The following is a 115,343-nucleotide window of genomic DNA, read 5'->3' as shown; positions in this document are numbered from 1 at the left end:
AGGCCAAGCCGGCAATGTGAAAGTAACCGGACTTTATTCACCGTCAGTGATTAGCAAATACTTGCGGGACGGTTCGGTGCAGGCGGCGACGTTATGGAGTCCCAAGAAGCTGGGTTATGTTACGGTAGCGCTAGCCAGTGGTTTGGCAAGCGGTATATATCCGACAGACGGTCAGGATGTTCCAGGTGTCGGTACTATACGGATGCTCGGCAATACGGTCATTATGGATGAGCCGATTGATTTTACCCGGGAGAATGTGAATCAATATGATTTTTAGTAGGATGAGGAAGTTTCGAGTTCGCGAGCTGAGATTAAGCTCCAAGCTGCTAATCACTTACTTGCTGCTGACAGTCGTACCTATTGCGCTGATTGGATTGTTTTCGTATTCGCATTATGCCAAGTCGGTCCAAGATCCGCTCGGTGAATATATGCCTAAGTTTTTGAATCAGGCGAACCATGATATCGAACAGCATATTCAGCAGCTCGGCGGGCTTTCGGAATGGATATCGGACTCCGAGCAAGCGCTTGCGATACTGAGGCGTGAGGATAAATCGGACAGGGCGCTGCTGGAAAGAGACACCGCCTATATGAATGATTATTTGAGCCAAACGTACGTGAACGGCAGCAATCCTGATGTGCTCGGCGTGTACGTGCTCTTGGGCGATCAGCTCTATTATAGCTCCAAATGGGTATTTCAAGAGCAGGATTGGAAATGGCAGCTTAGGCGCTATAGCGGATCTGAACCGACGCAGTGGCAGGGGCGGCTTATTCAGCAGGAGGAAGTGAAGCTTCACTTCGCCAATAAAATACCGTACGTCATGATTAAGAAGCAGCTCTTCGATACCGATAACCGCAAAATGTTAGGAAGCATGTTCATTGCCATCGACCTTTCGTTTATTGACCGCATCTTCCGCAACATCGAAAGCGATGAAGAAGGCGAAGGCAAGATGTGGCTGATGAACGAATCGGGATTGATCGTCTATCATACGAATCCAGCTATGATCGGAACGGTGGATACGAATAAGAAGTCCTATCCGCTGCTGAACGGAAGCTTCCGTACGAAAGGTCCGGACACTCCTTCATTGATTAGTCTCAATCAGTCCTCACGCGGGTTTATACTGGTACACAGTCTTCCGATAAAGAAGCTGACGAGCGAGGTGGACGCGATTCAGAAGTGGAACGGCGTACTCCTGCTCAGTATTTTCCTGCTTACGGCGGTCGTCTTCGTCTATTTCTCGTGGAAGTTCATCCAGCCGCTTAAACGGCTTAGCAGTATGATGAAGAACGTGGAGATGGGCAAGTTCCAGGTCAATTACGAATTGCAAAGCAGGGACGAGATCGGCACGCTCGCAACGAGCCTGAACTCGATGATCACGACGATCCGGGATTTGATTCAAAAAAACTACCAAATCGAAATTCGCCAAAAAGAAGCGGAATTGTACGCGCTGCAATCGCAGATCAATCCCCATTTTATGTACAATACGCTGGAGACGATCGGCATGGCCGTGGAAGAGGGCGAGACCGAAGCGGTTGTCGATATGGTTACGCTGCTTGGCCGCATGCTGCGCTTCTCCGTCAGCAACCTAAGCAGATCGGTCACGATCGCGGAAGAAGTGCAGCATGTGAGGGATTATTTGACGATTCAGAAGTTCCGCTTCGAGGATCGGCTGGCTTTCGAGATCGTCGAGCAGCGAGCAGGAGATTTGCAGAACCTGTATTCGCCCAAGTTCATCCTTCAGCCGGTTGTAGAGAATGCGATCAAGCACGGGCTGGAAAAGCGCAGAAAGCTCGAAATCCAAATTTCGATTGGACAGGAATTCGGCGCACAGTCGGGCAATGTGGAAATGGTATTCCGTATTCGAGACAATGGGCCGGGCATATCGGCAGAGCGCCTCATGGAGCTGGAGAAGCTGCTGAAGAACGAATCGTTCCAGCACAAGAGCTCGCAATTCGGCTTAAGCAATGTGAATGCGAGAATCAAGATGATGCATGGTTCGGAATACGGTCTGCAAATGCATAGTATAGAAGGGCTTGGAACAGAAATCATCATACGTATACCGATGAATACGCAGCCTTATGAGAACGATCAGAATGAGCTTCCGGGGTGAGGGTGAGAGGTGAACGATGAGAACGATCAGAACGTTAATTGTGGATGACGAGCCTCGCATTCGGAGGGGGATCGAGCGCCATGTCCAGTCTCTCGGGGAAGGCTGGGAGGTCGTAGCGACGGCGGGGGACGGCCGGGAGGCGCTGCAGCTTCTGCAGGAGCATGAGGGAGGGGTCGATCTGTTAATTACCGACGTGAAGATGCCGGAGATGGACGGCCTTACCTTAATCAAGGAAGCGAAGAAGCTGTACCCGATCTATCCTATCCTCATAAGCGGCTTTGACGACTTCATTTACTTGCAGACCGCCCTGCGGGAAGGGGCTCTCGACTATATATTGAAACCGCTCGACCGGGAGCAGTTCCGCCACCGGATGCTGGAGCTGCGCGACATTATTACACGGGATCGCTATCATGCCTTGACGAGAGGCGAGCTGGAGCGGGATACGGAGAAGCTGGCGAAGACACGTCAAATTCAGACCTTAAGCTATATTACGTCGGCGGATATTAACATGACGAATCTGGGCTGCTGGGTGGATGAGTTCCCGAGCGGTCAATATATTCTTCTGCTGGTCCGTCTGGACGCGCTGCCTGTCAAGACGAGAACATATACGTCCAGTGACTGGAAAGCGTACTTCTATGCGCTCGAAAATATTATTTCGGAGGTCGTTGAGACGGAGCTGGCTCATTCCGGTCGAACAGGATGGTGTTACTTCGGCGGGGAATCAGACTTTTGGGTGCTCGTTCAGGGTGAGCAGTCGGACGTTGCGATAGAGGCAACGGCCCGCCAATTGGCAGAGCAAATACGAGCCTCGATTCGAGCGTACACTCCCTTCACGGTATCGATCGCCTATGGTCAGACGATCGAGGAGCTATATCTTCTTCCGGAGGCTAAGCGTCAATCACTCGCGCGTATGAACTACCGTTATGTGTATGGCGGCAACCAAATCTTCCATTCGGCCGAACGGTCCGAGGAAGGCGATGCCGATCAGCATGGGAAGGAAGCGGCCATTCTCTCTCAGAAGCTCAAGCGGGCGGTTGATCAGGCTAACGAGGCTGATGCGTTGAAGGCTTGCAAGCAATTTTTTGAACAAGTAGAGATGATGGAGAGTCCTTCCCGTATCCAGGCGGCTGTGCTCCATGCGGTTATATTGATTCATTCGGCCCTGCTGGAGAATACGAGGGGCTTGCCCGATTCGTCAGCGATTATGGAAGAGATTCAGATGGTTAAGAGAGCAGCCAGCCTTCATGAGCTGAAATCTTGCACCTGGCATTTGGCCGAGTCGGTCATTCATGACATCATCAAGTCGCGACAGACAAGCAACGTCAAGGTGATCGATCAAGCTAAGCGTTGGATCACCGATCATGTTGCTGAGGATATCACGATAAAAAAAATCGCCGATCACGTCTATATGAATCCGACTTACTTCAGTGAATATTTCAAAATGCAGACCGGAGAGACGGTGCTCGATTTTCTCACGCGGCTTCGCATTGATCATGCGAAAGAGCTGCTGCGGGACACGCGGCTTAAGCTGCATGATATTAGCGGTAGAGTAGGCTATCAAGACGTGAAATATTTCAGCAAGCTGTTCAAGCAGAAGCTAGGGATGACGCCATCCCAATATAGAGAATCTACCAATATTGAACCGAAGGGAGCAGGCAAAGATGACGACGAGCAATAAATTCGCATGGACATGGAAGATCAAGGAGGAATGTCTGGAGGAATACGTGAGGATGCATCTGGACCCTTGGCCGGAAATCATGAGCGAGCATTCCCGGGCAGGCATACGCAATTATTCAATTTTCCAGAACGGCAATCAGTTTTTCTATTGCTTTGAATGCGACGATGTGGAAGAGGCGTTCCGGCTCATCGCGGAGAGCGAGGCATGCAATCGCTGGAATGCGATTACGTCGACGATGGTCGAGGGATCATTCGACTTCCATGAGGCAGAGCCGATCAAGCCGATGAGAGAAGTATTTTACTTRAATTAAACGTATGCCGCCAAAGGACGGCGACAGTTAACGAATTGAAAATAATATCCAACCAAGGAATGAGTTAGACCTGAGACTCTGTCACCCGTTCAAGCAAATGAAGCTTGCTGCGGATGCTCGGGTCTTTTTTTTCTACACTGGCACAATTAACAAACAAGCGTGATTTGATACCACTGAGCATTCAATTGTTGCAGCTTTCGATCCGCATCTACGGCAGTCTTCGCCATATCCTTCATGTAATGGCACTAGCAGAACAGATACGGCACATCAAGCAAGAGTGATTCGAAAGCATGCCGGATGGAAACCTGTCCGTCGCTTACAATCCGTCGCTTACAATACTTACGATGGGATCCCCCATTTCGATCATGGGATCGATCCGTGTACGAAGTTTGGCTGCTGCTGCTGCTCCTGCTAACGGACACCAGAGGCCCTTATAGGTTTGATTTGCGACTTTAACTGTATTTACGGACACATAAGACTCTAACAGGTGTGTTTGGCAGCGAAATCGCTTCGATTGGCGCAATTAGCGCCTGTCGTGTCCGTAACGATGCAGCAGCCACCGAATAAGGGTAATTAGAGTCCTTTGTGACCGTAAGCCATGCAAAAAAACGACGACTGACCCTTCCCTTCGTTAAAGGAGCTATCGTAGTTTTTTTTATACCGTTCAAACCTTTAAAGTTTAGGAGGAAGCACGTCTAGCTGCCTATCCTGACTGGGCTGTTTTAGAACCCGAATCCTCTCCCCCCAACCCGAGCATTGTCACCTTATGACCTTCCTTTGTTGCTGATAAGATGTAGCCATAAGGGCCGGAGTGCCAAGCGCAACGACAGACATAAGGGGGTAAGCCGGGGATGGCGAATACAGAATATGTACTTGAACTGAGTGGAATTACGAAAGTATTTCCTGGGGTTAAGGCGCTTAATGACGTTTATTTCAAGCTGAGACCGGGTGAAATTCACGCATTAATGGGGGAGAACGGAGCGGGCAAGTCAACGTTCATCAAAGTGATAACCGGCGTCTATTCGCCTGACGGCGGCGAGATGTACTTAGACGGTGAGAAGGTGGAGTTTCACCACCCGACGGATGCACAGAAACGGGGAATCGCAGCTATTTATCAGCATGTTACATGTTACCCTGATCTGAGCGTCACCGAAAATATATTTATGGGCCACGAGAGGGTACAGCGAGGAACGGGCCGTATTCTATGGAAGGAAATGCATAAGGAAGCGGGGCTGCTGCTTAAGGAGCTTGGCGCAGCCTTCAGTCCTAAGACGATGATGGGCGCGCTTAGCGTTGCGGAGCAGCAGATTGTCGAGATTGCGAAGGCGCTATCTGTGGATGCGAAGATTATTATAATGGACGAACCGACTGCGGCGTTGACCAAAAACGAGAGCGAAGAGCTATACCGGATAACGGAGCGTCTGCGGGATAAGGGCGCAGCCATTATTTTCATCTCGCATCGGTTCGAGGACTTGTATCGTCTTGCCAGCAAAGTGACGGTATTCCGGGATGCCAAATATATCGGCACATGGAATGTCGATGAAATTTCGAATCATGACTTAATTATCGCTATGGTAGGCAGAGAGATTTCGCAGCTGTTCCCGAAGAAGGAAGCCGTACTCGGCGAAGAGCTGCTGCGCGTGGAGGGTCTTGGGAGAACCGGCTATTACGCTGACGTATCCTTTGCGCTTCGCCGGGGAGAGATACTCGGCTTGACGGGGCTCGTCGGCGCAGGGAGAACGGAAGTATGCCAAGCTCTATTCGGGATCGAGAAGCATGACAAAGGCAGCATCCAGTACAAAGGAAAGCCGCTGCAGCTTCGAAATCCGCGCGAAGCCATGCGCCACGGCATCGGCTATTTGCCGGAGGATCGGCAAAAGCAAGGGCTCGTCCTGCAATGGGGGATCGGACGCAATGTATCGCTGCCGACGCTTGAGAAGTTCGCCGCTCAAGGTGCGATTAACTTCCGCAAGGAGCTGGAGTCGGCGAAGCGCTTGGCAGAGAAGGTGAACGTCAAGGCGAAGAGCGTGTTCGATCTGGTCAGCTCGCTATCGGGCGGCAATCAGCAGAAGGTCGTATTCGCCAAGTTATTGAATGCCGAACTGGACGTGCTCATCCTTGATGAACCGACCAAAGGGGTCGATGTAGGGGCGAAGTCGGCTATCTACGAAATGATCAGTGATCTCGCATGCTCGGGTTACGGGATCATTCTTGTATCATCCGAAATGCCGGAAATCATCGGCATGTGCGATCGGGTAGCAGTGATGCGAGAAGGACGCATTACAGCTATGCTTGACCGCGAGGGCTTGACGCAGGAAGCCATTCTGTCGGCCTCGATGGACGGAACAGCGGACGAGGAGGCGAGCGCATGAAACCAATAACACAACCTGCCGCTCCCATTGCTGGAACCCATCCTGAGAAAACATCTGTAAGCGCTATGATTGCGAAGTTCAGGGAGCTCGGTCTGCTCCTCTTCATTATTCTGATGTCGCTTGGCGTACAGCTTCGTAACCCAAGCTTCCTTACTTGGGAGAACATCAATGACATTGCAACGAATACGGCCATTCTCGCTATCCTGTCCGTAGGCATGATGCTCGTCATCATTACGCGCGGAATCGACCTTTCAATCGGCGCAACGCTTGCTTTATCGGGCATGGTTGCCGCGCTTACGGTTAAGCAAATGCCGGATATGCATCCAGCGCTCGTATTAGCAATCGGTATTGGAGTAGGGCTCTTATGCGGCATGGTGCTAGGTTTCCTAGTAGCGTGGGTTAATATCCTTCCGATTATCGCGACGCTCGGGATGATGAACGTATTCCGCGGTTTAACCTTCGAGACGAGCGGAGGCAAGTGGGTCAGTGCCCATCAAATGCCTGCCAGCTTTAAGGAGATCGCTACAGGAAGCTTGCTTGGCATCAATAACCTCATAGCCATCGCCATTGTCATCTATATCGCCGCTTACTATTTTGTAAGCTACACGCGGACGGGAAGAAGAATTTATGCGATCGGGAGCAACCCCGATTCGGCACTTATAAGCGGCATTCGCACGGGACGAATTCTGTGGCTAGTCTACACGGTCATGGGCGGGCTCTCCGGACTTGCCGGCGTTCTCTGGGTATCCAAGTTCGCTTCGGCGCAGGGCGATACGGCTTCGGGCTATGAGCTCAGCGTCATTGCTGCATGTGTCCTTGGCGGTGTCAGCATCGCTGGAGGCGTCGGCAAAATATCGGGCATTATCCTTGGATCGATATTGCTTGGCATTCTGAATAACGCGATGCCGATGATCAACATCTCTCCCTTCTGGCAAATGTTCATACAAGGGTCGATCATCCTGATCGCCGTATTGATCAACGCCATGGTAAAGCGCGGGCTTGACCGAAATAACCTGATGAGGAGGAAAATCTAGCGATGGAACCTCGAGTGATTGCCAGCAAAAAAGATTTTTCTCTGAAGGGGTTTTTCCTCCAATGGGAGTGGCTGCTTGTTCTGATCATAATAGCGGTGTTCATTATGAACATGAATCTATCGGAATATTTCCTGGACTATAACAATCTGCGCGACGCGACGATGGGTTTTCTTGATAAAGCGTTCATCGTGCTGCCGATGGTGTTCATTATTTTGATGGGAGATATCGATATTTCCGTCGGATCGATCGTGGCGTTGTCGTCGGTTATGATGGCCGATCTGTACAACCACGGCGTTCCGATGGAGCTGGCCGTACTGATTTGTCTCGCTGTCGGCGCGCTCTGCGGCTGGGTTAACGGCATGCTGATCGTCAGGTTCAAGGAGCTCTCTTCGGTTATTGTCACGCTCGCAACGATGATTATTTATCGCGGCATCGCCTATATTTTGCTCGAAGACCAGGCGTCGGGCAGCTTCCCGTCATGGTTCAAGTTTCTTGGCTGGGATTATATCGGCGGCATCCCGTTCATCCTTATTGCGTTCGCGGCAGCCGTTATTATATTCGCTTATTTGCTGCACAAGACAACGTTCGGCAGGAAAGTATACGCCATTGGCAACAATCCGACGGCCGCGCTGTATTCCGGCGTTCCCGTAGACCGAATCAAGGTTATCGTATTCACCTTGGCCGGACTAATGGCTGCTGTTACTGCCTTGTTCCTTACCTCACGCATGGGCAGTACTCGCCCCAATATTGCAACAGGCTATGAGCTTGAAGTGATTGCGATGGTTGTACTCGGAGGGATAAGCACGGCTGGAGGCAAAGGAAGGATGATCGGCGCGATACTTGCCGTGTTCCTGATCGGCTTCCTTCGCTACGGGCTCGGTCTTGTCAACGTATCGGCCCAGTCGCTTCTCATTATTTTAGGCTTATTGTTAATCGTCGCGGTTGCCATTCCGCAATTGAAGATGCGCGTCGGCGCAAGCCGCAAGACGACTTGATCCGCGATACGATTCGGCTATTGCAGTCGATTGTATATATAATAAGAGTAGAAAAAGGGAGGAAACAAATGTGAAAAAGGTATTATCCATCATCGTGGCTACCGTAATGTTAATGACTCTTATCGCAGCATGCAGCAACAACTCCGGGGAAGGCTCTTCGAATGGCGAGGGTGAAGGCGCAGGGGGCAAACAGAAATATGCCATCATATTCAAAAATACGGGCAACCCCTACGGCGAGAAGGAAATGGATGGCTACAAGAAAGCGATCGAAGAGCTTGGCTACGAAGCGATCTTGAAAGCGCCTGATCAGCCGACTGCCGAAGCGCAGATTACGATGATCGATGAGCTTATTTCGCAGAAGGTGAACTCCATTGCAATTGTCGGCAACGATCCCGATGCGCTTCAGCCCGCGCTGGAGAAAGCGATGAAAGCCGGCATTAAAGTGCTGTCGCTCGACTCCGCGGTTAATGCGAAGAGCCGTCTCGTCCATGTCAATCAAGCCGACCCGGAACGAATTGGCCGCACGCTCATTCAAGGCGTTGTAGAGATGATCGGCGGTTCAGGCGAAATCGCGATCTTGAGCGCAACATCGCAAGCAACGAACCAGAACACATGGATCGAATGGATGAAGAAGGAACTGGAGGATCCGAAGTACGCGGATGTTAAGCTTGTGAAGGTAGCTTACGGCGACGACCTGCGCGATAAGAGCGTATCCGAGACGGAAGCGCTGCTGAAATCGTACCCGAACCTGAAGGGCATTATTGCGCCGACGACGGTAGGTATCGCGGCAGCCGGCAAAGTGCTTACGGACAAAGGCTTGAAAGGCAAGGTGCAGCTGACGGGTCTTGGGCTGCCGAGCGAGATGGCGGAATACATTGAGACAGGCATCTGCCAATGGATGTACCTGTGGAATCCGATCGATGTAGGTTATTTGGCGGGCTATGCAGCAGACGGACTTGTTAATGGTAAAATTACCGGCAAAGTAGGAGAGAAAGTAAGCGCGGGTACACTTGGCGAGAAAGAGATCGTACAAGACGGCGACGGCACGCAAATTATGCTTGGCGATCCGTTCAAATTCGATGCAAGCAATATCGCGGAATGGAAAACCGTTTATTAATAGGAGTATCGAATTGAAACATTGAAACGATATACTTTCCTAAATTTCAAAGAACAGGCTGCAGAGGCAGCCTGTTTTTTTTCATGCTGGGATGTCTAAGATGCGTGTAATTGCATTTCGTCGAACTAATATAGTAAGTTTGCCGACAAGGTCGCATTTAGTTGCGTTTCGTCAAACTAATCAGCCTATTGTAACCAGGAAGCTAAAACCGCCTCATTAGTTTCCTGAAATCAAACTAAATGAGGTGATATATGCGAAAACGATGTATTAGTTGCTCAAAATGGAACTATCGAACGGTGTCCGACGTTGATGCCCGCTGGCGGGCTACAATCCCATGCAAATTCAGCAAATCAGCTTGCGAAAAAATGGTTTCCTCAGCGTACGTGATCTGCTATGATAGGATGGCAATAACTTATTAAATGCGTTTAATAAGTGTCGTGAAAGAAGGCGGTGATCCTTATGAACGAGTTGCTCGCGACTCCAGAAGAGACGAAAAAAACGATTTTGCGCGGAATACGCTCCACGTTGTTGGCGCTTGGGAGTGCCACGAAAGCAGAGCTGAGCGACAAGCTCGGATTAAGCTTTCCGACCATCAGCAAGTTTCTGACCCAGATGGAGCGGGACGGGGAGCTGCTGGCCGTCGGTCTTGACGATTCCAGCGGCGGGAGAAGAGCGCAGCGATATGCGTACAATCCGGAGCATATGCTTGGGCTGGCGATTTTTCTAGAGCGAACAGAGACGAACTACATGATCTTTAATTGTATAGGCGAAGTGAAGGAACAGGGGCAAACGTCGAGCTTCCTGCTTGATAATATCGAGAGTCTGACTCTCCGGATCGAAGAGATCGTGCGCAGCGAGCCGCGAATAAAGTCACTGTCCATCGGTGTGCCGGCTTCGGTTCGTAATGGTCGGCTTATTTACATTCCCGGCTATGCGCAGTTCCAAGATTTTGATCTGAAAAAGCATTTCGAGGATCGTTTATCCATTCCGGTCGTCGTAGAGAACGATATGAACGCGGCTGTGCTTGGTTACAACGACACTCGGGGAGTGAAGGATGATGGCTCCTCCTTGGTCTACTTGTACCTTGGCAACAACGGCCCGGGTGCCGGTATTATGATGAACGGCGTACTGGTGCGTGGCAGCTCCTATTTCTCAGGGGAAGTATCCTTTGTACCTCAGTATGATAAAAGCAACTTCCTGCAAGCTTTGGATAAGGGAAGCGGCTTGGAGACGGAAGAGGAGCGAGAAACAGCAAGAGTAGATGCGATTAGTCGGCTTGTTGCGGCGTTCTCGGCGATTCTTAACCCGCATGCGTTTATTTTCTGCGATGACGAAGTAAATGAAACGATGATTAGCCGCATTGCGGCAAGCAGCGCGTCATTTATACCGGCAGAGCATCTCCCTAAGCTTGCGGCAAGCGATTGGCGGCAAGATTATTTGTATGGCTTGCAGCACTTAGGACTTGATCTTATGATTTCGAGAACCAAAGGATAATAGACAACAGGAGAAGAGTGAACGATATGGCTACGTTTTTTCTAATGATTATTTATTTGGCTTTTATTAGTTTGGGCTTGCCCGACTCCCTTCTTGGGACGGCATGGCCGATAATGCAATCGGATTACGATGCGCCGTTGGAAACGGCCGGCGTCATATTCATGATCATCGCCGGAAGCACGATCGTGTCCAGCCTCATAAGCGGGAAGGTGCTCGCGCGATACGGGACGGGCAAAATTACGCTTGTCAGCTGCATCTTGACTGCCGGGGCCTTGTTTGGCTTTGCCCTTTCGCCGTCGCTCATCTGGCTTATTCTATGCGCGATTCCGCTTGGAATTGGCGGCGGCGCGGTCGATTCCGGACTTAATAATTACGTTGCCGCCCATTACAAGGCGCATCATATGAGCTGGCTGCACTGTTTCTGGGGAGTCGGAGCCACTCTGGGGCCGATGATTATGGCTCCGTTCATAACGGGACAAGAAGCTTGGCGACAAGGTTATATGACCGTTGCCGGCATTCAGTTCGGGCTCGTTATTGTATTATTCGTTACGCTTCCTCTATGGAAACGTGCGCCGCAAGGCGGCAGTGCCTCGTCGCAAGAGGCGTCCATTGGCGCAGCGGCGGAAACGGCGGAGGGCGAAATCGCTCTATCGCAGCCGAAGAAGCCTTTGCAGGTAAAGGGAGTCAAGCTGGCGCTTGCCACCTTCTTGTTCTACTGCGCGGTCGAGGCGACGATGGGACTGTGGGGAAGCAGTTTCCTCGTTAATGTGAAGGACATGACTGCTGCCGCAGCAGCGCAATGGGTTTCGTTGTTTTACGCGGGGATCACGATCGGCAGGTTCATAACGGGTTTCATTACGTTCAAGCTGACGAACCGCATGCTCATTCGGGTTGGGCAGATGATGACATTGGCCGGAGCCGTACTTATGATCCTTCCGCTGCCAACGAGCTTCGCGCTTGCCGGCTTTATGATTGTCGGCTTAGGTCTCGCGCCGATCTTTCCTTGTATGCTTCATGAGACGCCTGAACGCTTTGGTAAGAAGCATGCGGGGTCCATTATGGGGTTCCAAATGGCTTTCGCATACACGGGGAGCACGTTCATGCCGCCGCTGCTCGGCTTTATTGCCGCTTACGCGACGATCGGCATCTTTCCGTCCTATATCGTTATTTGCGCGTTGGCGATGCTGCTGTTCTCGGAAAGGTTGAATGGAATGATGAAGAAGCGGCAAGAACTGAAGCAAAGTCATCCGAATACGGTTGCATCTTAATCGATCGATTCGAAACAAATGTTATGGATCAATCGTCTTGAATGGAGGGGGTGGCGTTATGCTGAAATTCAGAACGATAAGTGTGGCTGTTATTCTAATCGCGGCTTTGGCTGTTGCCGGATGCTCATCGAACGACAACGAAACGAACATCGTACCAGTGGATGAGCCGAAGCAGGCGGAGGACAACCGGGCAATGGAAGGAAAAAGCGTTACAACAAGGGTCGTGGCAAGCGAGAAGGTGCTGCCTGAGGACTTTAATGAAGCTTCATTCAGAAGAGAAATCGCGCCTCATTACGAATATATGGCGACGAAATCAACAGATGAAACGCAATATGAGAAGGCGTGGAACTACTATAGGTTCGAAGAGAAGCAGCCTGAAGTGAACCATGAGCAAAACGATACCTACTTCATCGGCGTTCACGAATCGGGAACTTGCCCATACGAGACAGGTGAGGTTTCGCTTCGCGCAGACGGACAGGCGCTCGTTGTCATGCTCGTTGGAACAGGCAGCTATTGCACGGCCGATGCAAGGCCAAGGACGTTCGTAATCGAGCTTAATAAGGAGCAATCGAAGGCTATCAGAGAAGTCGTCATTATCGAGAGTGATACCGAGACGATCGTTCCGTTGTCTGACGTGCTATAGGTTCGAGATTTTCGGCTCCGCTAACATACGGTACTGCCCCGGCGTGATACCGATCTCCCGTTTGAACAAGCTGCAAAATTGCGCATCGGTAGAAAAGCCGCATTCCATCGCGATGATCGACACCTGAAGCGGGGAATGGTGCAGCAACGTCTTCGCACGCTCCAGCCTGCGAAGCAAAATATATTGAGTCGGCGAGACGCCAAGCTTCTCCTTGAAGAGATGGCGGAAGCGGTCATAGCTATAGCCGTATTGCGCGGCCAGCGATTGCAGATCGACCCTCTGCAGTGAATATTCATCCATGTACGCTTGCGCGTAACGGATAATATCTCCGCGATCATCCGTTTCCTCGGAAGGATGCGTGCGGAATAGCTCTATGAATAGCTCGGAAGCTATCGTATTTAACATCTGCTTATACATGCTTCTTTTGTTTTGAAGCTCAAAGTCGAGTTTATGCAGCAAGTGAAGGATGGGCCTCGAAGGCGCATCACGATATACTCCCTCGACAAGCGGCGGCGAATCGCTGCTAATGAGACCGGAGAACATCACATTCAGCTGCGACGTTGCCCGCTCCTCATGGACCGTGCAGGGAGCGATAATGGCGTAATCTCCGGAGGAGAAGCTATATTCCTCTTGGCCAATCCTCGTTGTTCCATGCCCGTTCACGTAATAAACAATTTCGTAACAGGGATGGTAATGCGGTCCGATAAACTCCTGCTTGGCCCGTATAGCCTGATAAAAAAAATCAAACGACACTGTCATAGATCGCTTCTCCTATCTCCGTACGAATTAGCCAATTCGTGATAGATCGTAACCTGTTAATACTACTGCCGTTGCCCAAATATTCGTAGAATGAGATCAGTATACCATAGCTGGATGAGATCGTTCATGATACGAATGGAGGTTGCAATGATGCAAAAAAAATTCCCTGACTTATCTACGGAGCAACGCGTGCGGAAGCTCGAATGGCCAAGCGGCAAGGTGAAAATGGTGCTCGACACCGACACGTTCAACGAAATCGACGACCAATTCGCGGTCATCTATTCCTTGCTGTCGCCTGAACGGATACAATTGCAAGCGCTTTATGCCGCTCCGTTCTATAATGACCTGTCCATGGGACCGAAGGACGGCATGGAGAAGAGCTATCACGAAATCATACGCATCTTGAATTTGATGGACCGTGAAGACGTGCMCGTCTACCGTGGCTCGGACAGCTATCTGCCTGAGGCGAATAAGCCCGTAATCAGCGATGCGGCGAATGATCTCGTCAGTCGTGCGATGGCTTGCGACCCGAGTGATCCGCTCTACGTCGTGGGTATCGGGGCAATATCGAATATCGCCAGCGCGATTTTGCTAGAGCCGTCCATCATCGAAAGAATCGTTGTCGTCTGGCTTGGCGGACACGCGCTGGAATGGCCGGATACGAGAGAGTTCAACCTGCAGCAGGACTTGCATGCCTCTAGAATCATATTCGATTGCGGCGTTCCGCTCGTTGTCATACCGTGCATGGGCGTTGCTTCCAACTTGCGGACGACGCTATCGGAGGTGCGGGATTATGTAAGACCGTCCGGTGCAGTCGGCGAATATCTCTACGAAACCTATCGCAATTGCAAGGAAGATCACTACGGCTACTCGAGGGTGATCTGGGATATTTCCGTCGTCGCTTGGCTTGTTCGACCCGAGTGGGTTCCATCGCACTTGATTCAGAGTCCTCGCATATCGGACGACTATCGCTGGAGTTTCGATTCGACAAGACATTTGATCCGTTACGTCTCCTATATCGATCGCGATGCCGTGTTCAGCGATTTGTTCAGGAAGCTGGAGCTGGCCAGCCGGAAATGAAGAGAAAGGGCGGTGCAGGTGCTTACCTGTACCGCCCTTATTCGATGGTCTATTATCGCTACGCACGAAACGGCTGCTTCTCGATTGCGGCCACCGTGGCATTAATACGGCGGATGAGCTCGGGATCGAATTTATGCTGACGCTCGTAAGTGAGAAGGCCGTTAACTTCCTGCTCGACATCATAAAGCTGCGTATAGCAAAAAGCGCAAATATAAGGGTTTTCCAACAGTGCCAGCGTCAAGCCTTCATAACGGCTAAGGAACTCCTCCTCCGAGCGCGGGCGGTTGCCATAACCCCAGCTCTTCTGATCGGTCTGACCCGGATTCCACCAAATGCCGCCGTATTCGCTAACGAAGTAAGGCTGACCTTCGTATTTCTGACGATCCGGGAAGGTGACATACCTGTCCCCGCCGCTCCGCATCGTTTCGTAATGCTTGGCAAATTCGACTGGATCCTGATCATAGTCATGAACGTCGAATATATCGGTAACGACATGGAAGTTGCCGCTTGTATCAATAACCGGACGAGTAGCATCAAGCGACTTCGTCACTTGATAAGTGATGCGAAGCACCTCGTCATTTTGGCGGGTTCCCTGCGGACCATCCCATGTTTCATTGAACGGGCACCAGCCCACGAGAGCAGGACTGTTATAGTCGCGTTTAACGATTTCAATCCACTCCGGCAAAAATTGCTGCAGCCCCCTTGCCGTCGAAATATCAAGTCCCCAATTCGCATGCTCGCCCCATACGATGTAGCCCAATTGGTCGGCCCAATACAAGAAGCGCGCTTCAAAAACTTTCTCGTGAAGGCGTGCGCCGTTAAAGCCCAGGCTCATGGACAATTCAATATCTCTCTTCAAATGTTCATCCGTAGGAGCGGTATAAATCCCTTCCGGGTAAAAGCCTTGGTCCAGCACCAAACGTTGGAATACGGGTTTACCGTTAATGAGGATCGCGTTATTGTCCCACTTCACGGAGCGCAGGCCGAAATAGCTTGTTACCGCATCGATTGTATTGCCGTTATGCTGGATGGACAAGGTGAGATCGTAAAGGTTCGGCGAACCGATAGCCCACAAATGGCTTTCCGACAGTTGTACCGTTAGGCGTCCTTGTTTGCCATTCACGACAGCAGACTGCCTGCCTACCGTTTGGCCGCCGAATTGCGCTTCCACAGCAAACGTGAGACCATCGGCTCCGAGGAATTCGCCTTCAACATGAAGCGCTTGATTGTCGGCGTCCGGAGTCAGCTTGAACGACTGAATGTACTGCTGGGGCACTGACTCCAGCCACACAGTCTGCCAAATCCCCGTTGTTCTCGTATAGTCGCATCCATGCGAATGATACATGCTCGATTGCTTGCCGCAGGGCTRAAGTCCGGACCGCACATCGTCCTCTGCGCATACGGTCAATACGTTGGTGCCGGCATGAAGCAGATGCGTGATCTCCAGCGAAAAGGAGGCGTAACCGCCGTGATGCGTACCGGCGGATTTGCCGTTCACCCAAACCTCGGTTTCGTAGTCGACCGCTCCAAAATGCAGCAGGATGCGGTTGCCCTCCCATTCAGTTGGAACTTGGATTGCCTTGCGATACCAGACTGCAGGCATGAAGTCTTTGTTCTCAATGCCCGACAGCTTGCTCTCCGGACAGAAAGGAACGATAATTTTGTCCTTTAACGCGGAAGCGTCGAACAAATTGCGATGTTTCCCGCTTTTGCCATGATCGATTTCAAATTCCCATTCGCCGTTCAAGTTCAGCCACTCGGAGCGGACCATCTGCGGTCGCGGATATTCGGGTCGGGGTATGGAATAATTGGTTGCTGACATCATAATCCTCCTTAAAATAAGTAGTTAATTTAAAAGTTAACATAAAACTGCATATTAAATGGTTTCCACTTAAAAAGAGTATAAATAAACGATTGTATAGCTGTCAATTAGCAAACTTCAAGTGAAATACGTTTATATGATTAACTTTAATGTTAATTTAAACGAATCCGACTGAACACGTGCCGATTCTGCAAAAGAGCAATCTTATATTAAACCTTATTTGAAGGATGATGTAAATCGGAAAATAGGTAGGTATTCCCTGTAAACCCTTGAATTACTTGAAATGGCTTCACCTCAAGGGCGGCATAGGAGTATTTCTCCATTTCCTGACGATTAACGGATATATCCGTTGCCCAATGGACTTTGTAAACCCTTTCTTCATGAATTAAGATGGAAAAAGTTTATAGATGTGAAGGGGAGGGATTCGAATTAGTCCGGTTAAGCGTTACTTGGTTTGGGCCAAACCGTATTGGGGGACGATCGGCTTTATCATTCTGCTCGGCATCATTCAGTTTATCGCGCCGCTCTCTGCTCCGATTTATACGCAAATTTTAATCGATGACGTGCTCGCCGGAGAAGGCGGGGTGGGGCTCTATTCAATTATTGGCATCATGCTCGCTATTTTGTTGATCGGCGTAATCGTCAATTTCGGCAGACATTACTACTCGGCCATTCTTGGCAATCGGATGATGAAGGATCTTCGGGATCAGCTCTACTATCATCTGCAAAAGATGCCTGTAAGCTTCTACGACCAACGTCAGGTAGGCGGCATCTCCTCCAGAGTCATTCATGATATCGGAGGCGCGCAAAACTTGATTGGCGGAGGTATTATCAACCTCGTGCTCGATTTGTTAATGGTCCTTTTTGCAGGATTTCTACTATTTCGAATGAATGCCTTCTTGGCTATATTGTCTCTTGCCATCTTGCCTTTCTACTATTTGTCCTTTACGAATATGAATGTTCATATCCGTCTGGCATGGCGTTCCGTCCATAGACAGATGGAGCGCATATCGGGAACGCTTGTCGAGCGGATGGCGGGCGTTCGAATCGTGCAGGCGTTCAACGGCGAGCGGCAGGAACRGGAGCGGTTCGGCAAGCAAGGGAAGCAGCACTACAAGCTTACGTTGTCGGCCCATTTTTTCTCCAATATATTAGGCAGACTTAGCGAGACCTTTGCCCATATCGGCGGCGTTATGATCTGGCTTGTCGGCGGAAGCCTGGTACTGGCCGGCAAAATGACGGCAGGCGAAATCATTGCTTTTCAAATGTTACTGGGCAATTTGTACGGTCCAATTCAACGCTTCGCGGACGTGAACGTAACGATTCAGAACTCGATTACGAATATCGAGCGAATCTTCGAGGTGCTGGACGAGAAGCCCGCAATCGTCGAGTCGGAGAAGGCGCTGCCGATGCCGACTTGTGAGGGGCATGTCGTGTTCATTAACGCTTCTTACAACTATATGACCCGAAACGTTACTTTCCAGCAGCCGGGAGGCGGAACGAACAATCCGGATTTGATTGAGCGGGAACATGCGCCGAAACGATTTTTTTGGAAACCTACGAACGTGAATCCGCTCCCGCCGCAAATTTCATATGAAGAAAGGCAGGGTATTAAAGAGATTACGTTCGAAGCGAAATCCGGCGAAGTGATTGCGCTTGTTGGACCGAGCGGAGCCGGCAAATCGACGTTGATTAATTTGATCCCTAGATTCTATGACGCAACCGAAGGCTCAGTCATTATCGACGGCAACGATGTGCGCGATTACAAGCTGGACGATCTTCGCCGGCATATCGCTTTAGTGCTGCAGGACAATATTTTATTTTCCGGATCGATTAGGGAAAATCTTGTTTACGGCAGGCCTGAAGCGACCGAGGAAGAAGTTATTGCAGCTGCGCTGGCAGCAAACGCCGATGCATTCATTCGAGAATTTCAAGATGGCTACGATACGGTCATTGGCGAGAGAGGCATGCGCCTGTCGGGAGGACAGAAGCAAAGGCTGGCGATTGCGAGAGCCATTCTGAAGGATCCGAAAATATTGATTTTGGACGAAGCGACCTCCGCACTCGATTCGGAATCGGAAGCCATGGTGACGGAAGCGCTTGAGCGTCTGATGGAAGGAAGAACGACGTTCATCATCGCCCATCGGCTAGCAACCGTCGTACGCGCCAACCAAATACTCGTCATCGATCATGGCGAGATTGTACAGCGAGGCAGTCATCGCGCGCTGCTTCGCGAAGGAGGGCTCTACCGTAAGCTTTACGAGCAGCAGCTAAAGGCGATGAAACCGGAAGAACTGACAGGTCTAGCTCAATAAACAAGATAGAAAGCCTGAAGGGGAAACAGACCTTCAGGCTTTTTTATTCATAGTCCCCATACACTATAGGGAATACGACAAGCGTACATTGGCATGGCCTTGATGTACCGAATGGGATGGACGGCGTGCCTTGCGTCGAGCCTTCACCCAAGATCGAGCCTGGCCATTATTTTGATTACACGTTTCAAATAACGAATCCGCCGGGCACGCATATGTATCACAGTCATTATGAAACGATTATTCAAGAGCTAACGGGGTTATGCGGCGCTTTTATTATCGAGGATCCGACTGAATACCGCTTTGGATGCGACTATTTAACGCTCATCCGATCCATCAATACAATCGCGGTAGCTAGCGGTACGACTTACGATATCGAATTTGCAGCCAATAATCCGGGTGTGTGGCCGTTACATTGCCATATGCCGCATCATACGTCGAATAATTTTACGAAGCAAACGGGCGGGATGTTCACAACGGTCAAATATGTCGGGGAAACGCCGAAGGGAAGCTAGCCGCACGAGCTTGAAATAGCAGCCTGCGCTGTGTCCGCGAGTGAAGGTGGGCGGCCCCTCGAGGCCATCCGATCTCGGCATCGACGGGGCTCTGCTCGCCGCTGGGTTGCGCGAAGCGCACCGCATGCGCCCCAACCGCTCAACAATGCTGGAGTTTTACAATGAATCAATTCTCTAATTGTCAACGCCGATTAATCGCCATGGCGAATCCTTGGCTGATCGCTGAAAGGTGAAGGAGTAGGCAGTGTTTCGCTCCGGCACGTTCTTCGTCACTATCGTAATCGGCAGCGTCACTTGGGCGGATAGGGCGGGTTGCTCGGACGAATCCGAATGAAGCCCGCCTCCTTCACTCTTCTTCCGAAGCGGTTCTTTGATTGACACGAGAGTCCCCATTAATTCGACCCATTTCGTCACTTCCTCTTCCGGCACTTCCTTGGCAAGCTGCCTCAACATATGCTCGTCTTGATGGTTCAATACGACAACGAATAACTTGGCAAGCGAAGCAGGGGGAGCGGCGTCGAACAAAGCTTGCAGCTCTCCTCCTGCCTTATGCACCATAAGCTGATGGGCCAAGTCCGGAAATTCTGACTTATGCGTGCTGCTGCCAAGAAAATGGATGCAGAAGTGGCCGGAGAAGCCGTTCTCCGGTATGCCGTCGCCGCCATGCGGCATGCCGTTCATGGATGCCGCAATCCAACCTTGCTCGGATTGGACGAGAACAGCCTTGCGCTTCCAGCTCCAGCTGCCGCCGTAAATTTGCTTCATCGTTGCCGTATCGGCTTTCGTTAGCGGCTGTACGTCGGCATGATCGCTGCCGGCTCGGCGTTGCACGCGGAATGATAAGCCCGATTCGAGATCGATCACGGCAAAGATACTTTTGTTAGGGAGTGTCTGCTTCACTGAATCCCAGGATGTCATACCGCCGTAATGGTGCTTGCGCAGACCTTCGGCAAGCCGCAGCAGCATGTCCGAACTATCGGATGGCAGAAGCAGCCTTGTGTGTGCATCCTCTCGCCACAGATTGCCTGTCTCCTCCAACCGGTAATGCACGGGATTACTTTCCTGCGATAGCTGCACTTTAACCTCGACATCAGGCACAAGTACGACTTTTTCCGCCGATTCGACCTTCGACTGCTTCAATGCCTTCGTGAACTCAGCGCTGGTTATATCGAGCGTGCTCTCCAAAGCAGCCTGCCGGCTGGCATGAACCGCAATCGTTAACGATGCTAATGCTTGCGCTTTTTTACTTGCATAACCAAGTGCCTCAACAGGAGCCGACACAACTGCAAACTGCAACGCAAGCAGTACGGCAGCAGTCCCTATAGTTATCGCTAATCGCGAAGTAATTGTCCATTGTCTCATCAAATGCTGCCTCCGTTCCGCTTCATAAATGTCCGTTTATAGAATTGGCTGCGATGCTCATATTTATGTGATGAGTCATTATGCATGAAGAGCCGATTTTTTCACCATACTATGTCGGATAAATAGCTAAGAGGGGGAGCATACAATTGTTGTACCATATGGCTTTAGCTATTCTGATGCTTATTCAACCTGTTGGTATTGCGGAACATTATAATTCCGATGCAGGCTCACAAGCCGAGCGGCAAGCGCCTTTGTCTATCGAGCGTCATGGTCAACAAGTTAAGGAAGCTAGGAGCTCGGAATATACACATCCATTGCCGGGCGTTCCGATCGTGAATGAATCGAAGTTTATTTCACTTATGGATGAAGTGGACAAGCGTACCTTCACCCCGCCTGTCGATGCATCGCTTGACGGATGGGGCGGAATCGTTCCGGAGAAGACGGGTTACAGACTTGATCGAGCCTTATTCGAAGAGCAATTCTATGGCTACATTTTCGAAGGGGCAAACTTCACCTTGGAAGTCCCTATGCAGCCGGTCTATCCACGTGTTGACAGTGAATTGATGTCCTCTATTCGGGTTAAGCAAATCGGACTATATACGACGTATTACAATAGCCGCAACAAAAACCGTTCGCATAACATCCAGCTTGCGGCCAATGCGATTAACAACCGCGTCGTATTCCCGAACGAAAATTTCTCGTTCAATGAAACGGTCGGCAAGCGCACCGAAACCAAGGGCTATATGCGCGCCCCAGTCATCGTAAGGGGAGAGGTATCGGAAGGAATCGGAGGCGGCATTTGCCAAATCTCTTCCACGCTGTTCAACGCCGCTGATCGCGCTGGCCTGCAAATCGTGAACCGTTACTCTCATAGCCGCAATGTTCCTTACGTGCCGCCTGGCCGCGACGCGACGGTAAGCTGGCAGGGACCCGACTTTGTTTTTAAAAACAGGTATAACGAGCCGATTCTGATCCGCGCATATGCAAGGAACGGAACGGTCAGCATCATGATCTATTCCTCGGAAACCGTCAACGACAAGCCACGAGAAGTGCCGAGCGCTTCCAAGAAGCTGCCGGAGGAAATTATGACTGAGTTGAACACGGTTGGCCATTAAGCGGAGAAAAGTGAATTCATTCCGGGAAGGTTGTCCTTCGAAAGGCGTGCAAACTGCATGGCGATATCGGGACAACCTTTTTTACCACAACAGAATGTTTAAGTGCTTTATAGCGATAAAGCGTAAAGGAAATCATTCTGATTGGCGATAAAAACTTCCGCTTAAACGCGGTCGCTCATCCTCGAAGTACTCCGATAGGAGTTTTTCTCATTTTGGTATTGACGACTTGCGATGAAAACGCTTATAATTCAGTTAAACGATTACGTAAACGATTACCTAAGGGGACAATGATATACCGATGAGCATTAAGGAAGTGGCCAAACGAGCCAATGTATCTACCGCCACCGTATCCCATGTGATCAACGGAACCCGATACGTCGCCAACGAGACGAAGATGAGAGTGCTGGAGGTCATGAAGGAATTAAAGTATCAGCCGAACAGCGTCGCGCGAAGCTTGCGCAGCAAGCAGTCTAAGATTATCGGACTGATGGTGCCGATTATGCCCAACGATACGGCGAGCTTTTTCTTCATGTCCATTGCGCAAGGGATTGAAAACGTTCTTATGGAGAAGGGATACAGCTTGATCCTAAGCAATACGAAGGACGATATCGCAACCGAACAGGCGCAAGTGAAGATGTTCAATTCTCAATTGATCGACGGGCTGATCATGGCTCCGACCTACGAGGAGCACGCGTACTTGGATACGCTGAGAACCGGCGATTATCCAGTCGTCTTCATCGACCGCAAGCCAACTGAAGCTCAAGGCGACTGCGTGTTGACCGAAGGAGCGAGAGGGGCATACGAGGCGGCCCGCCATCTAATCGGTAAAGGGCATGAACGAATCGGCTTCATCACCGGCTCGCTTGGGTTAACGACAAGCGACGAACGGTTAGCGGGATTTAAGCAAGCATTGTCGGATAACGGACTGACAATCGAGGAACAATTAATACAGGTAGCGGATTCCACAAATTCCAGCTTTGACAGCGGATATCGGCTGACGCAGACGCTCATTACGAATCATCGGATAACGGCATTATTCGTAGCGAACAACGTCATGACTATGGGAGCGCTCCATTATMTGCAGGAAAATAACATTGCCGTTCCGGACGATATCGCGATCATCGGCTTCGACGATTATGAATGGGCCAGAGTAACAAGGCCGGCATTGTCCATGGTCAAACAGCCTTCTTTCGAGCTTGGAGAGGCAGCCGCGAATATTTTGCTGGAGCGGATCGAGAATCCCGATGCGGATTACAAGGAAGTCAGACTTCCGACCGAGCTTGTCATAAGAGGTTCTTCTTAAACGAAGAACCTACTCTAGTCTGTAAACGATAAAGCTGAAAGCTACAAGTGTTACGTAATCGTTTACGTAAACGATTACGTGCGAGAGGGTGGGTGCAAACGACGTATGAAGAAATCTGATAACACCGCTGCTTTGCCGCAAGGCATGCATCGTCCGACCAACAAGCAGGGCAATCGATTATGGCCGAAGATCAGGCAAAACTACGAGCTGTACTTGTTCATTTTGCCGGCGGTCTTATTGTATCTCGTTTTTAAGTATTACCCGATGTACGGCGTTCAAATCGCTTTCAAAGATTTTCGCGCAAGCAAAGGGATTTGGGGCAGCGAATGGGTAGGTTTCGAGCATTTTCAGCGTTTTTTCGAGGCGTATAACTTCTGGCCTATTATGGAAAACACGTTGCTCCTTAGCGTATACTCACTCGTTTTCAGCTTCCCGGTCCCGATACTCGTTGCGCTTATGCTCAATCAGATGATGGCGAAGCGGTACAAGAAGTTCGTGCAAACCGTTATCTATGCACCGCATTTTATTTCCACCGTCGTATTGATCGGCATGCTGAACGTCTTTCTATCTCCGAACAGCGGGCTCGTCAATCACGTCATCGCTTTCTTTGGCGGGGATCCAATCCTGTTCATGGCCGACGAAGGCTGGTTCCGACCGCTGTACGTATTGTCAGGCATATGGCAAGAGACCGGCTTCGCAACGATTATCTACTTGGCCGCGCTGGCCGGCGTCAACCCCGAACTGCACGAGGCGGCGATTATGGACGGGGCGAGCAAGTGGAAGCGGGTTAAGCATGTCGATATCCCTAGCATACTTCCGACAATTATCATCCTGATGGTTCTTGCGGTCGGCAATATTATGAGTATCGGCTTCGAGAAAGCCTATCTGATGCAAAGCGACTTAAACTATGCAACATCCAACATTATTCCGACTTACGTGTACGAACTCGGGATACAGAAGGCGCAGTACAGCTTCTCTGCCGCAATCGGTCTATTCAATTCAATCATCAACGTCGTGCTGCTTGTAACCGTGAACCGTGTAGCCAAGAAGCTAACGGAAACGAGCTTATGGTAAGGAGGCTAACTAAACATGAATGCGCTGCTAAGAAGAAAATCCAAAGGCGATCTTGCGTTCGATATCGCCAATTACACGCTGCTTACGATCGCGATGCTGTTAATCCTGTATCCGCTCTATTTCGTGTTCATTGCATCGTTCAGCGATCCTAATATGATTTATTCCGGCCAAATCTGGCTATTGCCCAAGGGGCTTACGCTTGACGGTTACGAGCGGATCTTCGCGGATGCGACGATATGGATCGGGTACGGCAATTCGCTGCTGTATGCCGTTGTCGGCACGCTTATTAGCGTGGCCGTCACGCTGCTCGCCGCGTATCCGCTGGCACGCAGAGACTTTGTCGGCAGAGGGCTGTTTATGTGGTTCTTCATGTTCACGATGTTTTTCGGCGGGGGACTCATACCGACCTACCTGCTGATCAAAGACCTGCACATGATCAATACAATATGGGCGCTCGTTATTCCGGGCGTGGGAAGCGTGTTCAACATCATCATCGTGCGCACCTTCTTCCAAAGCACGATTCCCGACGAAATGCGGGAGGCCGCTTTCATCGACGGCTGCTCGAATACGCGCTTTTTCTTCAGCATGGTCCTTCAGCTGTCGAAGCCGATTATTGCCGTTATGGTGCTATATCACGTGGTCGGCTTCTGGAACGGTTTCTTCGACGCTATGATTTATTTGAACGAGGAGTCGAAGTATCCGCTCCAGCTCGTCCTGCGCAATATTCTTGTGCAAAATCAAGTGAACGGAAGCATGATGATCGACGTGGAATCGTATGCCGCCAAGCTAAGGGTAACCGAGCTGATCAAATACGGCGTCATTATCATCGCCAGCCTTCCGCTGCTGATTTTGTATCCGTTCCTGCAGCGTTATTTTGTCAAAGGGGTCATGATTGGCTCCATCAAGGGCTAACGCCTCTGTATTAGCGGTTGTCTCCGGGCTCCGTATTTCCGCGGATCGGACTCGGTTGATAATAGATAAAAAGCGATATTAAAAAGGGAGGATCTCATCAAATGAAAAAAGCAGGGTCGATTGCCGTAAGCGTCATGCTGAGCGCCGGATTGCTGCTCTCCGCTTGCGGAAGCAACGATGCGAACAAAGGCAAAGAAACGCCGAGCACAGAGATCAACAAAGAAGGGCTACCGATCGTAAACGAGAAAGTAACGCTGTCGATCGTGTCGCCGAAGGCTCAGCTTGCTCCGGAATATAACGAGATGGAAATATTCAAGCGGCTGGAAACCGATACGAACGTTCATATTGAATGGAATAATATTCCCGACACCGATTACGGGGAGAAGAAAAACTTGCTGCTGGCAAGCGGCGATCTGCCGGATGCGTTCTATGCTTCGCAATTTTCCGATTATGAATTGATTACGTACGGGGAAGACGGCACGATTATTCCGCTTGAGGATTTGATCAAAGAATACGCGCCGAATTTGAATAAGCTGCTTGAAGAAAGGCCCGATGTCAAGGCGGCCATTACAGCCCCGAACGGACATATCTACGGATTGCCGACTTGGGAGGAGAACGAGCTCGGAACGAATCCGTTCTTCCACGTCATCAATACGGAATGGCTGAACAAGCTGAACTTGAAATTCCCGGAAACGCTTGACGAGTATACGGCTGCGCTTGTCGCCTTCAAGACGCTCGATCCGAATGGCAATGGCAAAGCTGACGAAGTACCTCTCAGCTTCATGCATATGCAATGGTGCATGGATATCGGCGGGTTGTTCGGCGCGTTCGGCATGCCTGACAATCTGGAGCATCGTATCGTACGCGACGGTAAAGTCATCTTCACGGCTACGCAGCCGCAGTATAAGGAAGCGCTGACTTACTTCAACGAAAAATGGTACAAACAAGGACTCATCGATCCCGAATCGTTCACACAGGACGCTCCGCAATATTTGGCCAAAGGCAAGACGCCTGAGCCTACGCTTGGCTCTTATGTATGGTGGGAAATCGAAGAGGTTGTAGGCACGGAGCAGGCTAAAAATTACGCTCTTGTACCGCCGCTTACGGGACCTAACGGCGACAAGACGATCGGTCGCGGCAACGGCGGCGGACCTGGCCGCAACGCATTCGTTATTACAAAGGACAACGAAAATCCGGAAGTCACGATGCGCTGGATCGACCAGCAATACGAGCCGTACATGGCAGCGCAAATTCACTGGGGCCCGATCGGCGTCATTTACGAGAAGGATGCTAGCGGCAAGCTGGTCAACCTCCCGCTTGAGGAAGGCGTATCGATGGGCGAATTCCGCCAGAAGGTCGCTCCGAACGGCGCGGGCGTGATCACGAAGGACCACTTCAAGACGATCGTGGATATGGAGCCGCGCGCGCAGCAGCGGAAGAAGGATCTGGAGCAAACCTACGAGCCGTTCATGGAGAAGGAAAACTATCCGACGATTTTCTTCGAGCCGGAAGAGCTTGATCAAATTAACCAAATCGAGCCGGAGCTAATGAAATACGTCAATACGCAAAGAGCGAAGTTTATCGTCGACGGCGTGACGGACGCAGCATGGGACGGCTATGTGAAGAAGGTCGAGGATATGGGCCTTAGCAAGCTGATGACGATCTACCAAACGGCGCTAGACAGATATAAAGAAGCTCAGAAATAGTAGATAAGGATTGGCGTCGACGGAGCATTCCATCCGAATGTTCCGTCGACGTCATTAAGGAGAGAGAACCGAATGAAGCATACGTATAACCACCCGCTAAGACCTCAATTTCATTTTACGTCCGAAGCCCATTGGCTGAACGATCCGAACGGCATGGTGTACTTCGATGGCGAGTACCATTTGTTCTACCAGCATCATCCGGAGAGCACGGTGTGGGGACCGATGCACTGGGGTCATGCGATAAGCCGCGATCTTGTCCGATGGGAGCACCAGCCAATCGCGCTTTACCCCGATCGCAACGGTACGATTTTCTCCGGCAGCGCAGTAGTCGATTGGCACGATACGAGCGGATTTTTTGATGGCGGCGCAGGGCTCGTTGCGATTTATACGCAGACCGAGATGATTGAAGGCTCGGACCAATCCAAGCAGCGACAAAGCATCGCGTACAGCAGAGATAACGGTCGTACTTGGATAGCATTTGCGGGTAATCCGGTGCTGGCGGACGAGAGATGCCCCGACTTCCGCGATCCGAAAGTATTCTGGCATGAAGCTTCGAAGCATTGGGTCATGGTACTTGCGGCCGGCGATCGTTTATTTCTTTATACGTCAAACAATTTGCAGGACTGGACATTCGCAAGCGAATTCGGTGCTGCCGATGGATCGCATGACGGCGTCTGGGAGTGCCCCGATCTGTTCGCTCTGCCCGTCGATGGTCGGAAGGGCAATGAGAAGTGGGTTATGATTGTAAGCATCGGCGACAACGAGCAGATGCCGGAAGGCTCCCGTACGCAATATTTCGTCGGAGAGTTCGACGGTCGAACTTTCGTGAACGACAATTCGCCGGAGACGATTCTATGGATGGATCACGGCCGCGACAACTATGCGGGCGTGACGTGGTCGGATGCGCCAGGCAATGGCGAAGATCGGCTTCTTATCGGCTGGATGAACAATTGGAAATACGCGAACCTTATTCCGACGGGCGAATGGCGCGGCGCGATGACGCTTCCCCGCAAGCTGTCGCTGGAGCAACGGGCTGGAGGCATTCGCCTGATCCAGCACACGCTTGATGCTCTTGACGGACTTCGTCTAGGGGGAACCGAATGGAGCGATCTGACGATAGAGTCGGGTCATAATCAACTGCTTGCAGAGCAAGGCGAACTGCTAGAGATGGCAGTGGAGTTCGAGCTCGGAACAGCAGCCGAATTCGGCATTAAGCTTAAGTCCGGTACTCGCGGCGACGTAGAATATGAAACGATCGTCGGCTACGATGCTGCAGCCGGTGAACTGTTTATCGATAGAACGAAGGCGGGCGACTCGGCGTTTCATCCCCAGTTCGCTTGCAAGCATGGCGCCTCCCTTGCGGCTCCGAACGGGCGAGTCAAGCTTCGCTTATGGGTAGACCGGTCGTCGGTCGAGCTATTCGCGGACGAAGGCGGATTGGTCATGACGGACCAGCTGTTCCCTCATGCCGGGAATGACTCTATCGAGCTGTATGCGACAGGGGGAAGTGTACGCGTTGTTTCTCTGCAGTACTATCCGCTGCAGTCCGTGTATGCCTCGTCAACGACAAAGGAAACGGTACAAAAATAAGCAAGGGGGAGCATTTATGGTTCAAAAAGGAGACAAGGCGACGCTGGATGGCGATCTAATCGGTTATTGGCCCTTAGATGAGACGGATGGCAGAACCGTCCTGGATGTCGTCAGCGGAAGGCAAGACGAGATTTCATATGCTCTGCTGGATGCGAGATTTACGGAATCTGCCGATCCGAAGCGCGTCGTAGGCATTTCGGGAAACGCGCTGCTGTTCGACGGCTATTCAACCTGGATTAGCCGTACGGCGGATGCCGTAGAGCAGCCGCTTGAAGCGCTGACCATTACGGCATGGGTAGCTCCCCGTTCTTACGAGTGGGGGGAGGATCAGCGGCTTTCGGCGATCGTGAACCGGCATGACAGGGAAGCGAGAGAAGGTTTTATACTCGGCATGTATCGGCATGGCTCATGGTCGCTTCAGGTCGGCATTGAAGGCCGATGGATCGAGCTTTGGTGCGAAGATGAGCCGCTTGAGAAGGACAAGTGGTCGCATGTGGCGGCAACCTTCGATAGTAATCAATCGATGATGAGGCTTTACCTGAACGGCGTTCAGGTTGCCGCACATCCTACACTGGCACATGCGCCGATTACTTCGTGCGGTACTGATCTGCTCATCGGCCGGAATAATCAGGCTAAAGTGCTGGCGGAAGCGTTCCGGCATCATCTATTCGGCGGTCTGATGGACGAGGTGAAGATATACCGACGAGCTCTGACGGCAGAGGAGATCGCGTATTCCGTTGAGATGGATCTTGCGCCTTACGGCGGAGTCGTGCCTGCGATCGCGGAAGCGGATATTCGGCTCGACCGCACGCCGCTGCTGAAGGACCGGCACCGGCCGCAGTATCATGCGAGTCCGCCGGCGCATTGGATGAACGAGCCGCATGCTCCGATCTATTTTGAAGGGAAATATCATCTTTTTTATCAGCACAATCCCCAAGGGCCTTATTGGTCGCAAATTCATTGGGGTCACTGGGTGAGCGACGATTTGGTGCGTTGGCGGGACTTGCCGGTTGCGCTTACGCCCGAGAAGGGGCAAGTCGATCCCGATGGCGTTTGGTCGGGCAGCGCCGCATATGACGAGAACGGCGTGCCCGCGCTTTTCTTCACGGCGGGGGACGATAGCGCGTCGCCTAATCAGCGTGTCGGTCTAGCTCGCAGTACGTTCTTGCAGGACGGCGATTCCGATCTTGCGAAGTGGGTAAAGCATCCGGCGCCTTTAATCGTGCAGGAGAAGGGCCAGGGCATGTTCGGAGACTTCCGTGATCCGTTCGTATGGAAGGAAGGCGAGTTGTGGTATTTGCTTATCGGTACGGGAACGGACGACGGGCGCGGAGGAACGGCGCTGGCCTACACGTCTCGGAACATGACGGACTGGTCTTATAAGGGTGAGTTCTTCACGGTTGATCCGGCCGTCTATCCGTATCTCGGCAATATGTGGGAGCTGCCTGTGCTGCTGCCGCTTGGCAAGGATGGCGGGGGCAAGGAGAAGCATGTATTTCTTATCAGCCCGCTAGGACCGGGGGCGGACGTAGAGGTGTTCTATTGGATCGGGACATTCGATACTGAAGCATTTCGGTTCAAGCCCGATCGCGAAGAGCCGCAGCTTATCGATGTCGGTGACTTCCATTTTACCGGGCCAAGCGGCATGGTAGATCCGAGGACGGGGCGCAATATCGTGTTTACGATCGCGCAGGGCGAACGGACGCCGCAGGTAGACTATGATTCGGGCTGGGCGCATAATGCGGGTTTGCCGCTCTGCCTGTTTCTTCGGGAGGATGGACAGCTTGGCGTTGAGCCTATAGAGGAGCTGCAGTCGCTGCGCGGCGAGCATCTGGTATCGTTAGCGAACGTATCGCTTACCGAGGTCAACGAGCGGCTTGCGAATGTGAAGGGCGATATGCTTGAAGTTGTGTTCGAGCTTGCCGAGGCGGAAGAAAACGATATCGGGATTGGCGTAAGGAGATCACCGGACGGAGAAGAAGAGACGGTGATTTATTATGATAGGAATCAGTCCGAGCTCGGCGTGGATCGCACGAAGTCGACGCTAGATCCCGAGGCGCGTTCGAGAGGCGTCCAAAGCGGGAAGCTGGAACTGGCCGGCGAAGCGCTGCGGCTGCGGGTTTACTTGGACCGCTCGATGATCGAAGCGTACGCGAACGGGTTGAAGAGCGTGACGACGAGAGCGTATCCGAGCCGTGAAGACGCGCTTGGCTTGCAGCTTTCGGGCGAACCTTCCATAATGATAAAGTCGATTGATATTTGGAGGATGGCGTCCGCGTACGAATCATAGTAATCGCAGCGACGTTGTCATGAAATGAAGGAGAGATAAGGCAATGCGAATAGGTGCGATAGAAGCGGGCGGGACGAAGTTCGTCTGCGGAATAGGCGACGAGAACGGCGTCATCTCGGATCGAATCAGCTTCCCGACCGGGCAGCCGGAGGAGACGCTCGCCCAGGCGATCGCTTACTTTAGCGGCAAAGGCGTAGAGGCGATCGGTATCGGCAGCTTTGGTCCGATCAACCTTGATCCGCACAGCGGGCAGTATGGATACGTAACGACGACACCAAAGCCAGGTTGGTCAGGCTTCGACTTTCTGGGAGCGTTGCGAGCGGAGTTCGACGTACCGCTAGGCTGGGATACCGACGTGAATGCCGCAGCCTACGGCGAGGCCAAGTGGGGTGCAGCGAAAGGGCTGGACAGCTGCGTCTATTACACAATAGGGACAGGGATCGGTGTCGGCGTCTATGCCGAGGGCAAGCCCATTCACGGCCTTGTTCATCCGGAGGGCGGCCATATACTGACGCGCCGACATGGTCATGATCGCTTCGAGGGCTGCTGTCCGTATCACGGAGACTGCCTGGAAGGAATGGCAGCCGGACCAGCCATCGAGAAGCGTTGGGGCGTGAAGGGCAGCGAGCTGGGCGCTGATCATGAGGCATGGGCGATGGAAGCCTATTATATCGGCCAATCGTTGACGTCTACGATCCTCTTGCTGTCTCCCGAGAAGATTATACTCGGAGGCGGCGTCATGCATCAGGAGCAGCTATTCCCGCTAATTCGCGCCGAGGTGCAGCGTAATCTGAACGGGTATGTGAGCGCGGAGCCGCTGCTTAGCGGTATCGAGAGCTATATCGTACCTCCCGGTCTTGGCGACAATGCCGGATTATGCGGCTCGCTCGCACTCGGGTTAGAGGCTCATCGCCTTTCCTTGCGATAACTGCTGGGGCTAACTGCCTGCCACTTATGGAACTGGTTAATAAAATGATTGTAATTCTGATAGCCGACGTCGTACGCGATGTCGGCTAAGCCTCTATCCGTATGCTCCAGGAGCAGCGCAGCTTGGCGAATGCGCATTTGATTCAGCGTATCAATGATCGATAGTCCGGTACTCTCCTTGAACAGATGCGACAAGCGCGATGACGAGAGCTGGACGGCTGAAGCCAGCTCTTCGATCTTGAGCGGCTCGCGCATCCCTTGCGAGATGCGATTCAAGGTTTCCTCGACACGGCTGTCGAAATGCTGCTTCCGTCTGCGTGCGAGCAGAATAAGCACTTCGCTAAGCGAGGCGAGGCAAAGCTCGTTCCAATAGCTGCTGCGTTCCCTGGAGTCCGATAGTATTCGGGAGAACGCCCTATATATTCGCTTGCGAGCCGAATCCCCCGCAACCGTTTCATTAAACAGCTTCGCTTCCGGCAGCAGATTGGCCTGTATGGCATGATCGGGAAAATGCGCCCAGATAAAGTGCCAGCGCATCCCTTTTGCCGTTCCGTATTGATGAGGCGTATCCGGTCTCATCAAAGTGACATCGMCGGGCTTGCATTTGAGCTCCTCACCGGGAATATGGAAGTACCCCTCGCCCGCGATCGTATACGTAATCAGCCAATCGCCCATGCCTGCCGGCCGGGAGGCTGCATAAGTATCCGGCTCATCGAAGTGACCGGACAACACAATTCCTGCCGCAGAGCCGTTGTATTCCGTTGGAACGTTCAATTTAAGCATGCCCTCAATTCCTCTCCTCTCACAACAGAATTTATATTCAAAGCATAACGCTGTTTGTTCTTAAAAACTAGTGTGATAGCAGAATTGTGTGATAAGAGAGCATCATTGTTACTTCATCGATATGCTTCAATTTCCTATACTGAGAGCATACCAGCAAAACGATGGAGGGATACGCAATGAGTACAGCTTTACGAGCGTTGACGCAGGAGCAGAAACAGTTTTTCGAGGAGCAGGGTTATCTGATTGTGAAAGGTTTGTTCAAGCCAGAGGAACTCGCGGAGATCGAGACAACCTTCGAGGATATCAGCCAGAAGACGATTCCAGGGTATTTCGAGCCTAAGCTTGATTCAGAGGTGACAGATCCGCTTACCCGCTATCCGCGAGTCATGCATCCGCATCGATTCAATGAAGCGGCGAAGCGTTACATGCTTCACGAGCCGGTGCTTGACATATTGGCGGATTTGTACGGCGAGGAAGCATACGCTGCCCAAAGCATGTTCTATTATAAGCCGCCAGGCTCGCGCGGTCAGGCGCTCCATCAAGACAATTTCTACCTCCAGGTAGAACCGGGCAACTGCATTGCCGCATGGACGGCGGTCGATGCTGCGGATGAGGAGAACGGAGGCTTGCTTATCGTGCCGAAGACGAATGATTACGAGATCGTCTGCCCTGACATCGCCGATTCCAAAGAGTCATTCACGACGCATTACGTGAAGCCGCCGAAGGACGAGAAAGCAATCCCCGCCATTATGGATAAAGGCGACGTGCTGTTCTTCAATGGCAATCTGATACACGGCTCTTACCGTAACAAAACGAAGGATCGTTTCCGCCGCGCCTTTATTTGTCACTATGCGAACCAGTCGGCTACGAAGATTTCACATTACTACAAACCACTGTTCCGTGCCGACGGCTCGGAGGTTATTTTGGAAGACAATCCGGACGGAGGACCTTGCGGTGTCGAATTCGAGAACGTCTATCCACACTGATCACATACATTGGGAGAAGCCTACGCTCGCAGTTCATATGTCATGGTGGGGAATGAGCGGCCTGGGCGAACGTAATCGCGAATGGTCGCTTGAGGAGAGATTTGCTCAGATTGCGGAGGCAGGCTTCGACGGCATTGACGGCTTCATCCCGGCGCCTGAAGAAGCAGCGGAGTGGCGCAGGCTGCTTGCCAAGTACGAGCTGGCGCTAAGCGTCAACACGTATCCAAGGACAGCTGCAGATCTAGAACAGTTTCTGCAAAAGGTGCACGCTTATGATGGCGATATATCATTCATCAATGCCCAGGTGATGACTCCGTTCCTGATTGACGAACCAGCAATATCGTTGCTCGGCGAGCTGAAGCGACTTGGAGAAGCGTATGAGCTCCCCGTCCATATTGAAACGCATCGCGGTACGATTACGCAGGATCTGATCCGCACTGCAGATTATGTCCATCAATTAAGCGGTCTGCCGCTGACGATCGATTTCTCCCATTACGTTGTCGCTGGCGAGCTTCATACGATCTCTAATGAAGCAGAGGCGCTGCTCGGTGAGTTGCTCGTCCATACGGCGAGCATACATGCGCGCGTCTCGAACGGCGAGCAGGTGCAGGTCAGCATTGGCGACAATGGCGAGCATCCGATGGTTCCGCATTTCAAGCGGTGGTGGAAGGAAGGCATGAAGCAATGGCTGCGATCCCGGGATAAACAGGAACTTACGCTGACAGCCGTGTGCGAGCTAGGTCCACCCGGATATGCGATAACGATTGACGAGTATGCGGGGCGTACGAAGGAAATAAGCGACCGTTGGCAGCAATCTCTGCTATTGAAGGATATATTGCGCCGAGCATGGTCGGAGGCTTTAAGCGAATAGAAGCAGGACTGTCCCGCAGCATCCAAACTGCGAGATGGTCCTGTTTTTGTTTATTTTTAATTTATTGTAAAAAAATAATGGCAAGCTTGAAGCCAAATCGGCTTCACCTGCGTTTAATAGTATATAAGCGTTTTTGTCCAATCTCGCTCAAGCGAAGGATTGACAGAAAGACGTTAATTCGCAATGATGGATGATAATAGTTCGATAACTTTATCCATCTAAAAGAATAGAACAAACTATCCATACAATTAGGAATGATTACAATAAGGAGCTGACAACAATGAATATTGTAGTGGAGCAGCCGGCGGCTAGCTGGTATAAGAGCGAGATGGGTTTATCGGAGGGCGATCACGTACGTATTTTCGTGCGGCTGGGCGGCTGCGGCAGCGTGCATCCGGGACTGTCGCTTGGGATTACGAAGGAGACTCCGAGAAAGGTTGGACTGTCGCATACGGTGGACGGCGTAACCTTCTATATGGAAGAAGACAACCTATGGTACTTGGATAACAAAGAGCTCCGAATCTCGTTCAACGAGAAGTTCGAAGAAATTATGATGAAAGTGCAGTAAGCTAAGCTTGATGATTCTGCCACTAAAGCCGTTAAACATAAACAAGCCTCCGAACCAGGCAGCCGATTAGGCGACCTGACGCGGAGGTTTTTTCATGTCTTAACCTACATACATTTTTCTTTTACGATCACTTTTTCCGGCTCAATCGTAACGATTGAATAACCTGACAGCGATTCGGTATACGAGCAGACGGCCTGTTGCTTCGTTTCGCCGCTGGCATCCTTGTATTTGATATAGACACCGCCCTCCCCAGCTAAGCTGAGCTTCGGCTTAATCTTAATTTCCTCCCCGCTTCGAATCGTTTGCTCGAATTGCTGCTTGGAGTCGCCATTCACGATGCCTGCTTCTAAGGCGATAATATCACTATCTGTCTGATTGCTTACCGTTACTGAGAAGCGCTGGAATTGCCTGATCAAATCCATATTGCTCTTCAATAGGGAGTAGGCCGAGAAAATAATGAATCCAAGCACGAATATCGAACCAAGTAATATGATCCTTTTACTTTGCCGTGTCACCTTGTTCCGCCCTTTCCTTGCATGCTTACCAACATCTGCCGATAATGAAGACGCAAGTGAGTAGGTTTAGTTGCGTTAAAAGAGACAATTCATCGTCTGTTCGGCAGTTTGGGCATCCATTTTATATAATCCTTATAATTCATACCTATTTAGTATGTTTTTTTTGTGCCAAATGCATTTACTTCATAATGAAATATGTTAAAATGAATGAAAATACGAACCAAGCGGAGGAATTATTCATGAGTAAAATAGCTGTCATATCCGGTAGCCCAACGTCAAACTCGCGTCTGTATGGGCTCGTTGAATACGTAGAAGCAAAGCTAACTGCGGAAGGTCATGAAGTTATTCGCATCAACGTAGCCGACTTGCCTGCTGAGGCGCTGGTGAAAGCGCAATTCGGCAATGAGGAGCTGCAGCGGGCTACAGCCTTAGTTAACGATGCAGACGGTGTTGTGATTGCAAGTCCCGTCTACAAGGCTTCGTACACAGGTCTGCTGAAGACGTTCCTTGATTTGCTGCCTCAGACTGGCTTGAAGGGAAAAATTACTTATCCGCTGTTCATTGGCGGAACAATCGCTCATCTGCTTAGCATCGACTTTGCGCTCAAGCCGGTTATTGCAGCATTAGGCGGCCGTGTTGTATTAGGCGGCGTCTACGCGATCGATCCATGGATCGAGCGTCTGGAAGGCGGCGGCTACGGCTTGTCCGAAGAGCTGATCGAACGCTTGGATCGTTCGACAGGCGAATTCATTGAGGAATTGCATTGGCAGACTGTCCGTTCGGAGAGCCTYGCGAATCAATAAATAAAGGGCATGGCGATGGGAGGAGCTGAATATGGCTGCTGCGAAATTATCGGAAGAGCGAGTTGCACAGTTGCTTGAGGTGAGACCGGCTTGGAAGCTCACTGATGGGAAGTGGATCATTCGCAAGTATCGATTTCAGACGTATATGGAAGGCATTTCGTTCGTCAATCGAGTAGCCGAAGCGTCGGAGAGGCTGAATCATCATCCATTCATCGTTATTGAATACAAGCTTATTACTTTAAAGTTAACCTCATGGCATGCGGGCGGTCTAACCGAGCTTGACTTCGAGACGGCCGCCGAATTCGATACCCTGTTCGAGGAAATTTAACGGAAAAGAGCCAATCAAACGCCATAGGGGCCGTTTGATTGGCTCTTTTTGACATGTTTGGATGTTACTCTTTGTCCTTGTTTTCGGTTTCCTTGCTAAGCTCCTCGAGCGATTTCACTTTGCCATGCGGCTGCTGCGTATGCTTGCGCTGATTCCAAGCGTTCTCGCGGCGATTTTTCGACGATGTCATATTCGGGCATCCTCCTTTCCAGCAACTAGTTTGCCAAAGAAGCCAATGATTTATGACCTTCGGCGATCCTAAGCGAATACATGGGGTGCTGCCGCTTATTGGAGATTTATGCCATAATGTAATCTAAAAGGCATCAAACGGACTATTGCCGATAATCGAGAGTATAAGGAGTAGAAACTACATGTCTGGATGGAATCAGGTTGAAGGGAATAAGGCGGTCAAGCCCACTCCAAAGTCCGTTCCACGGAACGTTCGGGATGGCGAGCGGCAGGAGGAGGAGAGGGGATCTGAGGAAGTAGGCGGTCTGTCGGCCGATCGCATACTGGAGCTGCAGCGGACGATCGGAAATCAGGCCGTGATCGCCATGTTCGGTGCGCGAAAGGCGCATTCTCCTGCGGCGAACCGGAATATCGTCCGTTCGGAGGCGCGTAATTCTCCCGTTACCGAAGAAGAAGAATTAGTAGAGGAACAGTCTGTCGATGAGAGCGTTCAACTGACGCCAGAAGCGGTCGGGAGCATGGGTGTAGAAAGTATTTTGGCAATGGCTCCTCCACAGGAGGAGAGGACCTATGAGGAGAAGCTGCGGGACGTAACGCTGGCCAAAGAGACAATGGACAAAATTGTACGGGAAAACGACGATCTTTCCGAGCTTGAGAGCTATTTTCCCCGTATGACGCTGCGATTCGGATTGAAGCGGATCGGCTTTGAGGATGTGGGATCGCCGGAAGCCAGAGTGACGCTGGAAATCAACCCGAAGGCCGCATGTTTCCTAGTGAACGGGAACGAGTACACGTTGAACAAGGGCGCGAACCACGGCATGTCCGATAAGCAGGACGTGAAGTTCAAGACCGGAACGAGTCCGACTGGAGATAAGTGGGGGGTGGAGATGACGGCAAGCCAGCTGGGCCCGAACCATCCGCAAGGCTTTGGCCCGACGGAGCAACGGGGGCTCATGAAGCATTTGCCGACCAATCGCGCCAATCATCCGGGCCTTGAGAACCGTTATATCAGAGGCCATCTGCTCAACGACAGTCTAGGCGGGCCTGGTCTTGCGCAGAACCTGTTCCCGATTACGGAAAGGGCCAACAAAGACCATGAGATGCACGTCGAAAGCAAAGTGAAGGACTGGGTCAACAAATTGGGCTATTTCGTGTATTACCACGTCGAAGTCAAAAATATTCGCAAAAGCTTGGACAAGACGTTAACCGACGACAGCACAAATTACGTCGACGGGGACTTGCACTGCGAAGCGTACGTTCTCTCCGTCAATGGAGGCAGAGCGAATACGGGTCATTACGTAAATACGATAATTAAGTCGGAGCACGGTAAGGATAACGGGCAGGACGCGCAAGCCGAGACGACGGCGAAGACAGGCGACGCGGCCGACAAGAGCCATCATGCATTCGTCACTAAAAAATGGGTCGAGCTGTCCGTCACGAAAAACAAGGGCGAAAAAGATTTCGACCCGGTTGCGGAAGAAGTGGCCGACGGCATTATGGAGTTTTACAGCGAGGTCGAGGATAAGCTCAAATCCGATACAATCCTAACGTTGATCGCCACGGAGTTCGACAAGTTCTTCAAGAGCACGAGCCCGCAGAACGTCAAGTTCGTTCTGCAGGCTATTACGATGGAAACGGCAGGAAGGAGCTCGGAAATCGAGCAGCTGCAAATCGACAAGTTCTCCAATGTCGGAAAGTGGAACCAGATCATTAATCAATTGTCCAAGCATAAAGATAAAATTGCCGATTCTCTGGACGAAATGACCGCGGTGGTGGATACGTACAACTCGCTTTCGGATGACGAGAAAGCGTTTTTGGCTGATGTCGCCTATAAATGCAAGGAGCAGCTGCTTCTGGCGAAAATGATTGAAAACTATCCAGGCGTGGAAAACGCAATTGAAGAAATGAATAAGGAATTCGAGACGCTTGGCTTGGAGCATGCCCGTGCGGGCAGACGCAGCATGAAGAAAAACTTACGCTATGAGTCAGCCTACGGCGACTACGGTGCGGGCAGTGCCCGTGCGGGAAGCGGGGCCGACCTCGATAGAGCTGATACCGCCTATCGGACGGGGTTTGAAGATTACGGCGCTGGTCTGTCGGATGCGAGTACAGGGGCCCTTGCGTCACAGAATTACATAGCCTACACCGACGCTTATAAAGGTTACGAAGCTGGCTTGGCCGATGCCAAACAAGGAAAGTCGGCAACTAGCGACAAGGCCGCATATGCGGCTGCATATAACGAGTATGCCGCAGGGCTTAAGGACGCCCAAGCGTCGAAGGATGCGCAAAGCGCGGATGCGGCTTACGAAGCTGCCTATGCCGAGTATAAGAGCGGCTTGGCCGACGCGCAGCAGGAAGAGGCTGCGCAGAACGATGCTGCCGCATATCGTGCAGGCTACGACGAGTACGGCTCCGGATGGGGGGACGCTCGCAGCGGTCAGGCGGCGGCGAGCACGAACGATGGCTATCGTCTGGCGATGGATGAATATTCGGATGGCCTGTCGGACGCCCGCCAGGGTTTGGCAGCGCAAAACGGCCATGCCGCCTATGCGGGGGCTCACGACGATTACGGCAGAGGATGGGACAGCGCCAAACAGAGCCAGCCGGCCGCGAAAGCGGATGTTTCCTATATGGCCGGTTATGACGACTATAAGCAGGGCTGGCAGCACGCAGAGCAAGGACAAGCGGCCCAGCTTGCGTATGCCGCCTATGCGGAAGCCCATGCCGAATACGGCAATGGCCTGGCCGACGCGCAGAACGGGCAAGCTCTGCAGCGAAACGATGCTCCTTATACGGCAGCCTATCGGGAATATTTTAACGGCATGACGGATTGCCAGTCAGATAATGTAGCGCAAATGAATCATCATGCCTATTTGGAAGGGTATAACGAATATACGAACGGCCATTCCGATGCGCAGAACGGACTCGCTTCGCAAAGTGCGAACGAGTCTTATATGACTGCGTATGACGAATATAACGATGGCATGAACGACGCTGCAGGCGATATGGATAGACAGCATGCAACCAAATCTTATTCAAGCGGCTATTCAGAATATACGGAGGGCCTCGTTGCCGCAGAGTTTGATCGCGATCCGCAAAACGCAAACGCCGCTTACATGGCCGGATATAACTCACATGAACAAAACAACAAAAAACAACGACGCTAGCAACAATAACAAAACCCCTTGTCAGCCAAGTATGGCAGGCAAGGGGCTTATAGTTATAGGCGACAGTATGTGTTGTGTTAGACGCCTGAGTATGATAGGAAGCCGCCGTCAACCGGAATGGTCGTGCCGGTCACGAAGCCGGCCGTCGTCTCGTCGGCGAGCCATAGCAGCACGCCGAGCAAGTCCTCCGGCTTGCCGAAGCGGCGCATCGGCGTATGCGAGATGATCTTGCCCGAGCGCTCCGTAAGCGATCCGTCCTCATTCGTGAGCAGCTTGCGGTTCTGCTCCGTAAGGAAGAAGCCTGGCGCGATCGCATTCACGCGTATGCCGGATTCAGCGAGATGAACGGCAAGCCATTGCGTAAAGTTGTTGATAGCAGCCTTGGCGGCGGCATATGCAGGCACTTTCGTCATTGGAGACGGAGCGGCCATCGACGAAATGTTAATCACGGTTGCCCCGGAGCGGCCAAGCATCTGCTCCGCGAACACTTGCGTCGGGATAAGCGTTCCGACGAAGTTCAAGTCCATGACGCTGCGGAAGCCTTCGACGCTCAGGTTGAACATTGTCGTAACGCCTTCTGCGCCGAGATGCTCCGGCTTGAACGTCTCATGCGTCGTATTGGCGCTCGGATGATTGCCGCCTGCGCCATTAATGAGAATATCGCAAGGTCCGAGCTGCTCGAGCACGCTGCGGCCAGCAGCTTGCGTGCTTTCGATGCTCGTCACGTCGCAAGCGACGGCAATCGCCGTGCCTCCTGCGGCGCGAATTTCTTCGACGACCGCTTCGCCTTTGGCTGCGGTACGGTTCAGAATAGCGACCTTTGCGCCTTGACGGGCAAGCTCGATTGCCATGACCCGGCATAGAACGCCCGCGCCGCCCGTAACGACGGCTACTTTGCCGTTCAGAGACTCATGCTTCGGCAACTGCAATTGTTTTTCTGCCATTACGAATTCGCTCCTTTCACCGCTGCCTCACGCACAAGTGAATCCCATACGCCCCACAAGTACATAATGCCGAGCGCACGGTCATAGAGGCCGTAACCAGGTCTGCATTGCTCGTCCCATATATGGCGGCCGTGGTCAGGTCGCGCATAGCCGGTGAATCCAGTCTCATGATAAGCGGCTACGACGCCTGCGATATCGACCGTGCCGTCCTGCGAACGGTGGGAAGACTCGATGAAGTCCCCGTTATCGTATACTTTGACGTTGCGGATATGAGCGAACGGAATGCGGTCCGCGAACTCGCGAATCATCCCGATAATGTCGTTATTCGGATTGGCGCCTAGCGAGCCGCTGCACAACGTAATGCCGTTATAAGGGCTGTCATGCAGCTTCAAGAAACGGCGGAAGTTGTCTTGCGTCGTCATGATTCGCGGCAAGCCGAAGATTGGCCACGGCGGATCGTCCGGGTGAATGGCCATTCGGATGCCGTTCTCCTCGGCGACGGGAACGATTTCGTTCAAGAAGTAGCGCAGGTTCTCCCACAGATGCTCCTCTGTAACGCCACGATAAGCCTCGAACAGCTTCGAGAGATGCTGCAGCCGCTCCGGTTCCCAGCCCGGCATCGTCAACGCCGAGTTGGCATTGATTCGCTCGACGAGTTCGAACGGATCTGCGCCTTCGATTTTGGCATTTTCGTAGAAAAGCGCGGTCGAACCGTCAGCCATATCCTTATGCAGGTCGGTGCGCAGCCAATCGAAGATCGGCATGAAGTTGTAGCAAATCACTTTTACGCCAACTTGGCCAAGCTTCACAATCGTTTTCTTGTAATTGTCGATGTACAGCTCGCGGGAGGGCAAACCAAGCTTAATATCCTCATGAACGTTAACGCTTTCAACAACGTCAATGTGCAGACCGGCTTCTTCAGCCTGACGTTTGACTTCGAGAATTTTCTCCATCGGCCATTCATCGCCGGCCGGTACGTCATGCAGCGACCAGACGATGCCTTCTACGCCGGGAATTTGCCTTACGTAACGCAGCGGGACGGTATCGTTGTTCTCGCCAAACCATCTGAACGTCATTCTCATCGTGGACATTCTCCTGTCATCGTTATTTGTAGTAATTCGGGTACTTCTGCTTGAGCAGCGCCTGATCGGTGATGTTGAGGCTGAGGTGCTCCTTCATGAGCTGCTCCGCCTTGTCCGCATCATGCTCCCGGATCGCTTGGGCCATTCGTTCATGCTGATCGTACAGATGCTCCCAGTGATGGTCGTCCGCAAGCCGAAGCATACGGCTTCGGTTCAAGTGAATATTCATCTGACCGACGACACCCCAAATGTTGCTCTTGCGGCAGCCCTCGAACAGAATGCGGTGGAACGCCTCGTCAAGCTCGAACATATCTTTGTCCTGCTGCCTGGCCATGCAGTCCTTCTGCTGCTGAAGGTTCAGCTCAAGCTGTGCGAGCGACGCCTCTGGAAAATAGTCGCATGCCAGCCGTATGACCGAACGCTCGAGCTGCTCCCGCATAAAGCGGCCTTCCTCGACGAGCTCCGTATCGATGAGCGATACGAATGTGCCGCGCTGAGGCAATACTTGTACAAGCCCCTCCTGCGCCAGCCGCAGGAAGCTCTCGCGAACCGGTGTCCGGCTTACCTGGAACAAGGTGGATGTTTCATTCTCCGACAGCGGCGTTCCGGGCGGCAATTCCAGCTTCATAATCTGCTCCCGCAGCTTCAGATAGACAGCATCTCTTGTAGAAGCGGGCTGCGTGCGTATCGTATAATTCATGCGCTCGCCTCCTTTGTTTCAATACTGCCATACTACCATACAAGTTATAAAAAGAGAATATCTTTTTGCTCAACACAAAACCGGAGCMCCATAAGGGACTCCGGTTATCTGACTCACCGATTAAGCTTCTCCAGCCGCGGCTTCTCTGCTTCCGTCGTCTCTCGTCCGCTCCCTTTCGTCAAGGGTGCGAAGGTAGGTAGCCATAACCCGGGCGAGCTGGTCGGACACCTCGACGAGACTCATATGGGCGGCGCCTTCGAACGTCGTCTCCAGGATATGGGGAAACGCATACGTCGTGCGCGGCGCACCGTTGCAGGTGACGGAGAAAGACCGTTCGGGTGGAATAACGTTATCTTCTCCTCCGGCGACGATCAATACGGGGAACTTCGCCCCGGTAAGGACATCGCTTCGATCGGGACGCTGAAGCATGCCCTCCAAAGCCGAAATCGCGCCCTGCGGCGTCATCTGAAGTCCGACCTCGATGAGCTGCCCGATCTCTTCATCCATATAACGAAGCTTCGCATTCGAGAACAGCCCGGGGATGCGCTCCTTCATGAAGGCCGAAAGCCCTTGTTCGCGAATGACGGACATATCGCTGAGCCGTTTCTGCTTCGTATAAGCTGAATCTGGAAGGGCGGTTGAATGGATGAGTCCGAATCCAGACAATCGATCTGGATACTTCTCCGCGAATGCGGCAGTCACATATCCGCCGAGCGAGTGTCCGAACATTACGACACGTCCGATGTCCAGCTCGTCCAGCAGGGCAGCGATGTCATCTGCCATTACCTCCATTGAATAGACGCCTTCCGGCGAGTCGGATTCGCCATGCCCGCGCAGATGGGGCATAATGACGCGATAGTTGTCGCCCAGCATGGGACATATTTTTTGCCAATATCGGGAGGAGCCGCAGAAACCGTGAAGCAAGACGATGGCGTTGCCGCTTCCACACTCTTCATAGACTAAATCGATGCCATTTACGTGAATACGTTGTTTACTCATCGATCCTCACCAGCCTTTTCATTTATTAGTAGCGCTTGCGTGATTGTTCTTAAACGCATGGCTCTTTTTTGAAACAAATGCAAGTAAGCTGATTCAATTATCCTTGATCCGTTTAATAACGTAACAAGCTCGCCAAAACAATTTGTGAGAGAGAAGGTGGTTTCAATGCTAGGATGGGCTTTTATCTTCTTTGTTTTCGCGATCGTCGCAGGGATATTCGGCTTCATGGGCATTGCGTCTGCACTGGCGGGTATCGCCAAAATTTTATTCGTTGTCTTTCTTATCTTATTTGTGGCATCGCTTATCTTTGGTCGAAGACGAGTGGGCTAACTAACACGGACTAGGAAGTCTAACGCCAGCAACTCAAATTCAAACGAATCAAGGGAGGAATTTACAATGACTATTGATCTGAAAACGAAGGTTCATACGGTGAATAACGCGGTGGAGGTTCAAGAGCAGGTGTATCGATTCCAAACTGAAGGTTATGCGAAAGAAAATATTTTCGTATTGACCCATGACAAAGGCAGAACGAACCGGCTTGCGGAAAGGACGGATGCTGAGAAGATCGGCGTTGCGGAGGAAGGGCTCGGCACGGCGATCGCGAACATATTCCGTTCAGGCGGCGATGAGCTGCGCGCGAAGATGAGGTCGCTTGGTCTCTCCAAGACGGATGCGGAGCGCCTCGAACGGGAGCTCGATCAAGATAAAATATTAGTCATTGCTTGGGGCGGAAGGGAATACGACGGGGAAGATTATGATCCCTATGTGTACTATTACCCTAACTATGTCTTTTAATAGCGGGCCATAACGGCATGGCCGCCATATAACATAGATGGCCTATCCTAACGGATAGGCCTCTTGGGCTGCAAGCTGCTTCTTAAGGGCGACATCCGACTAGAAAATGGTATAGAATATATTGGATACCACTTGATAAGGGGCACGCACGCATGAGTATCTTAATAGTAGATGATAATGCTACGAATCAGCTTATCGTGAAGGCAATTTTGAACAAAGCGGGATACGATGATTTGCGAATGGCTTCTTCGGCGATGGAGCTGTACGGCCTGCTCGGAATCGGAAACGACGTTGACCCGGAGGCGCAAGCCGAATTAATATTAATGGATTTGATGATGCCGGAGATTGACGGTTTGGAGGCGTGCAAGCGCATCTTGGCGGACGAGCGTTATCGCGATGTTCCGATCATTTTTGTCACCGCAGTCGGTGATTCCTCCAAAATGGCGGAGGCGATGGATGCGGGAGCCAGCGACTATGTAATGAAGCCGATCAATAAGATGGAGCTGCTCGCGCGCATACGCTCCGCGCTGAGGCTGAAGAAAGAGATTGATTGGCACAAGGAGCGGGACAAGCGAATTAAGTACAAGCTGGAGCTTGCCAAGCAGGTGCAGCGCAACGTGCTCAGTCATCCAATCGATGACGCCAATGTGGAGATCAACGCCATCTATCAGCCTTCCTCGGAGCTGGCCGGCGACTTCTACGCCTGGTATCGCATCGATCAAACGAGGTACGGCGTCATTTTGCTCGATATGATGGGTCATGGCATCGCGTCCTCGCTCGTATGCATGTACATCTCATCCGTCTTAAGGGATATGATTACGCGAGTTTCGGACCCGGAGCAGGTGATGCGCGAGCTGAACCGCTATATGAAGCGGCTGTATATGAAGGACGAGCTGCTGAATTACTATTTTACGGCGATCTATTTAGTACTGGATACGGAAGAGCGGACGATTGAATATGTCAACGCCGGTCATCCTCCCGGTATTATGCTTCAGCAGGGCAAGACGATTAGGCTGACGGAGGGCTGCTGCGCAATCGGCCTGTTCGATACGATCGATATTCAGAAAGGCATAATTCAATACGACGACAGTATGAAGCTCGTCCTGTTCACGGACGGGCTCTTGGATACGATAGATTATGAAGGAAGCGAAGAGGCCTCGAACCGAATCGAACAACTACTCGCAGAGCATAGCGGCAAGGGGATTCAAGGGATGTGCGAAGCGCTCATTCCGGAGCAGATCGGCGACAATCAGCGGGATGATATATGCCTTGTGATGATTGCGGCCAAAAAATAAATCGATAATTTAATAAAAATGCGATTGTCTGTTTCAAAGCTCGTAATCGGGGGTAAGAGTAAAGGGAGGAACGTTAACGTAACCGTAACCGATTTTTTTGCGGGAGGGAGCTCATATGAAAAACATTATGTTGATTGGCTGTATAGTAGGAAGCTTGATCGGATTTGCAAACGTACGAGAATTGCCCATGGCGTCAATCGACCCGCAGGCGCAAGCGAACCAAGCAAACAAAGAATCCGTAGTAACGCTAACTGCGGCAGCAAACAAGGTAACGACAGCATCCATGAGTCCAGCGGCACCCACAGAGAAGCAGCAGTTACAGCTAGGCAGCGTAGAGGGCATTACGCTTTACGACAGCCAGCAGGATGCGATAACGAAGCTTGGCCAGCCCTTAGAGATAACGACAGATCCTTATAATGCCGGATCTGAAACGTATCACTACGAGCACATGAACATCGTCTTTACGGAGGGTGTCGTTAATTTCGTGGAAGTTCTGCCGAGCATCGGCTCGGTGCTGGTCGACGGCGTACGGGTTCCGGCGTCGTTCGAAGGAATGAAGGACGCTTTCGGCGAGTCTGACTTCGAGACGGAAGACGGCATAGGGTATCAGCGAGGCGAGGCCGTATTGAAGCTGTTTTTCGGCGAGTCGAGCGGACAGTTGAACGCGATTCATTATTTTCATATCGCAAGCGTCTAAGTGTAACGATTCAATAAATATAGCGGAGCGGAGTGAATGAATGAAAGCAGATCCATTTCAAGTCGTGCAGGAAGAGAATCCGAATGCTTACGTCCTCCATCTGAGCGGGGATCTTGATCTATCGATCGTGCCGCAGCTGCGGTCGGCGTTGGAGCAGGTCATGAACCGTTCAGACAAGGCGCTTATACTGAATTTAAGAGGCTTAACTTATATAGACAGTACGGGTATCGGCATCATTGTATCGGTATTGAAGTATCGCGATGAAATGAAGGCGCCCTTCTTCGTAAGAGAAATACCGCCTGCCATCAAACGATTATTCGATTTAACAGGCATTTCCCGATATTTAAAAGAAGGGATAGAGGGTGAAGCATGAAAGCCATTCGTTTACAAATACCGGCCCATGCGGACTTCATTGATATGGTTAGAATCTGTCTCTACGGCATTGCCTCGAAGATGAAGTTTTCCTATGAAGACATCGAGGATATGAAGGTAGCGGTATCGGAGGCATGCAACAATGCGGTGCTCCATGGCGGCCATAATACGGGAGACGAGGTTATTGACGTCTGCTATGAAACAGATGACGACAGTTTGAAAATCAGAATCAAAAACAACAGCCCCGGCTTTGTTTATCCCAATGCGCTCGATATGTCCGCTCCGCTTGCCGCTGAGCAGGTTAGCGACCTGCGTGTCGGGGGATTAGGCATATACCTGATCCAAGCTTTGATGGATGAGGTCGCCATCTATACGACGGGCAATGTTACCGAGGTTGTCATGACCAAATTTATGGCTGCTGCTACGGAAGAAGACTAGCCGATCAGCTAGTTAGATTGTCGAGAAACCCACGTTTTTTTCAAAACGTTGGGTTTCTCTTTTGTTTTCTAACGGCAATGTCTATTTAAAATTTAATTCCGTATCCACTACCAAGCTTATTGCCGGCCATGAGATACGCCTTCGAGCTTTGTTGCAGAGAGGTCCTCTCTTCGTAGAGCGACGGGTCTGCGCATACTTGGCCGAATATCCGTTCCTCTGCTTGCTTCGAGTCTGTATCCGTCTGATAGACGGTAAAACTTCGCTGGAACTTGAGAATGTTCGAATCCGGCGGCAAGACTTCGCTGAGCTGCGGGAAGAGCAGCCATGACTGGCATACGAACACCGCTCGGATGCCCCTAAAGAACGTCTTGGCCTGTTCGAAGGATTGCCCAACGCTTTGTTCATCCAAAGGCCCTCCCTCCGGAATATGAACGTTAAGCACAAGCTGGCCTTTGCCAAAGGTTCTCCCACTGGCCTCAACGTCATGATCCAGCGCAATGGGCTGGAATTGCAGTCTGCCCAAGCGGAACAAAGCAAGCTGCACATGTTCCTGCAGCCACCCATATTCTTCAATGCCGTAGACCCCGTAATCCTGATAACATTTCCTGCTCCAGATTTGCAAGTCGKAGAACGTATCGTAATAAACGTCGTCCGATATGCCCTTGGCGGCATAATCCGCATAGGCGTCAACCGCGAACCTGGCGAATAAGGCCAAAAAGAGTTGACGATAGGATGGCGATTGCTTGACGCCCGCATAAAAAGCTTGCTTATCGCTTGTTAATAACCGCTTCAGGCTGCTATATCGATTATCGTCGATGTCCATTTGTTTGATCGTTTGTCTGGCGCCTTCATCCAAGCGTATGCCTTCGCATAATTGATCCACATTCATTGTGTTAATCTCCTTCAGAGAACTTGATGACCGAACGAACGGTTCATTTTGAATTTAGAAACCTATGTTTTTCTATTCGCGAAGCGGCTAACCTTTCCTGCCTATTAGGCGCTACCTATTTGAGCTGTCCGGCAGCTCGAAATTCGCGGGGTGAATAGCCGGTTTGTTTATGAAACAATCGGGAGAAATAATGGACGGAGCTGAAGTGATATTTATCGGCAATCTCCGTAACGCTTAAGCGCGTATGGAGCAGATCGTCCATCCCCCGGCCAATCATGAACCTGTTCATGTATTGAACCGGGGAATATCCCGTTGCTTTTTTGAACGTATCGAAAAAATGCCCCCGGCTCATATGAATGCTTTCGTAATAAAGCTTCAACGGCTTCGCGGTACCGTCCAACAAATCCTTTTCCATCCGTTCGATGATACGGCTTATTCTAGGGTCCGGAATATGCTCATCCTTCAGCATATACGTCAGGAAATATTCGATAAAGGTCTGGAAATTCCGCTGCGTCGTCAAGTTCCGCATGTAGGTCCGTTCATTCGTGTATTCGCCGGGTTTGTAAAAGCTTTGGAACAGATCAATCCATGGGCGGAGGGAATCAACCTCCACTATCTCGAGAATCGGATAGGGAAAAGCCGGTCCGACAAATGCGTGCTGTAGCCGGTCCAGCTGGTAACAGATCGGTGATGCCCCTTCCGATAAATTTCTTCGGTCTACGTAATGCCAGTCGAAATAACAGCAAATATGAACCATCGGATCGAGGTCGTCGGCAATCCACTCATGGGGTTGTCCGGCGGGTATATGGATGAGCCAACCAGGACCCGTCTCGTAGGTTCGGCCGCAGGTGTGCAGAACCCCGTGTCCCTCGCTGATCAGATAGACGGAGCTTTGATAACAAATCCGCGGAAGGCTTGACTGCCCCTTGGCGAACGGATATCTCGTTGCGTAGTACACATACGGATTTAACGTGGAAAAGTCCATTTCACTCCCCCCTCAGAACGATAAATTGGCGACAATTCACCCGACGATTGTGCAAAAGCATGATCTTCTGCTAAATACAATAAAAAGCCGCTCGGCTAAGATAAGTACATCAACTACAACATTATCCAAGGAGTGATCAACTTGCAAGAAACTTCGCATTTGCTGACTGACGAACAAATGGTTCAGTTTATTACGAAGGGGTATTTAGTGCTACGAAACGATCTTCCGAATACGCTTCACGAGAAAGTGATGAATCAAATTCATTATACGTTGATGGAGGAAGGCAACCCGGGCAATAACATATTGCCAAGAGTGCCGGACATCCAGAAGTTTTTTGAAACGCCGGTCGTACAAGGAGCTTTAACAAGCATTCTCGGCCCGGATTATTATTTGCACCCGCATCGGCATTGCCACTACAACCAGCCGCACAATCAGAAGCCGGGGGGCGGCGAATGGCATAAGGACGGCTACTGGAGCGCTATGCGAAGCCACCGTCCTTGGTGGGCGATGATCTTTTACTATACGCAACCTGTCACCGAGCAGCTCGGTCCGACCGCTATTATGCCCGGCTCTCAATACAAGGAGAAATTCCCGGGCAAGGACAAACCTTTTTCGCTGCCGACCGGTCCTGCGGGCACGATGGTGCTCGTTCATTTCGACCTCTGGCATAAGGCTTCGTTGAACACGTCCACAACGGACCGCTATATGTTGAAATTCCAATTCGCCAGACTGAGACCGCCGGCTTCTCCAAGCTGGAACAATCAGGAAACGGAATTCCCGGTTCCTGCCGGACAACGGGAATATCCGTTCCCCCGCATCTGGTCGGATGTATGGCAGTGGCTCCGTGGAGCAGAGATGCAAGCAGCAGGGCAGGCAGATGGAAACGCGTCTCAGATCGCGGGTCTTCTCGGAGAATCCTCGGAAGACGACGCTCTAGATTCCGCTTATCGTCTTGCGGGAATGGGCGATGCGGGCGTTCAGGCACTGCTTGGCGTTATTCGCGACGGAACGAACGTATCCGCGCTGCGCGCTGCTTACGCTCTCCCGGCAGCAGGCTCTTCGGCAATTGACGGTTTAATTGCATTGCTTGAACATTCGGAGGAGAGAAGACGCGCCCTTGCCTGCTTTGCGCTTGGCATGATCGGCAGTCATGACGGCGGTACGGAGCAAGCGCTCATTCGCGCCCTTGCTGATGAAAGCATATGGGTACGACGGAACGCCGCCGAAGCGCTCGGTCTGCTCGCGTCGCCATCGGCTCTTGCAGTCGAGTCGCTATCCCGGACGCTCCAAGAGTCGGTATGGCAAGAAACGACGGGCCAGACGCAAGAGTCGGCCAGCATGTACGCGGACAAAGATTTTGTCGCCAATCAGGATTACATTCATAATAAGATCGGGTATACGGCAGCTCTTTCGCTGCTTCGCATCGGCAAATACGGGAATGCGGACGTCGTTGTAAAGGCCTTGGAGCAGGCACTCGACAGTTCCGACCGGTATGTCCGTGCGTATGCCTTCGAAGCCTTGACCTTCCTGCGGTCGGCAGAGGCGGTAGACGTCTTGCTCCGGTATCACCGGACGGCCCGCTGGTGCCCCGATACGCATAAGGCCTCTTCATTCTAAACATCTCATAGACAAGCGTAAACGGCTATCGCCGTCCCTTGCGACATAAGTTTTGTTGCGAAGGAAAGTGCCGCTCGCCGCCGCGTTCATGCTATAATTGTCGCGTGTTCACAAGTCTGGAGCAGCAGCGGGATGTGAATAACCTTGGCGAAGAGGCGGGATAGAAATGCGGCTTGGAGGACAAGTGTTTTTGGATCAAAAAAATCCGGACAACTGGGCGAAGGCGCTGCGGGAGGCAGGCTTCCGCGCAACGACTTGCCCGGTAGATGATGACCTTTCTGCGCTGGACGATTATCTGAAAGCGGCCAGCGACAACGATATATTGATTTCCGAGGTCGGTGCCTGGAGCAATCCGATTAGCCGGGACGAGCGGACAAGGCGCGAAGCGATCGCTTATTGCATCCAGCGTCTGGAGCTTGCCGAACGGATCGGCGCGCAGGCTTGCGTGAACATTGCAGGCTCTCGCGGCGAGCAATGGGATGGACCGGATCCGGATAATTTCAGCGACGAAACATTCGATCTTATTGTGGAAACGACGCGAGAAATTATTGATGCGGTTAAGCCGGAACGCACTGTGTTTGCGCTGGAAATGATGCCGTGGGTGTTTCCCGATTCCGCGGATACGTATCTTGCTTTGCACAAGGCAATTGACCGTCAGGGGTTCGGGGTCCACTTCGACCCCGTCAACATCATCAGCAGCCCGCGGGCTTATTATAACAATGGGGCAATAATCAGAGATTTCTTCGCCAAGCTCGGTCCGCATATCCGGAATTGCCATGCGAAGGATATTTTGCTGGGAGGCAAGTTGACCGTTCATCTCGATGAAGTCGTTCCGGGCAGAGGCCTGCTCGATTACCGGACGTTCCTTGCAGAACTGAACAAGCTGCACCCCGATACGACGCTGATTATCGAGCATCTGTCAACGAACGAGCAGTACCTTGAAGCTGCGCAATATATCCGCAGGACGGCTAAGGATATAGGTATCGAGCTATAACGAAGAGAGGAGATCGATCGATGCTGGAAGCGGGAAAAACATACAATACGGCCGTTGAGGTAACGCTTGATGTAATCGGCGGAAAGTGGAAGCAGGTTATTTTGTTCCACTTGACGTTCGGCAAGAAACGAAATGGCGAGTTAATGAGCCTGCTGCCGGGGGTGACGCAAAAGGTGCTTACGCAGCAGTTGCGCGAGCTGGAGGACGACGGCATTATTAGCCGGATTATATACAATCAGGTACCGCCCAAAGTCGAGTACGAGCTTACGGAATATGGCTGGAGCTTGAAAGAAATACTTCATCTTCTGTGCAGATGGGGAGACCGGCATGCGGAGCGCGCGTTTGGCGGACGTATCAAAATATTGTCCGCAGCGCCGATGGCGCAGGGGGACGACGACAATTCATAAGTAAACATGCAGGATGGCAACAGAACAATCGACCCACGATCGCTATGGATCAGGACCGGTTGTTCTGCTGCCATTGTTCACTTAAGCGGGAATAACTTTACGTCTACGCAAATCCTCGAAGATATCCAGAAACATGCTTTCGGTATCCATGAATTCATGGAAGCCGAAGCGGCGCGCTTTCGTGCCGTCGGCGAAGAAGTCGTAATCCCAGCCAAATACGAAATCCCCGAAATGCCATGAGGACACGTCCTTGTAGCTGTTGTTCGCTAAGCCATTTTTCTCCACCATCCCCTTCCACAACGCTTCCTTGTCAGCCATAACCGATTCCAATGACATTTGCAGCGGAGGCGCGGTTTCCAGTCCGAAGCTGGTAGCAATCTTAGGCCATAGCTCGTTCCATCTGAACAAATCACCGTTCGTAATATTAAACGCTTGGTTCGCGCAGCGTTCATCCGTCGCTGCCCAGACGGTAGCTTTGGCTAGCAGCCCTGCATCCGTCATTTCGAGCAAGCTGTTGTAGGCGCCAGGCTTTCCGGGAAACCGAAGCGGGAGTCCCAGTTCCTTCGATATAGAAGCATAAATGGCGATAACCATGGCCAGGTTCATCGGATTGCCGAGCGCGAATCCGCATACGACAGAAGGGCGAAGCGCCGACCATGTCCAGCTGCTTCCTAGCTGCCTGCGTTCCAAAAATTGCTGCTGATCGACGTTGAACTCAGGAGGTATATGGTAGGCATCCGTTTCTTTGGCCGGGGTCTTGAAAGGGCCCAGGTGAGCGCCGTACACTTTGTAGCCTTGCATCAGGCTAATATGCTGAAGTCCTGGAGCAATGGGCTCAATCGCATCCACGACATTGACGAGCATGGCGACGTTCGGAGCGACTAGCTCGGCCCAAGTAGGACGATCCTGATAGGCGGCGTAGAAAATATGGGTAACGTCCGTAAGTGTGCTCAGCTTTTCTTTTGTATCCGATTCATCCAGCAGATCGACGGCAACGTAACGGGTGCGGCTGTCAGAGAAGCCGCCGCGGCGTGACAATCCGACAATATCCCAGTCGGGGAGTTGTTCCAAATAGTCGATCAAATTTTTGCCGATAACGCCGTTTGCTCCGACTACAAGCGCTTTTTTGCGTACCAAAGCTTCTGTGTTTTTCATTACGTACCACTCCTCTATATGATGTGTTAAATGAATTAACATCATTGTGCGCCAAGCAGCGGTAAATAAAAAGTACGCACTTTAGAGTGATATAGTAACTTCAAAGTAACGAAAGGAGCAGAACGCTTTGGTCTGCTCCTTACTGTTGGGGATCTCCGTGCTAGTCCTCCAGCTTGCGAAAGATTCGGTCGGTTGCCGACAGCACCTCGTAACGCGATTTGAACGGCGTCAGGAACGACTCTTTGGCGCCTAGCGCCAATATGCCTGACGGACTGAGGCTGTCATGGATCAGACCGTGCACGCGATGCTGCAGGACGGAATCGAAGTAGATGAGTACATTGCGGCACAGGACGACGTGAAATTCGTTGATGGAGCAGTCCGTCGCGAGATTATGCTGCGCGAACACGAGATGCTCCTTCATAAAGGAGTGAAAATGCGCATATTCATGGTCGGCGGTATAATAAGCGGAAAACTCTTTGTCGCCGCCGGCTTGCATATAGTTTTTCGTAAACGACTGCATTCGCTTAAGCGGGAACTTGCCCTGCTTCGCGGTCTGAATCGCCTGCTCGCTCATATCCGTTGCATACAGCTTTGTTCTGTCCAGCAATCCTTCTTCGTGCAGCAGAATGCCAAGCGAGTATACTTCCTCTCCGGTGGCGCAGCCCGCGCTCCATATCCGGATTTCCGGCAAATCCTTCAGCAGCGGAATGACATCCCGGCGGAAAGCGTAAAAGAATTCGGGATCGCGGAACATCTCCGTCACCTTGATCGAGAAGTCGTTAAGCAGGACGCCGAAATAGTCCGGCTCATGCAGCACTTTGTTCAATAATGAAGTGATAGTCGGCAGATCGTCCAAGCTCATGCGGTTGTAAATACGACGCAGCAGTGACGACCGCAAGTAATGGCGGAAGTCAAAGCCGTATTTTCGGTAGATGCCTTCCAAGAGGAGCTCGGTTTCGATACATGCCAGCTCTTCGGTTTGCGCCAGTTCCTCTTGCAGCTCATCGGATTGCTCGAGCTCATGACTCATTGTCCCACCTGCCTCGTCAGCCATACTCGCATCAAGGAGAACAGCTGGTCTGTCTGGATCGGTTTGCTGATATAGTCGGAGGCTCCCGCCTTCAGGCATTTGTCGCGGTCGCTTCGCATTGCCTTAGCCGTTAAAGCAATGATTGGCGTATCCTTCAGATTAGGAAGCTTACGAATCGCCTCCATTGTCTCAAAGCCGTCCATGACCGGCATCATAATATCCATAAGAATAAGATCGAAGTCGTTGTCTTTCTCAAGCAGCTCCAAGCAATGCTTGCCGTTGCCGGCAACGGTAACCGTAAGCTGCTTTTGCTCGAGCGACTTGCTGAGGGCGTACACGTTGCGGGCATCGTCTTCTACGAGCAGCACTTTTTTGCCTGCAAGCACGTCTATATCTTCCTTAGCCGCTGCTGTCAGAACGGGCTCTTCCGTTATAGCGACAGCGACCTCCTCGTATGCGGCCAAAACCTCTTGCCCGACTTCGGCATGCTGAAGGCTCGGCAAATATAAGGTGAATACGCTGCCTTGATTCGGTACGCTATGCAGCGTGATGCATCCGCCTAGCAGCCTCGCGAACTCGCTTGAAATCGAGAGGCCGAGCCCCGTACCGCCATACTGTCGATTCGTCTTGCCGTCGACCTGCTGGAACGCCTCGAAGATAAGCCGCTGCTTGTCTGCAGGGATGCCGATGCCTGTATCCGTAACTGCGATTGCGAGCACCTCAGCATGCTGATACTCGGGAAGCAGCTCGCCGATCTCTTTGATGTCTGCTTCTCGAATAGTGAGCGCAACCGAGCCGCGATCGGTGAATTTGAAAGCATTGGATAGCAGATTTTTCAATATTTGCTGCAGCCTTTGCCCGTCCGTATGCAGCATAGAACTAACGGCTCCCTCGATAGTGGTGGAGAAAGCAAGCCCCTTCTTCTCCGCAATGGGATCGAAGCTCAGCCTCATCAGCTCGGGAATTTCGGTTACGTTCACTTCATCGATCATCAGCGTGATTTTGCCAGCCTCGATTTTGGACAAGTCAAGAATATCGTCGATCAGCATTAGCAGATCGTTGCCGGACGTATGAATAACGCGCGCGTAGCCTTCTTCCTCGGCAGTCAACGTATCATTGTCATTCTCGGACAGCATCTGCGAAAGGATCAGTATGCTATTAAGCGGCGTTCTCAGCTCGTGCGACATATTGGCTAAGAAGTTCGTCTTGTACTGCGAGCTTGTGCGCAGCTTGTCCGCATACTCCTCGAGCTCTTTTTTCGCCAGCTCCAATTCCTTCGTCTTCTGTTCAGCGAATAAGTTCTGTTCCTCCAAATGCTCCGTCGTCATGCGCATTTCCTCTTGCTGCATCTGTAATTCCTCGGACTGCGCTTGCAGCTCTTCGGTTTGTGTCTGCAGTTCCTCGGTCAGAGACTGCGATTCCCGCAACAGCTTCTCGACTTCCATGCGTCCGCCAACATTGTTGACCGACACGCCGAAGTGGTTCTCGATCTGTTCAAGCAGCTTGAGGTGCACGGATGTGAATGACTCAAGCGAAGCGAATTCAATGACGGCCTCGACCTTTCCTTCATACTCAACCGGTACGAGCAAGACGCTTTGCGGAGATGTCTGCGTCAGTCCCGAAGTAATCTTAGCTCCGTATTCGGCTGGGTGATTAAGCAAGAACGTCCGGTTTTCTAACGCGCATTGACCAACAAGTCCTTCTCCTATGCGGAAGCTTTCTATCGCCTGATCTTCGCCATAAGCAGCATAAGTGCTAATCTTCACAAGCCGCCCGCTATCTCCCGTCCCTTGACGAACATAGAAAGCGCCGTAGGCAGCATTGACCATCGGAGCGACCTTGGTCATGAACGACCCGGCAAGCGTCTGCATATCGTTAATGCCTTGCGTCATGGTCGCAACTTCCGCAACCATCTTCTGAATCCAATTTTGCATATCCAGGCTTGTCAGCAGCGTGTTGGTGGCATCTGCTAATTCGCTTATTTCGTCACGGGTTTTCACTTTGATTCGCGTCGTAAGATCACCGCCTACCGAAGCGATTTCCGTAATCGTCTGAGATACCTGTTTAATGGTTTTTACAATGGATCCGGAAATCATATAAACGATAAGGAAGGCGACGGCGGCAACGACTACAAGCATGGCGTACAGGCCGATTGCAAGCAGATCGTTGCGGTTATCTAGCTGCATAATATGCGTCTTCGTTGCTTCGACCTCTGAACTTCGCAGCTTGTCGAAAAGAATCCGAAGCTGGTCGATATCCTGCTTGCCGATGTCATTGCGGAAGAAAGCAAGGATGCCTTCTTCGTCACCCGCTCTCTTAAGCGCGATGACGGGTTCGCCGGACGTGTCGATCCAATGCTGAATGGATATCCCTAAGCCTTCCAAATCCTTCTGCACGCTAGGGTTCGATGCGATGAGTCCGGTGAGACTATTATAGTTGGCTTTCCATGTCGTAATACTTTCCTGATAAGGCTTGAGATACGACTCGTTGCCGGTAATGATAAAGCCGCGCTGCGCCGTCTCCATACTGATGATATCGTTCTCGATCCCGTTAATGAGGTTATGAACCTCGATGTCATGACTCGTTATTGTTTCAATCTCATGCTGCAAGGAAGAGATTCTGTCAGTGACGATTACGATAGAGACGCCTAGACATAAAACGATGAGAAAATAGCCGACGACAATTTTCAATCGAATAGGAAATCGTATAGCTTGTAGCATCATTAACACCTTCTTGTTTATGATTTTATGATCTTACAAGATCGTATGTTGTATCTATTATAGCATGACCTTGTTTCAGAACATCCCTGAGAGGGTAACTACTGATAGAAGGGATGTGATAATAGGATGGATCTGCTGCTATCGATCAGTGTTGCCGTTATAGCTGTTTCCTTCGTTATCCTGTTGTACGCGCTGTATCGAACGTTGAAGCTGGTAAGAGCTGCGCTCGAGGATATGAGACTCTCGATAAGCCGATTGGGAACACAGGTTGCCCTTATAAGCACGGAGGCTAGGGCAGAGGAAGGAATCGTTGGCGCCGTATGCGACGGAATTGCCTCGACGGTCAGAATATGGACAAAAATCAAAAAAATATGAGCTATAATAGAATTCATAAAGGAAAGGGAGAAGAAATGAATACGACTCCATGCAGCATAACGGTTACGATACCCGCTGAAGCACAATACATCAACATAGTCCGGCTTGCCCTGTATGGGATTGCAGAGAAAGCCGGATTCTCGTTCGAGCAAATGGAAGATATGAAGGTGGCCGTTACCGAAGCGTGCACGAATGCCGTTTTGCATGCCTATGAGAGCGGACAGTCGGGAATGATCCACATTCGTATTGAACTTGATAAGCAAGGCATTTGCATCCGAGTCAAGGACGATGGAAACAGCTTTGATTACGACAATGCCACACAGCAATTTGTTTCCCATCACCTCAAAAGCTTGAACGACGTCAAGGCGGGCGGCCTCGGCCTTTTTCTAATGCATGCGCTGATGGATAATGTTGAGGTGCGCACCGATAGAGGTACGGAGGTTATTCTCACCAAGCAGATTGGTAGGAAAGAGGAGATGGCATGAATTCGAATTCATCCAGCCTGGATGCCAAGGAAGCTATTGAGAAAATGCTGGTTTACCAGGCTACGGCTTGCAATGATACAGCTACGCTTTTGCTAGCCAATTACGAACCGATCGTAAGGATGGCGGCAGCCAGGCTGTCGCGCAGTCGTCCCGATTTATATGAGGATCTATTTCAAGTTGGCCAATTATCGATGCTTCGATTGTTCCAGCAATACGATACGAGCAGAGAGATACCGTTCGAAGCGTATGCGATGAAAAGCGTCGTGGGGCATCTAAAAAATTATTTGCGCGATAAATCTTGGTATATTCAAGTACCGCGGCGGATCAAAGAGAAAGGCCTGCTTATTCAGCAGGCTATTGATCAGCTTACGGTAGAGCGTGGACATTCCCCCTCGATCGAAGAGATTGCCGTTCATCTGGAGCTGACGGTCGAAGAGACGATCGAGGTGCTCTCGAGCAGAGAAGCGTACAACTATGTTTCGCTGGATACGCCTCTTTCGAACGAAGGAGACAGCAACGCCACCATTGGTGATTTTATCGTTACCGAGCAGAATGAATATGAAACCGTTGACATCCGGCTTGACCTGGAAGAAGCGCTGGGACAGCTGAAGGACGAGGAGAAGGAAGTGCTCCTTCTCGCTTATAACAACGGGCTTCCGCAGCGCGATATCGCTGCCAGGCTTGGGGTTTCGCAGATGAGCGTGTCCCGGATTCAGAAGCGTGCAATCGGGAAGCTGAAGGAACTGTTGGAGGAGCGGGAAGAGGGACAGGACGGCAAGTAGTTCTGTCCCCTCTAAGAGAAAGCTCCCTTTGGGAATGCATGTTGCATTTCCAAAGGGAGCTTTCTCTTATGATTATTGGGAAGTTATTGGATCGGATCGGGGACCAATCCTTCCTCCATAATTTCACTGTTCGTCTTCATATGCTTCATATCCAGACCTAGTCGAATGATCTCCTGCTCATTGGGCGCCATGGTGTTCATTGGCATGGACTTCACCTTCGCTGCCTGCTTCTCTTTGTCGATTTCGTGCTTAATTCGTGCACGAAGAAAATATAAGCTGTTCATTCGATTACCTCCCATTAGCGTTCATTGCATGCTTGACTTCCTCCTTGGAAGAGTGGATCGACTCTACTATTTTTTCGCCTGATTGCTTCGCATGACTGGCTAAATCCGTAGCTTCCTCGGCTACGCTTCGTCCAATCGATTTCGTGTGGTTGCCAGCRGCAGCGACGAGATTCATCGACTTTGCTTTGACAGTCTGGATTTTCCCTGCTAGCGCCTCCCGCGTCTGAGCGCCTGATTTTGGAGCGTAAAGCAATGCGGATACGACGCCAATGGCGCCACCTACCAGTGATCCTATCAACACACCGCTGCTTGCATTCATCTTTGCCATTTGCCACCCACTCCTTATCGTTAGAAAATAGTAATGCTGCTTATATATAACCGCTATTCGCTGTTTTGAATCATTGACAACCATGAGGCAAGATGATAAGATACAAATTAATTTCATACTATACCACTAGGGATTATAAGTGATTTCTAGTCATTGACCATACAAATGGAGATGTGCAATTCGTTACGGCGAATGTACGTCTCCTTTTTTTTTTGGCTTGGTCAACATGACTTCATACCCGCAATCATCAAACGATACGGAGGCATAGCAATGAGCAAACAAAAAAACGTGAATGTAACGGCGGATGTACTTGTCATCGGTGGCGGGCCGGCCGGCGCATGGGCTGCATGGAGCGCAGCTAAGGAAGGAGCAAAAGTCGTCCTCGTCGACAAAGGCTACTTGGGCTCGAGCGGAGCTACGGCGCCGGGAGGAACGAACTTGCTGTATTTGCCTCCAGACAAGGAACTGCGGGAAGCGGCTGTTCAGGCGAGGCTGAAGTCAGGCGGCTACTTGGCTGAGGCCGATTGGATTCACCGAGTGCTCGATCAGGTGTATATCAATCTGGAGTTGGTCGAGCAATGGGGTTATCCATTCGTACGCGATGAGAACGGAACGCCGATGCGCGATCATTTGCAAGGGCCGGAATATATGGCTCTTATGAGGAAGGTCGTGAAGCGTGCCGGAGTCAAAATATTAGACCAAGCTCCTGCTCTTGAGCTGTTAGTCGATGAGCATGGCGTCGGCGGTGCGCGAGGCCTCCTGAGGCAGGACGAAGGTGAATGGGAAGTGCGGGCGAATGCGGTCGTTATTGCGACCGGCGGCTGCGCCTTTTTGAGCAAGGGGCTAGGATGCAACGTGCTGACGGGAGACGGCTACCTTATGGCGTCCGAGTTAGGCGCGGAGCTGTCTGGCATGGAGTTTACTCGGCGGTATGCGCCAAGTCCGGCTTACAGCTCCAATACGCGCTCCCGCTTGCTTGGCTGGGCTTCCTATTATGATAAAGACGGCAACCCGCTGAACGGTCAACGAAATGGCGATTTTCTCGCTTCGAAGCTGCTTGAGGGACCGGTGTACGCCATTATGAATAAGGCAGATACACCGGAGAAGCAGGCGATATTGCGCAAGTCGCATGCGATCTTCTTCCTTCCGTATGACCGTGCTGGTATTGACGTGTTCACCGAGCCGTTCCCGCTCACGCTTCGTTATGAAGGAACGGTGCGCGGTACTGGCGGCATCCGTATCGTGAACGAGCAGTGCGCAACGACGGTGAACGGCCTGTATGCGGCCGGAGACGCTGCGACACGCGAGCGCATTACGGGCGCCGCGTCCGGCGGCGGCGCGTTCAATGCTTCTTGGGCGATCTGCTCCGGCACATGGTCGGGCAAAGGAGCGGCAGAGTATGCGCGGGCGCAGAGCCGCAGCGCGAGCGAACGCAATCTTCAGCCAGCAGGCAGATATGGTCTGCGGAAGCAGGAACAGCTCGCGAACGAAGGAGAGCCGGTCGATACGCGCGAGCTTGTCAAGGCGATCCAGGACGAGGTGCTTCCGCTTCAGATCAACTATTTCCGTACGGAAGCGGGATTGACCGAGTCGCTGGGTCGGTTGAATGAGCTGTGGCCGAAGGTGAACGAGCAGCAGCCGGAGACGGCTACGGAGCGCGTTCAAGCACGCGAGGCGGCAGCGATGGCCGCAACGGCCAGATGGATGTACACCGCTGCGCTCGCAAGGAAGGAGTCGCGAGGCGCAGGTCTCCATGTGCTGGCCGAATATCCGGAGGTCGATCCGAATCAGCAGTATCGGCTGCTCGTATCGGGATTGGAGCAGATTGTGACGCGTCCGGAATCGGCTGCTCCTGCAGCGGCGAATGACGCGTCAGCCGTGCAGAGCGCAGTTAAGGAGGTGCAGGCAGGATGATAGAGCTTGTAAGCGCAGAACGATGCATTGGGTGCAATTTATGCGTGAAGGTATGTCCAACGAACGTATTCGACAAGACGGAAGGCGGGGCTCCCGTCATTAAGCGGCAGGAGGATTGCCAGACCTGCTTCATATGCGAAGCCTATTGCCCGGTAGACGCACTCTACGTATCTCCTTTCACCGATGAAGCGATACAGGTAGATGAGGGCGAACTGGCATCCAAAGGCATTCTCGGCAGCTGGCGTGAGACGATTGGCTGGGGTCCCGGCAGGCAGAAGCTTGCTGCACTCGATCAGACCCCGTTCATCGACCGTATTCTCCCTCCGCGCCCAGTCCGGGTGGCGGGAATATCGGACGTGAAAGTTCAAACGACCTAGTTATTGATGCATAGAAACGTGCACGGATTACTCCCGTTTTGGTTTGGATAGGTCTGCTTATCCAAATTAAGGCGGGGGTTTTCTTTTTGTAAATGGTAAAATTTTCAGTTGTTTATTCCGATAAACCTGTTGTGGGTTCAAATATGTGGAAAAAGTAGGAAAATAGACATAAAGGAGTGTAAACCATGTTTAAACGTGTGGAAAATGAGTTGGAGCTGGCCATGTTCAACGGCATCTGGACAACCGTCTGGCGAGAGAAAGGTTACGAACTTGAGTTTTCGGACAAGTCGCTTGCCAAATACATCATCGTAACCGATGAAGGCCAATATGTAGGCACTACCGAATTTAAGCCGTATAGCATTACTGACAGCCAGATTAATGCAACAGCTCCCTTTCATGAGCATCCCGACGTTATAGCAGCGGCATCCGAGGTAGCCGAAATCGACAAAATGGCTATTCTGCGCTCCTTTCGAGGACGATATATTGCGGACTTGCTATCCGCTTGCGTATATTTTGCCGAAGGAGAGCGGATCAAATATTATGTTTCTCTAATGGAGCCAGTATTCATGCGCGCGCTTAGGGTCACGTTCCAAGTGCCTCTGAAGAAGCTGGGCGACAAAATTTTTTATAAAGGCGATTATGTGAATCCGGTGTTAATTGACGTGGAGCAAGTCTATCAAAATAAACATCGATTCGAATGGATGATTAGTCCGCAAGACATTCTGCCGAGAAGAAGATTAGTCGCAGAATAGTACAATAATAGCAAATAGCGAAAAGGCGGAAAAGTTATGAAACAATCAGTTGTTGAGCTAACAGATCTGGACAAGCGTAACCGATTATTAATTAAAATTTTGTGGGGGTTGCTCGCTTTAGGCGTTCTAACTGATCTAGCCATCGGACTATCGGCGCAATTAGTGCTGCTTCTGGCTGGCGTAGGCTTGATCACTTGCGGCGGCACGACGTTCCTGACCTACAAGCGAATTATGCCGGACAAAATCAAGTACATCATTCCGTTCATTATGACGCTCCTCGTTACGATGCTGATTGTCTCAGACCCTAATCCGATCGTAAGCACCTACTTCATGGTGTATGTCAATATCGCCGTGATTACGCTGTATGCGGACTACAAAGCCATTATATTGACTGGTGTTCTAGGTGCAGCTCTCAGTACATATATCTTCCTCGATTCGGAATTGCAGCCGCGGTTGTTCCCGGACGAGTCGCTCGTTTATTTGTATCTGTATCTCATCTTCGCAACGGCGGCGCTTGCGGTATCGTCGAATTTCAGCAGACGTCTGCAGCTCCAGGTGATGGAGAAGCAGAAGGAAGCAGTAGCATCCAAGGACATGGCCGAAGCGCTATTGGACAAAATGAAGTCATCCATTATGTTGCTGACTGAATTCAGCAGCAGCCAGCAATCGACCGTTCGTTCAACGGGTGATATATCCCGCGAAGTAACGGCAACCTTCAGCGAGATGTCGGCGGCGATCGAGAAGCAGACGGGAACGATTCTGAATATTAATGAATCGACCCAATCGATTGACAATGACGTGAAGCTGCTGCTAGACGGCACGACGCTGCTGGAGCGTTATTCCACGGAGAACGCTGAGCTCACTGAGCGGAATAGCGAGCAGATGGAGTCGCTTAGCACAGAGGTTGAGCGGGTTCGCGTCATTATCGGTCATACGGTAGAGATGATGAAGCTGTTAAGCGAGCAGAACGATCGCGTCAGTTCGATTGTAGGCACGATCAGCGACATCTCGGAGCAGACGAACTTGCTTGCGCTTAACGCCGCGATAGAAGCAGCGCGAGCAGGCGAGCATGGCAAAGGCTTTGCCGTCGTATCGGGAGAGGTACGTAAGCTGGCCGACAATTCCCGCAAGGCGACGAATGAGATCGCCGATATTTTGTCGGGCATACGGACGCAGATCAGCGCAGTGCATGAGCAGGTAGAGCGCGGTCAGTCCGCCGTGCAGACAAGCAAGGAAGCTTCACAACAGGTCAAGTCGCTAATCGGTCAAATTAATGAGAATTCAGGTCTCGTTAAGGAGCATTCCATTACGGTGGGCAGCTCTGCAGCGCGCTTGAACGAGCAATATGCCGCCATGGCAGACGAAATGGTCAATATTGCTGCAACGACGGAGCAGAATATGGCGTCCGTAGAAGAAGTACATGCAAGCATGGAGACACAAGATCTTAAGATTCATACGATGGTTGAGCAGTACGCCCAGTTGGATCAGCTTCTATCTGAACTGAAGCAAATGGTTGGCAAAAACTAATGGTTCAGGCGTCTCGGACTATTGACGAATTCGTAGTCTCATGATAAATTATATTTAATCCTATTGTATTAGTCGGATATGTGGAGTGAATAAGCAATAGCGCTCGCTAGTAAACTGGAGGCGCATGAGAATCGAGATTCGTTTCGATTGTTATGCGTCTTTTTTGCATTTTTAATCGAACAGGAGATGAAGGAAATGAGTACAACACCTATCACAACAGAGGATCAACCCATTGAGCAGGCATATAGCCCTGATGTAACGAAGACGAGACAACCGGAATACCCGGTGCATCCGCTATTCCTTAATCGCTGGTCGCCAAGATCATACGCAGACCGTCCGGTGAGCGAAGAGGTTCTATACACGGTATTGGAAGCGGCCAGGTGGGCCCCATCCTCAAGCAATCAGCAGCCATGGCGGTTCTATGTGGCGAAGGAGCAAGCGGAGCATGAGGTGTTCCAGTCCTTTATTAAGCCGAGAAACAAGCTATGGTCGGTTAACGCGCCGGTTCTTATTTTAGTCGCATCGCAAAATGTGAAAGAAAACGGGGATCCGAACGGAGCGCATGCGTTCGATACGGGCGCAGCTTGGGCGTCTATCGCGCTTCAAGCGAGACTGCTTGGCCTCTCGACGCGTGCGATCGGCGGTTTCGACCAGGCAGCAGCCCGTGAATTGCTGCAGGTGCCTGCGAATATTTCGCTACACGCCGTTATAGCGCTAGGCTATCGTGGAGATTTGGACTCGCTCGATCCTTCATTCCACGAGCAGGAGAAGCCGAATACGCGCCGTCCTCTAGGTGAGAGCATTCTACCGATTTTGGTTAGCGGCGAAGGCCAGTCCGAACAAGAATAGAAGCAGACTATCGTCGACTTTTATTAAGAGTGGAGAGGAGGGATAACGATATGGGAGCCACAGAAGCTGCGGTAAAACTGGATGCGGACGTCCTGATCATCGGCGGAGGTCCTGCAGGTGCGTGGGCTGCATGGAGCGCGGCTTCACATGGCGCACGTACGGTGTTAGTCGACAAAGGGTATTTAGGGACTAGCGGAGCAACCGCCCCAGGCGGAACGAACTTCTTGTATGTGCCCCCGAATCAGGAGAAGCGGGAGCAGGCGGTGGAGGATCGGCTTGAAGGCGGAGGCAATCTGTCGGAAGCGCCGTGGATCCACCGCTTAATGGAGCAAGCGTACCTGAATATCGAGCTGCTGGAGCAATGGGGGTATCGGTTTCCTCTTGATGGTAATGGAAATCTGTTCAAAGCGCATTTGCAAGGGCCGGAATATATGCAAATTATGCGCAAGGTTGTCTTGAAGGCAGGCGTGCGGATATTGGATCAATGTCCCGCGCTGGAGCTGCTGACGGATGAGCATGGCGTAGGCGGAGCACGCGGCATCTCGCGCCTGGACGGTAAAGACTGGGAGGTCCGCGCGAACGCTGTCGTCATTGCGACAGGAGGCTGCGCATTTCTAAGCAAAGGTCTTGGCTGTAACGTACAGACAGGCGACGGTTTATTGATGGCAGCCGAGCTCGGCGCGGATCTATCCGGTATGGAGTTCAGCAGACAGTATGCGACGACGGCAGCATTCGGCACCATAACTCGCAATCGGATGCTCGGGTGGGCGACCTTTTACGATGAAGAAGGTCATGTGCTTCACGAAGGCGGGCCGCGCGAATCTGATTTTATGGCGAAGCAGCTGTTGAAGGGGCCGGTATACGCCATCCTTAATCATGCAGATACCGAGGAGAAGCGCCGCATCTTAAGGCTCTCCACGCCTGTATGGTTTCTGCCCTTCGATCGCGCCGGTATCGATCCTTTCACGCAGCGGTTTCCGCTAACGATGCGATTTGAAGGAACGATTCGCGGGACAGGCGGGTTAAGGCTTATCGATTATGACTGTTCGACTACCGTTGCCGGACTGTTCGCGGCCGGCGACGCGGCCTCGCGCGAGAAGACTGCCGGCGCAAGGTCGGGTGGCGGCGCGTATAACGCCTCATGGGCTATCGCGTCGGGCACATGGTCAGGCAAAGGAGCGGCCGACTTTGCGCTCGCGCAAGCGAAGGACGCGAGAGTACGGCAATTGAGCCCTGCCGGAGCTTATGGTCTAGAGCGAAATGCGCAGTCCACCGAGTTAATTGATACGAGGGCAGTAGTTGAGCAAGTGCAGCAGGAAGTGTTCCCGCTGGACATTAACTACTTCAGAAGCGAGCCGGTGTTGGAAGCGTCGCTGAAGAGACTTCACTCGCTTTGGCCCGCTATTAAAGGGTCTGTGCCGAATAYGATTCAAGGAAGAGTGCGAGCGCGGGAGACGGCAGCAATGGTTGCTACTGCCCGTTGGATGTATACGGCTGCGCTCGCGCGCAAGGAGACAAGAGGGATGCATGGTTTTCGCGAATATCCGAATCTGAACCCAGCGCTTTCGCATCGTCTTCTGCTTTCGGGTATCGAGCATATTACGATACGTCCGGAACAAGTGCCTCCGCGCTCCTATGACATCGTTTCTCCAGTGGTAGTCGAGAAGGAGGCGGCAAGGCTGTGATTGAGCTCGTAAGCGCGGAGCGTTGTATATCATGCAATCTATGCGTCAAAGTATGCCCGACGAATGTATTCGACAGCGGCGATGACGGTATTCCCGTCATTGCAAGGCAGGAAGATTGCCAGACCTGCTTCATGTGCGAGGCGTATTGTCCAGCCGATGCGCTGTTCGTTGCCCATCATGCCGATTTGCCGATTGAAGTGAATGAGCAGGAGCTTATCGACAAGGGGCTGCTCGGCAGTTGGCGAGCAGCGATCGGATTTGGCTCCAACGGCAAAGTATCGATGGCTTCCTATGATACGACGCCACTCTTGCGATCGATAAGACCGGGAAGAGTAGCCTCGGAGTAAGTTGGAAGCAAGGGGAGAGAGCCTTTATTTTACGTTCAGGAGGAATAGCTAATGGGGAAACCGTTTGAAGTGACAGACGAGTGGTTGAGACGGGTCAAAGCACAGGTGGACGGCACGGAGTATGGTTCGATTGTCATTACGGTGCATGACGGAAAAATCATACAAATCGAGCGTTCAGAGCGCAAGCGTTACGACACGCCTCAAACCTCTCACTCCTCGCAATCCAGACGCCGCTAACGTACCAACCAACCCATCAATAACAGAGCAAGGATGTTCCACGTCTTCGCAAGATCGAAGACTCCCCGGAACATCCTTCTTTAACGTTCATGCTTCATAATTTCCTTTCTCACACTCTCCCATCAGCTCAGAAATAGTACGCAAGCTTCGCTTTGTCCTCTTCCTTGCTGCTACTGAATTTTGGATATTGATGTATAACAAATAAGGTGCTTTTATTTCCTTTCTCACACTCTCCCATCAGCTCAGGAGGTAGGTTGAGGAGATTGTTGATATCCTGAGTAGAGGGGAGAGTGTGGTAAAGGGTATAAAAGGTAGAGGCCTGAGTAGAGGGGAGAGTGAGCTAAAGGGTGTAAAAGGTAGAGGCCTGATTAGAAGGGAGAGTGCGCTAAAGAGAAAGAGAGAGCGGTAGTCCGCGTTGAGAGGTGTGCAGAATGAGGATATATCAGTCTGTGAGTTTCCCCCTCGAAGACGGCGTGACTTCGAGGGGGATTGGGTTAGCCGATGCTTCGGATGACTCTATCTTTGATGGAGCCGGGTACGGGCTCGTGGCTGATGTTTATCGTTTCGATTCCGGACAAGATGATGCGATGAAGCTGGCTAGGATCTTGTTCGGGATATTCCCTCAGTGCATGCATGCCGCGCGACTCTTTGCGTTCGAGGGAGGCTGTGTGCATCCATCGTGCCGTTGCGGCCATCGCAGCGAGCTCACGCGAGCGGAGACGCTGTTGGATGGTAGATCCTGCATAGCGGGCGGAAGCTGATTGCCAAAGAGGTTGCAATCGTGCAAGCGATGCCTGTAGTCCAGGTACGCTGCGGAAGTAGTTGATGTTCAGCGATACTTCTTGCTGCAACGCCTTCACTAGCTCATTTTGCTCCGCTTGCGATAAAGAGCGTGTACGCTCATTAACGGAGTCGCTGTCGTCGCTAGCTTGGCGGATGCCATAGCGACCGGCAGCGCGTAGATTGCGCTGGTCTGCATCGCGCTCTTGACGCAGCGCGTGAGCGGCAGCAGCCTCGCCCGACCATGTGCCGGAGCAARTGGCCCATGAAGCGTTGAAGGCGCCGCCGCCGGACATGCCGCCCATTAGTCGCTCGCGAGAAGCGGCATCGCCAGCCGCATAGAGCCCGGCTACGGTCGTGCTGCAATCTTCGCCGACGATGCGGATACCGCCCGTGCCGCGAACCGTTCCCTCGAACCTCAGCGTCAACGGGAACCGCTGCGTGAAAGGATCGATGCCGGAACGGTCATACGGCAGGAAGAATACGGCGTGGGAGTGGCGCAAAATATTGCGCTTCTCTTCGGTATCTGCTTTATCGAGGACGGCGTATACTTTCTTGCCCTCGCTTATATATTTTTGCAGAATGCCGGCACGATTGCCGTCGCTGTTCAATATATTGCCTTCCTCGTCGGAATAAGTAGCCCAGCCGAGCAAGCGGCCGCGCGTGATGGTGCCGAAGGCGGCGCTTGGCGCATAAGCGCGGCTGAATTCCATGCCCGACAAGTCAGCGCCAAGCTCGGCGGCCATGAGCAGACCGTCTCCGGTGAGCACGTTGCAGCCGAGACCCTTGCTAAGGAAGGCGCAGCCGCCGGTCGCGATGACGACGGCGTTCGCTCGTACCTCCCACTCTTTGCCGTCTAGGCGCGAGATGCCCCGCGCCCCGCCTACACCGTGCTCATCGGTTAGCAGCTCTAGCGCCGGCGACTGGTCAAGCACCTTAACGCCTGCCTTCAGTACGACCTTCCGCATCAGATTCATATATTCCAGTCCTTGCAGATGACCGCGCATCGGGGTGCCGTTCTCGTCGCGGACGAACGGGTAACCCCACTTCTCRATCCGCTCCAGATTGATATAGACCTGATCGAGCACCCGATACGTCCAGGACGGCTCCGATAGGAAGCCGCCCCCCTTCAAGCGGTGCTCGACCGCTTGATCGCGCAGCGCCTGATCCGGCGGCAAGTAAAGCAGATTCGTACCGCCGGGCGCAGTCGCGCCGCTCGTCCCGAGGTAACCCTTGTCGGCGAGCACGACCTTCGCCCCCTTCGAGGCGGCGCTCCACGCCGCCCAAGCCCCTGCAGGACCGCCGCCGATGACGAGTACATCGGCCGTTAGTTGCTTCGTAACGTTCGAGCTCATCCTTATCGCCTCCTGGTGTTATTTAGTCTTTTTAACCGTTTCGAGCTCCTTAAGAATGAGATCTTCCGCTGTTCTTGCAGCCGTATTGATGTCGACTCCGCGCAGCGCGATGTCCTCAATCGCTTTGTTCAGATGCTGGGAAACGTAGTTCTCGTTAGGATCAAGATGAAGAACCGAAGGCTGGGTTGTGAAAATATTAGCGATCTTCTTATCCTTCAGCACCTCGATGTCCGCACCGAATTCCTTCTCCAGCTCCGGCGCAACAATAGCTGGCACGCGGCCGTTGCGTGCAACGATGCGCTGCACTTCGTCGGATAGAATATAATCAAGAACCTGGAATGCAACATCCTTATGTTTGCTGACGCTGGAAATGACGAGCGAGTGAACGTTCGCTTCCTTGTTCACGCCGAGATTATCGCTGAAGTTCGGAATCGGCGCGATGTCCCAGTTAAGCGGTTTGCCTTGTGCGCGAAGCTCCTCGAGCGGTCCGATTAGATTCGCCAGCAGCGTCGGGCGCATCGCTACGTTCTGGTCGACGAGGAACGCATCGCGATCGTACGTATATTTGTCGCCTTGGACGAAACCTGGAATGTCATAGTTTTGTTTCAAAATCYGGAATACGTTCTGCCAATGCTCCGATTGCAGCGCAGGCAATCCCGTCTTCGGATCAAGAGCGGCGATACCATAGCTGCGCTGCAGCGAGGCTGGGCCGTTCTGTACGTCAATGCCAATATAATTAACGCCGTTGTCCGAACGTGTCAGCTTCGTACCGATTTCAAGCGCTTGCTCCCAAGTTAATTGCTCGTCGCCAGGATAAGGCACGCCGAACTTATCGAAAATATCTTTGTTATAGAACAGAGCRGCGACATTGGAGGAGAACGGCAGCGTGAAGATTTCGCCTTGCTTTGAGAAGTTGATGATCGTATCCAGAAGCACCGGTTTTAGGCGCTTCGTGTCGAACTTATATTTCTCGATGTAAGGTGTTAAGTCTTCCATGACGCCAAGATCCTGGAACGCGTGATAGGATCCGCTCGTCAAGTAAACGATGTCGGGAACGTCGCTTGAAGTGAGCACCTCAGCAGGCGTAACGCCTTCCGCAGGTTTGACGAGCTTGAGCGTAATATGAGGGAATTTCTTCTTCACCGGCTCCTCGAAGAAGATTTTGAACTCCGTATCGGTAAGCGTGCCTCCGCCTACATAGAACGATAGGGTTACGGGTTCGGCAGCGGCAGGAGCTTCTTCCTTAGGTTTATCGGTCTGGGCAGCGGCGGCATCAGCGGGCTTATTCGACGCCTGTCCCTCTGTAGTTCCRCTCTTCGCGGAGCATCCGGTTACAAGCAATATTGCAGCTAAAGAAATGACAGTCAGCAAACGCAGTTTCATATGGCATATAGCCCCTCTCTAATAGATCGTTTTATCTCTCATGTTCGATTGTTATAATTGGGTCTGGCAGGTCGTGGAGGCAAAATCCGATTGATAAATTCCGTCGTATCGACGGATGCAAGCTTCGTTCTCCCGGGCCCCCAGCCAATCGTTGCGCGCCAACTGCCAAGCAGGCCGGATGCTATAAGCTGCTCCTCATCGACTGCTTCTTGCACATCAGCCTGAGGCGATACGTATAGCGCATCTACTGGGCAATGCGCCTCGCATACGAAGCAGGTCTGGCAATCTTCCTGCCGTGCAATATAGGGCAAGCCGTTATCGTCCTCATCGAATACGTTCGTTGGACATACCTTCACACAGAGCCCGCATTGGATGCAGCGCTCGGCGCTAACCAGCTCTATCATGTTGTCATCACCTCCCTTAGCAACACAAAAAAACGGAGAAGCACAAGGATCGTGTTTCTCCGTTAGAACGGTCGATTATGGAACTAAACATTATTATTCATAGTTGTTTAGTTGGAATTTATGACAACAATCGTAGCATCCCGAGTTTTGGAAGGTCAAGCATAATTTTTGTGGTTGACAATTCGATTGCCAAGAAACTATATTTAATCCCACAAGAGAACTTGGTATTACCAAATGGCATACGGTTTCGACCGTTCGGACGGAGATGTGCTTCCTAGCAGGAAGTATGCCTCCGTCTTTTTTGTTTGTATTTGGCCAAAAGGAGAGTGTTGAGGAATGGGTAAAAGTAAGATTGCAAAATGGTTGATGCCTATCTTAATCGTGATGGTTGTTGTAGGGGTAACGGCTTGCGCGCAAGGGACGCAGAAAACGCCGACGCCGGCCGCTACGGATAAACCGTCCCAAGAGCCTGTCGAGTTGCTTGTATTCAAGTGGGGCGGAGTGACGCTTACTGCAACGGAGGTCGATAAGTATTTTAATGAGCCGATCGCAAAAAAATTTCCCCATATCAAGGTGAAGCTGATCGACGTGCCGGAGGGCGATCCAATCGAACCGCTGCTTACGCAAGGCATTATCCCGGACATTATTTTCGGCGGCTCGTACACCGCTATTGAGGAGGCTGGTCTAGCTGAAGAGCTCGCCCCGTTCAAGAAAAAATTCGGGTACGATGACAAGAAGATCAAGCCGAGCGTGAACGAATCGATCGAGCTGAAGAGCGGCGGCAATCAGGTGCCTTTCTCGGTTAATCTGCCCGTTATCTATTACAACAAAGATATTTTTGATAAATTCAGCGTGCCGTATCCGACGGAGGTGCAGAGCTGGGATCAAATTCTTGATACGGCGAAGCAGCTGACAAGAGCGGACGCCGGAGTTAACTATATCGGCATTGATTTGCAGCCGGCGAGACTGGCTAGCGGCCTATCGCTCGATATTATCGATCCTGCTACGAATAGGGCGGCAGTCACTTCGCCCGAATGGGTGAAGGTATTCGAGACACTCAAGAAGCTATACAGCATTCCTGGGTTTATCGGCACAGACGATAAGTACAAATACGCGGATAAGGACGATGTGTTCTACAACGATCAGAACTTGGCGCTATATTCGCACAATCTAGCTCAGCTTGTAGGTCCGCTTGAGGAGCTGCGCAAGCAGGGCATTACGCTCAACTGGGACTTCGCGCCGCATCCGAATTTCGAGGACGCGCTTGGCACAAGCATCGAGATTAACGTTCATACGTTAACGCTGTCGAAAGCGAGCAAGCATAAGGATGAAGCCTATCAGGTGATTGAATATATGCTGTCGGAAGAAGTGCAGCGGATCATAACTCGCAACGGCCGCGTATCAGTGCTCGATCTGCCGGAGCTGGAGAAGGAATACGGCGCGGATATCGAGGTGCTGAAGGGCAAGACGATCGAGAATATTTTCAAAACCGAGCCTCGCCAAATCCATAAGCCGAACATTTATGAAAGCAAGATCACCAAATATATTAACGATGCTGCTAAAGATGTGGCCATAGGAGGCGTCGACATTAACACGGCGCTCCGAACGGCGAAGGAGAAAATCGACAAAGACTTGGAGACGCTGGAAACTACGAAGTCTTAATCAAAGAGCACGATACGCAAGATTAAAACCACACTTGACAGGTAGGGATAATGTGTTATTATCGGATTAGCACAGCCTACCGGTCAACCGGAGACACTTTCCTACCAAAGGAGTGTCTCCTTTTTTTATTTTATTTCATAACAGAAGGGATGAACGTATTCATGGCTTTTACGTTACAAATTGGCGAGCAAGCGCCGGATTTCAACTTGCTGGCTACAGATGGCAAGCATTACAGCTTAGCGGATTTCACCGCTTCAAAAGCGTTGGTCGTGTTCTTCACGGCTAATCATTGTCCGTTCGTTAAGGGCTCGGATGAAGTGACTCGCGCAACGGTGGAGAAGTTCGCGCCGCAGGGCGTATCATTCGTCGGCATTAGTTCCAATAGCGTTACCGCGTATCCGGACGACTCTTACGAGAAAATGGTAGAGCGAATTGCGGAGCATGGCTTCCCTTGGACGTATGTATACGATGAGAAGCAAGAGGTAGCGCTTGCCTACGGTGCGCTTAGAACGCCGCACTTCTACGTGTTCGATCAAGAGCGCAAGCTGATCTACACGGGTCGCGCTGTCGATTCGCCGAAGGATGCGGACAAAATCACGTCCTATGATTTGGAAAACGCGCTTAACGATTACTTGGCAGGCCGCGAGGTGGCGGTGCCGCTCACTAATCCGATTGGCTGCAATGTGAAGTGGGAAGGCAAAGACAAGCGTTGGATGCCGGAAGAAGCATGTGATCTCGTATTAAACTAAGGCTAGTGAACAGCAGCATGTGAGGACATCCGCTACTGACGCGAACAATGCCTCGGTAGCGGTTTTTTTTCGCAAAAAAAAGGCTTTGACACGATTCGTGCAGGATGCTATTATAAGCCTAATTTAAAACCGACTAATACAATATGAATTATTGGTAATGTGAGTCGACCGTATAAACGGAGACGCGCTTCGAAACGAAGTGCGTCTTCTTTTTATTTGTCCACAGACATCGAAAATGAAAAATGGGGGTTTTGGGAATGAAAAAATTTGTTGTTCTTCTTATCAGTATAATGGTTGTCGTGACGTCGCTAACTGCATGCGCTTCAGGCAGTGGCAATAAGCCGGCAGCGACTGACGGYGGTGATCAAAGCTCTAGTACGAATAAGGAAACAGAGAAAACCGAGGAAGTCAGCACGGAGCCGATTACGCTGAAGGTGCTTCGCGCAGGCATTACCGTAACGGAAACGGAGTTTCAGAAGTTTCTCGTAGAACCGACGAAGAAGAAATATCCAAACATTACGCTTGAATGGGTAGATGCGCCAGAGGATGTAGAGCTCGAGCCGCTCATTACAGCGGGCACTGTGCCAGATATTATTTTCGCATCGACATCGGCCGTTTCAACGACTTACAAGGATCTGGACCTGGTCGAGAATCTGAAGCCATACGTAGACAAAAACGGAGTCGATCTAAGCCGCTTAAAACCAGCTGTTCTAGATGCGATCACCAAATATTCGCCAGAAAACGAGCTGTCGGTCATTCCGTTCTCGATCAACGTGCCGGTATTGTTCTACAACAAAGATATTTTCGATAAATTCGGCGTTTCGTACCCGAAGGACGATCAATCGACGTGGGATGAGCTTATCGAGCTTGGCAAGCAAGTGACAAGAAACGATAACGGCGTGAACTACATCGGCATTGACTTGTTCGGACCTACGAATATTAACACAGGACTTGATCTGAACATCGTAGATCCGGCGACGGGCAAGGCAGACGTGACCACGGACGGTTGGAAAAAGGTGTTCGAGACGTTAAAGAAAAGCTACGAGGTGCCAAATTATATCGGTGAAGACGGCCGATTCGAATATGCGAACGACGACGATATTTTCTTCAACGAACAAAATCTAGCGATGCTTCCTTATAATATTGCGCATTTGCTAGGCCCGCTAGAGGAGCTTCGCCAGCAAGGCACGGAGCTGAACTGGGACTTCGCGCCATTCCCGAACTTCACCGAAAATCTCGGAACGGGCAAAGCGATCAACGTTCACTCGTTGTTCGTGACGAAGTCGAGCAAGCACAAGGAAGAGGCGTTCAACGTTATCGCGAACGTGCTGTCCGATGAATCGCAGGAAATACTGTCCCGTGGCGGACGCGTTCCGACTGTAGAGAACGAAGCTTGGGAGAAAGTGTATGGCGCGGATATTCCGGTATTAGCAGGCAAGAAGGTCGAGAACATCTTCAAGGCTGAGCCGCGCAGCATCGTACGCCCTCATAAGTTCGAAAGCAAAGTTCGCAAATTCATCAACGAAGCGGCGAAAAATGTTGCCGTAGGCGGTCAGGACGTCAATACGGCGCTGCGAACGGCGCAAGAGGCGATCGAGAAAGAACTCGAAACGCTTAGCAAAACGCAATAACAAACGATAGTAAGGAAGGGGCGTCTCCTTAATTGCGGATGTCCCCTTCGTTTTTTCGAAATATAGGGGGTGGGCTTATGGCAGGTATTCGCATTGAGCATCTGTACAAAAGATACGGCAAGGATAAGCAAACGGTCGTGAACGATTTTCACCTCGATATTAAGGATAAGGAGTTTCTCGTCTTCGTTGGCCCGTCAGGCTGCGGCAAATCGACAACGCTGCGCATGATCGCCGGGCTTGAAGATATTACGGAGGGCGAGATTTACATAGGCGACCAGCTCGTCAATGACTTGCCGCCGAAGGATCGCGATATTGCGATGGTTTTCCAAAATTACGCGCTTTACCCGAACATGACCGTTTTTGAAAATATCGCATTCGGTCTTCGCCTTCGTAAGCTGCCGCGCCATGAGATCGAGCAGTCGGTGAAACGCGCGGCGCGCGTGCTGGAGATTGAAGCGTATTTGAACCGCAAGCCGAAGGAGCTGTCTGGCGGACAACGGCAGCGCGTTGCGCTCGGCCGCGCTATCGTGCGAGATCCGCAAGTGTTTCTCATGGATGAGCCGTTGTCCAATTTGGACGCGAAGCTGCGCGTGCAGATGCGGATGGAAATTATTAAGCTGCACAAGACGCTCGAGACGACGTTTATTTACGTTACGCATGATCAGATCGAAGCGATGACGATGGCGGATCGGATCGTCGTCATGAAAGACGGCGTTATCCAGCAGATCGATACGCCGGAGACGGTATATACGACCCCGAATAACACATTTGTGGCAAGCTTCATCGGCTCGCCGCAAATTAATCTCATAGAAGGCAAAGTCGTGGAGGATATTCCGGGCAGCGGCAGGCTTAAGTACGAGACATCGCGCTTCTCGCTGCCGATTCCCCAAGAAGCGGCGCGCGTACTTGTTCACCACAATAAGGTGAACAAGCGCGTCACGCTTGGCATTAGGCCGGAAAATATCGGACTTGAGGGCTTGTTCTCGGACGCGATTATTACCGGCGTATACAAAGTGAGCGAGCTCATGGGAGCGGACCGCTTCCTCCATCTCGACATCGGGCAGGATAAGCTGCTCGTCGTGCGGGTGAACGCTTATTACCATTGCGAGGAAAACGAAAAAATTCGCATCGTTCCCGATATGTCGAAGGCGCTGTTCTTCGATGCGGACAGCGGCGTGCGTTTTCAGATCTAATTAAGGCGGGAAGGAGTGTGCTGCCTGATGCTGCGCGCCATCATTCATTCTAAGACGTTCAAGCTGCTATTTCCGATAGGGGCGGCAGCCGTACTACTAGTGTTTTTCGTTGCATGGACGTCGAGCGCGACCGCGACGGTCGATGCCGGTCCTTTCAAGCTTAGCAGCTTCGATTCCGGCTTCGTAGAGTGGGAGGATACGTCGCTCGCCGCAGCCGATCTTGAGCCCTATTATGAGAAAGTGCTCAAGGGGCTGGAAGAACAGGGCGTGAAGCCTGCCGATAAGGAGATTGTTATCGAGGCGGCCGCTCCTTCCGGACAATCGGATAGCTCGGTCATTCGTACGGGCGATTACGAAGGCAAAAGCAATGTGTTGATCTGGGAGTCAACCGACACGAATTGGGTGGAATATACGTTCAATGTGGAGCAGGATGGCATATACACGATCTTCGCCGATTACCATCCTCTGCTCGGCAAAGGGTATACGCGCCCGGTTGTATGGGATGTAACGATCGACGGCTCGCGGCCATTCCGCGAAGCGTCTTCAATTACTTTATACCGTCAGTTCAAGGATAAAGGATTGCCGCAGGTTAACGACGACGGGGATCAGATTCGTCCAACTTCGGTGGACATCTCGACGTGGTCGAGCATGCCGTTCATCGATTCTGGAGCCAATTACGCCGGGCCGTTGAAATGGCATTTCACGAAAGGCAAGCATACGCTTCGCTTTGAAGGGTATGAACCGGTTGCGCTGAATACGATATCGCTGGTTCCGCCGGAGACGCTGCCTAGTTACGAGGAAGTAGCCGCGGCTTATCAGTCAAGCGAACCTGTTACCGCTGAGGGAATTACGCTGCAGGCGGAGCAGATGACGAGCAAAAACGACGCTTCCATACAAATGATGTCGGACCGTGACAGGCGTACGAAACCGCTGGCGAAAGGGCGTATTACGTACAATACGGTCGGCGGCGTGAGCTGGGACTGGCCGAACCAAGAGGTGGCGTGGACATTCGAAGCGCCCGAGACGGGGCTGTACAAAATCGCGCTGCGGACGCTGCAAAACCGCTTCTCGCAGAAGGCGTCGTTCCGTACGATACTAATCGACGGGAAAGTGCCATTCGATGCTTTTCTAACCTATCGATTCCCGTATGCGGCTTCGTGGAAGGGTACGGTGCTATCAGGTGACGATGGCGAGCCGTATGAGCTGTACTTGGAGAAAGGGACGCATACGCTGTCGCTTGCTCTAACCCATTCGACGGTAAGTCCGATTGTTAGAGGGATCGAGAACTTAAGCGCATTGCTGCGCACGGTGGATCAAGATTTGAAGTCGCTCACCGGCGGTCAATTGGACCGTAATCGGACGTGGAAGATCGATCGCGACTTGCCGGATTTGAAGGAGCGGCTGGAAGTCGCAGCCGGGAATCTCGACGTGCTTGCTGACGAAATGGCCGAAGTGAACGGGCGCAAGGACAGCGCGAGCGAAGGCTTCCGATCGTCCGCCTCCGATATTCGCTCCTTGTTGGAGACGCCTGATGATATTCCCTACCATATTGATGAGATTACTTCGATTGATGAGAAAATCAACAATTTCGTTGTCAATTTGTATAAGCAGCCGCTCTTGCTAGATGAGATCTATATCGTCCCTGCGGAAAAGTCTTTCCCCGATATGACGGCATCCGTTGTGGATAAAGGCGTTGGCCTGCTGGCGAACTTCGCTTATTCATTCAACTCCCGCGAGAGCTTGAGCGATATGGATGACAAGGAGCTTAACGTATGGGTGCAACGGGGCAGGGACTATGTGACGCAGCTTCAAGAGCTGACCGACGAGCTGTTCACGCCGGCAACCGGCATCAAGGTGAAGGTTAATCTGCTGCCGAACGCGCAGCTGCTCGTCATGTCCAATGYGGCAGGCTTGCAGCCCGATGTGGCGCTGGGATTGTCGCAGGATTTGCCCGTCGATTACGCGATTCGGGGCAGCGTGTACGATCTTAGCAAATTCCCGGATTTCAATGAAGTGTATGAACGATTCAGTCCAGGTTCTTGGCAGGCGCTTTATTACGATAAGGGCTACTATGCCGTACCGGAGACGCAGTCGTTCCAAGTGCTCTACTATCGCAAAGATATTATGCGTGAGCTTGGCCTCGACATTCCGCAGACATGGCAGGATGTCTATGACATGTTGCCGACGCTGCAGCAGAACTTCATGAACTTTTATGTGAATCCGCAAATGTTCCTGCCGTTCATCTATCAGAACGGCGTCGAATTCTTCCAGCCGAACGGCTTCACGACGGCGCTTGATTCGCCAGAAGGGTTCAAGGCTTTCAAACAATGGACCGATCTGTTCAATACCTATGCGCTGGAGAAACAGGTGCCGAGCTTCTATCAGCACTTCCGGACAGGGACGATGCCGATCGGCATCGCGGATTACAACATGTATGTTCAGCTGGCCGCGGCAGCGCCCGAGCTTAACGGACGCTGGGGCATCGCGCTTATTCCGGGCATGCCGGAGCAGGACGGGACGATCAGCCGCTGGGCGGCTGGCGACCAGACGACGGGCGTCATTTTCGAAGCTTCCAATAAAAAAGATGAAGCGTGGCAATTCATGAAATGGTGGATCAGCACCGAGACGCAAGAGCGTTACGGCTCCGACCTCGAATCGATCAACGGCGTTTCGTTCCGCTGGAATACGTCGAACGTGGAAGCGTTCGTGAGACTGCCATGGAAGACCGAGGATGCGAATGTCATTCTGGAGCAATGGAAGTGGTACAAGGAGAAGCCGAACCCGCCGGGAGGTTACTTCATGGGMAGGGAACTTAACAATGCATGGCTTCGCGCGGTTATCGACGGAATGAACTACCGGGCGTCGCTCGAGACGGCCATTCTGGACATTAATCGCGAGCTGCGCCGCAAGCAGCAGGAATTCGGATTTATCGACGAGACGGGCAAGCCGCTGAAGACGCTGGACTTCCCGCATATCGATAAGCCGTGGGAAGGAGTGGACGAATATGTCAGGTAAAGGAACCGGCGCCAGCGTCGCGGTTGTTCCGCAGTCGACTGCAGCTTCGCCCGAGCTTGAGAACACTCGGGCTGAGGCAAGTGTAGAGATAGCGCATGATGCTGGAGTAACTGCCTTGCCATCGCCAGCATCACCTGCGCAAGCGCCTCATGTTGACGCTGCGCAAGCGAAGGCGTTCGCCGCACTTGAAGCGGCCCAGCAGCGCAGGAACAGAGGCAGGTTCGCGCGGCTGCTGGCAGAAATATGGTCGTTCCGCCTAAGCTACCTATTCGTTGCTCCATTCATGCTCTGCTTCGCCGCTTTCATACTTGTACCTGTAGGAGCTGCCATCGTTCTTAGCTTCACCTACTTTAACGCTATCGGCCGCCCGCGTTTCATCGGGTGGCAGAACTTTCAATATTTGATCTCGCAAGACTTGCTGTTCCTCAAGTATGCGCTGCCGAACACGTTCAAGTTCGCCATTATCGTCGGGCCTGGCGGTTATATCGCCGCTTTCCTGCTCGCTTGGCTCATCTCGCAGCTTCCGGGCAAGCTGCGCAAATGGTTCGCGCTTGCGATGTATACCCCTTCGCTCACGATCGGTATCGCCATGTCGATCGTTTGGCTTCCAATGCTGACGGGCGATCGGATCGGGTATCTAAACAGCGTATTGCTGCGGCTCGGCCTAATCGATGTGCCGAAGCTGTGGGTAACCGATCCGTCTTATCTGATGAACTCGATGATCGTCGTTACGCTATGGTCTAGCATGGGCGTCGGATTCCTCGCGATGCTGGCCGGCATTCTCAATGTAAACCGCGACTATTACGAGGCGGCCAAGATCGACGGCATGAAGAGCAGGCTGCAAGAAATCTGGTATATTACGATCCCTTCGATGAAGCCGCAAATGCTGTTCGGCGCCGTCATGGCGATCGTAACGACCTTCAAGACGGGCGCAATCGGCGTTGAGCTGTCCGGCGTCAACCCGACGCCGGGTTACGCCGGGCATCTCATTATTAACCATATCGACGACTTCGGCTTCATCCGCTTCGAGATGGGGTATGCGGCGGCGATATCGGTATTTCTGCTTCTGCTTATGTATGCTTCCAATAAACTGAGCTGGAGCTTGTTCGGCTCGAAGGGAGATGAGTAATGGTGCAACGACTTCTGGGGCTGCGATGGAGAGGCTCGAGGCTGCAGGCGATGGACGGCTTTCAGAAGCTGCTGACGCTTCTTATGATCGCGCTGTCCGTATTCATGCTGCTGCCGATCGTCTACATTTTCAACCATGCATTCAAGCCGTACCATGAGCTGTTCGTCTACCCGCCGACCTTCTTCGTGCGAGAGCCCAGCTTCCAAAATATTAACGAGCTTCTGTCGGTAACTTCCAGATCGACCGTGCCGATGATCCGCTACTTGTTCAATAGCGTCTTCATATCGGGGCTGGCAGTCGTCTTCGTGACAGGCGTGAGCGCGTTATGCGCCTTCCCGATCTCGAAGCATAAGTTCCCGGGGGCGAAGCTCGCGTTCTCGACGATTCTGCTTACGCTTATGTTCGCGCCGGAAGTGATCCAAATTCCACGGTATTTGGTCGTCAGCAATCTCGGCATTATGAACACGTATTTCGGACATTTGCTGCCGATGCTGGCGATGCCGATCGGGGTGTTTCTGCTGAAGCAGTTCATCGATCAAATTCCGGATGCGCTGCTGGAGGCGGCAAGAATCGACGGAGCGAACGAGTTCTATGTATTCATCCGGATCGTCATTCCGGTCTGTATGCCGGCTATTGCGACGGTAGCCATTCTTGCGTTCCAGAACTCTTGGGGCAATGTCGAGACGTCTTCGCTGTTCATGCTCGACGATGAGATGAAAAGCTTCGCTTTCTTCCTATCGACGTTAACGAACAACCTCGCGGGCAATGTGGCGATGCAGGGCGCAGCGGCCGTTGCTTCGCTCATTATGTTCGTTCCGAACTTGATTGTTTTTATTATTTTGCAAGGAAAAGTGATTGCTACGATGGCGCATTCCGGCATCAAGTGATGCCGATACGAGAAAGAGAGAGAAAGGAGGGGGGCGAATGCCTAAGCGGCTGACGTTACGCCTGATGCTGTTGTTCGTTGCGGCTCTAGCCGCGCTTGCAACCATCCACCCGGAATCGGTATCCGCGGATGTGCCATATCAAACCTATTACAAGGACAATTACAATCAGCTGTTCAAAATGCAAGCGGCGTACACGCCGGCTGGCGCGCTCGGCAAAGATCTGTTCATTCCGGATCCTTCGAATCCGGGCCAAACGGTATACTCCCCGCTGAATCAGCCGCAGGATTTGTATATCGATAGCCGCGATCATATTTATATCGCGGATACGGGCAATAACCGCATCGTGCATCTCGATGCGGAAGGGCGGCTTGCCGGGCTGCTGACATTGGAAGGAAGCCCGTTCAATCGGCCGCAAGGCGTGTTCGTCGACACGAACGGCGACATCTACGTCGCGGACACGGGCAACCAGCGTGTCGTTCGATTGAATGGCGAAGGGGAGCTGCTTGCCGAGTTCGGCAGGCCGGAATCGAAGCTCATTCCCGAAGCGTTCAAATACGATCCGATCAAGCTGGTCGTCGACAAGCGTGGTTTCATGTACATCGCTACGCTAGGCGGGTATCAAGGCTTGCTGCAGCTTGATCCGCAAGGAGAGTTCCAAAGCTTCTTCGGCGCCAACAAAACCGGCTTCTCCTTTTCGGATTCGATCAAGCGGCTGCTCTATACCCGCGAGATGTACGAGCGGGAGATCAGCAAGCTGCCGGGCTCGATCGCGAGCGTCGACAAGGACGAGAACGGCTTCGTGTACACGGTGACGAAGGAAGTCCGCACGAAGCAATTGAAGAAGCTCAATATCGCGGGGCTTGACCAGCTCGCGGGCAAGGGCGAGTTCGCCGATACGATGACGGACGGCAGCTTCGGCGAATATACTCACCGGGCCGGACGCACCGGCTACCCTCAGCTTAACGATCTGACCGTCGACGGGAACGGCAACATGACGGTCGTCGATTCGAAGCTTAATATCGTGAGCCAATATGACGGCAACGGCAATTTGCTGTTCTTCTGGGGCGGAGCGGTAGGGGATACGACGACGAAGCTTGGCATCGTGAAGATTCCGGCGGCCATCGAGACGAATTCGGCGAACGACTTGTTCATTCTGGACAGCGAGAACAATATCGTGCAGAAGTATCGCTTGTCCGAATTCGGCGCGCTCGTACATAAGGCCAATCAGTTGACACAGGATGGCCGTTACGAAGAGAGCGAGCCGCTATGGCTGGAGGTTAATCGGTTGAACGCTTATTATGCGCCAGCCGTGCTTGGCCTGGCCAAAGCCGCTTATAAGAAAGGCGAATACGAACGGGCGCAGGCGCTATTCAAGCAAGCGGGCTGGGCGCAGGGCTATTCGGATTCGTTCTGGCAAAATCGGCTGCTATGGTTTCAATCCAACTTCGGGCTGCTTATGAACGTTGTCATCGGGGCTTTGCTTATCTTCTTCGCCGCGAGGTTCACGGCTAGAAGACTTGGCTATGGCGGAACGAAGCGCAAGACGGGGCGAAGTGAACAAAAGCAAGCTTCGAGGCCGCTCCTGCGCCAGCTTGGTCATGCCTTCTATGTGCTCAAGCATCCGATTGATGGATTTCATTCGATTCGCTACGAGCAGAAGGGCGGCTTGCTTAGCAGCTCGATTCTATTCGTTCTGGCGCTAGTGTCATATGCCATTATGAGAGCGGCAATAAGCTTTATTTTCAATCCTTCTATTATTGTAGAAGTTCAAATCGTCACGATTCTTATCCAATTCATTGTCGTATGGCTGAGCTTCGTGATCGCTAATTATTTGATCAGCTCGTTGTACCACGGGGAAGGCCGCTTCCGCGATGTGCTGTATGGCAGCGCGTATGCGCTATTCCCGTTCATCCTGCTCGGCATACCGATTACGCTTATCTCGAACGTAATGACGCTAAGCGAGCAGTCGATCTTCACGTTTCTCGAGTACGGCCTCTATGTGTGGGTCGCGCTGCTCTTCTTCTGGATGGTGCAAGGCATTCAGAATTACAGCGTCGGCGAGACGCTCATTAATTTGCTGCTGTCGATCATTACGATGGCGATTTGCGCGGTTCTTGTATTTATCGTATTCAGCTTAACGTCGGAGCTCTTCAATTTCATTTACTCGGTGTATCAGGAGGTGACCATCCGATGAAACGCAAAACGATAGTGAAGCTTTCGGCGGCCATAGTTACGGTGCTGCTGCTGATCGGATGGGCCCTGCTGCTGCAGCGTGATGCCGATCAGCAGGCTGTGCCGGCAGATGAAGGGAATGCCGCCGTGAACAACAATAATGGCGCGGGCGGGACTAGCGGCGGTTCGCCAGTCGAAGCGGCGCTTCCTGTAGAAGCCGCGTTCGTGAAAGCGGCGGAATCAGAACGCTTCGTGTTGTGGGCGGACGCCGTAACGGCTCATTTTAAGATCGAAAGCAAGGAAACGGGAAAAGTGTGGCGCTCCTATCCGAACCCGGAATACTGGGAGCTGGAGAAGACAACCGGTACTTGGAAGAGCAGCTTCCTATCGCCGGTTATGCTCGAATACATCGATGCTTCCAATTCAAAGTCGCAATCGAAGCTGACGAACTGGATGGAAGAGAAGGGCGTGCTCGAAAACTATGAGCTGACGGGCGACGGCTTCAAGGCGACGTTTTATTTTCCGGGCACGAAGTTCACCATTCCCGTAGAAGTAGCCTTGAACGGCGATCATGTGGAAACGAAGGTCATCGATGAAGGCATTGCCGAAGGAAACTTAAGCTTGCTTAATCTGAAGCTGTACCCGCTCTTCGGGGCAGAGCCGTCGCACGGCCAGGAAGGTTATATGCTCGTACCCGACGGTTCGGGCGCGTTGATTAAGTTCGATGAAAATCGCAGCAACGACAAATCGATTTACCGTGAAAATGTGTATGGCGCCGATCTATCGTTCTATAACGAGCAGACCGGCAGGCAGGAAGTGAAGATGCCGGTCTTCGGCTTGAAGTCGGGCGACCAATCGTTTCTTGCCGTTATGACGGATGGCGAGGAGTATGCGAAGCTGTTCGCCGCTCCTGCTGGTGCGCTCGGCATTTCCAACTGGATTACGCCGGAGTGGCAGTATCGGATCAAGTTTTTCCAAAGCACGAATAAACAGGGGGATCAAGGTTTTTATACGTACAGCAAAGACCGCTTCGTAGCAGGGGAGCGTACGACCCGTTATTATCCGATTGACGGCCCGAAGGCGGACTATGCCGCAATGGCAGAGCGTTATCGGAGTTATTTAATAGAAGAGAACGGGCTTGCGCGTCTGGAGCAGGCGAAAGAAAATATTCCGCTCTACGTCGATATTATCGGTGCGGATCTGAAGCAAGGGCTTCTATGGGATGATTACATCGAAGGCACGACGACGAAGCAGGCGGAGACGATGGTGAAGGAGCTGCGTGAAGCAGGCATCGCGAACTTGTCCGTTCTGTATGCCGGCTGGCAGCGCTGGGGCTATAGCTCATACGGCGGTTTGTTCCCGGTCGATAAGCGGCTTGGAGGCAACAGCGGCATGAAGGCGTTCATAGACGCCGCTCATAAGCTGGATGTGTCGGTATTCTTGTCCGCGAATTATTCGCTGAACAGCAGCGGCCGCGGCGGATTCTGGAAGCTGAATGACGGCTTGCGCAATTTGGCCGGCACTCTGCAGGAGCAGTACGGAGGCCGTAACAACGATGATAAGGTTACGCTGACGAGTCCGTTGTACGGCATTCGCGAGGCGGAAGAAGACCTGGAGGCGTACAAGTCGCTTGGCGCCGATGGCCTGCTGCTGGAGGGCGGAATCGGAAGCGCGCTGAATACCGACTTCAACAATCGGCATAAGGCGAGCCGATCCGAGGTGCTGGAAGGGCAGCAGAAGCTGCTCGAGAAAGCCGATCAGGAGCTTGGCTCGATAGGCGTTGCGAATGGCAGCTTCTACTCGCTCGCGAATGTGGATCATATTCACCGAATTGCGGATGACTATTCCTACGATATTTTCGTCGATGAGGCTATACCGTTCGAGCAGATCGTCCTGCATGGCCTCGTTACGTACTCCTCGGACTGGGCAAATCTCAGTGACGAGTACAATTCCGATTTTCTGCGCAGTGTCGAATATGGCGCTTACCCGTCTTACGTATTCACGGCGGCGGAATCGGGCAAGTTCAAGCGCGCGTACTCGATCTGGTATTACAGCATGAGCTATCGCGACTGGAAGCAGTCGGCTGCCGAGCAGTATAAGCGGCTGAACGAAGCGCTCGGGGACGTGCAGGACCAATATATCGTTGGTCATCGGACGCTCGCCGAAGGCGTGAAGGAAACGATTTACGAGAATGGCAAGACGATTATCGTTAACTACAACGAGAAGCCGTACACGATTGCAAGCGGCAGCGTGACCGTGCCCGCACAGGACTTCATCGTGACGACGGGAGGTGGCGCATAGATGAGCAAGAGACGCAAACCGAATTCAGCTATGCTTCGCAAAATCGAAGGCTCCATCTTTATCGCCCCGTGGGTATTCGGCTTCCTTGCGTTTGTCGCATTCCCGCTTGGCTATTCGTTCTATATGAGCTTCCATCAAGTGCGCATTACCGTAACGGGCGTGCAGACGACGCCGGTAGGCTTCCAATACTACCGCGAAATTCTGTTCGCGGACGGCGGCTTGCTCTATGACGATCTGTTCCCGTTCTTGCGAGAGGCGCTCGTTATGATTCCAATCATTATCGTCTTCTCGCTGCTGATCGCGATTTTGTTGAACTTGAAGTTTTACGGGAGAACGGCGTTCCGGGTTATTTTTTTCCTGCCGGTCATCTTCTCTTCCGGTCAGATCATTACCGAGTTCATTTCGCAGGGCGAGGGCGAGCTGTCGATCATTCAGAACTTGCGCATCGATACGTTCCTTGCCGAGTATATTCCAGCGTCCTGGGCCGGACCGATCCAAAATGTCATCGGCTCGTTCGTGCTCGTGCTCTGGTATTCCGGCGTACAGATTCTAATCTTCCTTGCTGGGCGTCAGACGATCTCCGCTTCGGTATACGAGGCGGCGCGCATCGACGGGGCTGATCCGTGGAGCACCTTCTGGAAAATCACTTTGCCGGGGCTCGCACCGTTTATTTTCCTGAACGTGATCTACACGATCGTCGATCTGTTCACCTTCCCTTCGAATCCGATCATCGGCAAAGTGACGACGGAGAACTACGGCGTTTCAAGCGCGCTTGCATGGGTTTACTTTATGATTGTGCTGCTGTTCATCGGCATCGCGCTGTTCTTATACGGAAGAGTCAATAAGTCGATGACGGCGAGGCGGTAGACAGAGTTGGAAAAAAATAACGGGAAATGCTCCCTCTATTTTCTCCATAATACGTTTGGGAGAAAGAATAGAGGGAATTTCTACCGTTAACATATGGGTAAATCTAGTTTTTGGGCAGCAGATGTGTTAACAACGGGAGTTTTTCCTGTTAATCGCCAATTTGGCGTCCAAACTCGAATATTAACAGGAGAAAATCCCGTTATTGCTGACGAAGGGACGAGGGAAGCGGAGAGAACGATACAAGAAGGGAGTGGAATAGAGATGGGGAAGCTGGCTCGGCTTAGGATGAGGCTGCTTGGACGGGAAGCTGATAGAGGGCTGTTGTTCCGGCTGTTTATGTACGTGCTGCTCATCGATGTAGCATTTATTTATTTGAAGCCCGTATTTTATATGGTAACGACAATGGTGAAAAATGCGGGCGATTTGCTTGACCCGGCTGTCATTTGGGTGCCAAGCGCAATCTACGGGGGGCATCTTGCCGAGGCGTTACGGATGCTGCATTACGCGGGCAGCTTCGCGCTCAGCTCGGGGCTATCGCTGCTTGTTGCAGTACTGCAGGTACTGTCGTGCGCGGTGGCGGGCTACGCGTTCGCAAGGCTCGATTTTCCGCTTAAGAAGCTGTGGTTCGCCGCGCTGCTGTTCACGTTCATCATGCCGCCCCAAGTGACRATATTGCCTTCCATTCTCATGTTCAAGGACCTTGGCTGGATCAATACGGTGCTGCCGATGGTTGTGCCTGCGTTGTTCGGGCACGGACTGAAGGGAGCTTTGTTCGTCATTATTTTCAGACAGTTTTTTGGGACGCTTCCGAAGGAAATGGAGGAAGCGGCGCGAATAGATGGAGCAGGGGCATTTCGCATTTTCTTTCGCGTCATGCTGCCGATCTCGCGATCGGCTATCATCGTCGTGTTCTTATTTTCCTTCGTATGGACGTGGAATGACGCGTATTTTCCATCAATGTATATGTTCGGCGCGTCTGATGTACCGTTGTCGGTCGGGATGGCGAAGCTTAATGCTTCGCTTAGCATGGAGTCGGATCAAGGCGGTTTGCGCGTATTCGTGGAGCCGCTCAAGATGGCCGCTTCTTTTCTCATTATTTTGCCGCTGCTCGTGCTTTACGCGTTCACGCAGCGCTGGTTCGTCGAGGGCGTGGAGCGTACCGGGCTAGTCGAGTAATTCGAAGGTAGGAAGTGATACGGAATTGAAATCACCGCGATTGTTAGCCGATTTTTTCAGACAGACCTGGCATATTTACATGTTCTCGATTCTGTTCCATCTCATTGCCAACATCATTCACGTTAACTTTCCGAAGGTGCTTGGCGACTTTACGAACGAGCTGGAGAGCGGAAGCTTGACGACCGATTCGGTCATCCGCTACAGCTGGCTGCTGCTTGGCATCGGCGTAGGCTTCGCGCTAATCGGGGGCCTCGCTCAATACCTTGTCATGTACGTCGGCAGGCTGTTCGAGTTTCTGACGAGGCGCCGGCTGTTCACGCATTTTACGGGCTTAAGCGAAAGGTTCTATTCGAAGAACGGCGTTGGGAAGCTGCTTAGCTACTTCATGAACGATGTGACGAGCGTGCGCGAATCGATTTCGATGGGCGTCAACCAAACGGCTGGCGCAACGATTCTGCTCGTATCTACCGTTACGATGCTGTTCCTGAGCGATATTCCTTATTACTTAATTATTGCTTGCATTGTGCCGCTGCTCAGCATTCCGGTCATCGTGACGAAGTTCGGTCCGGTCATTCGCAAACGGTCGATGTCCGTGCAGGAGTCGCTCGGGACGATGACGGAGTCGGCGGAGGAGCAGTTCGGCGGCATTCGCGTCACGAAGAAGTTCGCCGTCGAGGGCATTATGAACCGCCGCTTCGGCGAGACGGTAGACCGGATTCGCGACAACCAGTTGAAACTGGTGAGGGTATCGTCGATCTTCCAGGCGCTTATTCCGTTCCTAGGTTCTCTGTCGCTCGTGATCGCGCTTGCGCTTGGCGGTTACTTGACGATTACGAAACAAATCTCGCTTGGCAGCTTCGTTGCGCTGACGCTTTATATCCGGATGCTGATGAACCCGCTGCAGCAGATCGGCAACGTCATCAATACGATGCAGCGCTCGCGTGCGTCGCTGGCGCGGCTGAACGACCTGCTTGGCAACGAACCGGACATCAGGCAGCTTGAGGATGCGTTGTCGCTCGACTTCCGCGAATCGGGCATCTATGTTCGCGACCTTACGTTCGCGTACGAGGAGTCCTCAAGGCCGGCTCTGCGCAATATCGATCTAGAGATTAAGCCGGGAACAACGCTTGGCATCGTCGGCAGAACAGGCAGCGGCAAGACGACGCTCATGAAGCTGCTGCTTCGAACCTACGATGCGCCTCCCGGCACGATTTGGTTCGACGGTACGGACATTCGCGAGCTGACGCTGGAGAGCTTGCGCGGTCAGATTGCTTACGTGCCGCAGGACGGCTTCTTATTCAGCACGACGATCCGCGAAAATATCGCGTTCTACCGTCGTGACGCTTCGCTTGCAGAGGTTGAGGCAGCTGCGAAGCAAGCACAAATCTATAACAACATCATCGACTTCCCTGACCGCTTCGAGACGAAGCTCGGGGAGCGCGGCGTCACATTGTCCGGCGGCCAGCGCCAGCGTACAAGTCTGGCAAGGGGCATCATTAAGGATTCGCCGGTCATGATACTCGATGATAGCGTCAGCGCCGTAGACGCAGTGACGGAGACGGATATTATTGAAACGATCCGGGCAGGCCGCAAAGGAAAGACGACGATTATAATCGCCCATCGTATCAGCGCGCTTAAGCATGCGGATGAAATCATTGTGATGGACGACGGAGAAATCGTTCAACGCGGGACGCATGAGCAATTGCTTGCGCAGGAAGGCTTGTACAAAACGCTTCATGCGATACAAGAGGAGGGAAGTCAGCATGCCGCAGGCCATTAACAACTGGCAGATGGATCAGAAGGCCGACCTTAGCCAGCCGGCAGCGAAACCAAAATATATATCGACGTTTCGGGCGCTTGGGGGTTATGCGAAGCCTCACTGGCTCGCTTTTCTCGGCGTATTCTTGTTCACGATTATTGCGATTGCGGCGGAGCTTCTTCAGCCGTACCTTGTAAAGATCGCCATAGACGATAAGCTGATCGGGGGCAATGGCGATTATAGCGGCTTGCTGGTCATTGGCGGCGTCTACCTTGGACTGTCGCTGCTTAGCTTGCTGTTCACTTACATGCAGAACAACGTGTTGCAGTACGCAGGACAAAGCATTGTTGCGCGCATTCGCAAGCAGCTGTTCGAGCATATTTCGAAGCTGTCCATGTCCTACTTCGACCGCGTGCCGAGCGGCAGCTTGATTACGCATGTATCGAGCGATACGGAGGCGATCAACCAGTTTTTCAATCAAGTGCTGCTTAGCCTGCTGAGAGACGGCATGACGCTCGTGTTCATCATCGTGCTCATGTTCCAGCTCGATGTTCAGCTCACGTTGTACTGCTTGATTTTGCTTCCCGTTATCGCGCTTATCGCGATCGGCTTCCGATCTTACATGCGCAAGACGTACCAGATGGCGCGGACGCGGTTGTCCCGCCTCGTTGCGTTCACGGCGGAGAACTTGTCGGGCATGAACCTGATCCAAGTGTTCCACCAAGAGAAGGAGCAAGGCAAGCAGTTCAAGGAACGGAATGATTCTTACTTCCAAGCGAACGTGCGCGAGATTCGCACGAACGTGCTGTTCAACCGATCCTTCGAAATATTAAGCAATATTTCGATAGCGCTCGTCACTTGGCTCGGCGGCAAAGCGGTGCTCGGATCGGATCTTGAATTCGGCGTCTTGTATGCGTTCATTACGTATATTCGCCAATTTTTCCAACCGATTAATACGATTACGCAGCAGTGGAATACGCTGCAATCGGCGACGGTGGCCGTGAACCGGATTTGGGGCATCTTCGCGATCGACCCGGAAGTGGACGATCGGAAGGGCGCTAAACCGCTCGATCCTGCCTCCGTTGAGGGACATATTAGCTTTGACGGCGTAACTTTCGGTTACGGAGGAGGCAGTCCCGTTATACGTAATCTTGATCTTCATATTAAGGCTGGAAGCATGATCGGCATCGTTGGCACGACCGGAGCTGGCAAAAGCTCGTTAATCAGTTTGCTATGCCGGTTCTACGACGTGTCTGAAGGAAAAGTGACGATAGACGGCACCGATATTCGGGATATTCCGCAAGCATCGCTGCATCGCGTCATTGGTCTAGTACAGCAGGAGCCGTATTTATACTCCGGCACGATACTCGATAACGTCCGATTATTTGATGAAACGATCACTCGCGAGGCGGTCATTCAAGCATGCGAATTCGTCGGGGCCGATTCATTGATCCGGCAAATGAAAGACGGCTACGATACGCGCCTGTCGGAGCGCGGCAGCGGGCTGTCCGCAGGGGAGCGGCAGCTCATCTCCTTCGCCCGCATTATCGTGTTCGAGCCGAAAATATTAATTTTGGACGAAGCGACCGCCAATCTTGATTCGCATACGGAGCAGTTGATCCAGTCGGCGCTTCAGCTCGTATCGGCTGGACGGACGACGATTGTTATCGCCCACCGGCTATCGACGATCATGCAAGCCGATCGTATTATCGTCATGAAGAAAGGCGAGATCGTGGAAGAAGGCACGCATACGGAATTGGTCGATATCGGCGGCTATTATGAGGAGCTGTATCGGCATTCGCAAGGAAAGTCGATGCATGAGGCTGGCTGATCAATTAATGTGAAATTGGAGGGGAAGAGCATGGTGAAAGCCGTACAGAACATTACAGAGCTAATCGGCGGAACGCCGATCGTCAAGCTGAATGGAATCGTTCCGGAGGATAGCGCGGAAATTTATTTGAAGCTGGAGTTTTTCAATCCCGGCAGCAGCGTGAAGGACCGGATTGCGCTAAGCATTATTGTCGAGGCGGAGAAGGAAGGAAAGCTGAAGCGCGGCGATACGATTATCGAAGCGACAAGCGGCAATACGGGTATCGGCATCGCGATGGTCGCGGCAGCCCGCGGCTATCGATCGATCATCGTTATGCCGGAGACGATGAGTCTGGAGCGGCGCAGCCTGCTTAAAGCTTTCGGCGCGGAGCTAGTGCTTACACCTGGCGCGGAAGGGATGAAAGGGGCGATTCGGGTCGCTCAGGAAATACGGGAACGCAACCCGCATTACTATCCTGCCCAGCAGTTCGATAACGAAGCGAATGTGAAAATCCACCGCGAGACGACGGGGCCGGAAATTATCGAAGCGATCGAATCGCTTGACGGACAGCTGGACGCCTTCGTGGCCGGCATCGGCACGGGCGGTACGATTACGGGCGCGGGCGAGGTGCTTCGCGAGCGCTTCCCGTCCATTCATATCGTAGCGGTCGAGCCGTCCGCATCTCCCGTCTTGTCGGGCGGAGCGAGCGGTCCGCATAAGATTCAAGGCATTGGAGCCGGCTTCGTCCCTTCGATATTGAATACCGATGTGTACGATGAAATTATACAAGTGACGAACGAGCAAGCCTTCGAGGCTTCGCGCCGCGTCGCTCGCGAGGAAGGCATTCTCGGCGGTATTTCCTCGGGAGCCGCGGTCCATGCGGCACTCGAGGTTGCCCGCAGGCTTGGCAAAGGCAAACGAGTCGTCGCCGTTATTCCAAGCAACGGAGAGCGCTATTTGTCGACGGTATTGTATCAAGAAGAACAACAATTGTAATTTCCATCCTCCCCCATACGTAGTAGTAAGTAGTAGTCATTCAGTTACTGCGTAGGAGGGATGGGTGATGTTGATGATGGTATGGCTATTGTCATTAGCGTTATGCGTATTCGTCGTCTATTTAATTTACCGCAAGCGCCAGGAGGATGAGAACGGCTTGTTTCTGAAGCTGCTCGTATATTCCTTTATTGGCGCTTTTTCCTTAGGTTTGAACGACATTAAGCTACCCTTGGGCTTCTTCATCGGATTGTTTATCGTGGCAAGGCCTAATAAGCGGAATCGGAAGTCGAAGCAATACGCGCTTCTTTTCGGTCTGCTGCTCTACCTCTGGTCGCTTGCGGCGCCGGCTGCGGGGTAGCGACTCTGGATGAGTGCATCGCTGCCTGCGTTAGCGGCGATGCAGCTGCATCCAGTCAACGGCCCAGTCGATAAGCGGCCTTTGCTTGAGCAATCGAACGGAGGCGTCACCGAGCTTATGAATAGGGATGCCGTGCTGTTGCTCATACGCTAAGCCAAGCGGGACAAAATCGTCATCAACGACGGCTTGGGTACTGTAGGTCGTCCATCTTCGTCCATCGTTTGTCATGATAGCGCTGCTCTCGTCGACGAACCGCTTGGATGGAAAGCTCGCCCGCGTTTCGGCCAAGTGCAAGGACGTGTTTTTGTCATGGCCGACCCCGATAAGGAGCACGAAACCATCCAACTCGTAAAGCTTGGCGATCGGGGAGCCTTCGCCAAATATATTGTTTAAATCATGTTCCTTGGTTATGTATTCGGCGTGCTTGCCTATGGCCGCGAATGATCTGGCCGGATGATCGGAGCGATGGGCTTCCGGCCACTTTCTGAACATCTCGGCGACCGCGCCCATGCCGATGGCCGGCGTAATGTGTTTATCGTACGCGGGCCAGTTCTCCCTTATGATCGGCCACCATTCGGCCGGTTCTTCCCAGTGGACGCCGCTCTCGGGATCGAGATTTTTCCACGTTTGGGAAGGCATGATGAGCGTGCCTTCCTCTCCGACGATCTCAAGGAGCGCACGTATTAACGTTTCGGCCCCTCCTACGACAAAACCGATGCTGCTTAAGGACGTATGGACAATGATCGATTGTCCTTCCGCTACGCCGCAGTCTATCAATTGCCGGGTAAGCTGTTCCTTCGTTAGGATTGATCGAGCGGTGCTAGTTTCCTTCATGAATATAAGCTCCTCCATTCTTGAATTGGGCACAAAAAAAGACAACCCCTCTGGATTAGAGGGGTTGTCTCCGGTAGAGCCGGAAAAGCATTGCCCATAAATTGTATAAATAACTCTCGTATTTACCAGTATACGAGATATGGCGGAGCACGGCAACGGGATTATTGTAACCCGAAATCCTTGCCTAATCAGACCGCTGCCCCTAGAATAATAGAAGCACGCCATGCGCGGTCGCTGCTTCCCAAGTTATGGAGGCATGCGAGTACCTAATAGAAAGAAGCAGATGCAGCTATGGATATTTTCATACATATATTACTGACGAACGTGTTGCCGATGGGCATTATGATCGGTCTGGGCATCATTATCCAAAGGGCTTTCTCGCTCGATATTAAGACGTTGTCCAAGTTGAACTTCTATTTGTTCTCGCCTGCGATTATGTTCGATCTCCTCTATAAGACGGAAATTTCAGCTAAAGTCATTTATCAGGTGCTCGCCTTCTTCGTCGTCTTCATGGCGGCGCAATATATCATCGTAGAGGCGGTTGTGCGTGCCAGAGGCTATAAGCCAAGCATGAAAAGCGCGATGCGCAACAGCGTCTTGTTCTACAATAGCGCGAACTACGGCATACCGCTGAATCAATTGGCTTTCTCCGGCAACGAGAGAACGCTGGCCATTCAGGTGCTTATCATGATGATGCAATCGCTTGTGCCGAACACATACGGCATTTATAACGTTAACGCTCACAAAGCGGATATGCGGGCTATTATGAAGACGATTCTTTCTATGCCTATCATCTATATCATTCCGCTCGCCTTCCTTCTAAGAGGCTTCCACGTTCCGATTCCTGGACCGATCGCAACCCCGATCGACTATTTATCCAAGGCGTTCATCGGTACGGCGCTCATTACGCTAGGCGTACAGCTTGGCAATATGGAGTGGAAAATTAGCCGCTCGCTTGCGATCGACGTCAGCATATCCGGCATTCTTCGTCTCGTCGCGGGTCCGTTGCTCGCTTGGCTGATCGTATGGACGATGGGTCTCATTAAGCCGATGGAGCTTGACAAGCTGATGGCTGCGGCGCTGATCGTATCGTCGGCTGTTCCGACTTCGCTTAGCAGCGTTCTGCTGGCGGTAGAGTTCGACAATGAAGCCGAGTTCGCCTCGCAGTCGGTATTCGTATCTACTCTTATCAGTATGATTACCGTGACGGTCGTCATCTTCTTTTTGAATCTGGAAATATGATTAACACTCGCAATCGAAGCAACCAAGGGCAGCGTCCACACCCTTTGGCGGCTTCTTTTTTTGAATAAGTGGTTAAAAAAACACATGATAAGCTGGGAAATTCTTATTTATTTCCAATTTAAGCGATGATAGGATGTAATCAACAGGGATGGGAGAGGGGGAAGAGGGTCTAGCAAAACCTCTATTATGACATAAATATACAGCATTGTGACATGTATTTTGGTTAGTCGATCGTTTATACTTCAAGGGCGGCTATTTTAGCTTGTTGGATTACTAGAATAGGTTTAAAATGGAAACGACAATACTGAAAGCGTTTTATAGCAAAATAATGTCTAGTAATCTCGGAATGTGGAGGTAAGTAGAACGATGCAGGCTGCAACAGACGCTATGATTCATGCAAACGCTTTAAAACGTACCTTCGGAAAGGGTACAGGAGCCGTTACGGTATTGAAGGGTGTTGACCTACACATTCCTTCCGGCAAGCTGATTGCCTTCAAGGGCCGCTCTGGCTCGGGCAAAACGACGCTAATCAACCTGCTTAGCGCGCTTGATCGTCCGTCGGAAGGACAGATCCATTTTGCCGGGCGCGACCTGACGGCTATGTCCAATCGGGAACGTGATCAAGTGCGGCGAACGGAGATGGGACTGATCTTCCAGTCCTTCGCGCTCATTCCGTTAATGTCCGCTTACGAGAACGTCGAGTTTATATTGCGTGTATCAGGGTTTCCGGCGARCGGCCGCAAGGACGCAGCCGTGCAAGCGCTTGATCAAGTCGGCTTGAAGTCGCGCATGCACCATCGTCCTTTCGAAATGTCGGGCGGCGAGCAGCAGCGTACAGCTATCGCCAGGGCAATCGCTCATAAGCCGAAGCTGCTGCTTGCGGATGAGCCTACGGCCGAGCTGGATAGCCGAACGGGGTTGCAGATTATGAAGGTGTTCCGCGACCTGGTCGAGGACGCCGGAATGACGATTATTATGACGACGCACGACCCTGCCATTATGGAAATCGTTGATCATGTCTACGAATTGGAGGATGGACAAATTGTTGCAAAAGCTTAAACCTTTGCTAGGTATATCTTGTGCGCTATTGCTCGGCGCATCGTTAACGGGTTGCTCGCTGCTGCCTGCAGAGGAAGAGGCGCTGAAGCCGCCGCTCGTCAAGCCAGCCGAAGAAAACTACCGTACGGTGACCGTGGAGAAAGGCAGTATTTCTCAGGAAATAAACGGTAGCGGTAGTTTAGAGTCGACGAATACAGAGCTTGTCCAGTTCAATGGTCAAGGCGGAAGAGTTCTAAAGGTAAATGTTAATGCAGGCGATCAGGTCAAGAAGGGCGATGTGCTCATTCAATTGAACCTCGATGGACTCGATGTGCAGTTGAAGGAACTGGAGCTTGCGCTTGCAAAGACGAAGATATGGGTGAAGAATGCTACGTTAAATAACAATACGGATGATCAGAAGCTGGCTAGCTTGCAGCTCGAGATCGATACGATTAAGTATGAACGGCTTCTAAGCACGTTCAATAGCAAGCAGCTCGTTGCGGGTATGGACGGTCAAGTCACTTTCGTTGAGGAATTGAAGGAAGGGGATTATGTCGAGCCTTATCAAACGCTTGTCATTATTTCCGATCCGAATGAGTTGCGTGTAGCGCTTCGTGTCGAGGATGCGACTTCGATGAGCAGCGTAGACGTAGGCTACCCGGCACAAGTGATCTTCGGTTCGCAGACCATTGACGCGGAAGTCGTGCAAACGCCTTCATCTGCGCCGGAGACGCTCAATCCTCAGTTGCTGGAGCGGTATGCCAAGACCGTGTATATCAAAATGCCAACATTGCCGGAAGGCGCTAAGATCGGCTCATTAACGGACGTGAAGATCATCCTGCAGCACCGCGAGGATATATTGAAGATTCCGCGCAGCGGCTTGCGCAACTTCTTAGGAAGAACGTTCGTCCGGACGCTGGACGAGGACAATAAAGTACGTGAGATCKACGTCGAGACAGGCATTAAGGGATCGACAGAGATCGAAATTACGAAAGGTCTTGAAGAAGGGACTATCGTTGTATTGCAGTAACTTGCTGTGACGAAGAATGTAAGGTGAGAGACGGCTTTGCCGATGTAACACGGCGTTAGCCCGTGAACGCTTGTTTTTGTGGGAGGTTTTCGAGTGGCTTTGTTTGTCATGATATTACGCAAGATGGTCCAGAACAAGTGGCTCGTCGCAAGCTTATTCATCGGCTTGTTAATGTCCGTCGCCCTGGTCAGCAGCATGCCGATCTATTCGGAAGCGATTCTGTCCCGCATGCTCGTCAAGGACCTGGAGACGATGCAGACGAAGACGGGCACTTATCCCGGGACTCATTATTCCAAGTTGTTTTTCACGAAAGAAACGCCTGAGAAGATGAATCAAATTTACAACCGCGTCAGCAAGTTTATTAAGGAGGAAGGAGCTCCGGGCTTCCAGCTTCCTATTCAGGAAGTTGTCACCGACCTGCAATCGAAGTCGTTCAAGATCCGGCCTCAGAACGATCCCGAGCCGGATACGAAGCGTAACGTGAAGAGCGTGGCGCTTCGCTCCTTCACCGACTTTGAGAAACACATCAAGATTTCGGACGGGCGTATGCCTTCGGCGCAGCCGGTTGACGGCGTGTACGAGGTGCTGTTGACGGAGAGAGCGCTCATTCAGTATAAGACCGTCATTGATTCGATCTTCATTATTGAAGACGACAAAATAACGGCGCCGATCAAGCTGAAGGTCGTAGGCACGTTCGAGAAGCTTGCGGATGACGATGCTTACTTCAGAGATACCGACTTAAGCGACTTGACGAACAGCTTCGTCATCAATGATCAGTTCGCTTACCAACAGATGTTGAAGGACAACATTATCCCAATAGCAGGAGCAGGCTGGTTCATAGTCGTCGATTACTCGAAGATGGAGCTCCAGCATGTGAATGACTTCATTGCGACGAGCAACATGATTCGCGATACGATGCTCAAGAACGTGACGATGTACCAAATGGTATCCGAATCAAGGGCGCTTGAAGCGATCGCGACCTATATGGAGAGAGCCGAACAGTTGCGTACGCTTATGTGGTCGCTTAACGTTCCGGTACTCATTATGCTTGGTTTCTATATGTTCATGGTTTCGAACCTGATTGCAGATCGTCAAAAAAATGAAATTGCCGTATTGCGCAGCCGTGGCGCGGCAAGATGGCAGGTCGTTACCTCCTATGCCGTGGAGGGCTTGCTGCTAAGCGGGATTGCATTTGGCCTTGGGCCGTGGCTGGGCATGGTGCTCACAGAGGTGCTGGGCGCATCAAGCGGATTTTTGGAATTCGTGCAGCGGGTAAGACTGCCTGTTCGGGTAACGAATGAGGCTTACCAATACGGCGCGATCGCGGCAGGGGCATGCTTCGTCATTATGCTCATCCCGATTATTCTTGCGACAAGAGTAACGATTGTCGGTCACAAGCAGCAGATGGCAAGGCTGACGAAGTCGCCGCTATGGCACAAAATCTTTCTTGACGTCATTGCCATCGCATTGGCGCTGTATGGACTTAATACGTTCAAGAAAAGGCTTGCCGATCTTCAAAGCCTTGGTCTGAATGCTAGCGATCTGACGATCGATCCGCTGCAATTCGTCGTTCCTGCCTTATTCATCATGGGCGGCGGCTTGCTGCTGCTTCGACTGTACCCATGGGTACTGCGGCTTGTTTATTGGATCGGGAAGAAGTGGTGGCCGCCTTCGGTCTACGCGACGCTCATTCAGGTCGGGCGCTCAAGCAGCCAGTATCAATTTCTAATGATCTTCCTTATTATGACGATTGCAACGGGCGTGTTCAGCGCTTCGGCGGCAAGAACGATCAACAATAATACGGAAGACCGCATTCAATACGGCAATGGGGCGGAGATGGTGCTTACCCAGCAGTGGATCAACGATGCGCCGCCACCGCCACCGCCTGGCGCACCTTCGGGCGGTGCGGCGGCAACGGTAACGGATCCGGTCATTCATTACTTAGAGCCTTCATTCGATCCATTCACGAAGCTTCCGGGCGTTGAGCACGCAGCCAAAGTGTTCACGAAGAACGAAGCTGCTTTCTCCGTCAACGATCAATCGGGCGTAGCGAAGCTGATGGGCATCGATACGTTCGACTTTGGCAATACGACTTGGTTCAGAGACAGCTTGCTGGACTATCCGTTGAATGATTACTTAAATCTGATTGCCGCTGATCCTACGGCGGTCCTTATCTCAAGTACTCTGGCGAAGCAGAAGAATGTGAAGGCAGGCGACACGATCTGGGTAGGCTGGGAGGATGTGCCGCAGCAGCCGTTCAAGGTGTACGGCATTATCGAATACTTCCCGACGTTCAACCCGAACCCGCCGGTCGGCAGCGTCGACGCCAGCAAGGAAGAGTCGTTTACCAACGGTCCGATGCTTATCGTCGGCCATCTGCCTAGAATTCAGGTGCAGCTAGCGCTTGAGCCTTACGATGTGTGGATCAAGCTCGATACGGCAACGCCGACCGCCGAATTCTATGAAGGAATTACTGAACAGAAAATGTCGATTACGAAAATCGTCAACACGCGCGAGGAGCTGGCAACGGCCAAAAACGATCCGTTCCTAATGGCCCTTAACGGTGTATTGACGCTCGGCTTCGTGCTCTCGATTCTCGTCAGCTTCATCGGCTTCCTGTTGTATTGGGTGCTTTCCTTGCGCGGCCGCACGCTGCAGAACGGTATTCTGCGAGCGATTGGATTATCGCTTCGCCAGCTTATTACGATGCTGGCCGTGGAGCAGCTGTTCACGTCTGGCGTAGCCGTACTTATCGGCATTGGCATCGGCAACTTGGCGAGCAAGCTGTATGTGCCGAATTTCCAAATCGCGTTCAATCCGAGCAGTCTCGTTCCGCCTTTCAAAGTGATGTTCGAAGCTTCGGACTTGGTTCGTATTTATACGCTGGTCGGCATCATGCTCCTAGTAGGCCTCGTTATTCTAGCCTATATGCTGTCCCGTCTGCGTATTCATCAAGCGATCAAGCTAGGGGAGGACTAACGAGTGATTCATTGCGAGGGACTAGTGAAAATATACAAAGCGGCCGATTTGGAAGTGTTCGCGCTGCAAGGGCTTGATCTGCACGTCGAGAGCGGCGAGCTGATGGCGATTATCGGCAACAGCGGCAGCGGCAAGTCGACGCTGCTTAATATGCTGGGCGGTCTAGACCGCCCAACCGCCGGCAAGCTGATGGTCGACGGCAAAGACATGTTGAAGTTCAAGGAGAAGGATTTCGTCAAATACAAGCGGGAGAGCGTCGGCTTCGTCTGGCAGAACAACGCTCGAAACCTCATTCCGTACTTAACGGCGCAGGAGAACGTGGAACTGCCGATCCTGCTTACGGGTGCGCGCAAGCGCTGGCGGGCGAAGGAGCTGCTCGACGCGGTAGGCTTAAGCCACCGCGCCAACAATAAGCTGTATCAGCTCTCCGGAGGTGAACAGCAGCGGGTTGCCATTGCAATCGCGCTGGCTAACCATCCGAAGCTGCTGCTTGCCGATGAGCCTACCGGATCGGTGGATTCCAAGATGTCGAACCAAATCCTTGATCTGTTCCGCGAGCTCAATCGGACGATCGGCATTACGATCGTAATCGTCACGCATGATCCGGAGCTGGCGAAGAAGGTTGACCGCGTAGCGGCGATAAGAGATGGTAAAATCTCGTCCGAAATGCTGCGGAGACGCTCATACGCGGAAGAGCTTGCTGAGCTCGAAGAGGCTGAAGCAGAAGAAACGCATGTCGAGTATGCGATTCTTGACAAGGCTGGAAGGTTGCAGGTGCCTGCGGGCTACCTGGAATCGATCGGCGTCAAAAACTCGAATAAGCTGCGTCTGGAGTTGGGAGAAGGACGTATCGTCCTTCTGCCGCCGGAAGCGAAGGAAAAGGAATAATCCTAAGCGAAAACAATGGCAGTCAGGAGCTCGTGTTCGAGACTCTTGACTGCCATTGTTGCATTTATTCGTTATCAGCAAGCGGCTGCTGGGGCTGATCCTCTGGGGTAAGCTTCGTATAAAAAAGCTTGAAGACGATGTCTTGGCTGTAATTGCCGAATCCGTCGCCGAACAGCGTGACGCCGCCGATATGGTTGGCGTCCTCCAGCACGGCAATTTGGAACGTCCAGTTTTTGCTGCGGATATCGATGTCGTTGATCGTCACGTTCGACAGCTTGACCCCGTCCATATAAGTGCCGTCTCGCCGGATGAAGAGCCGCTTAAGCAGTCCGTACTGGTTGACCTCTTCGAACCACCAAGACGGGTTAAGCTTGCCTTTGCCGCCGAAGTCCGAGGGGCTTGTCCACATGCCTACATTCACGTCATTGAATATGAATGTAATATCGGACGGCCAGTTCCGGTTCGTAAAGGGTGCTTCCGACGATATTTCCATCGATATTTCAAGCTCTTCCGGCTGCTCGCTGTGGAGTAGAAAGTTCGGCAGCTTGTATTCGATATAACCTTGCGTGAACCATAATATTTTGGCATGGACCCGCTCGGGATCGAGGAAATATCGCGGGTCGTCGAACAAGCCGATTACTTTCTCCGGCGTGCAGATGCCGCAGGTAGGAACGATATTGATATCGGTGTAGTGACCGATGGATACCTCGCTCCTTCTCGATTCGCGGGGAATGACCTCCTTATGCGGAAATTCAATCTCCAGGCCGTCCATCGCAAGCGAGCATACTTTCTGCGCCGCGCCGCCTTTGCCGGGCGTCATTTCGGACTTAATGATGTTCGCTTTCTCGAGCTTCTTGACATGCATCGTCATAATGGCGCTGCTTAGTCCAAGCGCTTCGGCAAGCTCGCGGATATTCATCGATTTCTTAGAAAGCAAATGGACGATTTGAATCCGAACATTGCTGGAGATTGCCTCGAAGATAGGCAGATGCTCTTCGGACAGTTCGATTTTCAATGGAATTCCTCCAAAAAAATGATATATTTGTCGGTAATAGGGCGTTTGAGTTTCGGTAGATCGATCCTCGATGGATGTAAGGAAACGCGAGGGGAACAGAAAGAGTGAGATTAGAACATAAAAACATTGACTTTTTGATAGCATAACTAATAATAAAATATATAACAAATTACTTACTAACTAATAAAGGGACGGTGTCCGTACGATATGAAGCTTGATCTCACAAACAAAACCGCATTAATAACAGGAGCGACCGGCGATCTGGGACGCGTGATGGCTAGAACGCTTGCCAAATGCGGAGCTAACATTGTTCTTCATTATAACAGTAACGAGATAAAGGCAAAAGAGCTTCAAAGGGAAATGTCGGAAATTGGCGTGCAGGCGCTCATCGTAAAGGCTGACGTGACGAGCGAGAAGCAAATGGGCGATATGAAGGACTATTTGGACGGGCAGGGCTGGCATGTCGATATCGTAGTCGCAAACGCCGTCATTCAATACGAGTGGACGAGCATTCTGAAGCAGGCAACGGCTGATTACGTCAGCCAGTTCGAATCATGCGTCATGCAAAGCGTTTATTTGGCTAAGGCGTTCGTGCCGGCAATGATCGAGCGCAAGCAAGGCCGCATGATCGGAATCAACACCGAGTGTGCGATGCAGAACTTCGCAGGGCAGTCGGCCTATACGGCTGGCAAGCGCGGCATGGACGGTATCTACCGCGTGCTTGCGAAGGAAGTCGGGGAGCACCAGATTACGGTCAATCAGATCGCGCCGGGCTGGACGATCAGCGACCGCGACCGGGAGAATCATACGGAGCATAGCGAGAGCTATGAACAGACGGTGCCGCTCAAGCGTAGAGGAACGGATCAGGAAATCGCCAATGCGGTTGCGTTCTTGGCATCCGATATGGCGAGCTTCATAACAGGCGCATACATCCCTGTGAACGGCGGAAACGTAATGCCGGCCATCTAACTTAACATCTAAGCAAAGCAACGGGGGAATCGAGCAATGAGGCTGAACAGGCGCTTCTGGCGCGTCGGGTCGATTTTTGGCGATATGAGAATGGAGCGCAAGCTGATAGTCGTCTTTCTGCTCGTTGTTACGCTGCCTTTAGCCTTCATTGGCTATATCTCTTATACGAATTATTCGCTGTCGATCGAGCAGAAGACGATTGTATACTCGACGAAAATGCTCGAAAACATGATGGTGCGGGTCGACGACTACATTGAGGATATGATACGCATCACTTCAATCCCGGCCTATCAGGACGATATAAAGCAAAATTTGATACGCTCAAACAGCTATTACGAGCAGCGCAAGCAGGCGGCTGGAGAAAGCGGCAAATCGATTCCTGAGGATTTCAATACGTTGCTATCCATTCAGCGGGGTATCGAAAGCAATATTTCTTTCATTAATACGATTAAGCGCGGCGCAAACTCAGTATATATTTTCGATCAGTTCGGCAATAGCTATTTCCAAGCGGCGGCGGGTGGCATCCGGTCTAACGTCAAGGAGAGCTACGACTACTGGCGCGAAGCGGTTGAGGCATCGGGAGGAGAGGCGATGCTGTTCAGCACGCAGAAGTATACGAGCAATCTGCAAAGCGAGAAATATGCGTTCTCGGTTGTCCGCAAGGTTATCGACAAGTCGCTTAAGCCGATCGGGGTCATTGCGGTTGACGCCAATATTAGCGTAATCGAGGACCAAATCATCGAGCTGGACAAGGTGACCAATGGCCAGTCGCTTATTATCGATGAGAGCGGCAACGTTATCTACGATAGCGACCGGCAGCGCATTTCGACCAACATTAAGGACGACCCTGCCGTCCTGCAAGCGGTCGGAGCCAAGGGCAGCTTTTACGATGAGCAAGAAGGCGTCAAGCGTCTTAACATTTATACAACATCCCCCAATACAAGCTGGAAAGTGATGACCTCCATACCGGTCAGCGAGCTGACGAAGGATGCGGTCGTCATTCGCAACGTGACCTGGATCGCTACCTTCATTACCATTCTGGTGGCGCTGCTCATCTCGACATTCTTTTCCTTCGCGCTTACGAACCCGCTGCGCAAGATGATGAGGCTTATGAAGACGGTGCAGGAAGGAGACTTCGACGTTCAGTTTCCGGTTAAGTCGCGCGATGAGGTCGGTCAGCTCGGCAATCAGTTCAATCGGATGATCGTGCGCATCAGTCAACTCATTAGCGATATCTACGAGATGGAGACGAAGAAGAAGGAAGCGGAGCTTCAAGCGCTGCAGAGCCAGATCAATCCGCATTTTATGTACAATAGTTTGGAATCGATCCGAATGGCTGCAGAGCTGAACGACGATCAGGTGGCCGCTGATATGATATCCATATTAGGCAAGCTGCTCCGCTACAGCATAAGCGATCTGCATGAAGAGGTGACGCTGTCGAGAGAATTCGGCCATGTTCGGAACTACGTAGAGCTGCTGAATTACCGATATCCGAACCGGTTCGTCCTCGAATGCGGCTTGGATAAGCCATTGGAGCAATATCCGATCATTAAGCTTGTGCTGCAGCCTATCGTGGAAAATGCGATCTATCATGGCATGGACGACTCCAAGCCGCTCATGACGATTGCTCTGCATGTTGAGGTGACGATGCAGGGGATGCTTGTCCACATTAAGGACGACGGCGTCGGCATGGATGACGATACGCTCGAGCGGCTTAACCGTTCGCTCGCAGGCGGCGATGAGGTCGTGTCTATACGCACGTCCGGAGGCATCGGACTCAAGAACGTGAATGAACGAATTAAGCTCCATTACGGCATCAGCTATGGACTGAAAGTGTACAGCCAGCTAGGGCACGGTACGGAAGTCGTGCTGCAGCTTCCATTTGAACCTGGGAGAGAAGCGGAATGAATAAATACGCTCTTCTGTTCGTTATCTCAATATTATTAGGCGTATTCATTACAGGATGCGGGCAAGGCACATCCGGCAATCCGGACAATATTGCCCCAACCGACAAGTCGAAGACAGAGACGGAGCCCGTTACTCTTCAGGTGCTGACCAATCGCGTCGATTTGATCGAGAACGGCGTATTCCAGCAATATGCCGATGACTTCGCCAAGCTGCATCCGGGTGTCACGGTCAAGTTCGAAGGCATTACCAATTATGCCAGCGACATTATGGTCAGGCTGTCGACGCGGACGATCGGCGACGTGCTGCTAGTGCCGAACAGCATTAAGAATGAGGCGCTGCCTGATTATTTTGAACCGCTCAGCATGGATTTGTTCGAGAATGTACGGTTCGCCGATTTCAAGGCCTATAGCGGCCAGCGGTACGGCATTGCGACTGGCGCATCGACGTCAGGAATCGTCTACAACAAAGAAGCGTTCAAGCTGGCAGGCATTTCGAAAGTACCAACGACGCTGGATGAGTTCTATGCGGCATGCGAGAAGCTGAAGCAAGCTGGCGTCGTGCCCGTCTTCCTGAACTATGGCGCGCAGTGGCCGCTCATGACATGGGGGGAGGATCTCGTCAGCTACATGACGGGCAACCCGGAGTATTTGAACGAAATGGTATTGACCGATGAGCCGTGGACGATCGACAATGCTTGGGGTCAAGCGATTACGATCGTTAAGACGCTTATAGATAAAGGGTATGTCGAGGAGCAGCTGCTGTCCAACCAGTGGGAAGCTTCCAAGCGCGAGCTTGCCGAGGGCCATGCGGGCATGTATCTGATGGGTAATTGGGTCATTAATCAGGTCATCGCTGCCGGCGCGGATGCGGAGGACATCGGGTTATTCCCATTCCCTTACGACAATAGCGAGAAGCGGTTCGCACCGCTAAGTCCCGACTGGTTCGTAGGCGTCAGCAAGTTCAGCGCGAACAAGGAGCTGGCCGAGGCTTGGGTCGATTATTTCGTTCATGAATCAGGATACGTGGACGATTCCGGCTTCTTGCCCGTCGATAATTCGAAGGATCCGATGCTGCCGCAATTCAAGGAGTTCCTGTCGTTCAACATCGAGTTCTTGGAGAAGAGCGTCCCGAATGATACTCTGCTCGAAATTGCCTCCGCCGCTCAGATGACGTTCTGGTCCGGCGATTACATTCAGGAATGGATTGCGGCTCCTAGCCTGCAATCGGCATTCGACGAGTACAACAAGCGCTGGAAAGAAGCGCGCAACATATCAAAAAGTTAGGTGGAGCATAACCGATGTCAAAGAAGGTAACTATGCAGCAAATCGCCGATCACTTAGGCGTATCAAAGTTTGTCGTATCCAAAGCGCTTTCGGGCAAGGGGGGCGTTAGCGACGCCACGAAGGAGCGGGTGATCAGTGCTGCATCCCAGCTCGGGTATTTTGCCCAAAAGAATGCATACGTGAAGTCGATGAACTTGGAGCAGCTGCCTAAGGTGCCGGCTTCTGGCAAACAATCGGTGCTCGTCCTTATGCCGAATATCCGCTTTCAGACGAAGGAGTCGCTTTATTGGGGGCGGATCCTCGACGGTATCTCTACCTGCTTGGAAGAGGATCGCCTCGGCATGGTGATCGTATCGGAGCAAAGCGTCGAGCATTTCCTTCATTTTCTGAACCCGAACGGTATTCTAGGACTGGTCGGCGTAGGTGAAATCTCGACGTCGCTGCTCCTTGAGGTGCATCGAATCGGCTTGCCGATGGTGCTGGTCGATCATGAGGATATGCTTATTCCAAGCGATGCGGTATTCGCCAACAACTTCGAGAGCATGTACCGCCTGACGAAGAATCTAATCGGCATCGGCCATAGGCAGCTCTGTTTCGTAGGCGATATCCGATATTCGCGCAGCTTCCAGGACCGTTTCCTGGGCTTCCGCAATGCGATTGAGGAGCAGGAGGGCGCCGAGCAGCAGCGCGATGATTATTTGCTAAGAGTTGAAGGATATGAGCATGAGGCGTTCGAGGAGCAGATTAAGCAGTGGGCCATGAAGCGCAAGAAGCTTCGCAAGCTTCCATCCGCGCTCATATGCGCCAATGATATGATCGCCATCGGCGCGGTCAAGGCCCTGCAGGAGCTTGGCATATCCGTGCCTAACGACATCTCCGTTACAGGCTTCGATAATATCGAAGACTCTTATCGGATGGAACCGGCGCTGACGACCGTGCATGTGCCGAAGGAGGCGCTCGGAAGGCGCGCGGTCGAGCGATTGATGGAACGAATCGTGAAGAAGGGAGCGCCGATCGAGAAAATATTGCTCTCGAGCGAGCTGCTGTATCGCGATTCGACTGCGCATGTGAAGAGCGGAGTGAAGCAGCAGTAGTTGTTGTAGCTGCTGCACGGAAAAACAGTGTTGGCTATGAAGCAGCTACTTCGGCCAACACTGTTTTTTGCATACGGCGCTATAAAGGCATTTTGGGCAAGTAATGTAGGATTTGCGCAATAACTGCTTCATTTAGATTGATTTAGGGCCACTAATAAAGCGGTTTTGGCAATATAGCCAAAAATCGGCTGAATAGTTTGATGAAATGCCGCTATACGCAGACCTTTTCACCATTTACTCTTTTTAGTTCGACGAAATGCCGTTACGAGCTTAGCGATCGCGGTCTCGTTCACGCTCACGCTCTTTTTTCTTCTGCTTATCGTTTTTGTCTGATTTTTTATTGTCGTCTTTATTTTCCTTGTTCCTATCTCGTTTCTCTTTATTCTTTTCTTTATTTTTGGTTGGTTTGTCCGAATTAGACTCCTTTTTCTCTTCCTTCTGTTTCTTGCCCCACATATCGGAAGGCGCGGGCGGAAAGGCCAGCACAGGCTCATCCTTGAGCGCTTGCTCCATTAAAGCTTGGAATACGGCAGCCGCCGCCTTCGAAGTTGTCGTTAAATAATGCGTACTGTCGCTATGGTCGTAGCCTAACCACACAGCCCCTACAAGTTGCGGCGTATAACCGACGAACCAGTTATCCTTGGCCCCTTGCTCGGTTGCTCCCGACATTTGGGTCGTACCCGATTTGCCGGCAACCGGGCGTCCCTGCAATGCAGCGGCGGTGCCTGTTCCCTCTTGAATGACACCTTCGAGCATGGCGGTTATCGTCCGAGCAATTCCGGGCTCCGTTACCTGCGTGCCTTCCGGCTTAGCAGCCTCGGCTAGCAGAACGCCGTCTGCGGATTCGATACGCGTTATCGAATGTGCCTGCATCTTCACGCCATCATTAGCGAATACGCCGAACGCTTCCGCCATTTGCATCGGAGATACGCCTTCATGCAGACCRCCAAGCGCAAGACCGAGCGTTCGATCCTCCGGGGTCAATGGGATGCCGAAGCGACCGGCCGCATCCAGACCTTTGTCAATGCCGAGCTCGTTCAACAGCTTAACAGCTGGGATGTTATAAGAGTTAATGAGCGCTTCGTACAGCGTAACGTTCCCGTGATAGCCCCCGCCGGCATTTTGCGGTTCATAACCTCCAATATTGATCGGCTCGTCAACGATTGTATCCATCGGACGATAGCCCGCTTCCAATGCCGGCGTATAGACGGCGATCGGCTTGATCGTAGAGCCAGGCTGGCGCTTAAGCTGCGAAGCGCGGTTAAAGCCGCGGAACGGTTGATCGCCTCTGCCGCCTATGAGCGCTCTAATTCCGCCTGTTCTCGGGTCAATCAAAGATGCGCCGCTCTGGATCAATTGATCTTCCGTGCTTTGCGGGAACAACGACTCCTCCGCATACACTTGCTCGGCTGCTTGCTGCATGTCTTGATCCAACTCGGTGTAGATACGAAGCCCGCCGAGGAGCACTTCATTTTCCGATAAGCCGTACTGCGTCATTGCTTCACGAATCATTTGATCCACGTAATATGGAAACCGGATATCGTCGACGCGGTTAGGCTTAGCGCTTAATAATGTAACCGGCTCCTTGACCGCTTCATTGTAAGTGTTGGCGTCGATGAAAGCTTGCTCCTTCATCTGTTCCAGAACAAGGTTCCGCCGCTCCGTGGCTTTCTCTAAATGTTTATACGGTGTAAGTGCCGAAGGCGCTTTAATAAGACCGGCCAGCAAAGCTGCCTCGGCGACGGTCAACTGATCGGCCTCTTTGCCGAAATAGGTGTATGCCGCCCGTTTAATTCCCCAGGCTCCTTCTCCGTAATAAATTTGGTTCAGATACATTTCCATGATACGTTCCTTGCTGTAGTTTTCCTCGATTTTTTTGGCCAAAAGCACTTCGTTCCATTTCCGCGACCATGTTCGCTCTTGAGACAAAAATACATTTTTCGCAAGCTGCTGCGTAATCGTGCTCCCGCCTTGCATCGTACCGCCCGCTGATACATTCGTCCAAAAAGCGCGTCCGATTGCCCGCACGTCCATGCCGTCATGCGTTAGAAACCGCTTGTCTTCGATGGCAATAACCGCATGGACGAGATGGGCAGGAATACTTGCGTAATCTATTTCCTCTATTTTATTAAACGATATTCGGCTCGCTTCCTTGCCGTCCTTGTCATAAACGATGGTCGCAGCCGGAAGAGGAGTCTCCAACTGACCAATATCCTGAGCGCCGACGAGCAGCCGGAAAGCTACCCATGCGGCTACAGCCATCATAAAGATAACCAAAAACAAAACGGTTACGATGTTAATGACCTTTTTTCTTGTGTATGTTTTTTTCTTTACTGTCTCCATCCCTGTTCCCCCATGATCGTATTCATCCTGTATTTCATCCTTTATACCTTTCGGGAGGGGGACCGATTTTTAGTACGTTCGGCAGGGGGAGGGGACGAGTAGCTGTAAATTGGCGTGAATGGGAGAACTTTCATAATTCCATATTGGAGGGCTCGTTGCACAATGTGCAACGAGGACTTGTAGAAGCGCCGTGTAGAGGATGATCAGTTGCATAAAGTGCAGCGAAAGGTTGAGGGGGGCATTTAGGTTGCTATGGAGCGAAGCGGGGGTGAAGCTGGGGTGGGCATCAACGGACCGTTAAGAAACGGGACGGAGCAGCTAATAGAGCTGATCCCTCCCAGTCCGATTAAGCTCGTTAAGTTTTATTCCATAGCTTGCGATAGGTGCCGTCTGTGAGCATCAGCAATTGCTCGTGGTCGCCTTGCTCGGTGATTAAGCCGTTCTCCATGACGATAATGGAGTCTGCGTCCTGCACGGTCGTCAGCCGGTGGGCGATGACGAGCAGCGTGCTTCCCTGCAGCAGTGTGCGTTTGCGAACACTGTCCATCACGTAGCGCTCCGTATCGGTGTCGAGCGCCGAGGTGGCCTCGTCAAAGATCCAGATGGGCCGCGCTGAGAGCATGGCGCGGGCGATGGCCAGCCGCTGCTTCTGTCCGCCGCTTAAAGAACTGCCATGCTCCTTCAATGGCGTATCGTAGCCGTCCGGCAGAGCCATGATGAAATCATGAGCGGCTGCGGCAACGGCTGCATCAACGAGATCGGAATCTGAAGCATTCGGCTTGCCGACGAGCAAATTATCGCGGATCGTACCCGCGAACAGATACGGGGATTGGGGAACATAAGCGACGAATTGCCTTGCGAATTCCGCATGGTGGCTTGAATTCGCACCGCAAATGGATACTTCACCCTCGTCGGGAAATAACAGCCCCGCGCCAAGCTTGGCAGCTGTTGACTTGCCGGACCCGCTTGGTCCAACGATAGCGGTGAATGAACCGGGACGCAGCTCCAGGTTGAAGCGCTGCAGCAAAGGTTGACCGGCTGCGGACATGTCGGCATTGGTGTTTGAATCGGTTGTTTGTTGATCGGTATGAACGCCTGCATGCTCATCGTAACGAAACGATACGTTGCTCCAGCGTATGTCATGCTGCTGCTTGCCGCTGAAGCTATCGACGGCATGGCTAGGCTCTTTCTTCGCCCCCCAAAGGGCGGATATACGTGCTGTCTGCCCTAAGTTCTGCTGTACCTCGCCCCACATTCTGCCGATATTGACGAGCGGATTGTAGATCCTCCAGACGAGCACGAAGAAGGCCATCAACGCGCCGATCTGAAGCTTTCCTTGTACGGCTAGCCAAGCGACTGCGAGTACAGAACCCCAGGTGAGAAGAAGGGAGAGCGAGACGGTGAGTCCGTTCACAAGCTCGTTCCACCACATGCGCTGCATATACAGCCTGTTCAACTTATGGCGTTCCTCCACGAAGCGGTCCATCATCCAGCCTTCGGCGCCGAAGGCGCGCAGTGTCTCCATGCCTTGCAGCGCATCCTGCTGGCATTGCCGCACGGCAGCTTCCTGCTCCGCTACGGCAAGGCCGATGACGCCGAGCCTTCTGCGAAGCAAGTGGCTGCCAACAATGCCAATCGGCATAAGGATGAACAGTGCCAAAGCAATCTCCCATTGCAGCCACAGCATATAGATGGCGGCGAGCACAAGCATAATCGCTTGGCTGCCGATGCCGTGGAACAAGGTGGAGAGAATCCAGCTTGTTCGGTCTCCATCGGCCCATATCCGCTGGGCCAGGTCGGCGGAGTGCGATGCCGAGGCGTCTTGCAGCGGCAGCCGTTGCGCTTCGTCGGCGAGCTCTAGACTAACGTCGCGTTGAAGTGCGCTCATACTATTTTGCTTATAGTAGAATCCAAGAATAGTGAGACCGAGAAGGACGATCACGATAATGGTAGAAATGATCATTAGATTGTTAATATAGGTTAACTGTCCTAGCTCTAGTCGGTTATAGTATATTTCCATCAGCAGTGGAACGAGCAGCATGACAACCGTTTCGCCGAGGGTTAAGATGACCGACGCTGTAAAAGGAACTTTCCCTTTGCCCAGCTTCGACCACAGCAAAGCAATAAGCTGCCTGAGCGTTGGTGTTGTACGTAATGGGATTGGTGAATTCATCGGGCCATACTCTCCTCTCGCAGGTCGGACCAGTCGCCCGCTTTGACAAGCGCAGCGTACTTGCCGCCTAACTGCAGCAACCCGGCATGCGTCCCGCTCTCTATGATGCTGCCATTTTCCATATAAACGATACAATCCGCGTCCTCAACGGTTGATAGCCGATGTGCCGCTACGAGTACGGTTCTTCCTTGCATTACGCTTTGAAGCGCATCCTGCATGAGACGCTCGTTAATGCCGTCCAATGCCGAGGTAGGCTCATCCAGCAGCAAAATACGAGGATTGCGCAAATACGCTCTTGCCAGTGCCAAACGTTGCCGCTCGCCTCCGGATAATCGCTGTCCTCTCTCTCCAAGACGGGTTGCATACCCCTCAGGCTGCGCCTCTATAAAAGGATGGGCGTTTGCGTAGTGAGCCGCCTCGGCAATCTCTTCATCCGTAGCGTCCAGTCGGCCGATGCGGATATTATCCATGACTGTTGCATCGAATAGCGCGGCGTCCTGAGGGACATAGGCGGTTAGCCGTCTCCACGACTCAGCGTTGCGTTCGTTCAGGTCATGTGCACCATATCGAATCGTTCCCGAAGAAGGGGAATGAAGACCGAGAATGAGCTTAATGAGAGAACTCTTGCCGCTCCCGCTAGGACCGACAATGGCAGTAACCTGACCTTGCCGAATGGTGAGCGAGAGTTGATTAAGGACAATGTCTTGATCGTTGTAGGCGAATGTGACTTGATCCAAGACGATATCGCCCTGCTGAGGCAAGGCGGCATCCATAACGGTTGCAGCTTCTGCCTCGGCAGGATCGATCATCTCATAGACTCGCTTTGCATGTGCGACGGAGTCCGAGACGGAGGACCAAGTCTGAATAAGATGCGCAAGAGGGAAAACGAGCCGTTCATACGACAACATGAAAGCGGCTATGGCGCCGACGGCGAGGCTCCCATTAACGACCATCGAAGCTCCCATGCTGAATATATACACTTGGCCAAGCCAAAAACCGATAAACACAGCCCAGCCGTTCACAGCGCGCAGCAGCTCGGTTCGCAGCCAACGATGCCTTGTCGTCTCGACCTTGTCTCTCCACGCTTTGTTGAAGGAAGGGCGAAGTCCATAGCTGCGGACAACCTCAGCGCCTTGCAATTGATCGAGCAGCATAGCGTCGCGCTCGCCATGCCCCTCGTTCGTCTTGTCCTGCCATCTGCGTATCGGCTTCGCAAGCATATTGCTKAGCAGCGGAAGCAGCAAGGCGACGACGATCGCTCCGGCCATCAGCTCCCAAGACAGAATCGTTAAGTAGACGAATAGGAACAAAATTGAAAGGACGTTGTGAATGAGCTCGGGGATACGTTTATTGATTCCCTCCTGCGCGGTCGGTGCGGAGCTATTGAGCCGCTGAAGCTTATCGCCCGTATGCCATTTCATATAACGAGAGAGCTTCATTGTAAAAAGCCCGCCAAGCAGTCCTCGCTGCATATCGAGCGTGGTACGATTGCTTAGCCGCTGATTGAGCAGCGCTTGCAGGAATGAGACGGCAACCTCGATAACGAACAGGGAGCCGAACCAAATCGAGGCTTGCAGCAAGCCGTCCATATTGAGCTGCGAAGTCGCGTCGAACAATAGGCGCATCGCTTCGGCCCAGCCGACAGGTAGCAACGATGCAACTAGAACGATGGCAATGATGCCTAAGTAGGCGAGCCAGTAGGCTTTGGCCCAGCGCAGCATTTTAAGTACTACCAATATAGGCTTATCTAACTCTGTAGCTTGCTCTTGGGTGGTCAATACGTTTCCTCCTCCAACCGTGAATGTAGCTGATGAATAATGGATTACATATATGTTATTTTCTCTATTATTTCGTATATGGAATCGATTGACAATCGGCCTATGGAATAGAGCGGTCTACATCTAGGGGCGGAGGCGGAGGGGGATTTTATGCTGATAAAAGGAAGAGCCTATCCTGCTAATAAAAGCGAGGATAGGCTCGTTTCGTTATGTTAAACCGTATTACTTCGATGCCAGTTGCAAGTTGCGGTCAATGAGCTCGATACGCTGCTCCACGCATGCGTACGAGCGGAGCGGATCTTCCGGCGTGTTGATCACATAGTCTAGCAGACGATCAACAGTTGTCGCAGCGACATGGCAGCGCGTATCGGAGGATGCGTAGTAGATGAACACATCGCCGTTCTCTTGCGCGATAACGCCGTTGCAGAACGTTACGTTGGATACGTCGCCTACGCGCTCGATGCCTTCCGGCGCAATTAGATGACCGCCTGGGCGGTGCGTCACTTTGCTAGGATCGTTAAGCTCGGATAGGAACGCGTAAATGACATAACGAAGGCCGGCAGCCGTGTTGCGAACGCCATGAGCGATATGAAGCCAGCCTTTGTCCGTTTTGATCGGAGCGGGTCCTTGGCCGTTCTTCACTTCCTTGATCGTATGGTAGTGGCGCTCGTCGATAATGATCTCGCGATCGATAACGGCATTCTCGATCGTGTCGGACAAGCCCCAGCCGATGCCGCCGCCGGATCCCGTATCGATGAAGCCGTCTTGCGGACGCGTATAGAACGCGTATTTGCCGTCGACAAACTCAGGGTGCAGCACAACGTTGCGCTGTTGGTTGGAAGCCGTCTTCAGATCGTCAAGGCGCTCCCACGTCTTCAAATCTTTCGTTCTTGCGATGCCGCATTGCGCAACGGCGCTGGAGAGGTCGCCTCTTGGCGCTTCCGGGTCTTTGCGCTCGGTGCAGAACAAGCCGTAGATCCAGCCGTCCTCATGCTGAACGAGACGCATGTCGTAGACGTTAACGTCCGGATTGGATGTCTCCGGCAGCAGAATCGGATGATCCCAGAAACGGAAGCCGTCTACGCCGTTATCGCTCTCGGCAATCGCGAAAAACGATTTGCGGTCATTGCCTTCTACGCGGGCGACAAGGAAAAACTTGCCGTTCAAGAAGATTGCTCCTGGGTTGAAGACGCAGTTAACGCCGATACGTTCCATGAAATACGGATTCGTCTCCGGGTTGAAGTCGTATTTCCAGTGAAGCGGTGCATGCTCAGCCGTTAGAACTGGGTGCTCGTAACGTTCGAAAATGCCGTTGCCGAGCTCGATCGGACTGTTTTTGCGACCGACGAGAGATTCATAACGCTCCGTAAGAAGCTGCTTGCGTTGTTCAAAATTTAACATTAGGATGGCCTCCGTTTCATTAATTGCCAATTTTTTAGTCGGGATGTACTGATTAACGGGAAAAACTGGAGCTATTTTCGAACGATATTACTCTATTTAAAGAATAACTGGAAAAACTCCCGCTAATTCGAGCCTACTTGCCGAATTGAAGCTTCTATTAGGAAATTAACGGGAGGAAATCCCGTTAATTCGATTAGATCGAACGATGAGAGGAAATTAACGGTAGTAAATCCTGTTATTTCACCTTCATCACGAAACCAAGGCTACCCGTCTAGTGCTGCAGTCGCTCAAGCATCTCGAAGCAAGCTCTGCCATTGTGGTAAGGGCACTTCCAGGCGCTTACCTTCTGCACATTGCCGCTCGGCTTGCCGTCTTCGGTTACGCTCCAATGCCACTCGCCGAACTGTTTGTCGACGATGTAATTCTCGATGAATTGCCAAGAGCGCTGCGCAGCGTCGCGGTACTTCTCGTCGCCGCTCATCTGATAAGCATTATAGAAGCCGACGACGGCTTCGGCTTGCGGCCACCAGTCCTTGTCTGCGTCGATGAGTCCGTGAGCATCCGCTTCATTCCATAACCCGCCGTCTTTATCGACGCCTTCATTCAGCGTCGCTTCCGCCATGCGCAGCGCGATRGCTTTCGACTCGGCCAGCAGAGCTTCGTTGCCAAGCACCTCGGCTGCTT

99 protein-coding genes (2 of these 99 cut by a window edge) are annotated in these 115,343 nt (G+C 52.0%); 72 read left to right on the top strand and 27 right to left on the bottom strand.

The window, feature by feature from the left end; genetic code table 11:
* The 11 genes from AB4Z33_RS02565 to AB4Z33_RS02515 form a co-directional block, all read left to right on the top strand.
* Nucleotides 1-277, top strand: partial view of a substrate-binding domain-containing protein gene (locus tag AB4Z33_RS02565; protein WP_442048387.1) — the 3' end only. Its footprint begins 755 nt before the window's first position; 277 of the gene's 1,032 nt are visible here — the last part of the coding sequence; its start codon lies off the left edge, out of view; its stop codon occupies nucleotides 275-277.
* Nucleotides 278-281: 4 nt separating this feature from the next.
* Nucleotides 282-2,108 carry a cache domain-containing sensor histidine kinase gene (locus tag AB4Z33_RS02560; protein ID WP_442048386.1) on the top strand — a complete coding sequence of 609 codons (1,827 nt, stop codon included), beginning with the start codon at nucleotides 282-284 and terminating at the stop codon, nucleotides 2,106-2,108.
* A 16-nt stretch (nucleotides 2,109-2,124) separates the two neighbouring features.
* Nucleotides 2,125-3,786, top strand: coding sequence for a response regulator transcription factor (locus AB4Z33_RS02555; RefSeq protein WP_442048385.1), 1,662 nt, complete (start codon nucleotides 2,125-2,127; stop codon nucleotides 3,784-3,786).
* Nucleotides 3,770-4,096, top strand: coding sequence for an L-rhamnose mutarotase (locus tag AB4Z33_RS02550; protein WP_442048384.1), 327 nt, complete (start codon nucleotides 3,770-3,772; stop codon nucleotides 4,094-4,096). The genes AB4Z33_RS02555 and AB4Z33_RS02550 overlap by 17 nt, the downstream gene beginning before the upstream one ends.
* Before the next feature lie 851 nt (nucleotides 4,097-4,947).
* Entirely contained in the window at nucleotides 4,948-6,468 is a 1,521-nt protein-coding gene (locus AB4Z33_RS02545) for a sugar ABC transporter ATP-binding protein (protein ID WP_442048383.1), read from the top strand.
* A complete protein-coding gene (locus AB4Z33_RS02540) occupies nucleotides 6,465-7,502 on the top strand; it encodes an ABC transporter permease (protein WP_442048382.1) in 1,038 nt (345 codons plus the stop codon). The genes AB4Z33_RS02545 and AB4Z33_RS02540 overlap by 4 nt, the downstream gene beginning before the upstream one ends.
* A gap of 2 nt (nucleotides 7,503-7,504) precedes the next feature.
* Nucleotides 7,505-8,497: an ABC transporter permease gene (locus tag AB4Z33_RS02535; protein ID WP_442048381.1), complete on the top strand. Its 993-nt coding sequence runs from the start codon at nucleotides 7,505-7,507 to the stop codon at nucleotides 8,495-8,497.
* A gap of 70 nt (nucleotides 8,498-8,567) precedes the next feature.
* On the top strand, nucleotides 8,568-9,614 hold the full coding sequence (gene rhaS / locus AB4Z33_RS02530) for a rhamnose ABC transporter substrate-binding protein (RefSeq protein WP_442048380.1): 1,047 nt from the start codon (nucleotides 8,568-8,570) through the stop codon (nucleotides 9,612-9,614).
* Between the two features lie 459 nt (nucleotides 9,615-10,073).
* Nucleotides 10,074-11,108, top strand: coding sequence for an ROK family protein (locus AB4Z33_RS02525; RefSeq protein WP_442048379.1), 1,035 nt, complete (start codon nucleotides 10,074-10,076; stop codon nucleotides 11,106-11,108).
* A gap of 26 nt (nucleotides 11,109-11,134) precedes the next feature.
* A complete protein-coding gene (locus AB4Z33_RS02520) occupies nucleotides 11,135-12,376 on the top strand; it encodes an MFS transporter (protein WP_442048378.1) in 1,242 nt (413 codons plus the stop codon).
* 58 nt (nucleotides 12,377-12,434) lie between these two features.
* Entirely contained in the window at nucleotides 12,435-13,019 is a 585-nt protein-coding gene (locus AB4Z33_RS02515) for a hypothetical protein (protein ID WP_442048377.1), read from the top strand.
* Here the strand turns inward: AB4Z33_RS02515 and AB4Z33_RS02510 are convergent.
* A complete protein-coding gene (locus AB4Z33_RS02510) occupies nucleotides 13,014-13,778 on the bottom strand; it encodes an AraC family transcriptional regulator (protein WP_442048376.1) in 765 nt (254 codons plus the stop codon). The genes AB4Z33_RS02515 and AB4Z33_RS02510 overlap by 6 nt on opposite strands.
* A 147-nt stretch (nucleotides 13,779-13,925) precedes the next feature.
* Between AB4Z33_RS02510 and AB4Z33_RS02505 the strand changes: the two genes are divergently transcribed.
* Nucleotides 13,926-14,858, top strand: coding sequence for a nucleoside hydrolase (locus AB4Z33_RS02505; protein ID WP_442048375.1), 933 nt, complete (start codon nucleotides 13,926-13,928; stop codon nucleotides 14,856-14,858).
* Nucleotides 14,859-14,916: 58 nt separating this feature from the next.
* On the opposite strand, the gene AB4Z33_RS02500 is transcribed toward AB4Z33_RS02505, so the two are convergent.
* Entirely contained in the window at nucleotides 14,917-16,680 is a 1,764-nt protein-coding gene (locus AB4Z33_RS02500; RefSeq protein WP_442048374.1) for a glycoside hydrolase family 2 protein, read from the bottom strand.
* Nucleotides 16,681-17,129: 449 nt separating this feature from the next.
* Here AB4Z33_RS02500 and AB4Z33_RS02495 point away from each other — a divergent pair, with 449 nt between their 5' ends.
* Both AB4Z33_RS02495 and AB4Z33_RS02490 read left to right on the top strand, forming a co-directional pair.
* Nucleotides 17,130-18,995, top strand: coding sequence for an ABC transporter ATP-binding protein (locus tag AB4Z33_RS02495; RefSeq protein ID WP_442048373.1), 1,866 nt, complete (start codon nucleotides 17,130-17,132; stop codon nucleotides 18,993-18,995).
* Between the two features lie 65 nt (nucleotides 18,996-19,060).
* Nucleotides 19,061-19,507, top strand: coding sequence for a multicopper oxidase domain-containing protein (locus AB4Z33_RS02490; RefSeq protein WP_442048393.1), 447 nt, complete (start codon nucleotides 19,061-19,063; stop codon nucleotides 19,505-19,507).
* A gap of 174 nt (nucleotides 19,508-19,681) precedes the next feature.
* On the opposite strand, the gene AB4Z33_RS02485 is transcribed toward AB4Z33_RS02490, so the two are convergent.
* Nucleotides 19,682-20,869: a hypothetical protein gene (locus AB4Z33_RS02485; RefSeq protein ID WP_442048372.1), complete on the bottom strand. Its 1,188-nt coding sequence runs from the start codon at nucleotides 20,867-20,869 to the stop codon at nucleotides 19,682-19,684.
* A gap of 146 nt (nucleotides 20,870-21,015) precedes the next feature.
* Between AB4Z33_RS02485 and AB4Z33_RS02480 the strand changes: the two genes are divergently transcribed.
* From AB4Z33_RS02480 to AB4Z33_RS02445, 8 genes are all read left to right on the top strand, one after another.
* A complete protein-coding gene (locus tag AB4Z33_RS02480) occupies nucleotides 21,016-21,984 on the top strand; it encodes a VanW family protein (RefSeq protein WP_442048371.1) in 969 nt (322 codons plus the stop codon).
* Nucleotides 21,985-22,282: 298 nt separating this feature from the next.
* Nucleotides 22,283-23,287, top strand: a complete 1,005-nt coding sequence (locus AB4Z33_RS02475; protein WP_442048370.1) for a LacI family DNA-binding transcriptional regulator — start codon at nucleotides 22,283-22,285, stop codon at nucleotides 23,285-23,287.
* Between the two features lie 144 nt (nucleotides 23,288-23,431).
* On the top strand, nucleotides 23,432-24,361 hold the full coding sequence (locus AB4Z33_RS02470; protein ID WP_442048392.1) for an ABC transporter permease: 930 nt from the start codon (nucleotides 23,432-23,434) through the stop codon (nucleotides 24,359-24,361).
* A 15-nt stretch (nucleotides 24,362-24,376) separates the two neighbouring features.
* On the top strand, nucleotides 24,377-25,273 hold the full coding sequence (locus tag AB4Z33_RS02465; RefSeq protein WP_442048369.1) for a carbohydrate ABC transporter permease: 897 nt from the start codon (nucleotides 24,377-24,379) through the stop codon (nucleotides 25,271-25,273).
* 101 nt (nucleotides 25,274-25,374) lie between these two features.
* Nucleotides 25,375-26,979, top strand: a complete 1,605-nt coding sequence (locus tag AB4Z33_RS02460; protein ID WP_442048368.1) for an ABC transporter substrate-binding protein — start codon at nucleotides 25,375-25,377, stop codon at nucleotides 26,977-26,979.
* Between the two features lie 72 nt (nucleotides 26,980-27,051).
* Nucleotides 27,052-28,569, top strand: a complete 1,518-nt coding sequence (locus AB4Z33_RS02455) for a glycoside hydrolase family 32 protein (RefSeq protein WP_442048367.1) — start codon at nucleotides 27,052-27,054, stop codon at nucleotides 28,567-28,569.
* 16 nt (nucleotides 28,570-28,585) lie between these two features.
* Nucleotides 28,586-30,859 carry a GH32 C-terminal domain-containing protein gene (locus AB4Z33_RS02450; RefSeq protein WP_442048366.1) on the top strand — a complete coding sequence of 758 codons (2,274 nt, stop codon included), beginning with the start codon at nucleotides 28,586-28,588 and terminating at the stop codon, nucleotides 30,857-30,859.
* Between the two features lie 43 nt (nucleotides 30,860-30,902).
* On the top strand, nucleotides 30,903-31,787 hold the full coding sequence (locus AB4Z33_RS02445) for an ROK family protein (protein ID WP_442048365.1): 885 nt from the start codon (nucleotides 30,903-30,905) through the stop codon (nucleotides 31,785-31,787).
* On the opposite strand, the gene AB4Z33_RS02440 is transcribed toward AB4Z33_RS02445, so the two are convergent.
* Nucleotides 31,766-32,569: a helix-turn-helix domain-containing protein gene (locus tag AB4Z33_RS02440; protein ID WP_442048364.1), complete on the bottom strand. Its 804-nt coding sequence runs from the start codon at nucleotides 32,567-32,569 to the stop codon at nucleotides 31,766-31,768. The genes AB4Z33_RS02445 and AB4Z33_RS02440 overlap by 22 nt on opposite strands.
* A gap of 176 nt (nucleotides 32,570-32,745) precedes the next feature.
* Here AB4Z33_RS02440 and AB4Z33_RS02435 point away from each other — a divergent pair, with 176 nt between their 5' ends.
* From AB4Z33_RS02435 to AB4Z33_RS02425, 3 genes are all read left to right on the top strand, one after another.
* Nucleotides 32,746-33,555, top strand: coding sequence for a phytanoyl-CoA dioxygenase family protein (locus tag AB4Z33_RS02435; RefSeq protein ID WP_442048363.1), 810 nt, complete (start codon nucleotides 32,746-32,748; stop codon nucleotides 33,553-33,555).
* Entirely contained in the window at nucleotides 33,524-34,426 is a 903-nt protein-coding gene (locus tag AB4Z33_RS02430; RefSeq protein WP_442048362.1) for a sugar phosphate isomerase/epimerase family protein, read from the top strand. Before AB4Z33_RS02435 ends, AB4Z33_RS02430 begins: the two co-directional genes overlap by 32 nt.
* Before the next feature lie 280 nt (nucleotides 34,427-34,706).
* Entirely contained in the window at nucleotides 34,707-34,994 is a 288-nt protein-coding gene (locus AB4Z33_RS02425; RefSeq protein ID WP_442048361.1) for a HesB/YadR/YfhF family protein, read from the top strand.
* Between the two features lie 104 nt (nucleotides 34,995-35,098).
* On the opposite strand, the gene AB4Z33_RS02420 is transcribed toward AB4Z33_RS02425, so the two are convergent.
* Entirely contained in the window at nucleotides 35,099-35,509 is a 411-nt protein-coding gene (locus AB4Z33_RS02420) for a hypothetical protein (RefSeq protein ID WP_442048360.1), read from the bottom strand.
* 239 nt (nucleotides 35,510-35,748) lie between these two features.
* On the opposite strand from AB4Z33_RS02420, the gene ssuE reads away from it, so the two are divergent.
* Together ssuE and AB4Z33_RS02410 are read left to right on the top strand one after the other, a co-directional pair.
* Nucleotides 35,749-36,312 (top strand): NADPH-dependent FMN reductase, encoded by a 564-nt coding sequence (gene ssuE, locus AB4Z33_RS02415; protein WP_442048359.1) that lies wholly within the window; start codon nucleotides 35,749-35,751, stop codon nucleotides 36,310-36,312.
* 31 nt (nucleotides 36,313-36,343) lie between these two features.
* Nucleotides 36,344-36,640 (top strand): 4a-hydroxytetrahydrobiopterin dehydratase, encoded by a 297-nt coding sequence (locus AB4Z33_RS02410; RefSeq protein ID WP_442048358.1) that lies wholly within the window; start codon nucleotides 36,344-36,346, stop codon nucleotides 36,638-36,640.
* Between the two features lie 64 nt (nucleotides 36,641-36,704).
* Here AB4Z33_RS02410 and AB4Z33_RS02405 read toward each other — a convergent pair whose 3' ends face one another.
* A complete protein-coding gene (locus tag AB4Z33_RS02405) occupies nucleotides 36,705-36,830 on the bottom strand; it encodes a DUF6254 family protein (protein WP_442048357.1) in 126 nt (41 codons plus the stop codon).
* Between the two features lie 181 nt (nucleotides 36,831-37,011).
* On the opposite strand from AB4Z33_RS02405, the gene AB4Z33_RS02400 reads away from it, so the two are divergent.
* Nucleotides 37,012-39,996: a hypothetical protein gene (locus AB4Z33_RS02400; protein ID WP_442048356.1), complete on the top strand. Its 2,985-nt coding sequence runs from the start codon at nucleotides 37,012-37,014 to the stop codon at nucleotides 39,994-39,996.
* A 77-nt stretch (nucleotides 39,997-40,073) separates the two neighbouring features.
* On the opposite strand, the gene AB4Z33_RS02395 is transcribed toward AB4Z33_RS02400, so the two are convergent.
* From AB4Z33_RS02395 to AB4Z33_RS02380, 4 genes are all read right to left on the bottom strand, one after another.
* Nucleotides 40,074-40,940, bottom strand: a complete 867-nt coding sequence (locus tag AB4Z33_RS02395) for an SDR family oxidoreductase (protein WP_442048355.1) — start codon at nucleotides 40,938-40,940, stop codon at nucleotides 40,074-40,076.
* Nucleotides 40,940-42,022, bottom strand: a complete 1,083-nt coding sequence (gene uxuA, locus AB4Z33_RS02390) for a mannonate dehydratase (protein ID WP_442048354.1) — start codon at nucleotides 42,020-42,022, stop codon at nucleotides 40,940-40,942. Before uxuA ends, AB4Z33_RS02395 begins: the two co-directional genes overlap by 1 nt.
* Before the next feature lie 22 nt (nucleotides 42,023-42,044).
* Nucleotides 42,045-42,722, bottom strand: a complete 678-nt coding sequence (locus tag AB4Z33_RS02385; RefSeq protein ID WP_442048353.1) for a GntR family transcriptional regulator — start codon at nucleotides 42,720-42,722, stop codon at nucleotides 42,045-42,047.
* A gap of 120 nt (nucleotides 42,723-42,842) precedes the next feature.
* A complete protein-coding gene (locus tag AB4Z33_RS02380; RefSeq protein ID WP_442048352.1) occupies nucleotides 42,843-43,721 on the bottom strand; it encodes an alpha/beta fold hydrolase in 879 nt (292 codons plus the stop codon).
* A 165-nt stretch (nucleotides 43,722-43,886) separates the two neighbouring features.
* Here AB4Z33_RS02380 and AB4Z33_RS02375 point away from each other — a divergent pair, with 165 nt between their 5' ends.
* The 6 genes from AB4Z33_RS02375 to rsbW (AB4Z33_RS02350) all read left to right on the top strand — a co-directional run bounded on the left by AB4Z33_RS02375 (nucleotide 43,887) and on the right by rsbW (AB4Z33_RS02350) (nucleotide 47,318).
* On the top strand, nucleotides 43,887-44,051 hold the full coding sequence (locus AB4Z33_RS02375) for a DUF1328 domain-containing protein (protein ID WP_442048351.1): 165 nt from the start codon (nucleotides 43,887-43,889) through the stop codon (nucleotides 44,049-44,051).
* A 66-nt stretch (nucleotides 44,052-44,117) separates the two neighbouring features.
* A complete protein-coding gene (locus AB4Z33_RS02370) occupies nucleotides 44,118-44,516 on the top strand; it encodes a general stress protein (RefSeq protein ID WP_337098376.1) in 399 nt (132 codons plus the stop codon).
* Between the two features lie 152 nt (nucleotides 44,517-44,668).
* The gene (locus tag AB4Z33_RS02365; RefSeq protein WP_442048350.1) at nucleotides 44,669-45,811 is read left to right on the top strand and encodes a PP2C family protein-serine/threonine phosphatase; all 1,143 of its coding nucleotides are present in this window, start codon (nucleotides 44,669-44,671) and stop codon (nucleotides 45,809-45,811) included.
* Between the two features lie 115 nt (nucleotides 45,812-45,926).
* Complete coding sequence (locus AB4Z33_RS02360) at nucleotides 45,927-46,508, top strand: hypothetical protein (RefSeq protein WP_442048349.1); 582 nt, start codon at nucleotides 45,927-45,929, stop codon at nucleotides 46,506-46,508.
* Between the two features lie 40 nt (nucleotides 46,509-46,548).
* Nucleotides 46,549-46,881: an STAS domain-containing protein gene (locus AB4Z33_RS02355; RefSeq protein WP_442048348.1), complete on the top strand. Its 333-nt coding sequence runs from the start codon at nucleotides 46,549-46,551 to the stop codon at nucleotides 46,879-46,881.
* Nucleotides 46,878-47,318 carry an anti-sigma B factor RsbW gene (rsbW, locus tag AB4Z33_RS02350; RefSeq protein ID WP_442048347.1) on the top strand — a complete coding sequence of 147 codons (441 nt, stop codon included), beginning with the start codon at nucleotides 46,878-46,880 and terminating at the stop codon, nucleotides 47,316-47,318. Before AB4Z33_RS02355 ends, rsbW (AB4Z33_RS02350) begins: the two co-directional genes overlap by 4 nt.
* 85 nt (nucleotides 47,319-47,403) lie before the next feature.
* Here rsbW (AB4Z33_RS02350) and AB4Z33_RS02345 read toward each other — a convergent pair whose 3' ends face one another.
* Both AB4Z33_RS02345 and AB4Z33_RS02340 read right to left on the bottom strand, forming a co-directional pair.
* The gene (locus AB4Z33_RS02345) at nucleotides 47,404-48,207 is read right to left on the bottom strand and encodes an acyltransferase domain-containing protein (protein WP_442048346.1); all 804 of its coding nucleotides are present in this window, start codon (nucleotides 48,205-48,207) and stop codon (nucleotides 47,404-47,406) included.
* A 115-nt stretch (nucleotides 48,208-48,322) separates the two neighbouring features.
* The gene (locus AB4Z33_RS02340; RefSeq protein WP_442048345.1) at nucleotides 48,323-49,192 is read right to left on the bottom strand and encodes an AraC family transcriptional regulator; all 870 of its coding nucleotides are present in this window, start codon (nucleotides 49,190-49,192) and stop codon (nucleotides 48,323-48,325) included.
* A gap of 141 nt (nucleotides 49,193-49,333) precedes the next feature.
* On the opposite strand from AB4Z33_RS02340, the gene AB4Z33_RS02335 reads away from it, so the two are divergent.
* The 3 genes from AB4Z33_RS02335 (at nucleotide 49,334) to AB4Z33_RS02325 (ending at nucleotide 52,210) form a co-directional block, all read left to right on the top strand.
* Nucleotides 49,334-50,809, top strand: a complete 1,476-nt coding sequence (locus AB4Z33_RS02335) for a HEAT repeat domain-containing protein (RefSeq protein WP_442048344.1) — start codon at nucleotides 49,334-49,336, stop codon at nucleotides 50,807-50,809.
* A 184-nt stretch (nucleotides 50,810-50,993) separates the two neighbouring features.
* Nucleotides 50,994-51,803 carry a sugar phosphate isomerase/epimerase family protein gene (locus tag AB4Z33_RS02330; RefSeq protein WP_442048391.1) on the top strand — a complete coding sequence of 270 codons (810 nt, stop codon included), beginning with the start codon at nucleotides 50,994-50,996 and terminating at the stop codon, nucleotides 51,801-51,803.
* Nucleotides 51,804-51,823: 20 nt separating this feature from the next.
* Entirely contained in the window at nucleotides 51,824-52,210 is a 387-nt protein-coding gene (locus tag AB4Z33_RS02325; protein ID WP_442048343.1) for a winged helix-turn-helix transcriptional regulator, read from the top strand.
* Nucleotides 52,211-52,291: 81 nt separating this feature from the next.
* Here AB4Z33_RS02325 and AB4Z33_RS02320 read toward each other — a convergent pair whose 3' ends face one another.
* From AB4Z33_RS02320 to AB4Z33_RS02310, 3 genes are all read right to left on the bottom strand, one after another.
* Complete coding sequence (locus AB4Z33_RS02320; RefSeq protein WP_442048342.1) at nucleotides 52,292-53,365, bottom strand: SDR family oxidoreductase; 1,074 nt, start codon at nucleotides 53,363-53,365, stop codon at nucleotides 52,292-52,294.
* A gap of 160 nt (nucleotides 53,366-53,525) precedes the next feature.
* The gene (locus AB4Z33_RS02315; protein ID WP_442048341.1) at nucleotides 53,526-54,395 is read right to left on the bottom strand and encodes a CheR family methyltransferase; all 870 of its coding nucleotides are present in this window, start codon (nucleotides 54,393-54,395) and stop codon (nucleotides 53,526-53,528) included.
* A complete protein-coding gene (locus AB4Z33_RS02310; protein WP_442048340.1) occupies nucleotides 54,392-57,085 on the bottom strand; it encodes a response regulator in 2,694 nt (897 codons plus the stop codon). The genes AB4Z33_RS02315 and AB4Z33_RS02310 overlap by 4 nt, the downstream gene beginning before the upstream one ends.
* 156 nt (nucleotides 57,086-57,241) lie before the next feature.
* On the opposite strand from AB4Z33_RS02310, the gene AB4Z33_RS02305 reads away from it, so the two are divergent.
* From AB4Z33_RS02305 to AB4Z33_RS02295, 3 genes are read left to right on the top strand one after another with little or no spacing between them, the layout of a single operon-like run.
* Entirely contained in the window at nucleotides 57,242-57,490 is a 249-nt protein-coding gene (locus AB4Z33_RS02305) for a hypothetical protein (protein WP_442048339.1), read from the top strand.
* 35 nt (nucleotides 57,491-57,525) lie between these two features.
* A complete protein-coding gene (rsbW, locus tag AB4Z33_RS02300) occupies nucleotides 57,526-57,975 on the top strand; it encodes an anti-sigma B factor RsbW (RefSeq protein WP_442048338.1) in 450 nt (149 codons plus the stop codon).
* Nucleotides 57,972-58,757 (top strand): sigma-70 family RNA polymerase sigma factor, encoded by a 786-nt coding sequence (locus AB4Z33_RS02295; RefSeq protein ID WP_442048337.1) that lies wholly within the window; start codon nucleotides 57,972-57,974, stop codon nucleotides 58,755-58,757. The genes rsbW (AB4Z33_RS02300) and AB4Z33_RS02295 overlap by 4 nt, the downstream gene beginning before the upstream one ends.
* 83 nt (nucleotides 58,758-58,840) lie before the next feature.
* Here AB4Z33_RS02295 and AB4Z33_RS02290 read toward each other — a convergent pair whose 3' ends face one another.
* Nucleotides 58,841-59,041: a hypothetical protein gene (locus AB4Z33_RS02290; protein ID WP_442048336.1), complete on the bottom strand. Its 201-nt coding sequence runs from the start codon at nucleotides 59,039-59,041 to the stop codon at nucleotides 58,841-58,843.
* A gap of 4 nt (nucleotides 59,042-59,045) precedes the next feature.
* The gene (locus tag AB4Z33_RS02285; RefSeq protein ID WP_442048335.1) at nucleotides 59,046-59,369 is read right to left on the bottom strand and encodes a YtxH domain-containing protein; all 324 of its coding nucleotides are present in this window, start codon (nucleotides 59,367-59,369) and stop codon (nucleotides 59,046-59,048) included.
* A 270-nt stretch (nucleotides 59,370-59,639) separates the two neighbouring features.
* Here AB4Z33_RS02285 and AB4Z33_RS02280 point away from each other — a divergent pair, with 270 nt between their 5' ends.
* From AB4Z33_RS02280 to AB4Z33_RS02245, 8 genes are all read left to right on the top strand, one after another.
* Entirely contained in the window at nucleotides 59,640-61,283 is a 1,644-nt protein-coding gene (locus tag AB4Z33_RS02280; RefSeq protein ID WP_442048334.1) for an FAD-dependent oxidoreductase, read from the top strand.
* Nucleotides 61,280-61,660, top strand: a complete 381-nt coding sequence (locus AB4Z33_RS02275) for a 4Fe-4S binding protein (protein WP_442048333.1) — start codon at nucleotides 61,280-61,282, stop codon at nucleotides 61,658-61,660. Before AB4Z33_RS02280 ends, AB4Z33_RS02275 begins: the two co-directional genes overlap by 4 nt.
* Nucleotides 61,661-61,845: 185 nt before the next feature.
* Complete coding sequence (locus tag AB4Z33_RS02270; RefSeq protein WP_442048332.1) at nucleotides 61,846-62,412, top strand: GNAT family N-acetyltransferase; 567 nt, start codon at nucleotides 61,846-61,848, stop codon at nucleotides 62,410-62,412.
* Nucleotides 62,413-62,448: 36 nt separating this feature from the next.
* Nucleotides 62,449-63,939, top strand: coding sequence for a methyl-accepting chemotaxis protein (locus AB4Z33_RS02265; RefSeq protein ID WP_442048331.1), 1,491 nt, complete (start codon nucleotides 62,449-62,451; stop codon nucleotides 63,937-63,939).
* 195 nt (nucleotides 63,940-64,134) lie between these two features.
* Nucleotides 64,135-64,788, top strand: a complete 654-nt coding sequence (locus AB4Z33_RS02260) for a nitroreductase family protein (RefSeq protein WP_442048330.1) — start codon at nucleotides 64,135-64,137, stop codon at nucleotides 64,786-64,788.
* A 50-nt stretch (nucleotides 64,789-64,838) separates the two neighbouring features.
* A complete protein-coding gene (locus AB4Z33_RS02255) occupies nucleotides 64,839-66,473 on the top strand; it encodes an FAD-dependent oxidoreductase (protein WP_442048329.1) in 1,635 nt (544 codons plus the stop codon).
* Nucleotides 66,470-66,820, top strand: a complete 351-nt coding sequence (locus AB4Z33_RS02250; RefSeq protein WP_442048328.1) for a 4Fe-4S binding protein — start codon at nucleotides 66,470-66,472, stop codon at nucleotides 66,818-66,820. Before AB4Z33_RS02255 ends, AB4Z33_RS02250 begins: the two co-directional genes overlap by 4 nt.
* A gap of 51 nt (nucleotides 66,821-66,871) precedes the next feature.
* A complete protein-coding gene (locus AB4Z33_RS02245) occupies nucleotides 66,872-67,057 on the top strand; it encodes a YezD family protein (RefSeq protein ID WP_337098354.1) in 186 nt (61 codons plus the stop codon).
* Between the two features lie 494 nt (nucleotides 67,058-67,551).
* On the opposite strand, the gene AB4Z33_RS02240 is transcribed toward AB4Z33_RS02245, so the two are convergent.
* Genes AB4Z33_RS02240 through AB4Z33_RS02230 form a run of 3 tightly spaced genes read right to left on the bottom strand, consistent with a single transcriptional unit; the run spans nucleotide 67,552 to nucleotide 70,979 of the window.
* Nucleotides 67,552-69,192 (bottom strand): FAD-dependent oxidoreductase, encoded by a 1,641-nt coding sequence (locus tag AB4Z33_RS02240; RefSeq protein WP_442048327.1) that lies wholly within the window; start codon nucleotides 69,190-69,192, stop codon nucleotides 67,552-67,554.
* A gap of 18 nt (nucleotides 69,193-69,210) precedes the next feature.
* Nucleotides 69,211-70,575 carry an extracellular solute-binding protein gene (locus tag AB4Z33_RS02235; RefSeq protein WP_442048326.1) on the bottom strand — a complete coding sequence of 455 codons (1,365 nt, stop codon included), beginning with the start codon at nucleotides 70,573-70,575 and terminating at the stop codon, nucleotides 69,211-69,213.
* Nucleotides 70,576-70,613: 38 nt separating this feature from the next.
* Nucleotides 70,614-70,979: a 4Fe-4S binding protein gene (locus AB4Z33_RS02230; protein WP_442048325.1), complete on the bottom strand. Its 366-nt coding sequence runs from the start codon at nucleotides 70,977-70,979 to the stop codon at nucleotides 70,614-70,616.
* A 336-nt stretch (nucleotides 70,980-71,315) separates the two neighbouring features.
* On the opposite strand from AB4Z33_RS02230, the gene AB4Z33_RS02225 reads away from it, so the two are divergent.
* The 15 genes from AB4Z33_RS02225 to AB4Z33_RS02155 all read left to right on the top strand — a co-directional run bounded on the left by AB4Z33_RS02225 (nucleotide 71,316) and on the right by AB4Z33_RS02155 (nucleotide 92,684).
* Nucleotides 71,316-72,641, top strand: coding sequence for an ABC transporter substrate-binding protein (locus AB4Z33_RS02225; RefSeq protein WP_442048324.1), 1,326 nt, complete (start codon nucleotides 71,316-71,318; stop codon nucleotides 72,639-72,641).
* A gap of 161 nt (nucleotides 72,642-72,802) precedes the next feature.
* Entirely contained in the window at nucleotides 72,803-73,390 is a 588-nt protein-coding gene (locus AB4Z33_RS02220; RefSeq protein ID WP_442048323.1) for a thioredoxin family protein, read from the top strand.
* Between the two features lie 257 nt (nucleotides 73,391-73,647).
* On the top strand, nucleotides 73,648-75,021 hold the full coding sequence (locus tag AB4Z33_RS02215) for an ABC transporter substrate-binding protein (protein WP_442048322.1): 1,374 nt from the start codon (nucleotides 73,648-73,650) through the stop codon (nucleotides 75,019-75,021).
* Nucleotides 75,022-75,098: 77 nt separating this feature from the next.
* Nucleotides 75,099-76,214 carry an ABC transporter ATP-binding protein gene (locus AB4Z33_RS02210; protein ID WP_442048321.1) on the top strand — a complete coding sequence of 372 codons (1,116 nt, stop codon included), beginning with the start codon at nucleotides 75,099-75,101 and terminating at the stop codon, nucleotides 76,212-76,214.
* Between the two features lie 27 nt (nucleotides 76,215-76,241).
* Entirely contained in the window at nucleotides 76,242-79,229 is a 2,988-nt protein-coding gene (locus AB4Z33_RS02205; protein WP_442048320.1) for an extracellular solute-binding protein, read from the top strand.
* Nucleotides 79,219-80,358: a carbohydrate ABC transporter permease gene (locus AB4Z33_RS02200; protein WP_442048319.1), complete on the top strand. Its 1,140-nt coding sequence runs from the start codon at nucleotides 79,219-79,221 to the stop codon at nucleotides 80,356-80,358. Before AB4Z33_RS02205 ends, AB4Z33_RS02200 begins: the two co-directional genes overlap by 11 nt.
* Nucleotides 80,358-81,245 (top strand): carbohydrate ABC transporter permease, encoded by an 888-nt coding sequence (locus AB4Z33_RS02195; RefSeq protein WP_442048318.1) that lies wholly within the window; start codon nucleotides 80,358-80,360, stop codon nucleotides 81,243-81,245. The genes AB4Z33_RS02200 and AB4Z33_RS02195 overlap by 1 nt, the downstream gene beginning before the upstream one ends.
* A 37-nt stretch (nucleotides 81,246-81,282) precedes the next feature.
* On the top strand, nucleotides 81,283-83,439 hold the full coding sequence (locus AB4Z33_RS02190; RefSeq protein ID WP_442048317.1) for a YIP1 family protein: 2,157 nt from the start codon (nucleotides 81,283-81,285) through the stop codon (nucleotides 83,437-83,439).
* Nucleotides 83,436-85,718, top strand: coding sequence for a DUF5696 domain-containing protein (locus AB4Z33_RS02185; RefSeq protein WP_442048316.1), 2,283 nt, complete (start codon nucleotides 83,436-83,438; stop codon nucleotides 85,716-85,718). Before AB4Z33_RS02190 ends, AB4Z33_RS02185 begins: the two co-directional genes overlap by 4 nt.
* On the top strand, nucleotides 85,719-86,585 hold the full coding sequence (locus AB4Z33_RS02180) for a carbohydrate ABC transporter permease (protein ID WP_337098341.1): 867 nt from the start codon (nucleotides 85,719-85,721) through the stop codon (nucleotides 86,583-86,585).
* A 261-nt stretch (nucleotides 86,586-86,846) separates the two neighbouring features.
* A complete protein-coding gene (locus AB4Z33_RS02175) occupies nucleotides 86,847-87,761 on the top strand; it encodes a carbohydrate ABC transporter permease (protein ID WP_442048315.1) in 915 nt (304 codons plus the stop codon).
* 25 nt (nucleotides 87,762-87,786) lie between these two features.
* Nucleotides 87,787-89,541: an ABC transporter ATP-binding protein gene (locus tag AB4Z33_RS02170; RefSeq protein ID WP_442048314.1), complete on the top strand. Its 1,755-nt coding sequence runs from the start codon at nucleotides 87,787-87,789 to the stop codon at nucleotides 89,539-89,541.
* Nucleotides 89,525-91,351: an ABC transporter ATP-binding protein gene (locus tag AB4Z33_RS02165; RefSeq protein WP_442048313.1), complete on the top strand. Its 1,827-nt coding sequence runs from the start codon at nucleotides 89,525-89,527 to the stop codon at nucleotides 91,349-91,351. Before AB4Z33_RS02170 ends, AB4Z33_RS02165 begins: the two co-directional genes overlap by 17 nt.
* Nucleotides 91,352-91,381: 30 nt before the next feature.
* The gene (gene cysK, locus AB4Z33_RS02160; protein WP_337098336.1) at nucleotides 91,382-92,326 is read left to right on the top strand and encodes a cysteine synthase A; all 945 of its coding nucleotides are present in this window, start codon (nucleotides 91,382-91,384) and stop codon (nucleotides 92,324-92,326) included.
* Between the two features lie 67 nt (nucleotides 92,327-92,393).
* Nucleotides 92,394-92,684, top strand: coding sequence for a hypothetical protein (locus AB4Z33_RS02155; RefSeq protein ID WP_442048312.1), 291 nt, complete (start codon nucleotides 92,394-92,396; stop codon nucleotides 92,682-92,684).
* Between the two features lie 30 nt (nucleotides 92,685-92,714).
* Here the strand turns inward: AB4Z33_RS02155 and AB4Z33_RS02150 are convergent, their stop codons facing one another.
* Complete coding sequence (locus AB4Z33_RS02150) at nucleotides 92,715-93,518, bottom strand: aminoglycoside N(3)-acetyltransferase (protein WP_442048311.1); 804 nt, start codon at nucleotides 93,516-93,518, stop codon at nucleotides 92,715-92,717.
* 291 nt (nucleotides 93,519-93,809) lie between these two features.
* On the opposite strand from AB4Z33_RS02150, the gene AB4Z33_RS02145 reads away from it, so the two are divergent.
* From AB4Z33_RS02145 to AB4Z33_RS02125, 5 genes are all read left to right on the top strand, one after another.
* Complete coding sequence (locus tag AB4Z33_RS02145; RefSeq protein WP_442048310.1) at nucleotides 93,810-94,760, top strand: AEC family transporter; 951 nt, start codon at nucleotides 93,810-93,812, stop codon at nucleotides 94,758-94,760.
* A 366-nt stretch (nucleotides 94,761-95,126) separates the two neighbouring features.
* Entirely contained in the window at nucleotides 95,127-95,819 is a 693-nt protein-coding gene (locus AB4Z33_RS02140) for an ABC transporter ATP-binding protein (RefSeq protein WP_442048309.1), read from the top strand.
* Entirely contained in the window at nucleotides 95,794-96,828 is a 1,035-nt protein-coding gene (locus AB4Z33_RS02135) for an efflux RND transporter periplasmic adaptor subunit (protein WP_442048308.1), read from the top strand. Before AB4Z33_RS02140 ends, AB4Z33_RS02135 begins: the two co-directional genes overlap by 26 nt.
* Before the next feature lie 93 nt (nucleotides 96,829-96,921).
* On the top strand, nucleotides 96,922-99,807 hold the full coding sequence (locus AB4Z33_RS02130; protein WP_442048307.1) for an FtsX-like permease family protein: 2,886 nt from the start codon (nucleotides 96,922-96,924) through the stop codon (nucleotides 99,805-99,807).
* A 3-nt stretch (nucleotides 99,808-99,810) separates the two neighbouring features.
* Nucleotides 99,811-100,695 (top strand): ABC transporter ATP-binding protein, encoded by an 885-nt coding sequence (locus tag AB4Z33_RS02125; protein WP_442048306.1) that lies wholly within the window; start codon nucleotides 99,811-99,813, stop codon nucleotides 100,693-100,695.
* A gap of 64 nt (nucleotides 100,696-100,759) precedes the next feature.
* Here AB4Z33_RS02125 and AB4Z33_RS02120 read toward each other — a convergent pair whose 3' ends face one another.
* The gene (locus AB4Z33_RS02120) at nucleotides 100,760-101,710 is read right to left on the bottom strand and encodes an ArsR/SmtB family transcription factor (RefSeq protein WP_442048305.1); all 951 of its coding nucleotides are present in this window, start codon (nucleotides 101,708-101,710) and stop codon (nucleotides 100,760-100,762) included.
* A 207-nt stretch (nucleotides 101,711-101,917) separates the two neighbouring features.
* Between AB4Z33_RS02120 and AB4Z33_RS02115 the strand changes: the two genes are divergently transcribed.
* The 4 genes from AB4Z33_RS02115 to AB4Z33_RS02100 are packed head-to-tail and all read left to right on the top strand — an operon-like array spanning nucleotide 101,918 to nucleotide 106,964.
* Nucleotides 101,918-102,679, top strand: coding sequence for an SDR family NAD(P)-dependent oxidoreductase (locus AB4Z33_RS02115; protein WP_442048304.1), 762 nt, complete (start codon nucleotides 101,918-101,920; stop codon nucleotides 102,677-102,679).
* Nucleotides 102,680-102,715: 36 nt separating this feature from the next.
* Nucleotides 102,716-104,587 carry a cache domain-containing sensor histidine kinase gene (locus AB4Z33_RS02110; RefSeq protein WP_442048303.1) on the top strand — a complete coding sequence of 624 codons (1,872 nt, stop codon included), beginning with the start codon at nucleotides 102,716-102,718 and terminating at the stop codon, nucleotides 104,585-104,587.
* Entirely contained in the window at nucleotides 104,584-105,870 is a 1,287-nt protein-coding gene (locus tag AB4Z33_RS02105; RefSeq protein WP_442048302.1) for an ABC transporter substrate-binding protein, read from the top strand. The genes AB4Z33_RS02110 and AB4Z33_RS02105 overlap by 4 nt, the downstream gene beginning before the upstream one ends.
* Nucleotides 105,871-105,884: 14 nt before the next feature.
* Nucleotides 105,885-106,964, top strand: coding sequence for a LacI family DNA-binding transcriptional regulator (locus tag AB4Z33_RS02100; protein ID WP_442048301.1), 1,080 nt, complete (start codon nucleotides 105,885-105,887; stop codon nucleotides 106,962-106,964).
* 270 nt (nucleotides 106,965-107,234) lie between these two features.
* Here AB4Z33_RS02100 and AB4Z33_RS02095 read toward each other — a convergent pair whose 3' ends face one another.
* From AB4Z33_RS02095 to AB4Z33_RS02075, 5 genes are all read right to left on the bottom strand, one after another.
* Nucleotides 107,235-109,307 carry a transglycosylase domain-containing protein gene (locus AB4Z33_RS02095; protein ID WP_442048300.1) on the bottom strand — a complete coding sequence of 691 codons (2,073 nt, stop codon included), beginning with the start codon at nucleotides 109,305-109,307 and terminating at the stop codon, nucleotides 107,235-107,237.
* Nucleotides 109,308-109,662: 355 nt separating this feature from the next.
* A complete protein-coding gene (locus AB4Z33_RS02090) occupies nucleotides 109,663-111,480 on the bottom strand; it encodes an ABC transporter ATP-binding protein (RefSeq protein WP_442048299.1) in 1,818 nt (605 codons plus the stop codon).
* The gene (locus tag AB4Z33_RS02085) at nucleotides 111,477-113,258 is read right to left on the bottom strand and encodes an ABC transporter ATP-binding protein (protein ID WP_442048298.1); all 1,782 of its coding nucleotides are present in this window, start codon (nucleotides 113,256-113,258) and stop codon (nucleotides 111,477-111,479) included. Before AB4Z33_RS02085 ends, AB4Z33_RS02090 begins: the two co-directional genes overlap by 4 nt.
* Nucleotides 113,259-113,480: 222 nt before the next feature.
* On the bottom strand, nucleotides 113,481-114,659 hold the full coding sequence (locus tag AB4Z33_RS02080; protein ID WP_442048297.1) for a glycoside hydrolase family 130 protein: 1,179 nt from the start codon (nucleotides 114,657-114,659) through the stop codon (nucleotides 113,481-113,483).
* A gap of 271 nt (nucleotides 114,660-114,930) precedes the next feature.
* A protein-coding gene (locus tag AB4Z33_RS02075; RefSeq protein WP_442048296.1) for an AGE family epimerase/isomerase crosses the window boundary here: on the bottom strand, nucleotides 114,931-115,343 show its 3' portion. Its footprint extends 784 nt past the window's final position; only the last 413 of its 1,197 coding nucleotides appear in the window; its start codon lies off the right edge, out of view; it ends in the stop codon at nucleotides 114,931-114,933.

The sequence above is a fragment of the Paenibacillus sp. 2TAB19 genome (assembly GCF_052115185.1).
In the GTDB taxonomy this organism is placed as follows: Bacteria; Bacillota; Bacilli; order Paenibacillales; family Paenibacillaceae; genus Pristimantibacillus.
The sequence above is the reverse complement of the archived record's forward strand: the minus strand, read 5'-3'. Positions and strand labels throughout refer to the sequence as shown.

What these genes read in the sequence shown, in the direction of transcription:
- AB4Z33_RS02560 (WP_442048386.1), top strand. Translation starts at nt 282, where the DNA reads ATGAGGAAGTTTCGAGTTCGCGAGCTGAGATTAAGCTCCAAGCTGCTA.
- AB4Z33_RS02555 (WP_442048385.1), top strand. Translation starts at nt 2,125, where the DNA reads ATGAGAACGATCAGAACGTTAATTGTGGATGACGAGCCTCGCATTCGG.
- AB4Z33_RS02545 (WP_442048383.1), top strand. Translation starts at nt 4,948, where the DNA reads ATGGCGAATACAGAATATGTACTTGAACTGAGTGGAATTACGAAAGTA.
- AB4Z33_RS02540 (WP_442048382.1), top strand. Translation starts at nt 6,465, where the DNA reads ATGAAACCAATAACACAACCTGCCGCTCCCATTGCTGGAACCCATCCT.
- AB4Z33_RS02535 (WP_442048381.1), top strand. Translation starts at nt 7,505, where the DNA reads ATGGAACCTCGAGTGATTGCCAGCAAAAAAGATTTTTCTCTGAAGGGG.
- AB4Z33_RS02525 (WP_442048379.1), top strand. Translation starts at nt 10,074, where the DNA reads ATGAACGAGTTGCTCGCGACTCCAGAAGAGACGAAAAAAACGATTTTG.
- AB4Z33_RS02520 (WP_442048378.1), top strand. Translation starts at nt 11,135, where the DNA reads ATGGCTACGTTTTTTCTAATGATTATTTATTTGGCTTTTATTAGTTTG.
- AB4Z33_RS02515 (WP_442048377.1), top strand. Translation starts at nt 12,435, where the DNA reads ATGCTGAAATTCAGAACGATAAGTGTGGCTGTTATTCTAATCGCGGCT.
- AB4Z33_RS02510 (WP_442048376.1), bottom strand. Translation starts at nt 13,778, where the DNA reads ATGACAGTGTCGTTTGATTTTTTTTATCAGGCTATACGGGCCAAGCAG.
- AB4Z33_RS02485 (WP_442048372.1), bottom strand. Translation starts at nt 20,869, where the DNA reads ATGAGACAATGGACAATTACTTCGCGATTAGCGATAACTATAGGGACT.
- AB4Z33_RS02470 (WP_442048392.1), top strand. Translation starts at nt 23,432, where the DNA reads ATGCATCGTCCGACCAACAAGCAGGGCAATCGATTATGGCCGAAGATC.
- AB4Z33_RS02465 (WP_442048369.1), top strand. Translation starts at nt 24,377, where the DNA reads ATGAATGCGCTGCTAAGAAGAAAATCCAAAGGCGATCTTGCGTTCGAT.
- AB4Z33_RS02460 (WP_442048368.1), top strand. Translation starts at nt 25,375, where the DNA reads ATGAAAAAAGCAGGGTCGATTGCCGTAAGCGTCATGCTGAGCGCCGGA.
- AB4Z33_RS02455 (WP_442048367.1), top strand. Translation starts at nt 27,052, where the DNA reads ATGAAGCATACGTATAACCACCCGCTAAGACCTCAATTTCATTTTACG.
- AB4Z33_RS02450 (WP_442048366.1), top strand. Translation starts at nt 28,586, where the DNA reads ATGGTTCAAAAAGGAGACAAGGCGACGCTGGATGGCGATCTAATCGGT.
- AB4Z33_RS02445 (WP_442048365.1), top strand. Translation starts at nt 30,903, where the DNA reads ATGCGAATAGGTGCGATAGAAGCGGGCGGGACGAAGTTCGTCTGCGGA.
- AB4Z33_RS02435 (WP_442048363.1), top strand. Translation starts at nt 32,746, where the DNA reads ATGAGTACAGCTTTACGAGCGTTGACGCAGGAGCAGAAACAGTTTTTC.
- AB4Z33_RS02425 (WP_442048361.1), top strand. Translation starts at nt 34,707, where the DNA reads ATGAATATTGTAGTGGAGCAGCCGGCGGCTAGCTGGTATAAGAGCGAG.
- AB4Z33_RS02410 (WP_442048358.1), top strand. Translation starts at nt 36,344, where the DNA reads ATGGCTGCTGCGAAATTATCGGAAGAGCGAGTTGCACAGTTGCTTGAG.
- AB4Z33_RS02405 (WP_442048357.1), bottom strand. Translation starts at nt 36,830, where the DNA reads ATGACATCGTCGAAAAATCGCCGCGAGAACGCTTGGAATCAGCGCAAG.
- AB4Z33_RS02400 (WP_442048356.1), top strand. Translation starts at nt 37,012, where the DNA reads ATGTCTGGATGGAATCAGGTTGAAGGGAATAAGGCGGTCAAGCCCACT.
- AB4Z33_RS02395 (WP_442048355.1), bottom strand. Translation starts at nt 40,940, where the DNA reads ATGGCAGAAAAACAATTGCAGTTGCCGAAGCATGAGTCTCTGAACGGC.
- uxuA (WP_442048354.1), bottom strand. Translation starts at nt 42,022, where the DNA reads ATGAGAATGACGTTCAGATGGTTTGGCGAGAACAACGATACCGTCCCG.
- AB4Z33_RS02385 (WP_442048353.1), bottom strand. Translation starts at nt 42,722, where the DNA reads ATGAATTATACGATACGCACGCAGCCCGCTTCTACAAGAGATGCTGTC.
- AB4Z33_RS02380 (WP_442048352.1), bottom strand. Translation starts at nt 43,721, where the DNA reads ATGAGTAAACAACGTATTCACGTAAATGGCATCGATTTAGTCTATGAA.
- AB4Z33_RS02375 (WP_442048351.1), top strand. Translation starts at nt 43,887, where the DNA reads ATGCTAGGATGGGCTTTTATCTTCTTTGTTTTCGCGATCGTCGCAGGG.
- AB4Z33_RS02370 (WP_337098376.1), top strand. Translation starts at nt 44,118, where the DNA reads ATGACTATTGATCTGAAAACGAAGGTTCATACGGTGAATAACGCGGTG.
- AB4Z33_RS02365 (WP_442048350.1), top strand. Translation starts at nt 44,669, where the DNA reads ATGAGTATCTTAATAGTAGATGATAATGCTACGAATCAGCTTATCGTG.
- AB4Z33_RS02360 (WP_442048349.1), top strand. Translation starts at nt 45,927, where the DNA reads ATGAAAAACATTATGTTGATTGGCTGTATAGTAGGAAGCTTGATCGGA.
- AB4Z33_RS02355 (WP_442048348.1), top strand. Translation starts at nt 46,549, where the DNA reads ATGAAAGCAGATCCATTTCAAGTCGTGCAGGAAGAGAATCCGAATGCT.
- rsbW (WP_442048347.1), top strand. Translation starts at nt 46,878, where the DNA reads ATGAAAGCCATTCGTTTACAAATACCGGCCCATGCGGACTTCATTGAT.
- AB4Z33_RS02340 (WP_442048345.1), bottom strand. Translation starts at nt 49,192, where the DNA reads ATGGACTTTTCCACGTTAAATCCGTATGTGTACTACGCAACGAGATAT.
- AB4Z33_RS02325 (WP_442048343.1), top strand. Translation starts at nt 51,824, where the DNA reads ATGCTGGAAGCGGGAAAAACATACAATACGGCCGTTGAGGTAACGCTT.
- AB4Z33_RS02320 (WP_442048342.1), bottom strand. Translation starts at nt 53,365, where the DNA reads ATGAAAAACACAGAAGCTTTGGTACGCAAAAAAGCGCTTGTAGTCGGA.
- AB4Z33_RS02315 (WP_442048341.1), bottom strand. Translation starts at nt 54,395, where the DNA reads ATGAGTCATGAGCTCGAGCAATCCGATGAGCTGCAAGAGGAACTGGCG.
- AB4Z33_RS02305 (WP_442048339.1), top strand. Translation starts at nt 57,242, where the DNA reads ATGGATCTGCTGCTATCGATCAGTGTTGCCGTTATAGCTGTTTCCTTC.
- rsbW (WP_442048338.1), top strand. Translation starts at nt 57,526, where the DNA reads ATGAATACGACTCCATGCAGCATAACGGTTACGATACCCGCTGAAGCA.
- AB4Z33_RS02295 (WP_442048337.1), top strand. Translation starts at nt 57,972, where the DNA reads ATGAATTCGAATTCATCCAGCCTGGATGCCAAGGAAGCTATTGAGAAA.
- AB4Z33_RS02290 (WP_442048336.1), bottom strand. Translation starts at nt 59,041, where the DNA reads ATGAACAGCTTATATTTTCTTCGTGCACGAATTAAGCACGAAATCGAC.
- AB4Z33_RS02280 (WP_442048334.1), top strand. Translation starts at nt 59,640, where the DNA reads ATGAGCAAACAAAAAAACGTGAATGTAACGGCGGATGTACTTGTCATC.
- AB4Z33_RS02275 (WP_442048333.1), top strand. Translation starts at nt 61,280, where the DNA reads ATGATAGAGCTTGTAAGCGCAGAACGATGCATTGGGTGCAATTTATGC.
- AB4Z33_RS02270 (WP_442048332.1), top strand. Translation starts at nt 61,846, where the DNA reads ATGTTTAAACGTGTGGAAAATGAGTTGGAGCTGGCCATGTTCAACGGC.
- AB4Z33_RS02265 (WP_442048331.1), top strand. Translation starts at nt 62,449, where the DNA reads ATGAAACAATCAGTTGTTGAGCTAACAGATCTGGACAAGCGTAACCGA.
- AB4Z33_RS02260 (WP_442048330.1), top strand. Translation starts at nt 64,135, where the DNA reads ATGAGTACAACACCTATCACAACAGAGGATCAACCCATTGAGCAGGCA.
- AB4Z33_RS02245 (WP_337098354.1), top strand. Translation starts at nt 66,872, where the DNA reads ATGGGGAAACCGTTTGAAGTGACAGACGAGTGGTTGAGACGGGTCAAA.
- AB4Z33_RS02230 (WP_442048325.1), bottom strand. Translation starts at nt 70,979, where the DNA reads ATGATAGAGCTGGTTAGCGCCGAGCGCTGCATCCAATGCGGGCTCTGT.
- AB4Z33_RS02225 (WP_442048324.1), top strand. Translation starts at nt 71,316, where the DNA reads ATGGGTAAAAGTAAGATTGCAAAATGGTTGATGCCTATCTTAATCGTG.
- AB4Z33_RS02220 (WP_442048323.1), top strand. Translation starts at nt 72,803, where the DNA reads ATGGCTTTTACGTTACAAATTGGCGAGCAAGCGCCGGATTTCAACTTG.
- AB4Z33_RS02210 (WP_442048321.1), top strand. Translation starts at nt 75,099, where the DNA reads ATGGCAGGTATTCGCATTGAGCATCTGTACAAAAGATACGGCAAGGAT.
- AB4Z33_RS02200 (WP_442048319.1), top strand. Translation starts at nt 79,219, where the DNA reads ATGTCAGGTAAAGGAACCGGCGCCAGCGTCGCGGTTGTTCCGCAGTCG.
- AB4Z33_RS02195 (WP_442048318.1), top strand. Translation starts at nt 80,358, where the DNA reads ATGGTGCAACGACTTCTGGGGCTGCGATGGAGAGGCTCGAGGCTGCAG.
- AB4Z33_RS02190 (WP_442048317.1), top strand. Translation starts at nt 81,283, where the DNA reads ATGCCTAAGCGGCTGACGTTACGCCTGATGCTGTTGTTCGTTGCGGCT.
- AB4Z33_RS02185 (WP_442048316.1), top strand. Translation starts at nt 83,436, where the DNA reads ATGAAACGCAAAACGATAGTGAAGCTTTCGGCGGCCATAGTTACGGTG.
- AB4Z33_RS02180 (WP_337098341.1), top strand. Translation starts at nt 85,719, where the DNA reads ATGAGCAAGAGACGCAAACCGAATTCAGCTATGCTTCGCAAAATCGAA.
- AB4Z33_RS02165 (WP_442048313.1), top strand. Translation starts at nt 89,525, where the DNA reads ATGCCGCAGGCCATTAACAACTGGCAGATGGATCAGAAGGCCGACCTT.
- cysK (WP_337098336.1), top strand. Translation starts at nt 91,382, where the DNA reads ATGGTGAAAGCCGTACAGAACATTACAGAGCTAATCGGCGGAACGCCG.
- AB4Z33_RS02155 (WP_442048312.1), top strand. Translation starts at nt 92,394, where the DNA reads ATGTTGATGATGGTATGGCTATTGTCATTAGCGTTATGCGTATTCGTC.
- AB4Z33_RS02150 (WP_442048311.1), bottom strand. Translation starts at nt 93,518, where the DNA reads ATGAAGGAAACTAGCACCGCTCGATCAATCCTAACGAAGGAACAGCTT.
- AB4Z33_RS02145 (WP_442048310.1), top strand. Translation starts at nt 93,810, where the DNA reads ATGGATATTTTCATACATATATTACTGACGAACGTGTTGCCGATGGGC.
- AB4Z33_RS02115 (WP_442048304.1), top strand. Translation starts at nt 101,918, where the DNA reads ATGAAGCTTGATCTCACAAACAAAACCGCATTAATAACAGGAGCGACC.
- AB4Z33_RS02110 (WP_442048303.1), top strand. Translation starts at nt 102,716, where the DNA reads ATGAGGCTGAACAGGCGCTTCTGGCGCGTCGGGTCGATTTTTGGCGAT.
- AB4Z33_RS02105 (WP_442048302.1), top strand. Translation starts at nt 104,584, where the DNA reads ATGAATAAATACGCTCTTCTGTTCGTTATCTCAATATTATTAGGCGTA.
- AB4Z33_RS02100 (WP_442048301.1), top strand. Translation starts at nt 105,885, where the DNA reads ATGTCAAAGAAGGTAACTATGCAGCAAATCGCCGATCACTTAGGCGTA.
- AB4Z33_RS02090 (WP_442048299.1), bottom strand. Translation starts at nt 111,480, where the DNA reads ATGAATTCACCAATCCCATTACGTACAACACCAACGCTCAGGCAGCTT.
- AB4Z33_RS02080 (WP_442048297.1), bottom strand. Translation starts at nt 114,659, where the DNA reads ATGTTAAATTTTGAACAACGCAAGCAGCTTCTTACGGAGCGTTATGAA.